The sequence below is a fragment of the Rhodohalobacter barkolensis genome, from assembly GCF_002834295.1.
Classification (GTDB): domain Bacteria; phylum Bacteroidota; class Rhodothermia; order Balneolales; family Balneolaceae; genus Rhodohalobacter; species Rhodohalobacter barkolensis.
In genome coordinates this window covers 57672-173014 of the sequence record NZ_PISP01000003.1, presented here as the reverse complement: position 1 = coordinate 173014, position 115343 = coordinate 57672, and the positions used below count along the sequence as shown (strand labels likewise).

Below are 115343 nucleotides of genomic sequence, written 5' to 3'. Positions count from 1 at the left end.
ATACACTACACGATTTATCCAAATGCCGGACCGGTTTAAACGAAATACCGGTTTTGCGGAAACTGCTGATGAACAACAACGTGTTCGTGATGTTCTTGGCTTGGATGTCGATTTTTATGAGCCATTTGAATCACCATTTCAGCTGATTGATTTGTACAGTACAGGGATAGGACAGGAGTTTTCGGCTGGAGTACAAGGTGGTGGCGAGGGTATGACATATTTTGCGAACTTAAGTTATTCTCACACAGATGGCCCATTTAACCCTCAGTCAAGCACGTTTAACGGTGGCGCAGTAGGAGGTGCAGATGACGTATATAAAAAACTATACTTTAATGGTAATCTGAATTTTATTCCTACGGATGAACTTCGGTTCCGGGTTCAAACATCATATACCAATTCGAATACCAGTGTTTATGGGACAGGTATAACCATTTATACTCCTACAAGTACAGCTAGATATTCAAAACCAGAAAGAGTGGGTTTAAATAGTCAGTTTGATACATTTGGGGCCGTATTTGCAACTGTAAGGGAGGGGACATATCCTGAAATATCAGATAATGCAAATCAAGGTCGTCTCGTACTTCAGACAGATTATTTTATAACAGAAGGATTATCTGTAGATGCTACATTTGGCGTGGACTATAGAGATCAACGAAGTACGGATTATTCGCCATTTGGTTATGCAGTTGACGGAGTTGCACCAAGCAAAGATGGTACTATTTCAATTGGGAACAGGCAACAGTTAATCTGGTCTTATGAAGGTAAGATTAACTGGAATTTTGATTTTAATCAAAATCTAAAAAATTCGTTTGTTGCTGGTTTTCAGGGATACAGTGAAGAAACAAATTCAACAAGTTCGACAGGTAATAATTTTTCAGGTCCTGGGTTATCGGTATTGGGTGCAACAGCATCACAATCAAGTAATTCTGCATTCCAGGAAGTAACAAATCTTGGTATTTTTGCCCAAGATCAGATTGAATACAAAGATTGGATGTATTGGACAGTTGGTGTTCGATTGGATGCTAGTAGTGCATTTGGTGATGAGTTTAATTATGCAACGTATCCGAAATTGTCACTATCTTTTCTTCCCTTTGAAGCATTTAATACTTCTGTATCAAATATTTCAACATTTCGTCTGCGAGCAGCAATAGGTCAATCGGGCCAGCAGCCTGGAGCCTTTGACAGGTTTAAAACTTTTACACCTGTAAGTTCACCAGAGGGTTCTGGTATTAATCCAGGCAACTTGGGTAATGATGATCTAAAGCCTGAGACAGCAACAGAGTGGGAAGTAGGGTTTGACCTAGGGCTTTTTGATGAACGTTTTAGTATTGAGGCAACTTATTGGGACCGGGTGGTCAAAGATGCCTTGATTGACAGATCATATTCTCCCTCTGGTGGGTTTACAACTCCTCAACTTACAAATGTAGGAGAATTGGAAGGTAGAGGTGTCGAAATATCTGCTGATTACAATGTAATTGAAAAGTCGAATTTTTCTTTAAACATATTTGCAAATACAGCATATCTATATGAACAGGTAACAAGCCTTGGCGGAACCCCTTCTATAAAAGTAGATGCTGGGTATATACGGGATCGAATGTTCATAAAAGAGGGGTATTCGCCGGGTTCATATTTTGGAACTAAGTTACCTGAGGGAATTGATTTTCCTTTTGATCTGAGTGGAAACGGAACTCCATCAAATCAGGCTGAACTAGAAGCATTTTTTTCAAATCCGGTTGATCCAAGTACTCTTAATGCCTACATAATGGTTGCTGGACCAAATGGTGAAGCATTACCAGGAGGATCATCTTACTTGGATCACTATTTAGGAAAACCGACTCCTGATTGGGAAGGATCATTTGGTTTTAGTACTAGATTCTTGAATGGTTTTTCATTGAGTACACGGTTTCAATACGCAACCGGGAACTACTATCATCATAACCTGACCGACGCATTCAGAAGAACAAATGCTGGTATTGGCCGAAATTTTATGGAATCAACTGAGTTGGAGTCCATTCTGAAAAACCCCGCAACTACAACGGCCGAAAGAATTGAAGCAGGTAAAAGATGGGTAAATGAAATGGTGGCTCTATCTCCATTTGACGGTCTTAATGAGGTTGAACAAGCTGATTATATTCGTTGGTCAAATTTAAGTGTGTCATACAGCTTGCCAGTAACCTTTGTAGAAGAATTTGGACTCACAAGCGCCACTATAACTGCAACAGGAAATAATCTAGCTCTCTGGACCAAGTATGGAGGGGTTGATCCACTTGCCACAGGAGAAGGAAGCACTGGCAATGACGGTGGATTATATGAGAACTTTGGCGGCGGCATGGATACCTACGGTACGCCACTGCTCAGAACGTTCTCAATGACTTTAAAAGCTTCTTTCTAAAACAATGGTAATTTTTGATTTAACGAAATTAAAAGATCAACAAAAAAGATAATAGAATAATGAGAACACCTAAAAGAATTATTACACTTTTAGTGATTGCTTCACTTACAATGTTTTACGGTTGTGATCAATTGCTCGATGTTAGTAATCCCAATAGCTTGACTGAGGAAGATGTCACTCAACCAGCTTCTGCAAATGGTTTGAAAAATGGCTTACTGCATTCACTTATGGTAGGAACTGCGTGGACTTGGGCAGCAACCTCAACAATAAGTGATGAATTGTATTGGACAGGGTCCTACGAATCGTATAAAACATTTGATGAAGGCCGAATAGACTTTCCAAGTAATGAAATTACTGTTGAAGGTTTCCCCAATATCAGTGAAGCCCGATACATGGCTGATTTGGCTATAGATAACATTTCTAGATTTGATGCAGATGGCACACTGGATGACAGATCAATACTAGCCAAAACCTACATATATTCAGCGCTCACCCGCATAACTATAGCAGACTCGTATGATAACTTTGTGTTTTCTGATGGGATGGATGCAAAACCTGCAATTGGAGAGGAAAATATGTTTGAATTGTATGATCAAGCAATAACGCATGCGACAGAGGCTTTAAGTGTTGCTGAAGATATAGGAAATACCTTACTCCAAGCTCAGGCTTATGGGGTAAGAGCTAGAGCAAAACATGCTAAAGGAGTATGGCAATTACTAAATCCATCTGGAGGTACACCTTCAAATCCACTCGTTTCTGGAACTGGTGCAAGTGCAGATGCTGAAGAAGCCTTGACCTTAATGGATAATGATTATAAGGCAACTTTTGACTATCAGTCAGCACTTTTGACAAACTATATGGCAACTCAGGTAATCCAGAGAGGAGAAATCACATTTAATGAATCATTCGATGATTTAAAAACTGGAGAATCTGATCCTAGGGCTGAGGCAATAATTGAAGATTATTTAGATACTTCTACTTACACAGAATTATACCCCCCATTCACGTGGTTGTCTGCAAGAGAAATGCATTTGATAATTGCAGAGGAGGCAATAGGTATTGATGACGATTTAGCAAGAGAGACTATGAATTATGTTCGTTCCTTTGATGGACTGCCTGATATTGAACCTGGTGATGATTTGGTAGAATTTATTGAACATGAACGTCGTGCGAACCTGCATTTTCAAAATCGTCGGTTGAACGATATGTACAGATTCGGATCACTCTCAGATAATTGGCTGCAGAATGAGGATGCAATTCAAAGCCCCGGCACTTTACTGCCGATTCCTTCTAATGAATTGCTGGCAAATCCAAACTTATAACCAATAATTTGATTATTAGAGTTGCGGATAGAATTAAGGAAATACATGCTGAATTTAATTTCTTCAATTTGGTATAAAGCTCGGTGAGTCAAATAGGCTTGCCGGGTATATATCAATTGATTATTAATTATTTAACTCAACTGAAAGTGCATTAAACTCATACCCATCTGATTTAGATTAATATTAATCAGACCGAACAGTGATTATTAATCTCTTCTCATTTTGTAGGAAAAAAGTCTAAAAAAAGAAGGCTAATACTTAGAAAACTACTGTTATAAAGTGAAGTGTGCTCAAATACTAAAGTTAAAATTTGATGTTTCTTGAGGTATTCATGTAATAAAGCTCTTCTATTTTTTTAAATCATTATTCACTAATCATAACCACCTAATATCAATACTATGAAAACATTTACTACTTTATTATCTGTGTTTATGGTGATAGCTTTTTCCGGGCTGTTATCTGCACAAACGAATCCGGCTCCGGATCGAGTCGAAGGGGAAGGTCCATACGAAAGACTGATAATTCGGGGCGCGACTATGATTGAAGGTTCGGGATACCCGGCTATGGGTCCTGTTGATATCGTTATTGAAGGTAACAGAATTGAAGAAGTAAGAACGGTGGGTTATCCCGGAGTACCGATAGATGAAGACGGCAGGCCAGACGGCGCTACTCATGAAATAGATGCTTCGGGTATGTACGTATTGCCTGGTTTTGTTGATATGCATGTCCACGCTGGTGGTGCACCCAAAAACCCGGATGCAGAATATGCCTATAAACTATGGCTTGCTCATGGTGTGACAACGGTTAGAGGAGTGCCTCTTGGAGAAATGGATTTTGCACTAAGTGAAAGCCGCAGAAGTGCAAACAATGAAATTACAGCTCCAAGAATTTATGAATATCACCGCCCGGGCGGAGGAGGTTGGGAAGGGCAGATTAGAGCGCCAGAAGATGCCCGAGAATGGGTTCGTTGGGCTGCTGATAAGGGAATTCATGGTTTAAAACTTGGATCCGAAAAGCCTGAAATTATGGAAGCTCTGATTGATGAAGCTAAGAAGCATGGATTAGGAACTACAGCTCACCTTGCTCAGACTGGTGTGGCTCAGATGAATGCAAGAGATGCTACTGCTATTGGTCTTGAAACTGTTACTCACTTTTATGGACATTTTGAATCGCTATTAAAGGATAACGCTGTTCAGGATTTCCCATACTATCACAATCATCAGAATGAACAGCACAGATTTGGTCAAGTAGCACGTCTTTGGGATCAAATTCATGAACCTGGAAGCGAGGAATGGAATGCATTGTTACAGCACTACCTTGACAATAATGTTACAATGGATCCTACAATGACTATATATGAAGCCGGTCGAGATGTAATGCGTGCAAGAAATGCAGACTGGCATGAAAAGTATACACTGCCCTCTATGTGGAAATTTTACACTCCTGACAGAAGGGCTCACGGTTCTTATTGGTTTGATTGGACAACCTTTGATGAAGTTGCGTGGAAAAATTATTACAAACGTTGGATGCAATTGATCAATGACTATAAAAATATGGGTGGACGTGTTACCACGGGTTCAGACTCCGGATTTATCTACGATCTGTATGGATTCGGATTTGTAGAAGAATTGGAATTATTGCAGGAAGCCGGTTTTACTCCACTTGAAGTCATTCAGGCTGCAACCTACAATGGTGCTCAAACTTTGCACGATCCAACAGGTGAACCCATTCAATTCGGGCGAATTAGTGAGGGCTTACTTGCTGATCTTGTTTTACTTGAAGAAAACCCACTGCAAAACTTGAAGGTACTGTACGGCACCGGAGCTGTCAGGCTTGATGACAACAATCAAGTTGAACGGGTAGGCGGTGTAAAATATACTATCAAAGATGGTATCATTTATGACGCCAAACAACTTCTTGAAGATGTTGCCAGAATGGTTGAAGAGCAGGAAAGAGAAATGGGCCTGAAAGAGTCCTATTAATTATCAAGAAGCCTCCTGAATGGGAGGCTTTTTTACTAATAAGAGGAGATGGTTATGGAAAATGAGATAAACGTTTTTAAAAGAAGAGGTTTAAGCCTCGGTAAGTATGCTAGAATAATGATGCTTGGCCTGGCTACGGTCGTATTTAGCGGTTTGTCAGGCTCTGTTGATGCTTATAATGATTCAGATGTATCAGACAAAGACAAAAAAAATGAGACCTCTACAGTAAGCATTTCTAATGAACTCGCTGAAGGTCCCTATGACAGGCTTGTGATTAGAAATGCAATGGTCATACCAGGACATGGAGGACCTCCCGGCGGACCTTACGATATAGTAATTGAAGGGGATGAAATTACAGAAATGATTCCATTCGATCCCGTTTCAGCCGAGCGTAGAGATGATCTTCAGCGACCTGAAGGAGATCGAATTATCGACGGAACCGGCAAATATGTAATGCCCGGTATGATTGATCTGCATATGCACTTGAGGCAGGATCCAATGGAAATTGAATATGTCTATTATACCAAACTGGCACATGGGGTCACAACAATGGTACCGGCTCCCGATCGTGGATTAAATTCCGCTATGGAAGAAGCTGAGAAAAGTGCTAATAATGAAATTATTGCTCCGCGCATGTTTCCTATTTGGGGATGGGGCAGCAATACAGATTTTGACAGGGAGTTTTTGGAAAACCCTGATAATGCACCTGAAGTTGCTGCTGAAATGTTTTCTAAAGGGGCACATGTAGTAAGCGTTGGAAGCCTTGGGTGGAACCAGGCACTTTTAGGTGCAGTAGCAAAAGCTGTTACGGATGCCGGCGGGATTACAACTTATCATATTCCACCCTCTACAACTTCTGTTACCCAGGCTGTGGATGCAGCACGTCTTGGAGTTACAATGATTGAACATCATTATGCTTATGCTGAGTCATCACTGGATCGTCAGGTACAGGATTATCCAAGAGATTACAACTACGATGATGAAAATGCACGATTCCGGCATGCAGGTAAAGTTTGGACAGAAGCTAACCGTGAACGTCTTTTAGGAGAAGTGGCCGATTCGCTTTATGAATATGGCGTTCACATGCTTCCAACACGCGTGGTTTATGAAGCAAACAGAGATATTCTTCGTGCTTCAAGCTTACCATGGCATGAAAAATATACCCACCAGTCTCTAATTGAGTGGAATTTACCCAATCCTGCCTTTCATGGATCATATCATTATGACTGGACCTCAGATGATGAATACTACTGGTACGAAGCATTTGATCTCTGGGGCAAATTGATTTTTGAGTTTAATAAGCGGGGAGGTCATGTATCGTACGGAACAGATGATAATTATATATGGGCTACTCCCGGATTTTCAAACGTGCGCGAGCTCCAGTTACTCAGAGAGTCAGGCATGCATACTCTTGAAGTACTGAAAGCAGCTACTCAGAACAGTGCGGTTACACTCAGACAGGATAAGTTAGGTTTGGTCCGTCCGGGCTATAAAGCCGATTTAATTATCGTGGATGAAAGCCCAATGAAAAACATGAGAAACCTGTACTCATTTGGTTCCATTAATACGGATCAAAATGGTGAAATGTACCGGACTAAAGGAATAGTCCATACAATTAAAGCCGGTGTGGTTCATGAAAATGCCAAATTGATGGAAGAGGTTGCCCGAATGGTTAAAGAATCTAAGGATGGTGTGCCGAAAGAAAACATTATGAATAGCCCGTTTTTAACGGATTAAATAAAATACAGTGTTTGTATTTCAATTTTAAGTTGATGGACTCTTGGGCCGCTACCGTTTAATTATTTCGGCAGCGGTTTGAGGGTTTTTATTAAACATCGTTTAAAATGCTAAGCTTAAAATATCTGCTATGATTAAAATCATGCTGACTATTAATTATAAAAAAACAATTACCGGATTGATGGCACTATTTGTTCTGTCCGGTGCTTTGCATGCCCAGTCTAATGAGGATTCAGCAAAACTAACTGATTTAGTCAGCAAAGTTTCTCAAATTTCTGTTCCCACCAAAAGCGAATCTGAATACCAAAGAGCGCTTGAAGCATATAAAAACATCGAACAAGAATTACAGGATGTTGGCTATGCTCAACTTGGACTCGACGAACAGGTAGATTATGAATTGTTACAGTCACACCTGAAAACAAATATTTATGAAATTGAAAACGTAGAACTCTACAAACTTCACCCGGTATCATATATAGTTCTTGGAGCTACAAACAGACTTTTTATAAGACCGGGGGCAATTGCCGATCGAGGTGTTCAACGTGCTATTGATGAGCTGAAAAGATTGCCTGAAATTTTAGAAAATGGAAAAGAAAATCTGACAGAGCCAGCCCGGGTATGGACTGAAAATACCCTCTACCAGATTTACTATGCCAAGTTAATGTTGCAGGATTATGTGCCTAATGCAGTTGTAGATAATGCTGAATTAAAGAATGAGTTGATTGCATCGGCCGAAATTGCTTATGAAGCTATTATTGATTTCGAAACATGGCTTGATGATGTATTATTGCCGCGTTCAGTTGAAAGTGCGGCCTGGGATCCAGACCATATAAACTTTTTTATTCATAACCAGGAAGAACTCACTCATTATACGGTAGAATCCATGCTGCAGGTAGCACTTGAGGAAGAAAAAAGTGTAATGGCTGAGATGGAAGCGCTTGCTGATAGCATTCACCCATCCGGAGATTTGCACACAGTCTGGGAAAATATGAAAGAAGAAGCTCCACCATGGGAAGGAGTATTGCCTATGGCACAAAGTTTTGTTGATATGGCAAGTGACTGGCTGAAAAGTGAAGGCGACCACGTAGTTACAATTCCTGATTACATCGATTACGGCGCCAGAATTACCCCCCCTATGGCTCGGAGAACCCTATCGTTTGGCGGGGCTACAGGCGGTCCAACAGTTGCAGGCAGGCAATCAGGCTACTATATATTAACTCCTTTGGAGGACAGATTAAGTTCTGAAGAAAAATCCAGCAGAATCAAGTCTTATAATCCTTACTGGACACATGTAATTTCTTATCACGAATGGCTCGGGCATAATGTGCAGGATGCTGCAGCAAGCGAACATGTTGAGCGACCTATGAGAAAGGTTTTCAGAGCCCCGTATTTTGGGCAGGCTTGGTCATTTTATCTTGAAAGAATGCTCGAAGAGGAGGGGTATTATGACGACAGACTGGATTATATAACCGCGCTGAAAACACGGATGGCAAGACTGCAAATGAGAATGTGGCGTGTGCAGCGAATTGTGACGAAGCTGAAAATGTCACTCGGTGAAATGACCTTTGACGAAGCCCTTGACGCTTACATTGAAAAAATTGGAATGGAACCTACGAATGCATTTATAGAAGTTCAGCGTGACAGCCAGACTCCATATCCGCCCGGAAGAGAAATTATCGGGGAGATGGAAATTATTGAGTTGCGAAATGAGTATAAACAACGAATGGGTGAACATTATACATTGAAAAACTTCAATGATAATCTTCTCACATACGGATATCTGACTTTCAGGCAAATTGAAAGGCTGATGTTTAATAAGTGAATAGTTGAAAAGTATTTAACATAATATTGATAAAACATTTTTCTTTATGATTTCAAATTATTTGAACCTTTCCTTTATTAAGCTGCCAGTAGTTATTCTGTCAGCGCTGCTACTTAATTCATGCGGATCTGAAATTGCACCCTACGTGGATGATACCTCTCAGGCTTGGGAAATGCTTGACCAGGAACGCACACAGGCATTGGCTGCTTTGGAGCAAAATCCTGGTAATGATGAACTGATGAGATTAATTGAATTAGGCCTTTGGGAAGATCTCCGGGCTTTTCTTGATGAAAATACAGAAGAATCCCATCAGCTTGCAGAAGCAAATCTACTGTTCAAGCAGCATAGGTACTCAGATGCAGAAGAAATTGTTAATCGGTTGATTGAAGCCGATTCGGAAAATCGCGATTCTCATCTGCTGAATGCAAAATTAAAAATACAGGCCTGGTTGTTGGATGAGGCTGATGAGATCGCAGTAGAATTACTTTCAGAAGACAGCCGTGATGCCGGAGCCGCATTGATTCACGGGCAAGTTGCACTCTTAAACCGGGATTATGATGAGGCACTGGAATGGGCTCAAAAAGTTCAGAACTGGAATCCAGATGATGCCGGCGGTTATCTTTTGGAGGCTGAGGCAAGGTTTTGGGATCAGAATCCTGCTGCAGCTGAACCGTCACTAAGAAAAGCACTGAGTATCAATCCATTCAACGCTGATGCCCGTTTCAGTTACGGTTACGCTATCTGGAGAAGGGTGGACGCCACACTGCTTGATGATATGGCAGCTCACTGGAACATCGCATTCGAAATCAATCCACTTCACTACCTGGCTCACTGGCATTTTGGAAACGGCCACACGAACCTCACATATACTGATTATGCACATCCTACGGACGATGACGTTCGGGGACGGCTGGACCAGGTCGAAGAGTTGATCTGGCAGGAAGATTTAGATCAGGCAATTGCATTAACACATGAAATTGAAGATGAATTTCCAGAATCTGTTTTGCCTACAATGACGCGCGGCTCTATTTACTATATGTATTATGATATGGACAGAGATGCCCGCCTGGATTTGGCTCAAACAACATTTGAAACTATTCTGGAACGCAAGCAAAACTATGGCCCGGCTCATAATGGACTTGCTGCAGTCATCAAACAAAGACAGTTTGAGTATCTGTATGGTTTTGAAGAACTCCAGCAAGAAATTGATACTACAGAAGTACCAGAAGAGGGTTCAGAGTTCTACAATATTTTTAAAGATGCTAAATACTATCCGGGCGATCGTGTAACCAAAATGATTGCCCAGCAGATTGGCCCAAGTGAAGCTTACCTGCCGCTGATTGATAAACTGGATTCTGATTTTGCCATTCCGCCACTGCACATTGATTTGGCTGAAGCAATGGGAAGAAATTACTTCAGGCACGGAACAACATTTGATAATCGTCAGTGGATGGATATTCGCGGAGTGGGAAGTGGTGCAACGGGTTTTGAGTATCTGGAAAGAGGAGCACACTGGGAGCGAAATGTACTCGCTCATGAGTATGCTCACCTGTATCACGGCAGAATATTAACGGACAAGGAAAGTCGCCGAATCCGGGCACTTTACCACAAAGCCCGGGAAAACAACCGCACATTAGATTACTACGCAAACAACAATGAAGGGGAATTTTTTGCCCAGGGATATGCAGGATTTCTATCGGAGAAAAAGGTGCACCCGCTGAATCATAAATCTATGAATACGAGGGAGTATATCAGGGGAAAAGATCCTGATTATTACGCATTTTTGGATTCGCTGCTGCAAAAACAGAAGGATTATGTTGCGGGAGAAACACAATTGTTTAATGATAACTGGTCCCAGACCTATCTGACACTTGCAGAGGGATCTCGGGGTAATAATTTAGAACTTGCAGCCGCATATCTCGATACGGCACTGACGTACAGCATCACTTATCAGCCTTCTTTGCTGGAGTATTCTGAAGTGTATGCAGAATTGGGAGATTTTGATGCAGCCCGCGACAAATTGAATGAAGCCACTCGGATTGATGAAAGCTATGGGCCTGTGTACTCTACAGAAGCGTTTATTATTCACCGGGAAGCACTCCAGGGGAGAAAAACATTCGATGAAGCACTGGAAGAACAGGTACCTTTGCTGCAGCATGCATACGATATTGATAATGATCTGGCTGAAAAAGCTAATGTAAACCGCCGGCTGAGGGAGCGCTACAGAGATTACGGAAGATTCGATAAAGCTATTGAGGCAGCCGAATATTATGCAGAAAATGGTCCGGAAATATCTACCTATCTACGAGACCGTAAAGAAGCTGCCGATGCATTTGCCCGAAATCTGAGAAGTCAGATTGGTTATTCAGCTGAAGTATCAGATTTCTTTTCAGATCTGGTTGCTCAAAATCCACAGAACTTTGGTTACAGATTAATGTTTGCTGACTTGCTTTACCGAATGAGTGATCTTGATAACTCCCTACGCGTGCTTGAAGAAGGCCAGGGAATACTGGCATCGGCAAACGAAAATCGAATGGATTATCAGCTCAGAATTGCGCGTATAAACATCATCCGGGATAATCTGTCAGGTGTAGATGAAGTTGTAGAAACTGCAGAGGAAATGGATTTGAACCTGGATGATCAATTATTGCTGGCACGAATGTATGCAAATATCGATCAGTTAGAAAAGGGTATGGCAATTGTTGAGAATTTAGAAGGAAATATACCGGTAGAAATAGCCGAGATATCATATACTCGCGGATATCTTGCTAAATTTGCCGGAAACGCCGAACAGGCAGAATCAGAATTTAAAACAGCTCTTTCTCATACACCCTATCATATTAGCGCCAGGGTTCATCTTGCAGATCTGTTACAGGATCAGGGCAGAGATGATGAAGCCAATATAATCCGAAGTGAAGCGGAAAATTTACCTGTTCCACTCGGACCTGATTTTTAAAAGAACTCTACATCAAAACAAAAAAATAAAATCGCATTTATTATGATTCAAAAAGGTACATCAAAAAGGAAAATTAAATATCACAGCAAATTGCTATGGATGCTTTTGCTGATGAGTTTTACAGCACTAAACCTGCATGCACAGGACAGAGTTCTGCCGGCAGATACCACGATTACTTCATTTGATGAAGTAATGATTAAAGGTCAAAATGTTCCGTACCAGGTGGATGTAGGAACACAACCGGTTTATGGTGAAGAAGATGAAATTATAGCTTCTCTCTTCTATACATATTACAAAAGAACGGATGTAGATAATGATGAAGAACGCCCTATATTTATCTCATTCAACGGAGGGCCAGGGGCGGGGTCATTATGGATGCACTTAGGATATACCGGACCCAAAAAATTAATCATTGATGATGAAGGATATCCCATTCAGCCATATGGAGTGGAAGATAATCCGCACTCAATACTTGATGTTGCCGATATTGTATTCGTAAATCCTGTGAACACAGGCTTATCCAGAATACTGAATGAGGGAAAAAGAGAACAGTTCTTTGGAGTGCAAGAAGATATTACCTATCTGGCCCAATGGATAGATAATTTTGTTTCGCGGGCAGAAAGATGGAGATCTCCGAAATACCTGATTGGTGAGAGTTATGGTACTCCAAGGGTGTCGGGACTGGCTGGGCAGCTTCAGGGTAGCCACTGGATGTTTTTAAATGGGGTGATACTGGTGTCACCAACCGGGCTTGGAATGGACCCTGAAGGGCCAACGCCAAGAGCATCCGTTTTGAAGCTTCCCTACTATGCAGCCACAGCCTGGTATCACGAACAGTTGCCGCCAGAACTTCAAAACAGAGAGTTGACGGATCTTTTGGATGAAGTTGAAGAATATACGGTTGAGGAATTTTTACCTGCGTTGACATATGGTGGTTTTATTGATGAAGACCGGAAATCAGAGGTTGCATCACAAGTTGCTTACTATTCAGGGTTATCCGAACAGTTTGTCCGGAATTATAACCTGGCCGTACCGGCATCAGCATTTTGGAAAGAGTTGTTGCGGGATGAAGGGCATACGATTGGCAGGCTGGACTCCCGGTACAAAGGAATTGATAGGGAAGATGGCGGCGAACGGTACGATTACCCGGCAGAATATTCTTCCTGGAAACATTCGTTTACGCCGGCTATAAATCATTACATTCGTGACGTTTTGGGTTTCAAAACAGAACTGCAGTATTATGTATCAGGCCCGGTACGCCCTTGGAACAGAGATGGTAACACTACCGGTGAAATGTTGCGTGGTGCAATGGCGGAAAATCCTTATCTGAATGTTATGGTTCAGTCCGGTTATTTTGACGGAGCCACAGATTATTTCACAGCTAAATATGTAATGTGGAATATTGATCCCAGCGGAAAAATGAAAGATAGGTTTTCTTTTGAAGGATACGAAAGCGGGCATATGATGTATCTTCGCAGGCCTGACCTTGAAACTTCTAATGAACACATTCGTGAATTCATTAGAAAATCTGCACCGGAGAACGGGGCTCCGGCTAGGTATTAATAAGCTATTAAACATATCAGCCGGTGTGTTTAATAGACAAGCCGGCTGATTATAAATAATTACATAAAATCATACGGTGACTATCTTGTAAATCAGTGTAAAAACTGATTTGAAGTATAGCCCAAATATCTAAATATGAAATTACCTTTTTTTCTTGCAAAGCGATTTGTGGCAGGTGAGACTTTTAAATCTGCTGTTCCAAAAATTGAAGCACTCAACAAAAAAAAAATTAAAGTAACACTCGATCTTCTCGGTGAAAATGTTAAACTAAAAACAACAGCAGACGAGACTGTAAATGAGTATATCAGTCTTTTGAATGATATACACTCTGCCGGATTGAAAAGTACAATCTCCATAAAGCTGACCATGCTTGGTCTGGATATAGACGAACTTTACTGTAGAGATAATCTTTACAAACTTCTTGATGAAGCCCGAAAATCCGATTCATTTGTACGAATTGATATGGAAGGTTCAGATTATACGCAACAAACTATTGATGTATTTAAAGAAGTATTTAAAGAATACGGAAAGCACGTAGGGATAGTCATTCAGGCATACCTTCACAGAACAAAAGATGACATAAATGATTTAGCAGAACTGGGGGCGGATGTAAGATTATGCAAGGGTGCTTATAATGAGCCGGAACGCGTGGCGCTGCAAAAAATGTCGGATATCAGGGAAGCATTTAAAGAATATTCAAAAGTACTTCTTGATAAAACATCTTATCCTCGTATTGCTACACATGACGATGAGCTTGTTAACTGGGTGAAAGATTATTCTGTTGAAAATAAAATCGGGAAGGCACGATTTGAATTTCAGATGTTATACGGTCTTCGTGAAGAGACCATGGAACAGCTTACCAATGATGGATACAATACCCGGGTGTATGTACCTTATGGTACGATGTGGTTTCCCTATTTTAAACGCCGACTCATGGAAAGAAAAGAAAACATCTTCTTCATTTTCACTACCATGTTCAAAAAATAAAAGCATCTTTTTTATTAATGCGAAGATAAAATATCAATAAAAACTAATTTAACCTGTGTCGGATAAAGAACGATTTGCTACTAAATGGGGATTAATTTTAAGTGTACTGGGAATTGCTGTTGGTACAGGGAATATTTGGCGATTTCCTCGTATAGCAGCTCAACAGGGTGGAGACGATGGGGCGGGAGCTTTTCTTATTGCTTGGGTTACATTTTTATTTATATGGTCCATTCCGCTCATTATTGCTGAATATGGAATTGGGCGAAATGGCCGAAAGGGTGTTGTAGGGTCATTCATTAAACTGGTCGGTGAAAAATTTGCCTGGGCCGGTTCATTTGTTGGTTTTGTAGCTACTGCCATTATGTTCTATTACAGTGTGGTTGCTGGATGGTGCCTTTATTATTTAATTGAATCAATATTTTCTGCACTGCCTGAAAGTGTGGAACAGGCCGATGCAGTATGGAACGGATTTCAGGGATCTATGCTTCCATCTGTATTTCATGCGTTAATTATGTTTTGTGGTGCACTTGTGATTATTAAAGGGATTAAAAGCATTGAGCGTATCAACAAAATTTTAATTCCTTCACTGCTGCTTGTATTAATCATAGCTTTGGTAAGGGCACTGACTCTTGAAGGCAGTGGAGCCGGTGTTTTATATCTGTTTACACCTGACTGGGCAACCCTGAAACAACCGCGTTTATGGTTGGAGGCACTTACACAAAATGCATGGGATACCGGTGCAGCTTGGGGTCTGATACTAACTTATGGAGCTTATATGCGAAAGCGTGATGATATTACAATTACGGCCCTGCAAACAGGCATTGGTAATAATATCGTATCTCTCGTAGCAGCTCTGATAATTTTCTCAACCGTATTTGGAACTCTGGGAAGTCAAATGACTGACGGAGAAATTCTGAACGTAATGCAAACAGCCGGACCTGCAGGTACAGGATTAACATTTATGTGGATGCCGCAGTTGTTTCACGAAATGGCAGGCGGTAAAATTCTGGCAATCCTGTTTTTCCTTGGATTAACATTTGCAGCTTTCAGTTCGCTTATTTCCATGATTGAGCTGGCTACAAAGGTATTTATTGATATGGGAATTACTCGGAAAAAAGCAGCCATTGCAGTTTGTGCAACCGGATTTCTTTTTGGACTTCCCTCAGCAATGAATCTGGAATTTTTTGCTAATCAGGATTTCGTGTGGGGTGTTGGCCTGATGGTTTCGGGTGGATTTATCTCGTTCGCGGTGATTACATTTGGAGCAGATAAATTCAGAAATACTCTTGTGAATACAGATGAAAGTAAAGTTAAGCTTGGAAAGTGGTGGACTGCTATCATAAAGTATGTGATACCTGTTGAAGTGATCACACTGCTCGTGTGGTGGATTTACCTGAGTGCTGCTATTTATGCCCCCGAAACATGGTACAACCCCCTTAGTACATTTTCTGTTGCAACAGTATTAATGCAGTGGGGCATTATGATGGCACTGTTTAAATTCTACAACCACAAAATTGCACAAAAAACTATTTTAAATTAAAAATAATACTTAATAATAAGTAACAATGAGGTCCGAATTTTGAAAGTTCGGGCTTCTTCTTTCAACACTGGTGTTTAAAAATTTAGATGTATTTCAGTTCCTGGAAAAAAATCAGCCCACGCAAACCAGTAAGCATTATAGCCATTTGTAGGAGTTAACTTTTCACCTTTACGATCTCCACTTACAGCTTCCCCGAATATATTCCATGTATTGTTCTCCTGATCTTTCATTACAATAGGAAAACTATTTTTAACTGCTTCGAATTCTAAAAGTTGATCATCATTCGTTTTTCTTTCAAAAGAAGCTGTAAAGTGTAATGAAGAGCTGCCTGCAACTACTATTTCCATCTGCCCTAAATTATCATTTATCACCTGTATGCTTTCTGAAAATCCTGAGATGGGATAAGCTTTTGCGTTAGAAAATGTGCGGATTCCGTGAACAAGTGTTTTTGGTTCTAATCGGATGTCTTCATTATGAACAGGGAATAGAATTCGTTTATTATCAGTCATATAATCTTCACCATACAGGTATTTTGTATAATCACGGGTGAAACCTGTATTTCTGTTTAAAACTTTAGAATCCGGAAAAGCTTCTTTCCAGGCTTTCCATGTCATTTCAACAACCTTTACTGTGGCAAGACTTGTTCCCCGGTGTTCTCCATTTATTCCTTCTGAAATCATTTGAGACCAATAACTGTCGGTTAAACGATCATATAAAATGAGATTATTTTTATGGATCAATCCCGATACTCCAAACGTAGTGGATTTACCATTCACAAGACTTTCAAAAGCAATTGCTGAACCGGTTAATGGGCAATACGAAAATGTTATAGAAATGTCGTTTATAACATCATTTACGATTTCATGATAAAACATGATAATATTAGGATGTGCAATAATTTCATTACCTACTTTTATACCGGATACAAGATCCTCATCACGTAAAAAATGTATATCATTAATCGATGAATAATTTGGGTTTTCAATAGAAGGAATACCATCTTTCCCAGATCCTCCATCAACAACTTGATGGCATGGAACGTCCCAATTTTCACTTGTGCAAGAATGTACAAATGCAGTTTTTTCAGTATCTACATTTGAAATACAAGAAATTAAAAGGAAAATTATAAAAGTGCTGAAAGCTAATAGAGTGATTTTATTTTCCATGAAAAAAAAGCTGTATAAAATTTATTCGATAAGAATACATTATTCCGTTGTGTTACAGAACTGTTTAAATTAGATGCAGCTTATTTCGATTTTCTTACAATGATATTTTAATGATGAATTGTCATAGGGTGTTTTAATGAATTGATATATGCTAGTAGCATGATCAGATAAATGGTCGTTTAACGAACTCAATTTATTCAAAGAGTCTTAATAAAGAATCAGTTCCAGAACAATAGATAAAAACTAGAAAAATTTATCATCAATTTGATAATTAGGTTTTATTGTTCCTTAAGTAGATTTAAAAAAGATTTACACAAAAAAGGCAGAGTCTAAGCTCTGCCTTTCATACTTTCTAATCCAGTTTAGATTTATGGACTGTCTATCGCAGATTTCTTCACCGCTTTTGCAACAGCTTCTGCAACTCCTTCATCAAAAGGTCCCGGTATGATTTTATCTTCATTCGGTTCCTTCACAACGTCAGCGATGGCATACGCTGCGGCAATGTACATCTTGTTAGTCAGTTTAGATGCGCGCGCGTCCAGCAATCCTCTGAAGATTCCCGGAAATGCGAGCACATTGTTGATCTGATTTGGAAAATCTGATCGACCCGTGGCAATAATTCTGGCCCCTGCCTGAACTGCTTCTGCAGGCATAATTTCCGGGATCGGGTTAGCCATGGCGAAAATGATTGGATCATCATTCATGCTTCGAACCATATCCGGTGTTAAAACACCGGGAACAGAGACTCCAATGAAGACATCCGTGTTTTGAACGGCATCTTCAAGATCTCCTTCGAGCTGATTTTCGTTCGTGATCTTAGCTACTTCTTCTTTTACAGATGTGAGATTGCCGCGATCTTTATGAATGATCCCCCGGCTGTCGCACATGATGATCTGCTTTACACCGACCTCTCTCAGTAAGTAGATGATAGCCATTCCTGCAGCGCCGGCTCCGTTGATGACCACTTTCAGATCTTCAAACTTTTTTCCGGTCACTTTCAGCGCGTTAATGATCCCGGCGAGTGTTACAACTGCCGTTCCGTGCTGGTCATCATGCATTACGGGAATATCCAGCTCTTCTTTGAGGCGTTTTTCTATTTCAAAGCATCTCGGAGCTGAGATATCCTCGAGGTTGATCCCTCCAAATGTTGGGGCAATCATTTTAACAGCGGTAATAATCTCCTCAGTATTTTGTGAAGAGAGTACGATTGGAATAGCGTCAACATCAGCAAACTTTTTAAACAGTACGGCTTTTCCTTCCATTACAGGCATGGACGCTTCCGGCCCTATATTGCCCAAACCAAGTACGGCAGAGCCGTCACTTACCACAGCAACGGTATTCTGCTTATTGGTATAATCGTATGCTAATTCCCTGTTTTCTGAAATGTCGAGACACGGTTGTGCTACTCCGGGTGTGTAAGCAATACTTAAATCTTCCTGTGTGTCGAGCGGCATTTTGGAGTGTATGGCAACTTTACCGCCATACTTTTTATGCGCTTCTACTGCTTTTTTCCCGTAGTCTTCTGTTTTATTAGACATAAAGCTTTTGTCCAAACCGGACAGTCTATTCTGTTACTTAAAGGTTATAATGAAATTTCTATTAATTATCGCTGCTCTGTTCCCAAACGTTGTTAGATCGGTCGATGTCGGCCATTCTTCCGGATGGATCGATTTCGATTCTGGAGATTTCATCCGGTTTCCGGTCAATAGACAACTCATAATCCGGGAACACCCATGGCCAGTCTTCAACAACAACACGTTCAACTTCAGGGAACTCATTCTCTTTCTGTCCCCACATTATTCGCATCGGGATATAGTAGTGTTTGATGGATCCATCAGTAAATTCAACTTCTATATCCAACGGCATTGGCATGAGGCCGATTCTATTAAGTGTGGCAACGGCTCCATTTTCGGAATCCTCTACGGATGATACTTCGTAGTCGATGGTTTTCGTGGTTTCAACCCAATATTCGTAGTACCAATCCAGAATCATTCCGCTTTCCCGTTCAGCAATTCGAAGAAAGTCGTAACCGGTTGGGTGTTTGAACTTCCACTCTTCGTAAAATCGGTTGAGGGTTTCTTTCAGTACGTCATCACCAATCACGTATCCAAGCTGGTGGAGAAACATTGCTCCTTTTGTGTAGCTAGCCATTCCATAGGCGGCGTTGGTTACATAATGGTCGGCATGAATGTGCATCGGCTCTTCAATTCCTGCCTCGACAGTTCGATAATAGCCGTTATAGCGAGAGAGCATCGGATCACCTTCGCCATCATTGAACAGATGATTTGTGATGAACGAAGATGCATAACTTGTAAATCCTTCATCAATCCACTGATCTTTTGTCTCGTTGTTACCCAACGCACCTTCGTACCAGGCATGGACAAATTCATGAACCGTTACTCCAACCAGGCTCTGTAGATTTCGGTTTCCGGTGATGAGTGTACCCATAGTGTACTCCATTCCGCCGTCTCCACCCTGAATAGTGATATACTCATCATATGCGTAATCACCATAGTTTTCGCTCATATACTGAAATGACTTAACGGTATACTCAGGTAGAGCTTCCCAGTTGGCGAGAAGTTCACTTTGCCGCTCTTCAGGTGCATTTTCTGCTACTGTTTCTTTCTGATAGAAAAATCGAAGAAGCGGTCCGCCGGGTACCTGTGCTGTAGTATGTGTGTAGTCCGGATCGGCAGCCCACATAAAATCGTGAACATCTTCGGATTGGAAATGCCAGGTCAGTTTTTCACCTGAAGGTCGATTCACCTGCATGTCAGCAGTTTCGTAACCATAACCAACTTCTTCCGGGTTTTGAAGGATGGAACCGGCTGCAACTACGTAATCCCTGTCGATGTGAATTTTTACATCAAAAGTTCCAAATGGAGCATAAAATTCACGCCCGATGTATGGATTCGCATGCCAGCCATTTTCGTCATAAGCTGCAATTTTTGGAAACCATTGAGACATGGAATAACGTACTCCTTCTGCATTATCGCGACCCGACCGTCGGGTTTGGAGCGGGACCTGTGCTTCATGTTCCATTTCGAATACCACACTTTCACCCGGCTCAATAGGCTCATTCAGGTGAACTTCCATGATGGTGCCTTTTACCGTAAACTCTACTTCTTCGCCGTTCTGTTTAATCCAGTCAATCTTCTGATAACCGATTTCAGTTTCATCATAGTGATAAATTCTGTCGCGTACTCGGCGATCCGGATCTGCTATCGTTCTGGATCGCTTATCCATCATGCTGTTTGGCTGAAATGCATTAAAAAAGAGATGGTAGAAAACCCGGTCGATGGTGTCCGGAGAGTTGTTATGATAGGTCAGTTTTTGATGGCCTTGATAGCGATTGGTTTCTACATCAAAGTCGATGTCCATTTCATAATCTACAGCTTGCTGCCAATAACCTGCTTTTTGTGCAGAACTGTTGGTTGGTAAAAATGTGGTAAACAGCAGAGTTGCTGCAAGAAGTAGTACGAGTTTAATTTTTAACATGATGGTATCAGGTTTTGTGATAGGATAGACGTTTGATTAAAGTTAGAAGGATGTACGGCTGGCAAAAGCGCGACTCAAAGTTGCTTCATCGATGAACTCCAGCTCCGTTCCCATTGGAATTCCGTATGCAATTCGGGTGACATTTACATCATAATTGAGCAGTAATTTATTGATGTAGTAGGAGGTGGCTTCACCTTCGGCGTCAGGATTTAGTGCCAGAATAACTTCTTCCACCGGTTCATCGTCATTGGCAAGCCGCTCCAGCAGCTCTTTGATTCGGATGTCATCCGGTCCGATGTTATCCAAAGGAGAGATGGTTCCGCCAAGCACGTGGTATCGGCCCCGGAATTCGTTTGTTTTTTCGATGATGTAAACATCCTGAAATTCCTCAACAACACAGATTACACCTGTTTTTCGCTTTTGATTACTGCAGATAGAACAGGGGTCTTCATCGGTGATCGTTCCGCAAACAGAGCACCGTTTTACAGATTTCTTGAGTTGAACCAGGGAATCGGCAAGGGTTAAGACACGCTCATCAGATTGCTTAAGAAGATGAATGGCAATTCGTTGTGCAGATTTACGTCCGGTTCCCGGAAGTTTTGCCAGCTCTTCAATTGCACGCTCTAATACTTCAGAAGTTATTTGCATCAGTTAAATTTCGTTGTGATGGATGGACAGGCATTGTCGGACACAAGGTTTGGAATTTATTCAAACTCAAAGCCCTTCCTTCATAAAAATGTTTAAAGGCCAAATTTACTCATATCCATGCCGGGAATTCCGCCGCCGGGCAGCATATCTTTATATACATCCTGCATTTTCTCTTTTCCTGCTTCTTCAGCTTTTGAAAGAGCTTTATTTACACCGGCAACAACCAGGTCTTCAAGCATCTCCTTGTCTTCCGGGTCGATGACATCCTTATCAATTTCAATACTGATTACTTCCCGTTTACCGTTAGCTTTAACTTTAACCATTCCGCCGCCGGCATCAGCTTCAACGGTAACTTCGCCAAGTTTTTCCTGTGCTTCTTTCACTTTGGCTTGCATATCGTTAAGCTTTCCAAACATATCGGCCATATTAAATTCACTCATAATTAAATTGATTTTCGTGGTTCTCAGTTTGTCTGAATAGTAACATAAATCGGACTAAAAATGTTTATGGCTCAGCCGATTAAATGTTAAATCATATTAGTACTCAAGTTCAGCCCCGAACAGATTTACAATGGTACGGAGGTTTGGGTCCTCTTTTTGGATCTCCTTAAATCGCTCGTAAGGGCTGATAGATTCCTTTTTCTTTTGATCGTTCTGTTCTACGGTACAAGAAAACCGAATGAAGGTTCCTGTTAAACGCTTGAACAGAGATGAGAGCAGCTGCTGGTTTTCATCAACAAGGTTGGTGGCAAACTCATTGTCGACAGCTACAATGAGAGTCGACCCTTTCAACTCTTTCAGCTTAAAGCGTAAAATCTGGAAATAGAGCATTTGTGGAGCACTCTCTTTCACAACATTGAGAAAAGATTTCCAGCAAGCTTCAACCTCTTCTAATGTGTTTATGTGATCTGTGCTGCTTGGTTGCTGTTCTTCTTTCTTACCTTCAGTTTTGACTTCTTCTCCGTTTGAAGAACTAATTCCTTTCACATATCCCAGGGATGGACGTATTGTTAGAAAGTCCTCTTCGGTATCTTCCTCTTCAGGCGCTTCTTCTACAATTGTGGAAGTTTGCGGTTGAGCCGGGTGAGGCGCAGATTCTGATTGTACAGGATTACTCTGTTTGGGTTCAGCTTTGACTTTTTTTTCCGGTTCAGAAGCCGGTTTCTCTGATATTTCAGCTTTATCTGATGAAGAATGTGAATTCTCCTCTGAATTATCATGGGCACTTACTGAACTTTCGGAAATTGAGTCTGACGAAGGAGTTGGGTTGTTTATTTGCGAACCGTTAGCGGTTATCTGACTGCTGCCGTTTTTTTTTAACTGCTCCAGTCCGCTGATCAATTGATTGATCTCCTTGGTTCTGCCCATGTGGATCAACTTCAACATCAGGATTTCAAAATGAACCCGTGGTTGTTGAACGTCTTTGATCTTAATCTGAGCTTCGCTTACAAGATGCAGCATTCGCAATAACTCATCATCAGAGAAGTGTTTAGCGGATTCCCTGTACTTCTGTTTGGTATCTTCGGTGGCTTCAACCAGATACATTTTGTTTGATTGTTTGGAAACGTACAGATTGCGGAGGTGTTCTGTAAGCGACACCAAAAACTCTTGAATATCCACACCATTTTTAATCAAACGGTCAATCAGCTCAAGACCAACACTGGCATCCTGTTTTTGGATGGCATCGGTATATTCGAACAGTTGATCGTGGCCAACAACATTCAGCGCCTGCAGAAGTTCATCATGCTGGATGGTTGTTCCGCAAAAAGCAATGGCCTGATCCATTAAACCGAGAGCGTCGCGCAGTGCACCATCTGCTCTTTTTGCAATGATATGAAGGGATTCATCATCAATGGTGATGCTCTCATCCGCGCAGATTCCTTTCAGTCGCTGAACAATTTCGTTTACGCTGATTCGCTTAAAATCGAAGCGCTGAACCCTGGAAAGGATCGTTGGAAGGACCTTATGTGGCTCTGTTGTGGCAAAAATAAATATGGCATAAGAGGGAGGTTCTTCGAGTGTTTTGAGCAGGGCGTTGAAAGCCTGCTTACTCAGCATGTGAACCTCATCGATGATAAACACTTTATAGCGGCCGTTCTGAGGCGGAATCCGAACTGTTTCGCGGAGCTGATGAACATCCTCAACCTTATTGTTGGAGGCGGCATCAATTTCTACAATATTCAGGGTCTGATTAAGCGACTCTCCGTCAACAGAGTTGTCAATCTGATTAATGGTTCGGGCCAGCACCCGGGCCATGGTCGTTTTACCCACTCCGCGCGGACCACTAAACATATAAGCATGAGAAATTCGATTCTGCTTGATCGCATTTTTGAGAGTACTGCTTACATGATCCTGCGATACAATATCATCGAAAGTTTGCGGTCTGTATTTACGGGTTAACGCGCGGTAATTATCTGCCATAGATATTCGTTTTTAATTTGTTTGAAAGGTACAAAATTTGAGTCTTTTGTCGGAATTATATCAGGTAAAACTCCTTAAATCATTTTAGTAATTACCGATCTTTCAGGTTTCATTTTAAAAAGAATCTGACTTATCAGGATAATTCAAAGTCCACGAGTGGTATTTTGTGGAAAATCCGTTAATTTATGCAGCCTTATGAGACAAAAAATTTTAAACATATCTATCCCGTTCGCGGCGCTGACTTTTCTGATTTTGGCAGAGGTGATTCATGCTCAGCCACAGCGTGCCTACGATCGGGGACTGGAAGAGCTCTACAGAAGTAATATTACCCGCGCTCTGGATATTTGGTATCAGGCATATGATGAAGAGGGGAGTGTGGATGCACGAATTGGTCTGGAGTATATCAGAACGGTTACGGACAGGGATTTACAGGAGTATTATGAGCAGGCAACAGAACTCTATTATCGAGCCATTACGGATGGTGAGGGGATGGATAGCCGCGTGGCTATTCGGCGAGAAATTGATCGAATGAGACCCATTGTGGGAGAAGGAATCTACAGGCAGTGGACTGAATGGTGGGAAGATGAAAATGAGAAATTGGGTTCTGATATGCGAGGATTTTGGGTTCAGGCAGATCCGACACCGGCCCGGACAGCCAATGAGCGCCTTATTGAACATTGGCAGAGAGTAAATGAAGCACAAAACCGATTCAATAAGAACAATAATACAGTTTACAATACCGATGACCGCGGAACCGTATTTATCCGCTATGGTGAGCCCGACAGATCTCAAAATGGAATTTTGACGCTTCAGAGTTTGAACATCCGGAACTGGCTTCAAAACCAAGTAAATCCCTATGCAGAAACTGAGCAAGCTGAAATGTCGGGTGAGGATGAGCACGAGCAGGAATTTGCACTGGATGTGCAAATAAATCGGTTGCAGGATGCTATTTATCAATTTCACCGATATCCTGAATATGAGATTTGGTTTTATGATGGAATTACAGAAAGCCAGGGAGAACCCCTGATTTTTGTTTTTGGTACAGACGTTATTACAGACGAATTTAAAATTCAGCGGGGCATTGAGAATTTTATACCAGAACGGGCTTATAATTCGGAAAGAGAAAGGCAGGATGATGGAGTTGAGTTCACAAGGGCAGGTTTAACACCCGCGCTGATGTTGCAACTGCTATACTACGAACAACTTGCACAATTGGATTCCTACTTTGAATCCAGGTTGAACAGTCTTCAGGATCGAATTTTAGAACAGGGTGGTCAGGCGTTTCGCGGACTTGATATGGAGTTCAGATCCGAAAGTGTTGATATTCTAAATCAAAGAGTAGGGAGTGCCCCGGTAGAGGAGTCAACCTTTGCCGATCAGATACCGGATATCCCTTTAAATGTGTACCAATATCGTTTTTTGGATGAAAATCTGAACCCTAAAATTCTCACATTTATTGAAAGCAGTGCCAGGGAAGCTTTTCTGATTGATTATCACCGAAACCGTGGAAGATATAATGTTAATGCAGCTGAACTTCAGGATGGAAGGGATATCAGTGAAATTTTTACCTACTACGATTTAAATCACACGCTTCAAATTTACGATGAATCATGGAATGTTGTGGATTCTGAAGTCCATAATCCCCCATTGATTTTAGACAGAGGAGATAATCGAAATCGATCGCGGACTATTATTGAGCAGGATCATAACGGAAGGTCAAATCAGGCGGCTTCAGTAGAACTTTTGAACTATAATCCGGATACCAAAGCCGTATATGAAACACCATTTAACCCTGCCCTAAGAGGGTTAGGTAAGCATCAATACCGGCAGCCGGCTCCTCTTAATGCCGATGCCGATTCACTGGAAATGGCCGACCTTGTTTTAGGGTATCAAAAAACGGATCAGTTTACAGAACCATTTCCGTTTATTGTTGCTAACGATCGGGTTGTTCCATTTGAAGAGACGCTGGTTCTCCATTTTGAGGTTTACAATCTCGAGGCGCGGGATGATGGATTTACTCAATTTGAACTGACCTACCGAATTCTACCCGTTGATGAGGCCGGAGATGTGCTGACGGATCAAACCGAATTTGTGCTTACACTTAATTTTGTAAATGAGTACGATCGTGTAGTTGAAGATCTGGAGATTGAAACGGCTGAGCTTTCTCCGGGTTTATACGACCTGCAAGTTCATGTAGAAGATATGGTAACCGGTCAGCAGAAGAACCGGTCTGTCCGGTTTGAAGTTGTCGCCGAAGAGTAACAATAGGTTTGGAGCAAAGAGAAGACTATTCAGGTAAGGAGCTATGATTTGGCTTCTAAAGTCAAATTCTGAGATCGAAATCCAATCTTACTCTAAACCTTCCCAGCCTTCAGCTCTCTTTTCGCCGGCAGGTATTGCAACGTCCAGCCTATTTTGTATCGGGGGCAGTTGACAGGTTGTGAACAGATTGTAAGCACAGGGAGGATTATACATTTTGTTAAAATCAATAATCGTGTAGTCACTTCCCTCTTCAGGATAATCGATGTAGATATAGCGGCCGGCCTGATACGTCTCGGTCTGATTTGTAAGATCTCCTACAATAAGAAACATCTGGTCTTCGCCTTCCAGGGCATCCAGCGTATATACGTCGCCGTCTACAGAAAATTCGATGGACCCCGGAGTCGGCGTATCAACCAATTGCCCCAAAACATTAACAATGGATATGGTTTCGCCTTCGGTGGCGGGTTCAAATTTAGCATTCAGGTGCCATTCAGGATCCAGCGGATATCGGTCGAATCCTGTAAAGGCATCCACTTTAGGGTTATCCTTGTTGTATAAGCGTATGCCCATCAAATCTTCCCGTTCAATTATCAGCCATTCCAGAGACCAATACTCAATATTGAGTGCTTCCTCCCCATCATAAATCTCCTTTTGTCGAAAAGTACCGTCTTCGTACTGAAACTCAACTCCGTCGGCAGCCTGCAGGCGAACCTTGCCTTTAGTTAAAATGAATTCACCGGCATATTCGGGCAGTGTACTTTCAGGAAACTGGATATCTACCCGGTCTCCTGATCCAAAACTGTTTTCACCTTCTTCGAGCCAATACATTCCTGCAAGACGCATCCACCCGGTGGGATTGGTGAGACTTTCCATCCGGCCTTCTTGCCAATCTGCAAATTGTTCCTCGTAATTATCGGGCAAAGGAGCTTGCCCTAAATCTTTGCGAGTGCAGGAACAGAGAAATAAAATTGCTATCGAGAGAAATAGAATTCTATACATCATGCCATAATAAACCCATTTCATCGGGAAGAACCAATGAAGGAGAGTAGATGATCAAAATTGAATCTATCTGATGGGTAACTGAATACTGAATTTTGTACCCTTATCTTCACTGCTTTCAACGGATATGGAGCCATTATGGTGCTCAATGATCTGTTTTGCAATAGAGAGTCCGAGTCCGGTTGTCGATTCCCCGCGGAGACCCTCACGTTTTGCTTCCGTAAATTTATCAAATAGATTTGGAATCAGTTCACCAGGAATTCCAATACCACTATCTTCAACTATGATTTTCAAGTGTTGGTTGTCGCTAGCAGCCGAAACCTGAATCTTACCGCCTTTAGGAGTAAATTTGAGAGCATTGGAGGTCAGATTGTTTAACACCCTAATCATTTTACTTTTATTCATCTCCATTTCAGGCAGGTCTGAATCAGTTTGGATGACAAACTCAATTCCTGCACTTTCAGCTTTCACTCCAAAAGAATCCTGGAGACTTTGAAGGATTATAATAGGCTGGATAGTCTCTTTCTCGATGCTGAAACCCTCATCCTCCAGAGACGAAATTTCAAGGAGCTCTGCTGCAAGATTGAGTGCAGATTCCAGCTTTTCATTTGCGGCAGAAATGAGCTTTCTGTGCTCAATATCTTCAATCTCTTCGAGTAGGATACTGTTTAGCGAAACGCCTGCTGATATCGGATTTCGAATGTCGTGTACAATGGTGGAAACCAGCCAGTTTTTTTCATCGATCAACTGGCGAAGTTTCTTTTCCGTTTGTTTACGCTTCGTAATGTCCCGGCAAACCGCATAGGTTTTTTCTAACCGCCCGTGGGTGTCGTATTGATAGCTCACATGGTCTTCCCGCCAGATAAATGAACTATTACCGGTTTGGGCCCTGAACTGGTAGGTTCCGGATTCGGCTTTTTCACTAATTTTTTGTTTGAATTCAGATTTAATACGTGGTTTGTCATCCGGATGAATAACCGGTCTCAGAGATCCGCTTGTGGCTTTGATATAATCTTCAAACGTATCGTAACGCATCAGTTTTAGAAACCCGGGGGAGACAAATGACGTAACTTCCTTGTCGATAATGATAATCCCATCTGATGAGTTTTTAGCCATCAACTCATACTTGTGCTGAGTTTCAGCAAGCTTTCGTTCAGTTTCCATATGATCGGTGATATCCTGCACTGTGCCGAAAATTGTGTCTGTATCACCATTCTCATCTTCCGGCTGACCAATGCATCGGATCCATTTTGTAGCACCGCTCAAACATTTAATCTGGTAGATCCCTGATTTTGACTCGTTCTCTTCAATAATTCTGTTCAGACATTCTATGTACTGTTCCCGATCGTGCTCTGATACAAAACGGTTCAACAGTTCAGTTATATCAGAAAGTCTGCTCTCCTTGATTCCAAAGATGTCCCTTGAGTTTTCACTGAGTTGAAAAATGGAACTGTCTTTGTGATAAGTCCAAACTCCAATCTTTGCAGTAGACAGCGCGCGATCGAGCAAATCGTTTTGTGTAATCATATCAGAATGGTAAAATCAGTAATTGATTACTGTTTTAAATGAGCAGAGGCGTATAATTTACGTCTTTTTTTAAGCCTTAAATAGATAGGTGAAACACCTATTTATTGCTTAGTAGCTTTTGCCTATATAAATAGAAGCGTTTGTTTTCGTTGATTGGTTTACACCTTTTAAAACCTTTCTTTTAAACATTTTTGATACAATCAGAATAATCTAATATTCTGATTTACAAATAGTGAGCATCAAAATTAAACCCTTCCATATATGATAATTCGACACCTGTCACTTTCATTCTTGTTTCTTTTACTGGTTTTAAATGCAATGTCCTGCGCCGAGACAACGTCATCAGATGAGGCGACGGTCATCACCAATGCCACGATAATAGACGGAACCGGAAGTGATCGGTTTACGGGGGATCTGCTTATCCAGGATGGTGTTATTAAGGAGATTGGAACTGTAGATAGAGATCGTTTCCCCAATGCATCCATCATTGATGCAGAAGGCAGAGTTGTAGCTCCGGGTTTTATTGATTTGCATTCACATGGAGATCCATTGGAAACTCCGGATTTCGAAAATTTTCTATCAATGGGCGTAACTTCGATCAGCCTCGGGCAGGATGGGCGAAGTGCTGCTGTAGAGGATGTAGATAGCTGGATGAGAAGTGTAGATGAGGTTGGAACCGGACCAAACATCCTTCATTTTAAAGGACACGGGACGCTTCGCCAACTGACGGACTCACCGCAAGAGCCGGATCTGCCGGAAGAGAAACTGGATGAGATGATGTCCCTGATGAGATCATCAATGGAGGCCGGTTCATTTGGGATGTCCACCGGGCTGGAGTATCAATTTGGCCGATATACCACGATGGATGAGCTGACAGCACTGGGCGAAATCGTTGCAGAATTTGATGGTGTGGTAATGAGCCATGTACGTAATGAAGATGATGATCAGGTTGAAGAGTCCATCAGGGAACTGATTGAACAGGGTGAAAAGTCCGGGGCAAAAGTTCACGTATCACATATTAAGATTGTATATGGAAATGACCCTTCACGGGCGGATGATGTGCTGCAGGTAATGAATGAAGCACGGGAGCGAGGAGTGGAAGTTACGGCAGATGTCTATCCTTATGCGGCAAGTTTTACGGGCATCGGCATTGTGTTTCCTGACTGGGCTACAGAGGGAGATTACGATCAGATTGTTGCCGATAGAAGAGAAGAACTGGCTGAATATTTGAGAAATCGAGTTAACATGAGGAATGGCCCTGAAGCTACACTTTTTGGAACAGCTCCATGGGCAGGGATGACGCTGGCAGATGTTGCTGAAGAGCTGGATAAACCGTTCGAAGATGTGTTGATTGATGATATCGGACCGAGAGGAGCAAGTGCGGCATATTTTGTGATGAATGAAAATGTGATGCAGAGATTTTTACAGGATCCATTTGTGATGGTCAGTTCAGACGGCAGTCCGACGATGCGCCACCCGAGAGGATATGGAAGCTTTGCCAAAATTATTAGGAAATATGTGGTTGAAGAAGAGCTGCTGACACTTGAGGAGGCCGTATTTAAAATGAACGGGCAGTCGGCTGAATTGCTGGGTTTAAGTGATTCGGAAAAAGTGGAAATCCCGCGCGGAATGATTAAGGAAGGCTTCGCAGCTGATCTGGTAATTTTTGATCCTGAGCAGGTGAGAGATACCGCTGATTTTGAAAATCCACACCAATTAGCAGAAGGATTTGAGTGGGTGCTTGTAAACGGAGTGGCCGTAATTGAGAACGGTGAAATAAATGAGAATCGTCCGGCGGGAGTGATTCGAAGGAGGTAAATCCCGGCAGACCGTTTCCCGCGGTCAGATGAGGAAGTGTTGTCTACTCATGGCACGACTTTGAGGCGTGCCACGAGTTTGGTAAGCCCTGAAAGCGTCTAGTTGTAATCACATTATTATTCAACGCTAACATCACAGACCTGTAAGCGTCTGCAGCGGAGCGGAAGTCCTGACAGCGTCGAGTATCATATCGGAAACCGCACAGTTTCAACGCTGACAGTAATCCTTCAAATGTAGCCGGATACGCTTTCAGGTTGATTGAATTCACCCTTAAGAAGTGAGATAAATGATTTTCAGGTTGGACTTCCCCTCCTGTGCAAGGAGGGGGTTAAGGGGAGGTAGAGAAATCAGGATCTTAATAATTTCGTGAATTTGAAGTATATGCTCATCCTACCTGTTTGGTGCCTGCTGCCGGCCACATTAATAACCAGCCTCTCTATCCACCTTATGCAGCAGGTCCATTCCCGAGAGCATCCGCTTGTAATTTTCCAGGATTAACTCTGCCGACTCCTGAGGATCGGTCACCGATGCAATATGTGGAGTTATAGTGATCTTCTTTCGCCCCCAAAAAGGGTGGGATTCAGGCAGTGGTTCCTCAGAAAAAACATCCAGTGTTGCATGGTGGATGAGATCTGTATCCAATGCGTAGATCAAATCCTCTTCGACCAGATGTTCACCTCGCGCAGCATTTATTAAATAAGCCGGCTGTTTGAGTCCTTTAAACAGGTCGAGGTTTAGGATACCGCCGGTTTCGGGTGTTAAAGGAAGCAGGCAGATAGCAATATTTATTTTGCCAAGAAAAGCGCCGAGTTCATCCTTTGTGTAGCAAGTCACACCCTCAATCGTCTTTTTCGTCCTTGACCATCCGCTGACGTTAAACCCATTTCTAACCAGTATTTTAGCTACTTCTGATCCAATCTGGCCCAACCCCATAACACCAACAGAAATCTCTGCTTTCTTAAGCGAATCCAATGGTTTCCAAACAGTCTTTCGCTGCTGGTCGAGGTAGTTGTCTGTTCTGCGAATGATATTCAACACAGCAGTGAGAATATAATCAGACATCTGCCCGGATAGGGAAGGGGCGACTATTCTGGTAAACTGAATCGATTCGGGAATGGTATCGTCACTTAACAGGTGATCCACACCGGCGCCAAGAGAGGAAATCACTTTCAAATTGGGAAACTTCTCAAACAGATTGGCCGGATGTCGCCACGCAACGGCAAATTGTACACGGTCGGGGTTGCTGACGCCCGGCCAAATATCTATTTCAATATTTGGGTCGAGCTCAAGCAGCGCTTCTTTGTATGGTTTTAGATCTCTGTTTTTAGATACGAGTAGCAGGGACATCGAGGATTGTTATGGTTACAGATTTTACACTGTTAAAAATAACAGAATTCTGACGTACGTGCGTACATTTTTAAAATTCAGATTTTATGAAATAGGAATTTTCATTTTAAATGTGTGGAAAAGCACAAAAATTGAGTAGGTACACATCTGTTTTTGGAATGAATGGTACCGATAGCTTCTAAAATCAATCTTCCCAACCGAATAGGTTACCCAAAAAAAATGAACGAAGAATTGTCATTTAACATTAATCACACATATATTGGATATGTGTGTTAACCTAAATGGATTACTATGAAAGCAGCTATCGCCTACCCCGGAAATACCGTAACGGAACCTCAATCTTCAGGAGTGAACGAAACCGGATTTCCATCTCCGGCAACGGATCATCTGGAAAACAGGCTGAATTTACATAAACATGTAGTTAAGCACCCAACATCTACTTTTTTTAGCCGGGTTGAGGGTGAATCGAATTCACTGCTTGGGATTCATAACGGAGATATTCTTGTGGTAGACCGTTCCCTGGCGCCCAAGAATGATTCGTTAGTACTTGCTGTATTGGATGGAGAGATTACAATATGTCGTGTAGAACGGCAATTTGATGAGTGGGTTCTGCTTCTTGGGGATGGGAGTCATCGCCCGATCAGTTTTGGCGACGAAACAGTAATCTGGGGTAAAGTAACGCACATCGTCCATGCTGTTTAGTCTTGTCTACTGAGGATTTCTTATGCCTTCCGCATTTGCTCTGATCGATTGTAATAACTTTTATGCATCATGCGAACGCGTGTTTGATCCGTCATTACGAAATCGCCCTGTTGTGATTCTTTCAAACAATGATGGCTGTGTGATTGCCCGATCCAATGAAGCCAAAGAGTGTGGAGTGGGAATGGGAGTTCCGGAATTTAAAGTACGCCCCGATGTAAAACGTCATAATATTGCGGTTTGCTCCTCCAATTATGCACTATACGGTGATATGAGCCGGCGGGTGATGGAGACCATTCAAACTGTTACGCCCAACATGGAAGTGTATAGCATTGATGAAGCGTTTGCGGAAATTTCTGGTCGAGATCATCAAGATATCATCGAAAAAGGTAAAGAGATCAGGAGAAGGGTTTTGCAGTGGACGGGGATTCCGGTTTCTGTAGGATTGGCCCGGACTAAAACGTTGGCAAAATTAGCCAATGAATCGGCAAAATCTGATAAATACTCAGGCGGGGTGATGGCTCTTCGTTCCCATCGGGAGCATCAAACATTGCTAAAGAATACGCCTGTTTCTGAAATCTGGGGAGTGGGTAGAAATTATTCGAAAACTTTACAGAAGCACGGAGTAGTTACTGCCTGGAATCTGATTCAGCAGCCCGACTCCTGGATTCGGAGTAAGATGAAAGTGACCGGTTTGCGAATGGTATGGGAGCTGCGTGGCCATTCCTGTCTTGAGATTGAACATGCAGTGGATCAGAGAAAAGGTATTTTGAGCTCCAGGTCATTTGGCAGACCGGTGTATGACCTGAACGATCTGACAGAGGCTGTTTCAACATTCACGGAGCGCGCATCCGAAAAATTGAGAAAACAGAACAGCTTGACCGGGATGATTACGGTAACCCTTGTAACCGATAAATATTCAAATCCCGGATTACCCTATAAATTTGGGCTGAGCGTGGATCTGCAGACACCAACCGCAGATTTATCCACACTGATCTCCGTTGCAAGAATGTGTGCTGTACAACTTTTTGAGAAAGGGAGGAAATACAGAAAAGCGTGGGTGATGCTCACCGGATTGGTGCCGGACTCCGAGATTCAAACTTCACTCTTTTCAGAGGTGGATTACTCAAACAGAAAAAAATCCCTGATGGAGAGTTTAGATCACATCAATTCAAAATTTGGTAAACGAACACTTCATTCGGCTTCCACCGGGATCGATCAGACCTGGCAGATGAAACAACAGTTTCTGAGTCCAAGATACACAACAAGGTGGGATGAAGTTTTAACCGTTCGTGCGTAATAGTTGTGATATCGTATTTTGTAGCCGTGTAATTATTCATCTTTTTACATATTCGATTGTTAGATTCTTATAGTTAACCAGAACAAAACCGGAATCAATGCTAAAACAATTGCTACAGAAATCAGTACATCTACTTCTTTTCTCTACAATGCTTTCCGTGATCTTCCTCAATCAGGCTGCTCAGTCTCAGGGACAGTTTACTTTCGAGGATGTCATGAAATTCGAAGACATCAAATCACCAACCATTTCTGATGATGGAAACTGGGTGGTATATGGTGTCTGGCCTGAGGTTGGCGATGGTGAAGTGGTGGTGAAAAGTGTGAACGGCCGCCAGGAGTTTTCAATTGAGCGAGGTGCAAGTCCTCAAATCAGCTCTGATGGAAAATGGGTTGGGGCTCTTGTTCAGCCTCCGTACATCGAGGCGCAAAATGCTGATAATAATGGCCCTAAACAGGGTTTGGCACTACTGAATACGTCTTCAGGAGAGACAATGGAGTTTGAAGAAGTACGAAGTTTCTCTTTCTCGAATGATGGTCGTTGGGTAAGGATCAATCACCATCAAACTGAAGAGGTGAGTAAAGGTGAGTTTAAAAACTCTGAAATTGGTTTGCCGGTGCAGATTCTGAATCTGGAGAATAATCGAGAGCAGATGTTGCCGTTTGTGAACGAAGCAGCGATGGACAGCACATCGTCCTATTTAGCTTACTCTGTTGTGGATACATCAGGTAAGGGGAATGGATTGTACATGCTGGATCTGAAATCAGCAGACGGAGGAGTTCAGAAAATAGCCGGAAGTGAAAATTCATTCTATTCAAATCTTACATGGGATGACAGTGAATCCGTTCTGGCATTTACAGAAAGTGCATTTGATCCGGAATTTGAATTTTATCCTTCAGATGCATCCATTCAAACCTGGACGGCAGCAAATGGAGAACTAGAAACTCATCTGAATCCGGATGATGTGGAAGAAGGTTTCAGATTGAGGTCGAATAACAACCTCACCTGGACAAACGATGGAAACCGTCTTTTTTATGGTGTAATGGATGCCGAGATGGTTGCACTCGACGAACATAAAGAGGAGGCGGACTCTGTGACTGTAGAAAATCTGTACGACATTGACCGAATTATGAAAGATATTGAAGGCAAAGTGTGGCATTGGGATGATCCACAAATCAAAACACAGGAGAAGGTAACTTGGGAAAGAACGAAAAATCACCTCTTTACAGCGGTATATCATTTAGATTCCGGAAGATCAGTTCAGCTCGCCAATAAAGAAATTCCTGATGTAGGACCGGTTCATCATCCGGGTAAGGCATTGGGTTCGTCTGATCTGCCTTATCAAAAACTGCGAACGTGGGATGGTACTTATCGGGATTACTATCTGGTTGATCTGCAATCAGGTGAAGCGGAACAGTTTCTGGAGCAGCAGCGATTTGGCGCGTCACTGTCGCCAAACGGGCAATATGCAGCCTGGTTTGACGGTGATGACTGGCATCTGAAGCATACCGAAAACGGTTCAACAAGAAATCTCACAGCGGATATTGAAACACCTTTCTTTGATGAGGATAACGATCGTCCACAGCCATCCGGTTCGTACGATATCGCAGGCTGGACAGATGATGACCGTGCTGTTTTGATTAATGACAAATACGATATTTGGCAATTTGATACGCAATCCGGCGAATCGCTTAAAATTACAGAAGGGCGCGAGGAGAATCGGATTTTCAGAATCCGCGATCTTGATCCGGATACAGAGACATATGCACGAAATGAGCGATTACTGCTTACCATGTTCCATGACTGGAATAAAAGCTACGGATTTTATGAAGCGCGTGTTGGCCGAACCGGTACCGATCAAATCATGGAAGACGATAAACGTTTCAACATTGTGGCTCTTGCAGAGGATGATGACGCAATTCTGTTTACACAGGAGACGTATCAGGAGTATCCGAACTTGTGGGTGGCAGCAGACCGCCGGTTTCGCAATCCGGCTAAAGTGTCGAATCTGCATGAAGATCTACTGGATCGATTTGCCTGGGGAGAAGCGGAGTTGATTGACTGGCTGAATATGGATGGTGATACCGTTCAGGGAATATTAATCTACCCGGGAGATTACGATCCGGATAAAAAATATCCTGTGTTTATCTACTACTACGAACGTTTTTCGCAGCGTCTACACGATTTCAATACACCCGTAACCAATCACAGGCCTAATCTTGCGCAGTATGCAAGTGACGGCTACGCTGTATTTCTGCCGGATGTATGGTTTGATGTTCCCATTCCGGGATATTCAGCAACCAAAAACCTTGTGCCGGGAGTTCAAAAGCTGATTGAAATGGGTGTTGCAGATCCGGACGCGATTGGTCTGCACGGTCACTCCTGGAGTGGTTACCTGACAGCTCAAGTAGTAACTCAAACAGATATTTTTGCCGCGGCTGTCGCAGGTGCACCTGTGGGTAATATGACCAGTGCATACAGCGGTATTCGCTGGGGATCGGGTCTTGCTCGACAGTTTCAGTATGAACAGACTCAGAGTCGGCTGGGTGTGAGTATGTGGGAGAATTTAGCGCCTTACATCGAAAACTCTCCGGTCTTCTTTGCAGATCGAATCAATACTCCGATTATGATTCAGCATGGAGATGCTGATGAAGCTGTGCCGTGGTACCAGTCCATCGAGCTTTATCTTGCGTTGCGTCGTAACGGTAAAGAATCCGTTTTTCTACACTACTACGATGAACCGCACCATCTGCGGAAAATGGCGAACAGATTGGATTATGCGATCAAGATGAAAGAATACATGGATCACTATCTGAAAGGCGTACCCGCTCCTGCCTGGATAACGGACGGAGTTCCCTATCGCGGTGAATAGATTTTTTAAAAACCTCCGGATTTAAAAGTTCGGAGGTTTTTAGTTTTACCCAGTGGGTAAGCTTCACTTGTTGAATGAATCGAAATTTCTGCCTGTTGTAATTAATAAGAATAATGTGAAGAAAAATTGGTCGAAAAATGGAATGGAATGTCTATTTAGCCGGTGAGATTCATTCAGACTGGCGCGAAGAAATTGAGGAAGGAGTTGCGAAGGAAAATCTGCCTGTAGAAATATCGGCTCCTGTGACAGATCACCCTGCATCGGACAATGTGGGCGTGGATGTGTTGGGTGAAGAGGAGAAGGATTTCTGGAAAGATCACAAAGGCGGAATGATTAATGCCATTCGCACCCGAACCTTAATTGAACAGTCTGATATAGTAGTAGTCAAATTTGGAGAGAAATATCGCCAATGGAATGCTGCATTTGATGCCGGATACGCTTCAGCACTTGGGAAAAAGTTGATTGTGATGCATCCGGAAGAGCATACACATGCCTTAAAAGAGGTCGATGCGGCCGCCTTGGCTGTTTGCCAAACTCCTCAGCAGGTTGTCGAAATTTTAAAATATGTGACAGTTAAGGAGTAGAGCAGTTAGTAATGGGTGCCCGACAGGCGGTAAAGAGTTTGCTCTGCCTGCCAAAAGTGTCGTCTTTGATGTGCCGACATTACCAGGAAAAGCTCGGTAAGGGACATGGGAAGGATTTTAAAAATCGGGTGAAACCCTTTTATCTTATTCAGATCTGCTTGATTTGATCTCAAATCTTCCAAAAAGTCGATAGCCATTTGGTTGGTTTCTCTCAAATCTGAAGTGGCTTCCTGCATTCCCATGTCAGAGGAAATCTTCGGGTACATCGGAGCCAGTGTTGGAATTTTAAGCTTATACGGAGGCTCCATGAATCGAATCAATACTTTGGAGATCAGTTTCGGCTCAAAGCTTGAATGATCGGAGGTTGGTCTGTTGCTATCTCTGATAATCTGATCAATATTACGTAAGTAGAGATTATTAAATCTTCTAAGATGTCTGAAGATTTCGTTTGCACTCCATACATTGGGGGCAGGTTTGAGCAGAAAGAGGTCTTCCGGCGCTTGTGTCAAGTCCTCAATCCGCTGAAGGGCATCTGAGTATTCGGAAATAATATCTGTATAACTATATGATTTACCCATCTGACAGTTTTTCTTTTAATGCTTGGACTCTTTCATATGATTCATGAATACGATCTTCCGGGATTTCTCCGGACTGTATACTATTCTTGATGATTTCAACAGCTTTTGGGACAATCTCAGGGTCATAAATGGAGTTGTTGCCAAACACTAAGATATCAACACCGGCATTAATGGTTTGTATGATGGCCATTTCAAGTCCGTAAAATGACCGGATTGCTTCCATCTGCATATCATCCGAAAAAAGTACGCCTTCATACCTGAGTTGATCCCGCAAAAGGTCAGTTTGAACGGTTCTGGAAAGTGTGGCCGGAAATTCAGTGTCGAGATTTTCATTAAACACATGAGCCGTCATTATGGCGAAATTCCGATCGGATTCGATCAAATTTTGATAGGGCTTTAGTTCAGAATCATCCCATGTTTCTGTAACATCGGCCATTCCCACGTGAGAATCATTCCATGCGCTACCGTGCCCCGGGAAGTGTTTAATGACGCCGATTATGCCATTTTTTTCAAACTCATTCAGGAAAATAGAAGCGTGCTTTGTTACCAGATCCGGATCAGCACCAAAACTTCGTTCAATTGCACCAATAACCGGATTTTGAGGATTTGTATTTAGATCTACTACAGGTGCAAAGTTGATGTTAAAGCCGAGTTCATTTAATTGTTCACTCATGGAAGAAGCGTAGGATCGAGTTGTGTCAGTATCATCGATTTGTCCCAAATATTGAGCTGAAACGTGTAGCTCAAAACCTCTGTCCGGCTTCAGTCTGGCAACTCGTCCACCTTCCTGATCAATTGCGATCAGGAGTTGTTTATCGGATAGCTTCTGCAGTTCTGAATTAAGATTGAGTACTTGTTCAAACGATTGAATATTTCTCTGCGGAGTGGATGTGGGGACATCATAATCAAATAGAATAACACCGCCCAGATGATAATCCTGAATATCTCTTATTATGTGACTGGTGTCTTCAATGGCAAATCCCTTGAATCCCACCATAAGAAGTTCTCCAATTTTTTCATCCAGAGGTATAGTTTCATCTGTTACAGGCTGACTGCAGGATGTGTTACAAAAAAAGAGAAAAATTAGTAAAAGAATTGAAAAGTGAAGTTTTTCCATCAAATTAAAAAAATATTAAGTGTTGATATTATTGATTTTACCGTTTTTTAACAGGCGGCAAATAAGACCATATATTAAAACTTTTTAACCTTTTATTTTGTAACAAAATATTGGTGGATTACTCTTGTAAGTGTAAGTAACGATATATCGACTGAATATTGACATAAAAGCCGTACGTAAGCAAACCGAAATACACAGCAATTTTGTAGGGATTTTCGGACAGAACTTAATAGATTTAGCAACTTCGAAGAAGGTAAAAAGTTTATATAATTGAAAATCCTCAAATATAAAGTACCAAAGGTTCATAGGGGTTTGAATAGCACCATTCAAATGTGTGACAAAATAGTTGGCATACAGAGAATAAAGATTAGCAATCGAAATTTTACGCCAATACGATCAAATTGATAGATATGATTGAGAGCAATACAAATAAAGAACTTGAAGAAAAGATTGACCAATATGTAAGTGGAAATCTTAATGAAAATGAAATTGATGAACTGTGGTCTGAAATTATTTTTGATGACTACTACTACGATTATTTAAAAACCGTAGCCAGTTTGAAAAGCCTGGCCAATGGCGAAAGAAAACAGAATATTCGATTTCTTACTCAAAGACCTGTATTTCAATGGATTGCAGCTGCAGCCATTGTTATTATTGCATCCGGTTTAATTCTCTTCAACGTATATAACGAACAAGAATTTGCAGTTCAACCGATTGGTTCTATTGAACTGGATTATTACAGATCGGCAGAGGGTGTTACTGAATCTACAGATGTTACTGAAATTATCATGTCTGTAATAGCTGAGGCTAACAGAGGAAATATCTCATCAGCAATTTCTATTGTTGATCAGCGATTGTCTGACATTAGCACTCCGGAAGGTAAGGCCGAACTGCTCGCTACAGCAGGATCTATATATTACAATGAAGGAATGTATACTGAAGCTGCGGATTACTTTGAACGCTCTCTTGATTATGAGATTGAAAATATCATAATCCAGGAACAGAGTTATTGGTATTTAGGAAATACATATTTTCAGCTGAATCGAATAGAAGAGGCTAGAACAACACTGGAAAAAGCCTATCAGTTGAATGGAGCTTACAGCCGAGTTGCCGAACGTTACATTCAGGCGCTCGCCTCTGAATAAGCAATTATTTAAATCACATTTAAAACCCGGTCTCATCAAAATTTGAAGCCGGGTTTTTTTTATGCAAAAGATTTACGGTTTCAAAGAGGGGATATAGTAATTAAGCAATGGGAGAGAGTTGGTGAAAGAGTGTTAACAGATAAAAAGAGTGGGGGAATAGTGCGGGACTGTTATTTGCCAGAATGACTGAGTGGTAAAAGGAGTGAAATCACCTCTTAGATTTAGAATTTCAGGCTGCCAGTTTTTGTTTTCGGCGACCGGTAAAGACTAAACCTGACAAGAATACCAATGCTAAAAGTAGAGTACCTGCAAACCATTTGTTACTGTTTACAATTGGCCGGTTGTCTCCATTCAGAATGTAAGGTCCCCAAAAGTGCGGGTTTGCATTTTTATTTTTAATGAAATGAACTTTAGCGAGCTGAAGAGCTCTGGATTTATTTTCACCGTTATTCAGATGTTTATAAAATTCTTCAGCAAATTCAGCTGCATACTGGTCATTTACGGACCAGGAATTAAGTACGAGGCTTTTCGCTCCGGCATACCTGAGTGCCCTGCTGATTCCCATTACACCACTTCCCTGTAGAAATCGGTCGCCACCGGATTCACAGGAGTTAAGCATAATCAGATCATTTTGCAGATTCAGGTCAAACAGTTCATACGCAAAAAGCCGGCCTGTGAGAACCTGTTCAGAGTTTTCAGTCTCATCGGCATAAAAATGGAGTGTTGAGAAAAGAGGATCACTTTCTGACACTTCACTGTGAGTTGCCATGTGAAGAATTTTACTGTTACCGGCTGTTTGTTGAAATTGGCTAACAGTCGCAGACTCATTAATAAATGTCCGGTTATTATTTAAACGGTTTAACTGCTGATTAATAGAGGAAATTTCCATTGGTGCTTTGGGAAGTGATACCAAGCTTCTTGATGTAGCCTCATTCTGGAAGTCGTCTACGCCAAAACCTGAAAAACCGAACTGATGATCTGTTCGTACAGCTCGCTCCGTCATATCTTTTAAACTGTTCAGATTTCGAACTTCAGCTTCTTCAATAAGATATTGTGCAGAACCGTAACTGTAGGGAGAAATTGGTGACTGGACCGGGATAACACCTAATGGCAGCTGATGGAAAAATCCATCCGGCATCACAATGATAGAATTAGAATGGCTTGCAATATCGTCTATGTTAATTAATTGTCCTATCTGGTATAATTTATCCAATTCAGTTCTTCCCACCAGAATAGACTCAGTAGCAGCTTCAAAAAGTTGTCGATTTTCGTTATTGAGGGGTAGTTTCTTGATTTGTAAATCGTCTCTTTGTAAAACTGCCAGAAAGATATTTTGTCCAATTTCAGTGAGGTGCAGTAATGTTTGTGAATCTCTAAGTTGACGTTGAATGGAGAGAATATTAACCGGTTCACTTTCAAGTCTGTTTTGGTCCGATTCAGTTAACGATTTTCGCTCGGCTGACAAACGGGCAAGCCTGTTTTGGAGTGTAAGACGGTTGTCGTCATTCGACGTTAAAATTTCTCTTCTTACTCGATCCATCTCCTGGGTTAGGTTTTGAATCTCTGTAAGCGACTCCTCACTTTGTCTGGAAGATCGGACCAGTGGATTCTCAGTCAGGGTAGCATCGTTGATGGTTTTGATACGATCAAACAACATCAGAGCATCAGTGTACAGCTCATTATCCAGGAGAAAATCGGCATATTTTTCAAACAGGTAAAGATAATCTTCTTCGACGGTCCAATATCCGGATTCGGCTTCAGAGGTATTTCGTGAACGTTCAAACACTAAATCAGCTGCTTCTGAATACAACCGGTCTGCTTCCAAAGGATCACCAAAATGCTGAGCAATCTGTGCTTGAACGGTTTGAGCTAGAATAAGAACAGAAAATTCGAGATCAGTCATATCATGAGCTCGGACCTCACGCATAAGTTGTCTTGCCTCGAGAGGGTCTCCTAGTTCCAGATTGATCTGCCCCAAACGAATCATTGCTTCTAAGTATCTAACAGTATCCGATTGACCGCCGGTTATAGCAATTATTTCATTTAAAACGTTGAGACTTTCATTAAACCTTTTTTCACGCTTTAATAATTGAGCTCTTTGAAATAAAACTCTAAGTTTAAATCTAGGTAATGTGTTGTCATCAACGAATGAATTTGCTAACTCTAAATATCGAAAGGCTGCTTCACTATCGTTAAGACTATTATATGTGAAATCTGCTTTTGATATGTGGATTGAAATTAACTCGTCTTTATTTTCAACTTTATATGCTAAGTTTGCAGCTTCGTCAATATATTCAGTAGCCAATCTCCAATTTTTGTTTTGTGCATAAAAAATGTGAAGATTTCTTAAAATCCTACTTTTGAAATCATGATTTTCAAGTTCATCTGCTATTTCAAGAGCTTTTAATTGTGTTTCAATATAATTTGAGGATTCACCGGTTTTGTAGAGTACAAGACTTAAATTGTTGTATAAGCTAGCTTGAAATGATAAAGGCAGATTTTCAGCCTGATCCAATATGGATAAAAATGTGTTCTTAGCTTCCTGATATTTCCCAATTTGATAAAGATACCCTCCGTGGGAAGCTAAGATTGAGTTCAATGTGGAGTTGAGCTCAAGGAAACTACTGATTGGGATGGTAAATTTTCTCTGTGTTTCAAGGCTTTTATCCACATATCCCAATCGATATAAGGCAAATTCAGCACCCCACAGCAAGTTTAATTTTATTTTTGAATGCGGTAAGTTTTGGAGATGATGAAACTCATTGTAAAGTCCATTGATGGATCCATACTCGCCGGTTTCGTAGTATGCCTTTAGAATGGATGCAATTTGATAGCTTTTACTTGTTGTGGGGATAACAGATGATCCACCGGACTGTTGCCAAAGAGCTTTGACCTGATTGAAAAATTCATCTGACGTAACGTTATTGTTGCTCACGTGGAAAGAAATCAGGAAATGTTCAAAACCAATGATTGAATTGGCAATGCTTTTTTCGTCTAATTTTTCTCCGTCTTTAACAAGATCATTTAACTCCCTGAGACCTAAACCCGGGTAGTTGTTATAGAAGCTCTCGTAAATCTCTGTACGTCTTTCGATATCTTCTTCGAGCAGCAAATATGAAAGGAGCAAATGTTCATCTTCAAGATGGAAACTCATTTGCTGAATGTAGTCCTTTAAGTCACTATTCCCCTGTAAATAACTCTTGATTTGTTCATCCACAATGTGATCAAGGATCACGTCCTGATATTCATCCGGGCTTGAATAGTAAAGTGTGCCCGTAGCCCATACGGTTTCAGAACTGACCTCACTATTAATTTGCTCGTCCAGGAACTGATGGATATAGTCTGTCCATGAGTCTGAATAGACAGAGATAATGAGCAGTAATAGAGAGACTTTGAACATCAAAAGAGCTTAGATAAAAATAGTCGTAATCAAAAATACTAAGATTACAAGTAATATCAGTCGGTCATTTCTGGTTTGACGATAATGGGGTCCATGTCATTTCCGCCTTTTTGGTCCCAGACGTCCCCGGCTTTTTCTACGGTGGTGATGTTGTCGTTGTTCTCTTCGGGCAGGTCGATGTTAGCGTCTGTAACAGTTGCACATCCGGCGAAGAGCAGTGAGAGAGTAAATAGAGCGGTGATCAGAGTTTTCATAGCAATCGGTTTTATTGAGTTAAGTATTGAGCGTATGGTTAGAGAGAGTTAGTTAGTCGGTCATTTCTGGTTTGACGATAATGGGGTCCATGTCATTTCCGCCTTTTTGGTCCCAGACGTCCCCGGCTTTTTCTACGGTGGTGATGTTGTCGTTGTTCTCTTCGGGCAGGTCGATGTTAGCGTCTGTAACAGTTGCACAGCCTGCAGCTAAGAAAAGAGCAAATGCAGATAAAGATAATTTTGAAATCACTGTTTTATAAGTATCCATGATAGTTTTCATGTTAGTTTAGTTAATCATTAAGTGTAAAAGTCCTTAAGAACAAGAGTAATTTGTATCTATTATGTTACAAAATAAATTGTAAGTGAAATAAAGTTAATTGTCTATGGATGCATTGAAATTTTAATAAATTGATTTTGAAAACAGATGTTATTTACAAAAATCATTTGTACTCTTTGAATCGGTTTATATATTCTTTTTGCGGACTCTCAAATGGAATGTTAATATGGTTTTGGTTTATAACCAGGGGAAATTTAACAGAATAGGAAACAGTTTTGGCCAGAGTTGATTATTCGGAATTGGTAGAAGCTATACAAAATGGGGACGATTCAACGGCAAATAGGCTGCTTGATGAACTTATGCCCAGGATTGTAGACTATCTGGTTGTTACCATGAGTGCCGACAGAAATGAAGCCCGGGAATGCACTCAGGAAGTATTTACAGAAGTTTATGATCGAATTCGAAAAGATAAAATTCGCGAGCATAAGTATATTTTTCGATACATAACTCTATCTGTTAAAAATGAATATGTTCGATACAAAAAGTATCAACATCGTTTTGCGGCACCTGATGAAGCGTATGATCAAGCTGAACCTGCAGAGCAGATTCGGAACCTGGTAGATGAGGAACGAATGCAGCATCTGGAGGAGTGTCTCTATGAACTTGACCGTGAAAGTCGTTCACTTATTCAGTATATGCTTAAGCACCCGGATAAAAGCAGTAAAGAGTATGCCGACCACTTTAATATTTCCAGTGGGAATGTTCGAATTCGAAAATCCAGAATATTGAATATTCTTCATCACTGCTATAAGAGGAAATCTTCTAAATAGGTTTTCAAAAAGGAATCGTCACAGAAAGTGCAGTACCCGTAAATTGGATGTTTTCAAGACTCTCCATTAAAGGACGACTTTGATTCTTGCTTAACAGGTAGAGAATGACATCAAAGGTAAAAAGAAATCCACCCTGAACGATCATTGACTGTCCGTAGCCAACCAATCTGTCACTCTCCTTGCGCAATCCCCTTTCCCATAAGTAGGCTCCGATGGCCATATATCCCACATCGAGTCCCGCGTTGAACAGGAGGATGTTTTCAAAATTGTGGAACTCCCTCACGGTTTCAGAAAGCGATATATTTGTAGAGGAGTTGTGTAGCCCATAGTAACCAAAACCGGCAATACCCAGATTCACGGTATTCCACATCGCATTCATTTGGTGAAAATATTTTAGGCGACCATTTGTTTGAGTCATGCCAATTCCCCCGATAGCCAGATTGGTTATAGCCCATCCGCCCAATATAAACATTCCGTTACTGTTTAAGCTTAGTCGATCCTGATTGATCTGCTCTAAGTCGAGTGTGGAATTCTGAGCAAAAGACCAGCTTGCAAAAAGAATCTGTATCAGTAAAAAAAGAAAGAGGGATTTTTTCATGATTTTGGAATGAGTGTGAATATTTTTCATAAACCGAAGTGAAAGGTGGTTTCATTCATTTTGCCATATTTAATTCGATGACTTTATTCCCAACAATGGGGTAAATCTTTTGATCAGATTCAACCTGAATGATATGTAATCCCGTAAATTCGCCAAATGCCGGAAGTATGATTTGATCCTTAGATATTGAAAAACACGGCAGGCGATGATTCTGTCTGCCTTTGCTGCTAATTTTTATACCCGGATGAATGTGTCCTGCAATTGATGTTAATTCGCTATTTGAAGTATAACTGGATGCATCATGCATGAAAACAAAAGGATCAGCCTCCAGAAGCTCAACAACATTTATTTGAGCGTGCCGGTAAAAGGAGGTGTGCAGTTGATCGTGATTTCCCGATACCAATGTAATTTCTAATTCAGGATAGGAGTGCCTCCACTCCTCAAATTGAAACCACTCCCGGTTAGCACTGCTGTGAAAGAGGTCGCCAAGAAAATAAAGATGTACCGGATTCAAAGTGTCTATAAGATGCGACAATCGATCCAGATTTTTAAGATTGGCTTTTGCAGGCGCCGCTATTCCCGACTTTCTGAAGTGCCCTGTTTTACCTAAATGAAGGTCGCTCAGTATGAGATACTGTTTTTCCTGCCAGAAAAGTGCTTTCTGCGGTAAAAGAAGCAGTTGCTGATTTTGGCATTCTACTATTTTAGAACCTTCGGGAATCATAATGAATTAATCTTTTTCAAGGTTTTTCTGCATTTTCAAAATACGGTCAAGCAGCTTTTCTGATGAGAGCCTCTCTCGCAAACGATCCACGTAAATGGGGAAAGCAAGCGGAGAAAAACGATCGATCTCTTTTACCACAACCTCTTGCCGGGAAATACGATTCAATGCCCGACGCAAACGTGACTCGTCCAGTTGCTGGCTCAAAACTTCGTCGTATGCCTGCTGTAGTAAAAGATGATCGGGTTCATACTCCATAAACACATCAAAAAATAGCGAAGAGGACATCTGTAGATGTTTCCCCGCTTTTTTGTTTCCGGGAAATCCGGAAAAGACAAGTCCCGCAATTTGACTGATTCCTCGAAATTTCCGCTTAGCCAATTCAGTATCGTTCAAGCTGCTTAAAATATCCCTGATCAGATTTTCTTGTGAAAAAAGGTTATTAGCCAAAGCTTTCTGAATGGGAATATCCTGATCGGAAAGAAGCTCGAACCCGTAGTCGTTCATTGCAATGGAGAACGTAATAGGTGTGATTTTTGATATTCTGTGGGCAACCAGTGCAGACAGTCCTTCATGAACATAGCGCCCTTCAAATGGGAAAAAGAAGCAGTGACAACCCTCTTTTGACCACGATTTTTCAATTAAGAATTGATCGTCGTTTGGAATGACAGATCTTCTCTTTTGAATATCCAATATGGGTTGGATGGCTTGTAGGTCTTCACTTTCAGTATCTCCTAGAGAAGCTTCCCGGAATTTTTCACGAAGCAGCTGAGACATATTGGACGACAGCGACATTCTGCCACCAAGCCAGCTGGGTACTTTGCTGGAAGCTTTCTTTGTTTTCCGAACAAATACAGTCATGTTTTTGATTTGCACCAGTTCCAGATTTCGTCCGGCGAACCAAAATGAATCGCCCGTATTTAATTGGGAGATAAACCACTCTTCAATTCTTCCCAGATTTCCTCCTTTGAGATATTTTACCCGAAGCATCGTGTCGCTGGTGATGGTGCCGATAGACATTCGGTGCCTTTGGGCAATCTTCCGGTCATTTACTTTCCAGGTTCCATCACTGTCAATTTCTGTTTTGGAGTATTCATCGTACCGGCTGAGTGAAGCGCCACCTGTATGAATGAAATTAAGAATAGAGCTCCACTCATCATCACGAAGGGTTTGATAAGTAAACGTCTTCTTTACCTCATCATAAATCTGATCCGGTTGAAAGCCTTCCGATACGGCAAGTGTGACGAGATATTGAATGAGCACATCAAAAGGTTTCAGAATCGGGATCCGGCTTTCAACTTCGTTTTTGTCTATGGCATCCTTGAGAGCAGCAGCTTCTATCAGTTCCAGTGCATTGGTGGGTACAAACCAGATGTTACTTTCAGCCCCTGGGCTGTGACCACTTCTTCCGGCTCGCTGAAGAAACCGTGAAACTCCCTTGGGGCTGCCAATCTGTATGACTTTATCCACGGGCCGGAAATCGACTCCCAGATCGAGACTGGAGGTACAGACAACGGTTTTTAAAATTCCATCATGAAGGGCATCCTCAACCCAGTTGCGTATATCGGACGAGAGTGACCCGTGGTGAAGAGCGATGGTGCCGGCAAGCTCAGGCTTGGCTTCCAGGATATTTCGAAACCATATTTCGGACTGAGATCGGGTATTGGTGAAGATTAAGGTTGATCCCGGCTCATCCAGAAGTGGCAGAATTTTTGGTAACAATTGAATGCCTAAATGGCCTGACCATGGAAATCTCTCTACATCATCCGGAAGAATAGAGTATGCGTGAATTTTTTTCTGGATGTCTGTTTTCATGATTTGTCCTGTTTTGGAATGTGCAGGACCTAAAAGAGTGTCGCGGGCTTCTTCCAAGTTTCCAATGGTTGCAGAAATGCCCCAGACTTGAAGATCGGGGTTCATTCCACGTAAGCGGGAAATTCCCAGTTCTGTTTGTGTTCCGCGCTTGGAGCCGATGAGTTCATGCCATTCATCAACCACGACCGTTTTAAGATTTCTAAATCTTTTTGGGTAACCTTTTTGAGCTAACAGGATGTGCAGGCTTTCCGGAGTTGTGATCAGAACTTCCGGCATCTGATTCTTCTGCTTCTGTTTAATGGAACTCGAGACGTCGCCTGTTCGCCGCTGAACGATCCATTTGATACCCATATCGACTACGACCTCCAGCATGGCCTGCTCAATATCTTTGGCCAGTGCTCTCAGCGGGGTAATCCACAGTAGTTGCAGTCCGTTGTTTTCCCGATCTTTGTAGGAGTCCGGATACTCTTCAACCCATCGGATTAATGAGGGAATAAATAGTGCTAAAGTTTTTCCGCTTCCGGTTGGGGCATTTACCAAACCACTTTTGCCATCCGCCATCACTTTCCAGACATTTCTTTGCCATTCAAAAGGTTGTTGACCTTTTTCTGCAAACCATTTTTCTACAATTTGTAATCCGTGGGGCATTTTTGTGAATAAATCGATGCAAATCAGGTAATGGTAATTATTACTGCTTTCCCGCCGTTCCTTTACTTATTAGGCAAAATGTTGAAAATCTCCTTGAAAATGGTCTGAAAAAACGACAACATGAAAGCGCTTCGATTTAACATCAAATTAAACAGGTTGACTCATGTGGCTGAATATTAAATCATTTGAAGAGTACAAAGAGGTTTACGAACAGAGCGAGAAGGATCGGGAAAAGTTTTGGGAGCACGAGGCCGGTACGTTTTACTGGCGAAAAAGCTGGGATAAAGTGCATTCCGGCGGTTTTGAAAATGGGGACATAAAGTGGTTTGAGGGTGGTAAGCTTAATATCACTGAAAACATGCTCGACCGCCATTTGAACACCATCGGCCATAAAACGGCATTTATTTTTGAACCGAATCACCCGGATAGTTTTCGCCGGACGATCACCTATCGCCAGCTGCATGAAGATGTTTGCAGATTTGCCAATGTTTTGGAGAGCAAAGGAATTGAGAAAGGGGATCGAGTCTGTATTTATATGGCGATGACGCCCGAATTGATTATTTCTGCACTGGCCTGTGCGCGTATCGGGGCGGTACACTCTATTGTATTTGCCGGTTTTTCGGCACAGTCTCTCGCCGAGCGTATCCAGGATTGCGATGCGAAGATGCTGATCACAAATGACGGCCTTCGTCGCGGAGATAAGCACGTTCCGCTAAAAGAGATTTCCGATGAAGCACTCGAGAATTGCCCAACGGTTAAAAATGTAATTGTTTGCCAGAGAACCAACCGAGAAATTGGTTGGGTTGAAGGGCGGGACGAATGGTGGCATATGCTTATTCGGAACGCATCCAAACGGCATAAAGCTGTTGAAATGGATGCGGAAGACCCACTTTTTATTCTATACACATCGGGGTCTACTGGTAAACCAAAGGGAGTATTGCACACATGTGGCGGCTACATGGTTTACACAAGCTATACCTTCAGAAATGTGTTCCAGGTAGAAGAGGAGGATGTCTATTGGTGTACAGCAGATGCCGGATGGATTACAGGGCATTCCTATATTATATATGGTCCGCTATTTAATGGCGCAACAGGGATAATTTTTGAGGGAACACCTACCTATCCCGATCCGGGCAGATTCTGGGAAGTGGTTGAAAAGTACAGAGTCACACACTTCTACACGGCACCAACGGCCATTCGCGCTCTGATGAGTTACGATATAAACTATGTTCAAAAATATGATCTAAGCTCACTGAAGGTGTTGGGTTCGGTTGGAGAACCGATTAATGAGGAGGCATGGCACTGGTATAACGACCATGTTGGCGGAGGACGTTGTCCCATTGTGGATACCTGGTGGCAAACGGAAACGGGTGGTATTTCCATTTCACCGCTTGCCGGGATTACGCCAACAAAACCCGGCTTTGCCACACTGCCACTCCCGGGAATCTCTCCGGTATTGATGGATGAAAACGGCAAAGAGATTGAAGGGAATGGCGTAAACGGAAATCTATGTATCAAACATCCCTGGCCGGGAATTGCCCGAACCATCTGGGGTGATCATGAGCGCTACTTAAAAACGTACATGAGCACGTACAAAGGGTACTATTTTACAGGTGATGGCTGCCGGCGGGATGCAGACGGTTACTACCGTATTACCGGACGTGTGGATGATGTATTGAATGTATCAGGTCACCGACTCGGTACGGCTGAAATTGAAAATGCCATCGATGAGCATCCGAATATTGTGGAGGCGGCCATTGTTGGATATCCGCATGACGTGAAGGGGCAAGGGATTTTTGCATTTATGGTTTGTGAAAAAGATCCTAAAGATCCCGAAGCCTTTAAGGGCGAAATACATGATCTGGTAACCAAAATCATCGGCCCAATTGCCAAACCTGATAAAGTCCAGATTGTATCCGGTTTACCCAAGACACGATCCGGGAAAATTATGAGAAGAATTCTGAGGAAAATTGCGGCCAAGGATTTGGAAAATATCGGGGATACTTCCACACTTCTCGATCCGGCTGTTGTTGAGGATATCAAAAAAGGAAAGGCGTATTAGTAGAATTTATAGGGTGAGAAAACACTCACCCTATTTATTTCTGTAATTAAATTACGATATAGCCAATTCCTAAAAGAATCGTACTTAATAGAAAGAGTACTAATCTGAAGCGAGTACTGGCAATAACCGGATGGAAAAGGACACCAAAAGTAAAGGGGTGACTTTTCAGCCAGTTGTAGTAGTGTTGCCGATGAAGCGCTCCCATAGCAGTGGTTACGTGCCCATGTAAAATGGTGAGCATAAAAGGTAATGCAAAAAGTATAGAACCCGGATAAGAGATAATTTTACTGATTCCGATAGAATTGCACAGGAAATAATAAGGCCAGGCAAAGATCAGTAAAAGAGGAACGGAGAGCGCCCAGTTAATAAATGCAATTCGGCGATAATTTTTTTCGCTCAGTTCAGAAGCAGGCATTGTGAAAGTTGTTTATTCTTTGATATGTAAGGTGATCCGTCAAAAGGCAAACCGAAAAAGTGAAAAGTGTAATATCAAAAAAGTGTGAAATAGTTTTTTACTTTTGCCTTTTCACTTTTACAGAAAGTTAAATCTGGCTCGCAATTAGCATTTCGATATCCCGGTACGGCATTTCAAACTGTTCGGCAAGGCCTTTTTTCGTCAGGTGCTTTTTGTAAATATAGGCGCCATTCCGAAGAGCTGTATTATTCCATAAACACTCCTCAATGCCTCCTGCGTCTCCCAAATCAACAAGGTAGGGGACGATTACGTTGTTTAGTGCGTACGTGGCTGTGCGGGCTACGTTGGATGGAATATTGGGAACACAGTAGTGAACCACATCATATTTTTTAAAAACCGGATTGGAGTGTGTAGTCGGTACGCTGGTAGAAATGCATCCGCCCTGGTCGATAACGGTATCGACAATTACACTGCCCGATTTCATAGATTGAACCATCGGGTCTGTCACCCAGCAGGGTGCACGTTCACCTTCTGTCATGGCAGCGCCAATTACTACATCAGCAAAATCCAAAGCGGTGGAGAGATATTGATGATTTGCCGTAGCGGTAATAATTCGTCGATCAAAAGAATTTTCGAGACGGCGAAGCATGGCGAGATCGTTATCCATCACAAAAACCTGTGCTCCGTAACCGAGAGCGGTTCGGGCAGCATACTCTCCGGTAATTCCGGCACCTAAAATGGCGACGGTTGCCGGCGGAATTCCGGAAATGCCTCCTAACATAATTCCCTGTCCGTCGCTGCTATTTTCTAAATAGTGTGCAGCGATCTGAACAGCCATTGATCCCGTAATTTCGTGCATCATCCGAACAATCGGGAACTCATTGTCGCGGCTTTTAATGTACTCATATCCGATGGCGCAGACTCCTTTCTTAATGAGTGAATTCAAAAAATCGGGCGTAGTGTGGCCAAGATGAAGGGCTGACAGTAAAATCTGATTTGGCTGCATCCAGCCAAGTTCAGTTTTGGTGGGAGGTGCCACCTTTACGATCATTTCAGACTTTTTGAAAAGTTCTTCTGCGCTATGAGCGATTTCTGCACCGGCTTCGGCATATTCATTATCTGAAAAGTGTGCATCTGCTCCTGCATTTTTTTCAACATAAATTTCATGGCCATTTGCCACAAGAATGGAGACACCTCCGGGAGTAAGAGAAATTCGCCGCTCATCATTTGAAGTTTCTTTAGGCAGACCGATTTTCAGTGAACGGGCTGATTTGGTCTTCATCAGACTCTTTTCTAAGGTCTGAATACCTAACTGTTCGGTGTCGAAAGGATTGAGTTCCATAACAAGAGCAATCTACTAAGTGAGCGGATGATATAAATTGATTTTGCACATCATCCATAAATGTTTAAAAAATCCTTTAAGTTAATCTAATCAAATTCAACCAGATCTTCATTTAGATATAATACGCAACGAATGGCGAATCATCCCAGAACAAAAAAAAGTTTAGGCCAGCATTTTTTGAAGGATCCCAATATGATCCGGAAAATTGTGGATTCCATCCCGGCTCAAAAGAGCGACAGAATTGTGGAAATTGGTCCGGGAGCAGGTGCTATTACCGGTTTGATACTGCAAGAGTATGATGATGTAGTGGCCGTGGAGATTGATCAGAGAATGGTTGAGCATCTTTCGGCAGAGCATCCGAATCTGAAAATTGTTCATGGGGATATTTTAAAAAGCGATTGGTCCGAATTTGTAGTTGCCGACAAGCCTGTTCATGTAGTTGGGAATCTTCCGTACTACATCACCAGTCAGATTTTATTTAAAGTTTTGGAGTATAGAAAGCATATTCAATCTGCACTGTTGATGATGCAGAAAGAGGTAGCAGAGAGAATTGTGGCCGACCCGCGAAGTAAAGAGTACGGAATATTGAGTGTTCAGACTCAGCTGATGAGCAGTCCGGTGATTTTGTTTGATGTTCCGCCCGGTGTTTTTTCACCGCCGCCAAATGTGAACAGCGCCGTGTTAAAATTGACATTCGACAGGCCGGATATGACATGTTCGGATAAGAATTTAAAAACGGTTGTGCGCATGGCGTTCAATCAGAGAAGAAAGAAATTGAGCAATGCCCTGAGGCGGTTGGATGCGGAGTTGCCGGAAGATGAATTCGACTTTAACTTACGAGCCGAAGCACTGACGCCCGACATGTATGAAAAGTTGACAGCCCGCCTTGAACAACTTGGCACATTTTCATGACTTATATGTCTGTTTGATCTGATGTAACCCCTTCATTTTAACAATTCGAATACCATTTGGCACTTCTTTGGTTTTGGTACGGATGTTGCAGACATCAAGGCAGAAGAAAAAGCGCATTCTATGCGTGACAAAAAATTAACGATTAACCAAAAACCTAATAAGTAAGGAGTCATAATATGGCTAGTATAAAACCATTAAGCGATCGAGTGCTTGTTCGCCCGATCGAAGCTGAAGAAAAAACCAGCTCCGGAATTATCATCCCTGACACTGCAAAAGAGAAACCACAACGGGGAACCGTGGTTGAGGCAGGTCCCGGAAAAGTTGAAAACGGGAACAAGATCGACATGTCTGTTAAGAAAGGAGATGAAGTCCTCTACGGAAAGTATTCCGGAACCGAAGTTACTCTTGATGGTGAAGAGTATCTGATTATGAGAGAATCAGACATTCTCGGTATTGTATCCTAACAGCATTTGTCAAAAACGATTTAATAAACACTAACAAAACAATTTAAAATTATGTCAGCAAAACTAGTTCATTACGATGCGGAAGCACGCGACGCACTAAAACGCGGCGTGGATAAGCTTGCGAACGCAGTTAAAGTTACATTGGGCCCTCGCGGAAGAAATGTAGTTATTGAGAAATCTTTCGGAGCACCAACCGTAACCAAAGATGGTGTAACCGTAGCTAAAGAGATTGAACTCTCTGATAAGGTTGAAAATATGGGCGCACAGATGGTACGTGAAGTTGCGTCTAAAACAAATGACAATGCGGGTGACGGTACAACAACGGCTACCGTATTGGCTCAGTCCATTATTCAAACCGGTCTGAAAAACGTTACTGCCGGTGCAAACCCAATGGAACTGAAGCGTGGTATTGAAACTGCGGTTGATGCGGTTGTAAAAGAGCTGAAGGCTCTGAGCAAACCTGTTGGCGACAGTCTCGACAGTATCCGTCAGGTTGGAACCATTTCTGCAAACGGCGACGAAGAGATCGGTAATAACATTGCCGATGCTATGGAGAAAGTTGGTAAAGATGGTGTGATTACCGTTGAAGAGGCAAAAGGTACTGAAACCTACCTCGAAACTGTAGAAGGTATGCAGTTCGACAGAGGATACCTCTCTCCATACTTTGTGACCAACAGTGAGAATATGACCACTGAAATGGAAGATCCTTACATCCTGATTTTCGACAAGAAGATCTCTGCGATGAAGGACCTGCTTCCAATCCTTGAGAAAGTGATTCAAACCAACAAGCCGCTGCTGATTATCGCCGAAGATATTGAAGGCGAAGCACTGGCTACTCTGGTTGTGAACAAACTGCGCGGATCATTGAAGATTGCAGCTGTAAAAGCTCCGGGCTTTGGCGACAGAAGAAAAGCAATGCTCGAAGATATCGCAATTCTGACCGGCGGTACCGTAATCAGCGAAGAGCGCGGTTACAAGCTTGAAAATGCGACTCTCGACTTCCTCGGTACAGCAGATCGACTAAACATTACTAAAGACGATACAACTCTCGTTGGCGGTAATGGCAAGTCTGATGACATTAAAGCACGTATCAATCAGATTAAATCTCAGATCGAGAACACAACTTCTGACTACGACCGTGAGAAGCTGCAAGAGCGTCTTGCCAAACTAAGCGGCGGAGTTGCAGTACTTTACATCGGAGCTGCTTCTGAAGTTGAAATGAAAGAGAAGAAAGCTCGCGTTGAAGATGCCCTGCACGCAACACGTGCTGCCGTAGAAGAGGGAATTGTTCCCGGCGGTGGTGTGGCATTCCTGAGAACGTTGAAAGTTTTCGATAAACTGAAAGCTGAAAACGGCGATCAGGAAGTTGGATTCAACATCATTAAGCGTGCGCTTGAAGCTCCATTGAGAGCTATTGCAAACAACGCCGGTGTTGAAGGATCCATCGTTGTACAGAAAGTGCTTGAAGGAAAAGACGCTTTCGGTTACAACGCTCGTACCGAAGTATACGAAGATCTGATCAAAGCGGGTGTTATCGACCCAACGAAAGTAACCCGAACCGCACTTGAAAATGCTGCCTCAGTTGCCGGCTTGATGCTGACAACCGAAGCTGTAGTCGTCGACAAACCATCAAAGAATGATGATGACGACGATGGCGGAATGCCAGGTGGTATGCCGGGCGGAATGGGAGGAATGGGCGGCATGGGAGGAATGATGTAATTCCACCCCCATAAAACCCAGACTGACTATTCAGTTTGATTTTAAAGCCTCAATCCGATTCTGGGTTGAGGCTTTTCTTTTGGCGCAAATCTTCGGTTTTATCCAAAAAACAGTTCACTGTCCACCTCCTGTACTACGCGCCAGATCATGGTACCGGAATCAAAAACGAGGTGAAAATATCGCTCCTTTTTGGTCAAAACTACATAGTGGTAGTGGTAAGCTTTGCCGACCCTTTCGCGATGCGTTTGCCGGATTTGTTTAATGCGGTGCTTCTCTCCGTTGCGAAGTTCAAACCGGTAGGGCGTAACTGCGTGAGGCAGATCGGGGGTGCGGAATCCCCGCATGACATTAAGTACGTTAATGGGCGGATATTTCTCTTTTTTGCTCATACTGCTTCCTCTAATATTATGGAGAAACAGTTTAAACATATATCACACATATATCAATATGTATGCAGAACTTTATGAGAAAAGATCCCGGTAGGGGTTGATGAGTTGCTTGCCTGAATTTCTGGCGCTGTTCACCTCTTTGCCTACCCGATAGAAAGAGATGTCATCATTTGGCCATGGACGCAGCAGATCTTTGAGGGAGTCTGTATCCTTGTTTTCCGGGTCGAGCCAGATATCCAGTTCTTCATCCAGCAGCATGGCCGGCATCCGGTCGTGAAGTTCAGAAATGGGTTTGTTGGCATCGGTTGTGATAATGGTGAAACTTTTGATGGGAGCCTCGCCCTCTTTCTGTGGTTTCCACTCCTCATAGAGCCCGGCAAAGTTTATCAACTCCGACCGTTTTTGAGTAATGTAATGAGGGATTTTTTCTCCGCCGGCTTTCTTCCATTCATAAAAACCATTGGCCGGTATCACACATCGTTTTGATTTGAAGGGGGAAGCGTAAGACTTCTTTTGTTCAAGCGATTCCGCCCTGGCATTGATCATCGAGTAGCCCGAGTTGATCTCTTTTGCCCAGAATGGAATCAGTCCCCAGCGATACTTGTCAATCTTTCGCTGGTCTCCCTGCTGAACAATGACCGGCATATGCAGGCTTGGAGCAACATTGTAATTCTCTTCAATGGTAAATATTCCTTCGGGAGTTGCCCCATATTTCTGTTGGAGCTCCTGCAAGGTGATTTTTAAAACATAGCGTCCGCACATAGTCAGTCATTTATATGTCAGTCGGGGTTTATTGAACGGTAAAGGTAGGGAGAATTTTGGTGTCTCGTTTAGTCTTGATCATTGCGGAATGACAATTACAAAATATATGTATGAAATATGTAAATAAACTTTTTATACTGTGGTATGGACCCGAAAGAGTATACCGATTATGATCTGGAACAGGATGTGCATCGCATAACGCTATACAGCACGGTAGCGAAAGAGCATCAGCACATTTCCCGTAAAAAGAGATTATATCTGCATCTGGATATGAACTGTTTTTATGCTCAGGTTGAACAGCAGGCCTACAACCTGTACGGGTTACCGGTAGCGATGGGAGGATGGAGAAAACCGAACGGCGTGGCACGTGGTATTGTGGCAACGGCCAGCTACGAGGCGCGTGCCCTGGGGGTGAAAACTGCCATGAGCGCGTTTGAGGCGTCACAAATTTGTCCATACCTGGTGTTTAAACAGATCGACTATGATAAGTACAAAGCGATCAGCCGACAACTGAAATCGATTCTCGACTCCTACTCACCGGAAGTGGAGAAATACTCGATGGATGAGTACTTCATGGACATCACATTTCTGCTCAGAAAGGCTCGCTCGCAACTGGAGGCGTATGCCCGGAAACTGAAAGAGGAAATTTATCGGAGGCTTGGGCTTGTCTGTTCGGTGGGCATTGCAACCAGTAAAACCTATTCAAAACTGGCGTCAGATCTGCAGAAGCCAAAAGGGCTTTCTCTGATTCTCACACCGGATGATGCCGCCCAATATATCTACCCGCTCCCGATTGATGAGGTGTGGGGTATAGGGCGGAGGCGATACGAACACCTGAAGAAGTACAATATTCACACCATCGGGGATGCCATCAAGCAGGGGAAAGGTCCGTTTCAGAAACTTTTTGGTGAGATGCAGGGACAGCTCTTCTGGGAAACGGTAGCCGGACGTGACAAGGCGCGGGTGCTGATCGATGAGGTTCATATTCCGGATGAAGTAAGCTACATGCACACGTTTTCGGACTGGACAGACAATCCCATTGAAGTGAAAGGGGAGATTGTAAAAGCCGTACGGAAGGTCTGCTACCGAATGCGCGGATATCAGCGAAAAGCAAGGCGTTGGGGGTGTCATATTCGTTACCAAGAGGCGCATTGGGAAGGGCACTCTTTTACCTTTACCACAGCGGGATTTACCAATCTGGACGACTACGTACTGGACGCATGCCTGACTGAGGCGATGCGAATTGTGAACAGTGCACTGGAGAGAAATATCAAAATCAGGGGAATTGGTCTGCACACCATCGAAATGCAGCAGACGGAACAGGGCGAGCTATTTTTTCAGGAAGATAACGATTTGAGGGGACTGACCCGTGCGGCCGACTGCCTGAATAACTGCTACGGACCCGATACGGTAGCAAAAGCGGCTATTCACGAAAGCGTAAAAGGGAACACCCATTTTGTGAATCGAAGTTAAAATTCACGAAGCAGGAAATTCCCTTTTGTCTGGTAAAATGTTGACTACTTTTTAGGTGTATCCTCAACCTCGTCAAGCTGCTCGAGGGAAAGGCCTTCTATCAATGAATCGTAGTTTGTGATGTCTTTCGGCAAAATGATTTGATTCTCATCTTTGCCCAGTCCGTCCAGTACTTTTAAGTATTTCTGTTTTAGCTGCAGTTTCATCGCCTCTTTCCCCTTAGGCTGTGATATGGCATCGGCTATCTGCTCGATGGAAACGGCGGTGGCTTCGGCGATCGCCTCAATCTCATTGGCCCAACCTTCCGCTTCGTTTATTCTGCGCTGCATTTCTGCCTCGGAGATGTTTACCATTTCGGCTCTTCGTCCCTGGGCGTCATTTACGTTTGAGTCCCGAACACCTTCAGATTTAGCGATTACGGCCCGTCGCTCTCTTTCAGCCGTCATTTGACGCTCCATCGCTTTTTGTACGGTACGGGGAGTATTGATGTTTTTGATTTCATATCGATGCACGCGAATTCCCCACAAGCGCTCCACATCTCCCAACACTTCAACCACTTTCTTGCTCATCTTGGCTCGTTCCTCGAACGTTTCGTCAAGGTCCAGAAGTCCAATCACAGAACGCGTGGTGGTTTGCGCGAGTTGCACTGCGGCGTATCGATAGTTGGTGATCCCATAACTGGCGTTCACGGGATCGACTACGCTAAGATAAAGAACACCATCCACCTCAACTTTTACATTGTCTTTGGTGAAACATTCCTGGGGTTCTACCTCAATGGTTTCCTCACGCAGGTCCTGCTTGTAAACGACCTTATCCACAAAAGGAATCAGGGCGTGAAATCCGGGTCCAAGCGTTTTGTGGTAATTCCCGAGACGCTCCACGATGTGCGCGTATTGATTGGGCACAAGGCGTAGTGCCTGTAAAAATTTAAACGTCAGATAGATCGCAAAAATCGCCAGTACAACCTGGCTAAAAATATTTAATGCACTCATGATGTTGGCCCCTGCGGATTAGCTGATGAAGATGAATGACTGTTTTGAGTGTGTCGATTAAGTGTTCCAACGCCCTCAAAAAATGTTTTTAGGTTGGCAGTCTCTGTTGGGAGAACTGAAACATTTGTACTCTTAATAATTTTGCCAAACTGGTCGATATACTGCTCTACAAGTTTTGTCTTGACGGCTATATCACCGCCCGGTTTTTCAATGGCTTTGGAAACCCGCCGGATTCCATTGGCAGTTGCGGTTGCAATCAACTCAATCTCCTTTGCCCGTCCTTTAGCTTCGTTGATTCTACGCTGCCGCTGAGCTTCTGAGATTAAAATCTGGCTTTGTTGCTCTCCCTTTGATTCGTTAATCCGTGCTTCCCTGTACCCTTCAGAATTTGTGATTTCAGCACGCTTTTCACGCTCGGCCTCCATCTGCTTCTCCATGGTATCTACAATATCATTGGAGGGACTAATATTTTTGATCTCGTACCGCATTACCTTAATTCCCCAGGGGTCGGCGGCCTTATCGATCTCTTCCACAATATTCTCGTTCATCATATCCCGTTCCGAAAACGTATCGTCGAGCGTAATTTTACCGATTTCGCTCCGCATGGTGGTTTGCGCAAGATTAACTGCCGCGGCTATGTAATTCGAAATTCCGTAGCTGGCGCGGTACGCATCCATCACCTTAATGTAGATCAGCCCGTCAACGGCCACTTCAATATTATCTTTGGTAATACAGGTTTGGCTCGGTACATCAATCACCTGTTCTCGCATCTCCTGCCGGTATGCGGCACGATCAACAAAGGGTATCATAAAATGAAAGCCCGGAGATAGCGTTTTTTTATATTTTCCAAGACGCTCCTGGATGACCTCTTCACGGAACTCCACAATGATGAAAAGTCGAGTTATAATCACAAAAAGGATTGCAAAAAATATGAGTAGTGCTGTCCACATAATCAGTTTCTATTTCGGTTTTTAAGTTGTTCTTTTGATGGCTCTTTTACGCCCAGGGCTTCTACAATCCAGGTTGTGTTTTCGCGGTATTGGATTCGTACTTTTTCACCCGCTTTGATGGTGCCGTCAAGAGATTTGGCTCTCCAGCTTGTTCCGTCAAGCCGAATTCTCCCGCTGTTATCCTCTTCATTGATCTCTTCGATGACTTCAACTATTTGATCCATCGCTTCGTAATCCTCGTCCGCATACTTAAAATAACTCTCCGGTTTTAAATATTTTTTTATAAACGGACGAATTGCAATGGTAAGGACCACGGACAGTATCAGCCATACAGCGATAGAGGCTCCGGTGCTTGAAAGAAGTCCTAAAAACCGAAGCACACCGACTGTTATTCCACTGAATCCCAGGAATAGGGCAACACCTCCCGGAAGTGCCAATTCGAGCAGCATCAACAAAAGGCCGCCACCGAGAAAAATCCAGGTAAGAAGATCTGCATCCATAAAGAAGGAATAGATTAATGATTTTTGGTTAGATAGGGATTTGTACGGTTAAAATCTACAAAGGTTATCCAATAAATTATGATCTGTTAAAGATCTAATATCTTTAGATCTACTTACACAAATAAATTTTACCTCGGTTCGATTTTAGAGTAGGGATTGATAATCTCTAAATACGATGTTACATCTGCCAAAAGACTCCTCATTTTTTCTTATTTTCAATTCGAAAATAGAGCAACTCATCAAATAAATCTGCCACAACATGTATTCAAATCTGAAAGACGATCTGCAAGCTGAACTGGATCAAATCAAAAAAGATGGACTGTATAAAGAGGAGCGTGTCATAACAACGCCTCAGGGTGCCGTCATCAAAACGACGAAAGGGGCTGAAGTAATCAATTTTTGCGCAAATAACTATCTCGGATTGTCATCTCATCCCCGGGTGGTTGAAGCCGCCAAGAAAACGATTGATGAGTACGGTTATGGGATGTCGTCGGTTCGATTCATTTGCGGTACGCAGACGATTCACAAAGAGCTGGAAGCAAAAATCTCGGAGTTTTTAGGCACAGAGGATACGATTCTTTACGCTGCTGCATTTGATGCTAACGGAGGAGTGTTTGAGCCGCTTCTTGGAAAAGAGGACGCCATTATTTCCGATCAGCTGAATCACGCTTCTATTATTGATGGTGTTCGGTTGTGCAAGGCGCAGCGATACGTGTACAAGCACAACGATATGGCGGATCTTGAAGAGCAGCTGAAAGCAGCATCCGGTGCGCGGACAAAAATCATCGCCACAGACGGAGTCTTCTCGATGGACGGAACCATTGCTCAGCTTGACAAAATTTGCGACCTGGCCGATAAGTATGACGCTTTGGTGATGAGTGACGAGTGCCACTCTACCGGATTTGTCGGTAAAACCGGTCGTGGAGTACACGAATACAGAGATGTGATGGGTAGGGTGGATATCATCACAGGAACGCTGGGTAAGGCACTTGGCGGTGCATCCGGCGGATTTACGGCTGCCCACAAAGAGATTGTAGATATGTTGCGACAGCGTTCACGTCCGTACCTCTTTTCAAATACACTGGCTCCTGCCATCACCGGGGCATCCATTGAAGTGTTAAAACTGTTGAGTGAAACAACGGAATTGAGAGACAAGCTGGAAGATAACACCACCTATTTCCGAAAAGCGATGACAGATGCCGGATTTGATATCAAGCCGGGGAATCATCCAATTGTGCCGGTGATGCTGTACGATGCGAAAGTATCGCAGGATTTTGCCGAAAAACTTCTCGAGAAAGGAATTTATGTGATCGGTTTTTACTACCCGGTTGTACCAAAAGGCGAAGCAAGGATTCGGGTTCAATTATCGGCTATCCATGAAAAAGAGCATCTTGATAAAGCGATCGAGGCATTTACAGAAGTTGGGAAAGAACTGGGTGTTATTGATTAGAACATGGTTAGGGAGTTCCCCTCCTGAGCAAGGAGGGGACAGGGGAGGTTGCCTCCTTGAATTACAACTCAGGCCATCAATTTTCCGTGATAGAGCAATGTTAAATCCCAAAAAGACCAAAAACCAACGCCGTTATCTTCGGAAGAATATGACAAAATGGGAAGTGCGTCTTTGGAGTGATCTGAAGGGGAAGAAAATGTTTGGTTTTAAAGTAAGAAGACAATTTGGAGTTGGTAACTATATTATCGATTTCTATTGTCCGGAGTTAAAGCTGGCTATTGAAGTTGATGGAGATGTCCATCACTTTTCTGATAAAAAGAAAGCTGATAATGCTAAAAATGGCTATGTGAATGAACTTGGGATTAAAATGGTGAGGATTCAAAATTCAGATTTTAATGAAGATTACGAAACCGTTTTGAAACACCTTGAAAGAGTATTTATAGTCCGGGCTAAAGAGTTTGGACTTACAATTGATGATGCTTGAGGGGCTACCTCCCCTTAATCCCCTCCTTACACAGGAGGGGAGAATTCTACCATAACTGAAATTGAGAATAATTTAGATTGTATAATGAGTAAAATCTTAATAACCGGAGCCTGCGGGCAGCTGGGAAGTGAGCTGACCACAGAATTGAGAAATATCTATGGGACAGAGAATGTAGTTGCATCCGATATTCGTGAGCCGATTGGTGATGGACCGTTTGAACAGCTGGATGTGATGGATAAAGCACGAATTGAAGAGGTAATCGAGAAGTATAATATTACTGTTATTTATCATCTTGCTGCTCTGCTTTCAGCTAATGCAGAAAAAAATATCGATCTGGCCTGGAGGCTCAACATGGATGGCCTTCTCAATGTGCTGAATATTGCGAGGGAGAAAAATTTGGAGAGAATTTTTTGGCCAAGCTCAATTGCCGTTTTTGGTCCCGATGCACCCAAAAAAGATACGCCGCAAAACACCGCAACCAATCCAACCACGGTTTATGGAATTACGAAAGTAGCAGGTGAGCAGTGGTGTGCCTATTTCTACAACAAGTTTGGCGTGGATGTGCGCAGTCTTCGCTATCCCGGTTTGATTGGCTACAAATCTCTGCCCGGTGGCGGTACGACAGACTATGCTGTGGATATTTACCACAAAGCACTGGCAGGTGAAAAGTTCTCATGTTTTCTGGAAGCGGATGCAGCCCTTCCAATGATGTATATGAGCGATGCAGTAAAAGCTACGATCGATCTGATGCAGGTTCCTGAAGAAAAGGTGAAAGTGCGAACAAGCTACAATGTCTCGGCGATCAGTTTTACGCCGGAGGAGATTGCCAAATCCATCAAAAAACAGATTCCCGGTTTTGAAATTGAATATGAACCGGACTACCGGCAGGAGATCGCCTCCTCCTGGCCCGATAGCATTGATGATTCGGCAGCCCGTTCCGACTGGGGTTGGAAGCATGAGTTCGATCTGGACAAGATGACAGCAGACATTTTCAAAAACTTACCTCAGATTATCGAAAAGGCAGAAAGCTAATTTTTTTAAAAATTGGTTTGAGAATATCCCCTCCTTGTAAGGAGGGGACTCAGGGGAGGTAGCTTGCTTATTTTAAATAGAGGAGTTTAATCATAAAATAATCTGACTTTATACCGCACAAATACTCCTGTTTAAATGCTATTAGAACCCGAACAAATCATACTCATCATAGAAGCAGCGGGAACGTTTGCCTTTGCTGTTTCCGGTGCAACGGCTGCCATTAGAAGCCGGTTTGATCTCTTCGGAATTTTTGTCCTGGCTTTTGTGACGGCCATAGGTGGCGGAACCATTCGGGATGTGATGATCGGCAACCTGCCGGTCAACTGGCTCACCGATACACTGGCCATAACCTCCGTCATCGCCGGCTTTATTTTTACTCTTTTAATCTATCGTCGAATGAAAAAACTGGAAGGGTGGCTTTTCACTTTTGATGCAGCCGGACTCGGCCTGTTTACCGTGATGGGAACTCAGATCGGGCTGGAAGCTGGGATGAGTGTGGGGATCTCAATCGCCTTAGGAACAATTACCGGATGTTTTGGAGGAGTACTGAGAGATGTACTGGCAGGAACCAAACCACTCATTTTTCAGGAAGAGATCTACGCGATGGCTGCAGTCACGGGCGGGATTATATTTACCTTAATTCTGAACTTCTTCGATGCACTTTTTGTAGCCCAGCTAACCGGAATCGTTGTGATCGTATTCATCCGGGTCATCGCGGTGCGTTACAAGGTGGGATTGCCAAGGATGAATGTCGACTAAGATCTAACCTGACAGCCTGCCTTTGCTAAGCTTCGGCAGTCAGGCACCAACCAGATGTGTCAGCGTTGGGGAAAGAGATTCATTATTGTGAAATTTTCCTACATTTCGATAGGCTATTTTATGGGACGCTGTCAGAAACACGGAAAAGCGGCATGAATGCTGACATGTTTCAAATCCCCTCGACGCTTGAAGGAGCCTGAAAAGCACAGGCACGCTTAAAGGTCTCGGTACGCACATCTGCGAAATCCAAAAATCCGCTTTATCCGCGACCCTTCTTTTGGTTGATGACGTAGTTCACAAACAGAAACTCGATCGCTGCTGCCTCGTACCCCTTCCAGTTTTTGATCATTTTCAGAAATTTTTCTTCTGATGTGTTTGCGGGATCTCCGCCGTAACTCATAATAATCCATTTCCGCAATCCTTTCTCTTCACCGCTTTTCATATTGCTCGGAAAAACAGCCTCGGTTGTTTCGCGGAACAGCATCAGGTCCTGAGCCGAAGTAGGCCCGATGCCCCGAACTTTTGAGATTTTGTCATAAAATTCCTGTGGACCGGCTTCTCTGTCCAGGTAATCCAGATCAACTTCTCCTGCCAGAATATCCTGTGCGAGTCCTACCATGTATTCCCCTTTTCTGAGCGTGGGACCCATTTTCCGAATTTGAGCCGGATCGGCTTTGGCCAGCTGAAAGGGCCGCGGCCATGCGGGGAGAGTCTTGCCGTTATGCGTAAGATGTGTACCGTAAGCCTCCCGGACTTTAAACGCCATCTTCTTCGCGGTCGGTTTATGCGCCATCTGCATCTGGATGATCCGGTTCATGATATCTTCCAAAAGCGTTCCGCGCGACATCCTCTTCAATCCATAAAACTCTGTCAGTTTGGGGCCAAGAACGGAGTCGTTTTCAGCAAGATCATAAAGTGGACGCAAATCCAGGTTGGTACCTAAAATTCTGGCTAAAGTTCGATTTGCCTGTTCAATTTCATCTTTGGAAAGATCTTCAGCTGTTTCAATATGGAACTCCGGTTTTTCAGGATCGCCGTTGAAAAAAATGGTTGCAATGATATCCCTTTCATCAAGTGGAATCGGCCGGGTAAAACCTTCTTCAAATATAGATTCTGGATCATGCTCGTGATCGAAGTAACTCTCAACATCGAGGCAGATAAACCAGTCGTGTGGCGGGATGGATTTAAGAGTCCAGGAAGACATAAAATAAGATCAATTATGGATTGGGTATGATGAAGGTAAAAAGTTTCGCTTTGAATTACGTTCCGGAAAATCGGATTTGTTGCGTTTTCCAATTTCTTGTGGTTATTTCATTTAAACTTAATGTTAATCTCATCCTCCCATTATGATTTCAAAACGCTTTCCTTTTCTGCTTGCCTTTATTATAGTCACCTTTGGGTTTTTACCGGTTCAATCACAAACAATTATTGAAAACTGGACGCCTGAAGCAATGGTAGACCAGCCAGTAGTGGGTCCTCCCGCTATTTCACCTGATGGTTCCATGGTTGCATATATCATCCGTGAGACTAAAATGGAGGGTGAAGAGTCTGAATTTCTATCACACATCTGGGTGGCATCTGCCGATGGCACGATGAATCGCCAGTTTACCCGGGGTGATCAATCCGTTTCAAATCCACAATTTTCTCCGGATGGTGAGTATCTGACATTCACATCACGCAGGAGTGGGGAGAATCAGGTCTATCGGATGTATCTGAATGGCGGTGAGGCTGAACAGATCACCCATGCTGAAAACGGTGTTGGAAGTTACGCCTGGTCACCGGATGGAAATCGAATTGCGTATACCATGTCTGACTCTAAATCTGAAGAGGAAAAAACTAGAGAAAAAGAGAAGCGTGATGTAACTGTTGTGGATACAGATTTTAAGTTTTCCAGAATTTATGTTCAGGAAGTTGAAGCAGACAGTGCAAAGGCTATTTACGAAGGAGATTTGCATACCTCATCATTTGATTGGTCGCCGGATGGGGAGACTATTGTATTCGCCCATCAGCCAACCCCTAAAATTGAGGACCGCTACAAAATGGATATCTCTACGGTGCCGGCAGACAGCGGTTCAGTAACGAACATCATCGATTGGGAAGGAACGGACAGCTCACCAATGTATACTCCGGATGGCAGTTCAGTTGTATTTACATCCCACGGCGGAGAGCTGGAAGCGATTGGGCTACAGGATCTTTATGTAGTCAACCTTTCAAGCGGAGAAGTTCGGGATTTAGCTCATACGTATGACAGAAATGCGAGCATTGTTGGATTTGATGATAACAGTCAACTACTCATTCAGGAGCCCAGAAGAACAGTTTCGGCGCTATACAGGGTTCCACTTAACGGTGGTGATCCAACGTTGCTGACAGAAGAGGATGGGATTTATCGAGGTTTTGCGGTCAGTAATGATGGCAGTCATGTAGTTTTTAACTATCAAAACTCAGATCAGCCGGCTGAGGTTTACATGAGTGAATTGGGCCAAATTTCAAAGCAAAAAATCTCCACGCTGCATGATGAATCTGAATTTCCGGAGATGGGCAAAACCGAAGTACTGACCTGGACGTCAGAAGATGGAACAGAAATTGAAGGGCTGCTGACCTACCCGGTTGGTTACGAGGAGGGTGATCGCGTTCCTCTGATTCTGATGGTACATGGCGGACCTGCCGGTGTCTATTCTCAAAGCTGGACAGGCGCGGGCAGCATCTACGCCATTCAATATTTCGCTGAAAAAGGATATGCGTTGCTGCGTCCAAATCCGAGGGGAAGTACCGGGTACGGCAAGGAGTTCAGGTATGCGAATTTCCAGGATTGGGGCTTCGGTGATTATGAAGACCTGATGACAGGTGTCGACAAAGTAATTGAGATGGGAGTTGCAGATCCGGACCGACTGGCTGAGATGGGCTGGAGTTATGGCGGGTATATGACTTCGTGGATTGTTTCTCAAACGGATCGATTTAAAGCGGTGAGTATGGGAGCTGGTTTGTCGAACCTGGTGAGCATGGTGGGTACGACAGACATTCCGGGCTATCTGCTTGGGCACATGGGAGGTCCGTATTGGAATGGAAATATGGAAACGTATGAGCGACATTCGGCCGTCTACTACATGGACAATGTGGTAACTCCTACTCAGATTATTCACGGCTCAAATGATATGCGTGTTCCGCTTGGCCAGGGCCAGGAATTTTACTGGGCACTTCAGGAGAAAGGGGTAGATACAGAGATGATTCTGTTGCCGCGAACCGGTCACGGGCCGACTGAACCGAAACTGATTTCTGAAGTTTCCACACGTATTCTGCAGTGGTTTGATCAATATATTGAGCGGTAGTTTCAATTATCCCTGAGTATCCGTCTGACCGCTTAGAGCGGTCTGACGGGTTTTACATGCTACTCTGCGAAAATCAACAAGAAATAGGGTTTTGGGTTCTCGCAGAGTTTTGCAGATGACTCGCTGAGTTGCACTGAGGCAGTCATTAAAAATTATTTGAAACGTTACCCTGCTGTTTTCAAACAGAAATGGTATTATCTTATCAGAAATCAAACAGATGAGCCAATCCTTTTTATGAAAACAGTGATCTCCTTACTCTTGCTGTTGCTGGTAATTACCGTGGATCTTTCCGCCCAGGGATTCAACTCCCTGAATGGCCGGAATCATCCCTATCTGAACTGGCAGGTTGCTGAGACGGAGCACTTCAGAATTATCTATCCGGATCGGATTTCAAACATCATTCCTCAGGCCTCAGCCATTGCTGAAGAGAGTTACGCTGCTTTGTCTGCTAATCTTGAAGTGGATTTTTCTAAAAAAGTCAGGATCTATCTGTCGGACGAAGATGAGATTGTAAACGGTTTTGCCAACCCAATCGGAAAGGGTTACACCGCCATTTGGGTGAACCTTAACGACTATGCCGAAACCAAGACCGGAAGTGAAAAGTGGCTGCGGAAAGTTATTGCTCATGAGCTGGGACATATTTTCCATTTCAAGGCAGTTTGGTCCGATTTTGGGCTGTTGAATTATGTGATTGCCGACCCACTTCCCCGCCACTGGACGGAGGGATTGGCACAATATCAGACGGAATATTGGGACTCCCAGCGTGGCGATCGCTGGCTCAGAAAAGCAATTTTTGACAGCCGTCCCGGATTCAACGATGGGCAGTCCATCGAGAACGGAAGGCTGATGTACGCAGTTGGGAATTCACAACTTCGCTATTTTACCGAAAAATATGGTGATAGTACACTCGTGAATCTCCTATCGCACAGAGATGATTTTCTGGGAATAGAGTACCACGATTTTAACAGTGCCTTTGATGATGCGGTAGAAGGCGGATATCAATCTTTTTATGAGGATTGGCGCAAGCACATGAATGTCTACTACAATACCCTGGCATCTCAAATGGAGCGCACGGATTCATTGGACACAGAACCGATTTCCCTTCCCGGTCAGTTCTATTACGATGTGGCGGTAAGTCCGGATGGCTCACAACTTGCCGTACTTTCACTGCAGTCTCTTGCCCGTCCGGTTCGGAGTCTCCATATCATTCAGAACGATTCTACCCGAAGCAGCCGGAAAATAGCAGAGGGCTCCATCAACTCAGACCTTGCATGGAGTTCTGACGGTTCAGCTCTGTATTATTCCCGAACGGTTCGGGGAGTAAACTCTTCACTGTTGAATGACATTTTCACCCTGGATATCGAGTCTGGAAAGGAAGAACAACTTACCCACAGCCGGAGAGCTAAATACCCTACACAGGGTCCGCTAAAGAACACAATTGCCTACATTGTTAACGAAGATGGGAATGGGAATTTATTTCAGCTGGATCTGGAAACCGGAGAGGAGAATAGAATCACAAATTATCAAAATGATATTCAGATTTTCCATCCGCTTTGGGTAAAAAGCGATCAGTCTTGGCTGATTCATAAGTTCGATGAAAACGGTAATCGTAATATGGTTTTGGTCGATCCCCTTTCAGGCAATGAAACAGTATTGGACCGAAATGATACAGACAACAGAAATTTTGTTTTGAGTCCCGATGGCAGCAAGATGGCTTACACATCCCTTCGCGATGAAGTGCCGAATGTGTTTTTGTACGATTTTGAAACAGGGGAAGAGCGTCGGATAACCAATCTCTTCACCGGTGGAGAAGTTTATGGCTGGACATCATCAGTGGATACGCTCGAGACGGAAAGACTGCTGATCAAAGCGAGTGAAACAAAACGAAGGGATCAAGTCTATTGGGTTGATCCGCATAGGGATGTATTCTTGGGTGATGATAGGGTGCCCGAAGTTTATTCGAGCTGGAGGCTCAAACAGGCGCCGAATATGATTTCGTCCGGTATTGAGCCCGATGAAAGTCTGATTGTCGACCAGTACAAGTACCGGCCGATTCAGAATTTGACGCATGCATCAACCATCATACTGCCTTACTTCGGAGATTCGAGAAACTGGGGACTGTTTGGGGTGACCGGATTTACAGAACCGCTGGGTAAACATCTTTTTGCGGCAACAGGAAACATTTCGCTTGGTAATTTAGACTACTCATACGGTGTGTTGAGCTATATCAACAACCAGTTTTATCCATCTATTACCACCTCGATCTATAAAACTCCGGGGAGCGCCTTTTTTTATGGGGATAAATTTCTGGTTGAGGAGCTCATTGGCGGTCAGATTACGGTAAATATTCCGGTTGACCGTTTTGAGGCGCCTTATCAAGATGGCAGTGTTTATACACGACTCCGTCATGTTCTGATTCACCCTTTTGATCGGGATGCATTTACGGGTTCATTCCAGGTACCGGCGCCGGAGCAAGCCCGGCAAACAGATCTGACGGTTGGATTTCAGATCAAAAAACAGAGGCCTTGGAGAGATAATGTGATTCACCCGCTGGACGGCTGGGGAGTTCGAGGTTTACTGACAGGTGCAGAAAAGATATTTGGATCGGAAGTGAGATTTGCAACGGCAGATTTGAGCGCATACAAGGTGTTGCACCCAATCGGAATGCAGAGGATATATCTATACGGACGATATCAGCAGCAGTGGGGATCTCCGTTACTCCAAAACTATATCGGTTTTTCCCGGCTGGATAATATCCATTTAAGTTTGCCGGGAGAAGTGCCGCTCGAGTTGTTTAATCAGGCTGAAAGAGTTCGCGGATACCGGGAGTTTATTGCCGGAGATCGTGTAGCGTTTGGCCGATTTGAGTATCGGATACCATTTCTGCCCTCTTTAGATACAACCATTTTAGGACTGCTGGATTTAGGGGCAACTTCAATTTCGATGTTTTCAGACGTCGGTGTGGTTTGGAATGCACGGTTTGTAGATGGGACCACAGGCAGGGAACAGCGATGGGGAGCAGGTGCTGAACTGAAAAATTCACTAAGTCTTGCCGGCATCAGGATTGCCCATGCAGTTGGAATTGCACAGCCGGCGCAGGAGCTTTTCACAAATACCGATTACGATCTTTACTATCGGGTGCGTGCGGTGGTTCCGTTTTAATAAAGAAGAGTATTGGGTAGTAAGTATGAAGTATAAAGTAAACTGCATTTTTACTTGCTACCTAATACTTACTACTTAATACTGAATCAAATTCCTCTCCTCAATCCGCGCTCTGTAAATCTCCAATCCTCAATCGTGCTGTTGATTTCCCTGTCGCTCCAGGTGATTTCTGTTTTTCGATCTTCGCGCAGATCATACATCGTCATCTTAGTCGGGCTCCAGAGTTGGTCCGTGATCTCCTCTAAATTCTCCGCTTCAAGACGTTTGATTTGATTATCATCTTCATCATAATAGTGGATTTTTTGCAGAGCGTACTTCTCTTTTAAAATTTCAAATTCCACATAAGCATACTGATCGGAATCCGGTTTAGAAGCTCGGACCAGATAGTAGTCTTCATTTTCTTCGAGCCACTCAAAGTCATAATCATCCGGATCCTGATCTCCAAGATCTTCGTAGGTAAAATCACTTCCCATAAAGCGGTCGCCTCTCTCGGCTGAACCGATTGTTTGTATTCGTCCCACAGAAGGAAGATAGAGTCGCTGAGTGGTACTGCCATCTTCACGGACGGATAGAAATCCGGTGCCACGAACATTTCCCGGATCTGAAAAGATGATCAGGCTCTTGTTATCGTCGCCATCAACCAAATTCCATGATTGCATGGTTCTGGAACGGGTTCGTCCTCTTGGATCGGTAATCACCATCTCCATTTTTGCCGTTTCAGACTCGATGGAATTTCTGCGGTCATCCACCTCTTCAAAAATGGATCGAGCCTGCTCTTCGTCAGTGATTCTCTCCTGTGCAGAAAGTTGGTTCGTGAGGGTGAAAAGGAGCAAAAGGGTAAGTAAAAGTGTTAGTTTCTTCATATAGTTACTTTTTTTAGAAAAAACAGCCTGAATATTTTAAACGTTCAAACAGATCTCACTTTATTTGACTGAGATTTTTTCAGGTCTTTTTCAAAAAAGAACTTTGATCGTCCAAATGCCGGTTTAAGATCATCAAGCCAGATGGCATCCGGATTATACTCGGCAAAAAATGGTCTGTCTACCCAGTCGGGATTTCTGCCTTGAATGAGGCGAAGTACAAACACCTTTTCTCCGTGGATCTCTTCTACTCCGAGAATTTGCACCTTGCCGGGATGAGCCGACATGCTGGGTCCTCTCACGGTTCGCCCAAGTCCGCTTGTTTGTTGATAAGCCTCTCGAAAAATATGCCAGGCTCGTTCAAGAGGGATACCGTAAAAGTGTTGAGCACCGGTGTTTCGAACCACAAACATATAGTACGGGATGATTCCCATTTGCACCTGCTGTTGCCACATTTTAGCCCATATATCAGGATGATCATTAATTTTGTAGAGCAGGGGTGACTGGGTGCGTATTACAGCCCCAGTCTGTTGAATATTTTGAATGGCTTTTTTAACAATGGCAGTTTCCTGTTCAACCGGGTGGTTGAAATGTGCCATAAAAGCAAGATGTATTCCCGAATCAACTACTTTTCTAAAAAGATTGAGAGTTTTGTTTGCATCGCGGTCAGTTACATACTTGTAGGGCCAGTAACTCAGGGATTTACTTCCAATACGAATGTTTTGCAAATTTGGGAGGTCAGCTTCAAGAAGCGGGTTAATATATTGTTCCAGAATTTCAGCTTTCATAACCATTGGGTCACCGCCGGTAATGAGAACATCTGTAACCTGAGGATTTTCTCTGAGGTAACCGATAAGTTTTTCAATTTCTCGTGTCGCAAATCTATAATCCTTCATGCCTACAAACTGAGGCCAGCGAAAACAAAATGAACAATATGCATGACAGGTTTGTCCCTGGCTGGGAAAAAAGAGGGCTGTTTCACGATATTTATGCTGAATTCCCTCTAGTTTTTCTTTATGATACTGCGGAACGTTATGATCCATTTGTCCTGCAGGATTGGGATTTAGTTGCAACCTGATTTCATTGGCCTTAGCTTTAATTTCGTTTTTTGAAGCGCCGCTTCTAATCAGATCAGCCATCGTATTAAAGTGTTCATCTTTCAAAAGCTCTTTTACCGGAAAAGTCAATATGAAAATGGGGTCGTCGGGGGCGTTATCCCAATCAATTAATTCATCAATCACATAATTATTGGCTTTGAAAGGTAAAACTGATCCCACAACTTCAATCGCGAACTTCTCTTCTTCCGACAGTTTTTCCATTTGAGGAATTTCACGAAAATTTCTGAGGGTATAGGGTTTATAGTTTTGAACTGAAAAGTCAGAATGGCCATTTGTTATCATAATCTCCTCATTTGACGATTTACTTTTCATTTAAAAACTATCAATACTGATTAACTGACAGCTATATTTTGTTAGTTGAAACCTGAAGTCTCTCACGGATAAATATGTAACGCTTATTTAATATATAAATGATTTTAGTAGTATAGATGAAAACTTAAAGTTTGTAATGGTTCAAAAAAGATCCCTTCTCTATTTTGAGTTTGGTTGGAATGACCACTTCAGAGTTACATAATATTGCGGAATAGAAATCGGTATATTCTTGCAGATTATAGATTTTTCAACTTTCAAATGAATTAAAAAAAGTGATTCCATGAGCACCTTTCGTGAAGTGATAAACAAACAGGCGAAAATACATTTCGATTACATGGTGTCTGTAAGGCGCCACATTCATAAAAATCCTGAGGTGAGCTATAAAGAGTACGATACCACCGAGTTTATTTTGAATGAGCTGGAGCAGATGGGAATAGAAACTCACAGGCCGCTGGAAACCGGATGTGTGGGAATCATTGAAGGAAAACCTTCAGGCCGTGTGATTGCACTTCGGGCCGACATCGATGCGCTTGCAATGGAAGAAGTAGGTGAGGCAAAGCAGGAATTTAAATCTGAAAGGCCCGGTGCGGCTCATTGCTGCGGACATGATGCTCACACAGCCAATATGCTGGGTGCAGCTAAAATATTGATGGATTTGAAGGATCAGATCAGCGGAAAGATTGTACTGATTTTCCAGCCTGCTGAGGAGAAACTGCCCGGAGGCGGGCGTCTGCTGATGGAGACCGGATTTTTGCAGAAACAGGGAGTACAGGAAGTGTATGGGCTTCATATGAATCCCAATTACGAAGTGGGTAAAATTGCCGCCAAAACCGGACCGATGATGGCTCGCCCGGATGAAATTGAGATCGAAATTTATGGAAAGGGAGGTCATGCCGCATCTCCTCACGAAACGATCGACCCAATTGTGCTGGCCGCTCAAGTGATTACCCATTTTCAAACCATCGTGAGCCGAAATATCAATCCAACCGAGCCCGCTGTTGTAACCATTGGTAAAATTCAGGCGGGATCAACGTATAACGTCATACCGGAAAAAGCGGAGCTGATTGGGACAGTTCGAACATTCTCTCGGGAAACCGCCATGCTGATCAAAGAAAGAATGGAGGCGATTCTGAAAGGAGTGGTTGAGGGAGCCGGCGGAAGGTATGATTTTAGATTTAATGAAGGATACCCTGCAGTTGACAACAATGAAACATGCACGCAGAATATTATTGATTCCGCTAAAGAGTTGTTTGGTGAAGATCAATTGGTGGAACTTGAAAAACCGATCATGGGCGGTGAAGATTTTGCTTTCTATCAGCAAGAGTTTCCGGGAGCTTTCTACTTTTTGGGATCCCGAAGTGAAGAGGCGGATTCCGGCTGGAGCTGGCATCATCCAAAATACAATATCGATGAGCGGGCATTTTTGACCGGCGCCGCTTTAATGGCCAGATTAGCGTTGAAGGAGTGATTGGATGAAATTGGCATTCGATAATCCGTCCGGCGACTATTTTCATCTCTCCGAAACGCAGATTGTTGAGGGGTTGGAGGCATCACGGGAAAGTCCCAGAAAACGAATGATTTTGCCGATCCACCGTAAACAGAATGCAGAAGTGCAGAGGTTAATAAACTTTCTTCAACCCGGAACCTATATTCGTCCGCACCGCCATCCGATGCATCATGCAACGGAATCGATCGTGGTTTTAAAAGGCTCTATTCGGTTCTTTACTTTAGATGATAAAGGAAGTGTATTGACCGACAACTTGCTAAAGTCGAACCCTATTCCATCTGTTGTTGATATCGAACCGAATACCTGGCATACGTTTGTCGTGTTGGAAGAGGATACGATTTTGTTTGAGTGCAAAAAGGGACCCTACAACGCGGAAACGGATAAGGAGTTTGCAAGCTGGTCTGCTGACGAATCTGATCCAAGTGCTTTTGAACAACTAAGAAACCATCTGAATCTATGAAACGTGAATTTTCATTCTGGGAACGGGAAGAGTGGCTAAAATCGCCGGATCTGCTGGTGGTCGGTGCCGGTATTGTTGGAGCATCAGCGGCGCTTTTTTATAAAGAGAAGAATCCTGATCACGATGTAATTGTGGTGGACAAAGGATTTGCTCCGGAAGGGGCCAGTACGCGAAATGCGGGTTTTGCCTGTGTTGGATCTGTTTCTGAGCATCTGGCTGATTTGGAGATTGCGGGAGAAGAGACCGTAATGAACCGGATTGAACGGAGGTGGAACGGGCTAAAACGATTAAAATCCACGATGGGAGAGGAGGCGATCGGATACGAATCGGTTGGCGGACACGAGATTTTTACCGATGATCAGCTTTTTGAACAGTGTCGCAATAAGGTGAATTGGTTGAATCAAAAACTGGCAGAAAAAATTGGTGAAGCTGAAGTCTATTCGGTGAAAGAGTTTGAGGGCTATCCTGCCATTTTTAATCGGCTGGAAGGTGCAATCAACAGCGGGTTGCTGATGCGATCCCTTCATCAAAAACTGGCTGAAGCCGGTGTGAGAGTACTGTGGAATAGCAAGGTCTCTTCGGTAGAACCAAATCGAGTTGAATTTGAGGAAGGTGTTGTTTTAACACCAAAAAAAATATTATCGGCGGTAAATGGGTTTACATCAAACATAATAGACAAACCCATCCAGCCGGCGCGGGGATTTGTAATTGTAACCGAACCGATTGAAGATTTTAAATGGCGGGGCACCTTTCATCACGATCGCGGCTATGTCTATTTCCGGAATGTTGGCGACCGGCTGTTGCTTGGCGGGGCGCGAAATCTGGCTAAGGAAGAGGAGACAACTGATCAATTTGGGGTAAATCCGAAAATCAAAGAGTATCTATACGGATTTGCTAACGATGTTCTCAAGCTGCCCTCCAACTGGAAGGTTGATATCGAGTGGAGCGGAATCATGGGCATGACGGAAAACAAAGAGCCGATTCTGGAACAGGTTGAGTCGGGACTTTTTGTTGCTGCGGGTCTGAGCGGTATGGGAATCGCCGTTGGAATGGAAGTCGCCTCACAGGCGGTAAATCTGATAGAAAACGATTGAAAAGAGTTCCTCTCCTTTTTAAGGAGGGTTAGGGATTGTTAAAATTCGCCAAAGCGGTTAATTACTCTTCATTCAAAAACTTTTGGTAGAGCTCCAACAGTTCACTCATCATCATAGCTGTGGCACCCCAGAGCGGTACTCTGTGAATATCCCAGTAGGGAACTTCGAGCTCTCGGTTTTGAAGTTCCCAGACCTCTCGTTTAAGCAGCCGGTCACTTAAAAGTTGATCCATTTCTACGATGATAATCTCTTCAACTTCATTAGGGTTTCGAGTCAATACCGGCTTTTTATCCAAAAAACCAACAAATGGACTGATTCGGTTATGGCTTCTGTCGAGATAGAGCGGGCTGATGGAACCGGCTATATTAACCGTTTCAGGCTCTATTCCAATTTCCTCATGAGATTCTCTCAGGGCGGTTTCAATAGGTGTTTCATTCACTTCTGCCCGTCCTCCCGGGAAACTGATCTGTCCGGCGTGACGGATCGAGTTGGTTCGAAGAGTTAAAATGACGTTCAACTTCTGATTCTTTTCCGGAAAAAGAGGAACGAGCACACTGCTTGGGTGACCTTGATCATCATTAGGCTGCCGTTGAATTGGATCTCCATTCACTGGAAATGGACACATCTTTTTTTGAGCCTGCCACCCCGGAAGAGAGGATTCTGAAAAACGTTTTACGTATGAAAAAAAAGGGTGTGCAGACATTAAAATTTAATTCTTTTCTGAATACCAAAATACAGTGATGTATGCTCAAGTTCTACAAAATTGTTTAACATTAAATTCATAAAAAATTCATAAAACAGAATCGTTTTCAGTATTTGAAATATCTTCTAATACTATGATTTACAGATATTTAATGACGTAAAGCGTAGTATGCGATACTGTATCATCTATAGATTATTTACAATTTGATACAATGGTTATGCTTTGTTAATGTGGGAAGAACCGATTTACGGCAAGTCAGATAATTACTCATTGTCGATTAAATTTTTGCCTTAAGTCATTAACCAAAACCTATCGAATACTTATGAGAAGACAGTTAAAATGGACATTAGCGATTGCTGTTCTGCTGATCGGGATGATTGGCTACGGATGTAGCAATGTTACGGAAACCGATCTTAACGAACCGGAAGAGGAACTCCTTGAGGCCGGATCCATCATTGACGGAAGCTATATTGTGGTGATGAAACCGGATGAAAAAGAACTGGAGTCTAAAGGCAAAGTTTATATTGAAAACTTTCGCACATCATTGATGGCAGATGCAGGTATTGCAAATGATAGAGTAACATCAACCTACTCAAATGCGCTTTACGGATTCTCTGCAAATTTGGACGAAAACCAGCTTTCACTCCTGGAGAAGGATGATCGCGTTTCGTATGTAGAGGCTGATAAAGTTGTAACCCTCGCCCCACCTTGTGGAACTCCAAACGGAGGCCCTTGTGATGATGATCCCGATGATGGTGACGGAGACGACGGTGGTGATGATGGCGGTGATACCGAAGCGATTGTGCCTTGGGGAATTGACCGTGTTGGTGGAGCTGTTACATACTCCGGAAGTGCCGTTTCCTGGGTGATTGATACAGGAATTCAGCTGGACCATCCTGACCTGAACGTTGATTCGAACCGCGGATTCACCGCTTTTTCAAGTGGACCTGATGGAAAAGATGCTGGTGATAGAAATGGTCACGGAACGCACGTTGCAGGAACCATTGGTGGACAAAACGGTATTCTTGGCGTTGCTTCAGGTGTCGTTCAGGTGCCGGTAAAAGTACTTGACAGACGTGGAAGTGGGTCTATCTCCGGAGTGATTGCCGGTGTGGACTATGTTGCTGCAAACGCCTCTTCGGGTGATGTTGCGAATATGAGTCTGGGTGGCGGTACTTCACAGGCGTTGGATGACGCTGTTGTAAACGCAGCAAATCAGGGAGTTCTATTCTCTGTTGCAGCCGGTAACAGCAGTACGTGGGCCGAAGACTCTTCTCCGGCACGAGTTGAGCATCCAAATGTATGGACCATTGCTGCAACCGACTCAAACGACAATTTTGCGTCATTTTCGAACTATGGGCCACCTACCAGCCATGCTGCACCGGGTGTAGATGTTGAATCTACCTGGAATGATGGCGGATATAACACCATCAGTGGTACATCCATGGCCGCTCCGCATGTAGCGGGTATCTTATTGGTGAACAATGGAAGTGTAAACTCTGACGGTCAGTCATCTGCTGCACCCAATGGAGATAACTATCCGATTGCGTCACACAACTAAGAACTGACTAATCTCGACAGATTTGTGAAAAGCCCGGTTGTTTATTCAGCCGGGCTTTTTTATTCTCGCAGATTTACGCTGATTTTTTCGCAGAGGCTCGTGGAGTATTTCTGGAATCCAGTGTATCAAATAGCCCCAATTAATCACCAATTTTGTAAACCGACATCAAAATTCTTCGGGACAAAATTCAATGGTACTGCGGTTCTTTAATATTGGCACACTCAGCGAAACTCCGCGGTTCATCTGCGCCTCTCTGCGAGAACCTATTTGTAACCTTATTTTTGAATTCTAAGACGGGGTATAAAACGCGGAACGTTCTTTTGATACTGAACATAGCTCTCACCAAACCGCTTGATTAAATTCTTCTCTTCAAAATAGGAGCCGATCCAAAAGTAGAGTCCAAAAATAATGATTGAGTAAAGTAGGTTAGAAGTCATGATAGGAGAACAAATCAAGACCAGCATGGCGAAGGTATACATCGGGTGACGCATGTAGCGATAAAGTCCGGACGTGACCAGTTTACCACGTCGCGGTTCATCAAGGTATTTTGGTAGCTGGCCTTCCCGAAGGTTTAACAGAATCTGTTTGATGCCCAGAAATACCATTCCATTCTGAGCAAAGATCGATTTCAAAAATAAATAGACAAAGAAAAGCTGTAGTGTAAGAAACAGGAAAAAGAGAAGTCCGCTCAGTTGATAAAGGATTTGGTCTTGAGGAAGTGTGATCCACCAAAAAGCGATGAGTAGTATGGATATTAAATTATAGAGAACCCGGTACCATACTTTAAATTTTGGTGATAATTCGAAGAGTTTTGTTTTAAAAGCATGAGATGCAGTTATGCTGTGCATCAATGCGAATGCCAGAAAGATGGCAGTTGGAATTACATAGTCTGAAAAAAAGTCCGGCATGCGGTTAGTTAATATCGGATTTAAAATTAATCGGTGTTCAACTCAACAAAAGGGTAATGAATTTGCTATTTTCCATGCTTTAAAATGAAGAATTAATCAGAATTAAAGAAAAACTCTATGTCTCTTCTTGTTGTCGGCTCTGTAGCGTACGACGGTATTGAAACCCCATTCGGAAAAACAGATAGAATCCTTGGCGGATCAGCCACCTATATCTCACTTGCAGCATCTTACTTCGCAAACCAGATCAACCTGGTTGGGGTTGTTGGAAAAGATTTTGCCGATGATGATATCGAACTCCTGAAGAGTAAGGGAGTGGATCTTGAGGGGCTTCAAGTTGACAAAAGTGGAAATACTTTCTTTTGGAAAGGAAAGTACCACTACGACCTGAATAATCGTGATACACTGGATACACAGCTGAATGTTTTTGAGCACTTCGATCCAATCATTCCCGATGTATATAAAGATTCTAAATATGTAGCACTTGGCAATATCGAGCCGAGTCTGCAGGGGAAAGTTCTGGATCAGGTAAGCAAGCCCGACTTTGTAGTGATGGATACCATGAATTTCTGGATTGAAGGTACTCCGGATGCGCTGAAAGAGACGCTCAAGCATGTTGACTTACTTGTGATTAACGATTCAGAAGCACGTGAACTCGCAGGCGAACCAAACTTAATTAAAGCAGCCGATAAAGTTCGTGAGATGGGACCCGGATCACTCATCATCAAGAAAGGGGAACACGGAGCGCTTCTTTTTGCAGGCGATGAGATTTTCTCTGCACCCGCATATCCAGTGATCGATATATTTGATCCAACCGGTGCCGGAGATACGTTTATGGGTGGTCTTCTCGGTTGGCTCTCGTATACGGATGACTTGACACCTAACAACATGCGAAAAGCTGTAATTTTCGGATCTGTGATGGCCAGCTTTTGCGTGGAGAAATTTGGTCCTGAACGGTTAAAGGATCTCACAGAGAAAGAGATTTACGATCGCTACCGGGAGTTCAGGTCATTAAGTGAAATACCGGAAATTGAATAAGAAAATAGTCTTATGAAAAAGCCGGACACAATTTTTCTTGCCTCAGCTAATGCGCACAAAATTGAGGAGCTGGAGCAGGTGTTATCTCCGCTTGGAATAGATCTCAAATCTACACTCGACTATCCGGAAGCGGAAGAGGTAGAAGAAGATCAACCCGACCTGCAGGGCAATGCTTTAAAGAAGGCGCAGTTTTGGTATAATAAAACAGGTCTTCCATCGATTTCGGATGATACGGGTTTGGAAGTAGATGCCTTGGATGGAGCCCCGGGAGTTTTCTCTGCCCGTTACGCGGGTGATAATCCTACCTACAACGATAATGTGAATAAGCTCCTGACTGAGTTGAAGGGGCAATCAGATCGCTCAGCCCAGTTTCGAACGGTCATTGCTTTTGTTGATGGCGAAAATGAATACTTTTTTGAAGGTATTTGCAGGGGACGGATTATCGATGAGAAAAGAGGAGATAAAGGATTTGGCTACGATCCGGTGTTTGTTCCTGAAGGATATGAAGAGACTTTTGCAGAACTCAATTCAGAAGAGAAAAACAAAATCAGTCACCGGGGGAGGGCCGTCCAAAAGTTCATCGAGTTTCTGCAAAAATAGACGGTTCACCGCGGAGTTGCGATTAATTGCCACGGAATCACGGAACTGCACGAAAGCTTAGAAAATAACTCTTTTTATATCAATTTTCATTTTGCCAAAGTTGAGTATCAATCCTACTTTGCAATCGGAGCACTTTAAGTAGTTAATGGTTTGAGCCATATCTTCAGGTGGAATTCCATCTTTAGCTTTCACCTCTAATATCACTTGTTCAAATACCACAAAGTCTGCATAAAACTTATGTGGCAGAACCTTTCCTTTATAAGCTATTTCATACATTTTTTCTCTTTCAAATTGAATTCCTCTGACATTGAATTCATGTACTAAAGCGTCTTTGTAGACAATTTCTAAAAAACCAGACCCAAGTTGTTTATGTACTTCTACTCCACACTGGATAATTTTTTCAGTCAGATCCCATAATGGAAAATAACGGTCTTTAATTTGGTTATTCATGGTTGATCGTGGTATTTAGAGGTAGTTTTACTGTTCAGTTGTATGACACAAAACTTTAAATCTCATTACAAAACTTCACGTTGTACGAAAAGTTAGGTCGTAACTGTTCTGTGAACTTCCGAGACTCCGTGGCGATAACTCTGCGGTGAAATCTTTTTGAATCCATTCCTTAAATTCCTTTCTTTTACAGGTTCATAAAACAAACGGATTCATGGGATTTACTCTGCTCGACGGCGTTATTATTGTTCTTTACCTGGTGGCGGTTGCCGTTTTCGGTATCTGGTCGGCCGGTACGCAAAAATCGTCTACCGACTACTTTCTTGGCGGACGTGAAATGCCGTGGTGGGCCATTCTTTTCTCCGTCGTCGCCACCGAAACCAGCACTCTGACCTTTATCAGTATTCCGGCCGTAGCTTACGGGGGGAATTTATTATTCTTGCAGCTCACACTCGGTTACATTCTCGGGCGGATCATCGTGGCCATTTGGTTTCTGCCGGCCTACGTAAAAGGTGAAATGACCACCGCCTATCAGTTTCTGGAGAAGCGATTTGGTTCCGGAATGCGAAAAGCAGCCAGTTCCACCTTTATCGTGACCCGACTTCTTGCCGACGGTGTCCGTCTTTTTGCCACGGCCATTCCACTGGCAATTATTTTTCGTTTTGCCGGTGTGTTTGATGCCTGGGGAGATGGAGCCATTTATCTACTGGCCATCTCCGTGATTGCCTTTATAACATTGATCTACACCTTCCTTGGTGGGATCAAAGCGGTAATCTGGATGGACGTTGTGCAGATGGTAGTATACATTGGCGGAGCGCTATTCGCGCTTATACTGATGCTCGGAAAAATCGATACGAGTTTCATGGAGTCTCTCTCCATTTTGAGCAGCGAAGGGAAATTGACGCTCTTTAACTTCGGCGGCGGACTCTCAATCCAGGAGTTCCTGGCTGATCCCTACGTATTCTGGGTCGCCGTATTTGGCGGAGCAGTCTTTTCCATTGCTTCACACGGTACCGATCAATTGATTGTCCAGCGTTTATTGGCAACAGGAGATCTGAGATCCAGCCAGAAAGCGCTGATCTGGAGTGGCTTTGTAGCAGCAGCACAATTCGCCTTTTTTCTTTTGATTGGGTTGATGCTCTACATATTCTACAGCGGCGCAGGATTAGGTGAACTTGGCCTTAGAACCACAGATGAGATCTTTGCAAAATTCATTGTAGATCACATGCCGGTAGGTGTTGCGGGTCTGATTATTGCATCACTGTTTGCAGCCGCCATGAGTAGCCTCAGCTCTTCGCTGAATGCTTTGGCATCATCTACTACTTATGACATCATCAAGCCACTGTACGGTCAGGAATGGGATCAGGAGCAGGAGCTGTGGATTTCCCGTCTCACTACCATCGCGTGGGGTATCATTCTGACAGGCTCGGCCTTTCTGTTTACCTGGCTTCAGCTTTCCGGGGATGAACAGCCGGCCATCGTAGAACTTGGGTTGGGAATTGCATCCTACACCTATGGCGGGTTGTTGGGTATCTTTATGTTAGGAAGACTATTTAACAAGCCCGATAAAACGGATGCTATGATTGGATTTTTTACCGGGCTGATATCACTGCTCTTTATGGTTGAGGGTGCACTTCAGCAGTTCCTTCCGGGTGAGCCGCTAACCATCGCCTGGCCGCTCTACACACTGGTTGGCGGAGTGATTGTGATTGCTGTAGCCAACGCATCCTTCTACTTGAGAAAGTGGGTTCGTAATTAAGGTAAATCCGATATTTGGTAAGGGGAAATAGTGGTTTAAATTTTTCTTGTAAGTAACAAATTCGAGAAATTATTAGGGCTAATTTAAACCTCCCCTAAATCCCCTCCTTAAAAAAGAGGGGACTTTTTGATCACCTAATTTTAAGATTTTATGACTAACTCTTATTAAGCAGGAAAGCACCTTTCTTATATCTCAAGTCGCACGTCTCAAATCTAAAATCTAAGATAACGAGATATACTTTACATTTTTCACACCATCTAGATCGTGAATGAGATTGATCTCCTGCTGGCTAAGCTGTTTGTCTATAATAACGGCTGTAATGGCGTTTGTCCCCTTGCCTGCCCGTCCAAGACTTAGCGCGCCAATGTTGATGTCACGTTCTGATAGTGCGCTGGCAACTGCCGCTAGCATACCCGGTTTATCTTGGTTCTGGTACATCAGGATATCGCCCTCGAGACGAAGTTCTATACCATAGCCGTCAATCTCAACAATTCGGTAGTCGTTCGGTCCAAAAACAGCCGCAGATATCTTTTTGTATGGAGCTTCATCACTCAGCTGAATGGTAACCAAGTCTTTATACATCTTATCATTGCTGCTGGTTGTTTCACGAATATTCATGCCTCGCTCTTCAGCAAAGTGGCGAGCATTGATAAGATTTACAGATTCGTCTACAAATTGGGAAAGCATTCCTTTCAAAATACCATCCGTTAACACGTCGGCATACTTCGAACAGTCGCCCGTATACTCGAAAGAGAAACTGTTGGTATTATCCGGCATAATCTGACCTGTAACTTTGCCAAGTTTCTCAGCAAGTTCAACATACGGCTGGACTTCCTTATTGGTAAGAAGAGAGATGGATTTTCCGTTCAGGCTGCCTTTGTAGTTTTTGCTTTCCAATGCATCTGAAATCTGTTCAGCGATCTGAACAGCCACTTTCTCCTGGGCTTCTTCAGTGGAAGCTCCAAGGTGTGGAGTACAAATGATGGCAGGATTTTTAAGGACTTCGTAAAGTTCGGGAGTAGGTGGTTCAGAGGTGTAAACATCTAGTGCCACACCTGTAACGACTCCTTTTTCAATCAAAGGAAGAAGATCGTCTTCTTTGTAAATTCCACCGCGGGCACAGTTCACAAGGCGGATTCCCTCTTTTATTTTATCCGCATTTTCTAAAGAAACCATTCCTTTGGTCTTCTCCGTTAACGGTGTGTGCACGGTTAGGTAGTCGCAAGTGGCCAGAAGTTCGTCCAATTCAAGCAATTCCACATTGATGGATCCGGCGTGCTCTTTTGTGGTAAAGGGATCGTATGCAAAAACCTCCATACCAAAAGCTTTCATTCTTAAAGCAACCTCAGAGCCAATTTTTCCAAGTCCTACAATGCCAAGTTTTTTCCCGTGCACTTCAGTTCCCATAAAACTCTTACGGTCCCATCCATTGTTTTTAACCCGGCTCACGGCCTCAGGAATATTTCTGGAAAGGGCGAGAATCATCCCGCAAGTATGTTCTGCCGTAGAAATTGTATTTCCATCCGGAGTATTCATCACCAGTACACCTTTCGCAGTTGCAGCCGGTATGTCGATATTGTCTACTCCAACTCCGGCGCGACCAATTACTTTCAGGTTTTTGGCGTGATCCAAAAGCTCTTTTGTAATGGTTGTGCCGCTTCTCAGAACAACTGCATCATACTTACCAATCGTCTCTTTTAATTCGCTATCCGATAGTTTTCCGGGAGTAGTTGTCTCAATTCCCCGCTCTTTAAAGACTGTTGCACACGAGGGATCTACATTGTCCAGTAGTAATACTTGATATGGCATAAATTTAATTATTATACTTGATCAGATTCATATTCCATGAATTCTGTAATTAGTGATTGAATTTCCTTCACCCCTTTACCGGTATCGGCTGAACACGGGATGACGGGCACTTCTATATTCATTTCGGACAATACTTCACGAACCTTTTTCTCCGATTGAGCCAATTTATTGGTCGAAAGTTTATCCGATTTAGTGAGAAGAACAGCAAACGGTTTCTGTTTACTCGCCATCCAGTAGAAAAACTCCTGATCCAGCCCTGTAGGATTGTGCCGGCTGTCGACCAGGTGAAGTATGAGTCGGAGTGTATTTCTTTGGAGCAAATACTGTTTGATGTCTTTTCCCCACCGATCTCGTTCTTTTTTGGGAACTTTCGCAAAGCCGAATCCGGGAAGGTCTACCAGGTAGAACTCTTCGTCAATCAGATAATAGTTCATCTGCTGGGTTTTTCCGGGGGTATTACTGGTCCGTGCCAGCCTTTTTTTATTGGTGATCTTATTAATCAGGGAAGATTTACCGACATTGGATCGCCCGGCAAAGCAGAATTCGGGAATTGACTCTTCGGGACACTCTCTGATGGATGGGGCACTGGTAATGAAAGTTGCTTTCTTGAATGCCATTAAACAATTTCGTTTTCTTCTTTTTCTACGCCAAAATCGACCGGTACAGGGTATTTTCCTGTAAAGCATGCTGTACAGTAATCGAGCGGAGAATCATTCGCTTCTTTAACGGCTGCAACCAATCCGTCTGCAGAGAGATATCTCAAACTATCTACACCAATCTCTTTTGCAATAGCTTCAACATCCCGGTCAAATTTGTTGGCAATCAGCTCTTCAGGGCTAGGAAAATCCATCCCGTAAAAACAGGGATGAGTGATGGGAGGAGAACTTACCAGAAAATGTATTTCCAGAGGATTTGCATCCCGGATCATGTCTACTAAATATCGGGATGTGGTACCGCGAACAATGGAATCATCCACAATAATCACTGGACGCCCCTCAATAACACCTTTTACCGTGTTGAATTTTGTACGGACTTTCTGCTCTCTTGATTTCTGTCCAGGAGAGATAAACGTTCTTCCTACGTAGTGATTTCGAATCAGGCCGATGTCATATTTACAATCGAAGCCTGCTTTTTGATTTTCGTGAGCATATCCGATGGCTGCCGTATTACTTGAATCCGGTACAGATATCACGATAGGTCTTCGATCTTCAGTAGAAGATTTTACCACTTCGTTCAACGGGTGTTCCTTGGCAAGCTGCTTCCCGAGATTCCGACGAATTTTATCGACCATTTCCCCAAAAATTTTACTGTCGGGTCGGGAGAAATAGACATATTCAAAAATACACTGACTGCTATTTGTGCCGGCTTTCGGTTCAAGTCGTAACGATTTGGGCTCTTGCTTATCAGATGCTTCCCGGTCAATAATTACTACCTCCCCGGGTTCTACATCCCTGATATATTTGGCACCAATGATATCAAATGCACAGGTTTCACTGGCTACAGTATAGGATCCGTCAATCATACCAAGAGCAAGCGGCCGGAAACCGTTTGGATCGCGCACCGCAATCAGTTTGTCGTCCGTTAAAATCACCAAACAGTAAGCTCCCTCAATCTGGCTGAGTGCATCCATAATCTGATCCATCTGATTCTCCTCACGGCTGTGGGAAATCAAATGGAGAATGAGTTCAGTATCGGATGTGCTCTGAAACAGAACGCCTTCATCCCGGAATCGTTCTCGAAGAGTACGGGCATTGGATAGATTACCATTATGTCCAATAGCCAGGTTTCCATTTCGGTAGTGAACCCGGAATGGCTGGATATTAGCCGGATTTTTGGAAGAACCGGAGGTTGAATATCGGTTGTGACCGATAGCAGAGCGTCCTTTCAGTTCGTTTTCAAAGATTTTGGGGTCATCATAAACGGAGAGTACCAGTCCGAAATCTTTGTGCATCGGCATGGAGTGCCGGTTTTTCTTTTCATCAAAATAGGTGGTTACAATTCCGGCTGACTCTTGTCCGCGATGTTGCAGAGCGTGAAGGCCGTAGTAGGAGAGGAGGGCAGCATCATCATGGTCGTAAATACCAAAAATGCCGCAGTAGTCATGAGGTTTATCGATCATGCCTGGGGTTGATAATCAAGGGGGTTAACATGAATTTAAAAGATAGGCAAAAGAGCTGTAAATGTCAGAGTCAATTGTTGTAGGTGATGATGTTTAACAATGCAATATCGGTATACGATTCTTCAAACATATTCGTATTATTGTCTTATGGATAAACTATCTGTTATAAAATGGAGCAAAATTGGGGTTCGAGTCATTTTAGGTGGCCTTCTACTATTTGCTGGCTATCTGAAAGTTCAGGATAATACCGCACTCTTCGAGTCAGTCGCCTACATCTCATGGCTTCCACTTTTTATGAAGTCAACGGTTATTGATCTGCTGCCATGGGTAGAGATTATTGTTGGCGGACTGCTGATCTTTAATGTATTTGGGAAAATTATTAAACCGGCTGCGCTTTTGATCTATCTGAGCTTCTTTATTTTCGCAATTTATGGACTGGGAGCGGGAATAGAAGGGGATTGCGGCTGTTTTGGTGATCCGGATGACGCGTCACTTATCGGTGCACTTCTTGGCAGTGAATTTGGCTGGAAAATGGTAATTCGAAACGGAATTTTTCTTCTGATGGCCGGACTCCTCATCGTGCCTAATCGAGTTTTAAATAAGGATTCCGCCGAGTAGGTAAATCTTATTTCGTTTCAGATCCCGGAGTTGAAGATGTGTAACCTTTATAATATCTGTTCTTTGAATTGCTAAATATGATATACGTATAGAACATTTCTCTCGAACTAGACCACAAATAAAAAAAGTTCAAAACTTTCAACTTTGTACTTATAAAAATAGCGGGTAATATCAGTACAAAACTTTAACCGGCTTTTGTGCTGAAATGAAAAAAAGCTCTCTGAATTAAATCAGAGAGCTTTTCGATGAGCGGGAAATCCCGATAGATTCGGGACGCCTCCCAACCTTGGTCCCGAGGGTTCGGGATGCTCTAACACTGAGCTATTCTGGAAACTCATTCTTATTTGAAGCAATTAATTTTTTGATAAATATTTGGCTTTTCTGCCTCTTGATGAAGTTTTCGAACTTGATTGCGTCAGATTTACTGTCAAATGATTTAAAGAATACAAGTTCCCAGGGTATACCTGATTTTGTTGAAGGGGTCATTCCATTATTGTGTCGGTTTAATCTATCCTGAGGAGTAGAAGATGTGTAACCTGTATAATATCTGTTCTTCGATTTGCTAAATATGATATACGTATAGAACATTTCTCTCGAACTGGATCGCAAACAAAATAAGCTTAAAACTTTCTATTTTAAACTTATAAAAAGACCGGAAAATCTCAGCAGTAATAATAAACAAAGCAGTAGAGTTGAAAGGCTGAAATAAAAAAAGCCCTCTGAAATAAATCAGAGAGCTTTTCCATGAGCGGGAAACGAGATTTGAACTCGCGACCCCAACCTTGGCAAGGTTGTGCTCTACCACTGAGCTATTCCCGCTGGTGTTTGGTATATAATATTCAGTAAATCAAAAGGTTTCGCAACCCCACCTTGGTCCCGAAGTCTCGGGATGCTCTACCACTGAGCTATTCCCGCTTTTTCAAGAGTAGTAAATATACGAGTGTCGAAGGGTTCTTTTCAAGACTATTTTCGGATTTTCTTTAAAACTTTTTCCGATTGAATATTTGCATGGATAAAATCATCAGACGGAATTACCGGTTTATCTCTGTATCGATCCACAATGCAGAGGAATCCCAAGGTCTCACCTCTGTCTGCCTGAAACTGGTGAATGGTCTCCGGAGCGATGTAGATTACATCGTGTGTGTGAATTTCTGAAATTTGATTGTCCAAGATGACTGAGCCGGATCCCTTCAGAACGACTACACTGTGTGGATGCCTGTGCATTTCAAGCGATGAGTATCCATCAGGCTCAATTTCGAAATAGCGTGTATGTGTATTCAATTCCGGGGTCGAATCATCCAAAAGAGAAAAGCGGGAGATGTTCTTAAAATTTGAACCCTCTGTTTTGTACTTTTTCTGTTCTATACCACTCCATCCCGTCTCTGTGGATTTTATAATTTTGGAGTTATTCTTCATGAATTCTAAGAGCCTGTTGAAATTTTTGAGTCGCGATTCTCAGTCCTTCCGGATGTTTATATAAACTCCCACCAATCAAAAAGATTATATCATCACCATATTGCTCTACTAAACCGGGGATGGTATTTAGTTTTACGCCGCCACCGGGTGCGGAGAATGCAGGTTTTATTGATTTGATCGGAGTTTGGCAAGAACGGTTAATCGCCTTGCAAGTTTCTGTTGAAAATGAGAAACGTCCATCTGCATTCGGATAGATAATGGCGTCTGCTCCAAATGCACGGATCAGTTTACCAAAGTAAAATACAGGGTCAATTCCGCTTTGATTAACCAGATATGATCCTGAGAATGTGGGATGAGCCATAATGGGGACATCACCCAGTTTGCTCAGTTCATGTATGGTTTCCAGTCCCACAAGTTGTGGTGCTGCCAATACACCGTCAACTCCGAGACGAACAGCTTTTTTATATTGGGCAATTATTTGGGTAGGTGCGGTAGTTATGTTCGGAAAGTAGAGTGTTTTTTTTCCGGAAATCTGCTCGCCCTTTCGAATGGCTTCCAAACATTTTTTTACTCTGTCTTCAAACGGTGCAGATTTTTGATTAGTCAATCCATGATCATCTTTGATGATATCAATTCCGCCTTGAGTAAATTGAAATGCCATCTCTGCCAGTTCCACAGCAGACGAACCAATCGGTTTAATAACGGCACAGCTCAGGGCACGCTTTTGTACTTTTACAAGCTGTCTGATTCCCTTGATTCCAAAATAGGGCCCGTTGAGCAATCCGCTAATGTAATTTGAGTCTGCATCAATAAGTTTACACCAGGGCTGAAGGGATATATTTCCAAAAAGGACGTTGATGAACTGGGTAGGATCTCCATCAACCAGGTGGGTGTTGAAGTGTATGGTTACATTCCAGTAGTGATCATCAACTTGCCAGTAGTGATCATCAACTTGTTCGAGGTTTTGAACCTCTGCGATGTTATGTATGGATGATGCCGGTACTACATCGGGTGGCATCTCCACGGACTGTTCAATACTGATTTGCGTAGCTTTAAACTGAGCATCATCCGGGTCAGATGCCTCAATTTGATACTGAACCCAAAATGTATTCTGTCCACTCATGATCCATCATCCTAAACTATCGAACAATGGTTTCGGTTCGTTTTGGTCCGGTTGATATGATAGTGAAGTCAACTCCGATAAACTCTTCAATGAATTGGATATAGGTTTTGGCATTTTCAGGCAGATCATCAAAAGAGGAGATATTCCGGGTGCTTGTTTCCCATCCCGGAAATGATTTGTAAACCGGTTTCAGGCGCTCAACCTCTGCAGTGTCGGACGGAAAATGATCGATCTGACTGCCATCCAGTTCGTAATGAGTACAAACCTTAATGGATTCAAAATCATCCAGTACATCCAACTTGGTAAGTGCCAGTTCGTTCATGCCATTTAAACGGACAGCGTATTTTAAAGCAACTAAATCCAACCACCCGCATCGTCTAGGCCGTCCGGTAGTAGCGCCAAATTCCTGACCGTTTTTACGTAGCTTTTCACCTGATTCGTTATCCAGTTCAGTAGGGAAGGGTCCGTTTCCTACTCTCGTACAGTACGCTTTTGTAATGCCCAAAGAGTGCGTAATGGCCAACGGAGGAATTCCACTTCCGGTACAGGCTCCACCGGCTGTTGGGGAAGATGACGTAACATAGGGATAAGTACCGTGATCGACGTCGAGGAGACTTCCCTGAGCTCCTTCAAGCAAGATAGGCTCTTTAGCCTCGATCGCTTCGTGGAGTATTTGAGTAGTATTGCAAATGTAGTTTTTAATCGTCTCAATTGCCGGTTTCAGCTGATTGATCATCTCATCAGCATCCAGTTCAGGCTCGCTGTACACATGCTTGAGGGCGTCGTTAATATCTGCGAGGTTTTTCCGGATTTTATCTTCCAACTCTGTTTGATTGAGAAGGTCACCCATTCGAATGCCAATCCTGGAAACTTTACTAACGTATGCCGGACCGATTCCTCGACCGGTAGTACCGATTGCGTCACTTCCCCGGCTTTTCTCTTTAACCTGATCCAGAACTTTGTGATAGGGAAGAATGACGTGCGCAGAGCTGCTGATGTAGAGCCGTTCTTTGAGATCAATATCAACTAACTCCTCAACTTCTTTGATCTCTTCAACCAGTGCAATGGGATCAATAACTACACCATTTCCTATGATGCACTTGGAATCGCCGTTGAACATTCCGGAAGGAATGAGGTGAAGAACGATTGTTTTATCGTCAAATTTTAGAGTATGTCCTGCATTCGCTCCTCCCTGATAACGTACAACGTAATCAGATTCAGCACTAAGCAGATCTACTATTTTACCTTTTCCTTCGTCGCCCCATTGGGCACCAATTATGATTCTTACAGCCATATATCCCAAAAAAAAGGAGGTGCTGTATACACCTCCTTATCAAGTTAGTTAAAGTGAATACGTTTATTTGTCTTCGAACGAAGCAACGGCTTCGTCTACAGAGCGAAAATGCTTAAAAACGGTAATAAGTTTAGTAACCATAAGCAGGCTCTCAATTTTATCCGATGCATTTGCAATTCGGAGATCTCCGCCGGCTTTTCTTAAAGTAGTGAGTCCGCCAATTAGCATTCCCAACCCGGAAGAGTTCATGAATTTTACCTTGCTAAGATTAACCACAACGTTTTTCTTGTCCTGGTCAATCAGCTCATGGAGTTTGTCATTCAAGTTGACAGCATCCGGGCCGCCCATGACATTACCCTTTAATTCTATAATTACGCAATTATAGCGTTCAGAAACATTAAAGCTCATATGTATTACCGTTTATTTGTTAGTTAACAATCCTAAGAATTTGCCTTTGCATTCATGGCTCGTTTCTGAAGCTCTACAACGAGCGAACTAGCAACAAATAGAGAACTGTATGTCCCTAATATTACACCCAGAACAAGTGCAAATGCGAAACCTTTCAGTACCTCTCCTCCGAAGATAAACAGCACAGTTACTACAAACAAGGTAGTAAGCGAAGTGATTACCGTACGGCTCAAGGTATCATTCAGGCTTTTGTTGATCATTTCTTTAAAAGCCATCGTTTTGTATATAATAGAATTTTCTCGGATACGATCAAATACTACCACGGTATCGTTAAGTGAGTAACCTACAATGGTTAGGAACGCAGCAATGATAGACTGATCAATACTCATATCAAATGGCGCAATTTTTGCCATAATGGTGAATATCCCCAAAACGATCAGTACATCATGTGCCAAAGCTGCAATTGCCCCGGCCGAGAAGTACCAGCCTTTAAAGCGGATGAAAATATAGATAAATACAACTGCCAGCGCGAATATAATGGAGTAGAGAGCACCCATCCGAAGATCTTCCGCGAACCGGGGTCCTACAAGATCTGTTTTCTCTACGGTGATAGTAGCATCAGGATAAAGTTCACTAAACGTGTTTAGTATTACATCCCGAACTACGGTGATATCCTGTTCAGCATCAGTACGAAGGAGGATTTCGCTTTCTGAGCCAAACAGCTTGATTTCCGGTGCAATACCGGTACCCAGCGGTTCAGTCAGCTCTGTGCGAAGCTCTACAACGTCTACGGGGCGATCGAATTCAAAAACGAACTCTTTACCGCCTCGAAAGTCAATACCATAATTGAGTCCCAATCCGAAAATTGCCACAATAGAGACAACAATTAATGTTCCTGAGATTGCATAAGCAATTTTTTGTGCTCGAATAAAATCGAAACTTGGTGTTTCAAACCATCTCATAATGTTTACCTTTTTTTAAACTGTTTAAATTCGTGATTGATTAACCGAAGTTTACATTTGCGGTTTTTTCTCGCGTCAGGTAGTCTACAATCACGCGTGTGATCACAATTGCACTAAAGAGAGATGCTACAATACCTGCCATCAGAGTTACAGCGAAACCTTTAATGGGTCCAACTCCGAAACTGTAGAGAATAATTGCTACGAAGAAGGTGGTTACGTTTGCATCAATAATCGCACTCATCGCATTGGAGTAACCATTATCGATGGCTGCACGCAGTGTTTTACCTCCTCGCATCTCTTCACGAATCCTGTCAAAGATCAGTACGTTGGCATCTACCGCCATACCGATCGTTAATACAATACCGGCCATACCGGGAAGGGTAAGCGTGGCCTGGAATGCGGCCAAAATACCCAGTATAAAAATAATGTTGAGGATCAGGGCAATGTCGGCAATTGCTCCACCAGTGCGGTAGTAAACAATCATAAAGAGTGCAACTACCATTAACCCAAATAGGGTGGAATAGAGACCTGCACTAATGGATGCTTCACCAAGTGATGCACCAACAGTTCGCTCCTCAACAATATCGAGTGGAGCAGGCAGGGCACCCGAAAGCAGGATGTTTACCAAATCTTCCGCATCCTGAACATTACCAATTCCTGTAATGGAGGAGCGACCGTTGTTAATCGCATTTTGAACGGTTGGGTAAGAAACGACATAACCGTCGAGAGCAATGGCTACAGGTCGTCCAATATTGGCGCCGGTAATTCGGGCCCAGCGTCGCGCACCTTCAGAGTCCATGGTCATGGAAACTTCTGAAGCGTTGGTTGTTGGGTCAAAAGCCACACGGGCTTCATCAATCACATCACCGGTCAGTTCAATTTGACTTCGTACGGCAATCAGTTCAAAAAGCTCGAGCCCGCCATCGGTTGCAAAAGGCTGTGCACCCCACATTAAAGTGGTATTTCGGGGGATGAGTCGCTGAACATCTTCTTTTTGTAGAAGTGTATTTACCACAGAAGTATCCGGTCCGGCAGCATAACCGAAAACATATTGGTTACGACCATTTGGGTCGAAAACTTCAAGCAGATTTTCTTCTCCAACTTCTTCCAACTCTTCCTGATTGTTCTGGAAGTAGTCTACAACTTGCTGCTTGGCCGCATTGATTTCATCCGGCTCGGCAACCATTCTGAACTCCAATCGGGCAGTACCACGGAGGAGGTCTCGTACACGTTCCTCATCATCCACGCCGGGAAGCTCCACAACTATACGATTGTTTCCCTGTTGGAGGATGCCCGGCTCAGTTACACCAAAACGGTCAACTCGGGAACGGATAATTTCCATTGCCCGGGTTACGGCTTCATCACGCTGAGTTTTTAGAAATGTGGTGATCTCTTCATTTGAGGATCTTCGTGTGATCTCATCTGCATCAGACCGATAGTACCGGCTTAGCATTGCATCGGGATCACGGGATTCAAACTCATTGACAAACTCGTCAATAAAGTCTGTTCGCTGTTCCATTGCGCGCTCAGCAGATACTGAAATCACTTCCTCGAGGTAGTCGTCGGCATAGTCACCGGCAAGTTCGAGAACTAATTGTGAGGTTCCAATTTCAAGAGTTACATACATTCCGCCCTGTAGATCCAGGCCGAGAGAAAGTGATTTTTCCTGAAGGCTGTTCAGCTTTTCCAAGTTTTCGGCCCGATACTGAACTCTTTCCGAGTCCGTCATATCTGCCATATGACGCTGTTCTAAATTCCATTGTAAGGTTGGAAAAAGGTACCAGAGCGTCAGTCCAAGAAAGACGACGATAGAACCGATTTTAAAACCGTTGTTTTGACTTTTCATAGGTTTTTACTTCAAAAGTTTTGAATTGATAACATCTGCCGATTGTGGCAAGAATTTAATTGAGAAGGGGAGGTTTGTCGAATAAAATCCTAATCGGGTAGTGAGGGACCGGTTCATCGACAAACAAAAAAACTAAGGAGCATTAATACTGATTCCACTCGTAAGGGGTTCAATCAGGTTTCTGATCAATGCGGGAGATAAAATAGCTTTATCAAATCCACGATTATAAGTATCAAACTTATCAGTTATACCAAGAATTGTTTTTGAAAGGTTGTTCGTATTCAACCATTTCTGGACCGGAGCAGAGGTTTCCGGTAATAACGCATCGGTTCCGGTTTGGTGCTGTTGAAAAACATTCCATTGGCTTACCAGCCAGGATGTAACGTGATCACCGGTCGATACGGGAAATGCAACATTTAATCTGAACTCATCTCTGTTATTGGCCACAAGCTGTGATGCCTGCTCAACCAATACACGAAAATCTGATGTCTGCTCGGGTAGTTTTCGAATTGCACTTCGAAGCTCATTTTCCGCTTCGTCTCCATTGGCTGCCACATTGTGATTCAGCCACTGGGTAAAAGCTGTTTTTTGGGCATGACTCGTGAATGGCACAAGCAGATGTGCCAACATTCCGGCCATCAAAAACGTGACAATAGACGTGCGAACGATATGTGAAAATCGATTTTTCATCAGACTGTCAAAAATAGTCAGATGACTGACGGTTGACAAATTAATTTTTACGCAATTCCGCAAAGATAAACAGCAAACAGTTTGACTGTAATGATGAGTTATGAATAACTCTGTGTAGCTTTTCTTACTGCCAACTGCCAACTGCCAACTGCCAACTGCCAACTGCCAACTGCCAACTGCCTACTGCCTACTGTGTACTGACTATTTTCTTTTCCCTCTCAAACTCCTGCTTCAGAAAATTGCCGGTATAACTCTCTTTGACTTCCGCAATCTCCTCCGGTGTTCCTTCTGCGATAATTTCTCCGCCATCCGCTCCTCCTTCGGGGCCAATGTCGATGATCCAGTCGGCTGCTTTGATCAGATCCAGATTATGCTCGATAACAATAACAGTATTTCCTTTTTCTACCAGCTTCTGGACCACATCCACCAGCATCCTTACATCCTGAAAGTGGAGCCCGGTTGTGGGTTCATCCATAATGTAAATAGTATCACCCGTTCCAATTTTTGAAAGTTCTCTGGATAGCTTGATTCGCTGAGCTTCACCGCCACTTAATGTTGTGCTCGACTGACCAAGTGTCAAATACCCGAGCCCGACAGAGTTTAGGGTTTCCAGTTTTCGTTTGATAGACGGAACCGAATCAAAAAACTCCTCGGCTTCACTGATCGGCATTTGCAACACATCGGAAATATTTTTGCCTTTGTAGTGAATCTCAAGGGTTTCACGATTGTAGCGTTTTCCATTGCACGATTCGCAATCCACGTAGATATCGGGCAGAAAATTCATCTCAATTTTACGGACACCGTCTCCCCGACACGCTTCACAGCGGCCTCCTTTTACATTAAAAGAGAATCGCCCCTGATCGTAACCGCGGATTTTAGATTCAGGCAGCTCAGCAAAAAGCGAACGAATGTGGTCAAATACTTTCGTGTAAGTTCCGGGATTGGATCGTGGCGTTCTGCCAATCGGACTTTGATCGATCGAAATCACCTTGTCTACATTATTCAGACCTTCCACTGATTTGTAGGGTAGCGGAACCGACTTGGAGTTGTAAAATTCATTGGAAAGAATCGGAACCAGTGTTTGGTTGATGAGTGAACTTTTACCGCTTCCGCTCACACCGGTCACACAGATAAACTTTCCGAGTGGAATATCCACATCCACATTTTTCAGGTTGTGACCGCGAGCATCGTGAAGAGTGATCGATTTTCCGCTTCCATTCCTGCGCTTTTCAGGGTATGGAATTACCTCTTCGTCCCGTAAAAATTTAGTGGTCATCGCTTCGGGGTCCAGCTCATCCGGTGTTCCTTGCGTGACGACATAACCGCCTTCTGTTCCGGCACCCGGACCCAAATCAACCACGTAATCGGCATGCTCAATGGTTTCCCGATCGTGCTCCACAACAATCACGCTGTTACCCAGATCGCGAAGTGTTTCCAGGGAATGAATCAGTTTGATGTTGTCCCGCTGATGCAGCCCAATGCTTGGTTCGTCCAGAATGTATAGAACGCCAACGAGCTGAGTCCCAATTTGTGTAGCCAGCCGGATCCGCTGCGCTTCACCGCCACTCAGTGTTTGAGCCTCGCGATTCAGCGTCAGGTAGTTCAGACCAACATTCAAAAGAAAGTCGATCCGGTCGATCACCTCTTTCAAAACCTGCTGGCCAATTTTTCGCTGTCGTTCGGTTAGTTTCAGGTTACCAATGGCGAGACGCAGATTTTTAATATCCTGATTGACGAGGTCATGAATTCCATATCCGTCAATTTTGTAAGAGAGGGCTTCCTTGTTGAGTCGCCCGCCGCCGCATTCCGGGCAGTCAATTTTGGAGAGATAAGCCTTGGCTTTGTCTCTCTGCTTATTGGACTTGCTGTCCTCATACTGATCACTGATAATATTCCTCAGGCCGGCGTATGAGTGTTTATAAGTAACATTACTGTTTTTGAAATCGTAGCTGACGTTGAATTTCTGATCTTCGCCTCCATCAAAAAGCAGGTCAAGAGCTTCTTCCGGAAAATTTTTGATCGGCGTGTGAAAATCCAGATCAACCGATTCCAGTACAGCCTGTAGCTGCTTGAAGATGAAAATATCGCGCGGTTCCCCAAGGAATCGAATGGCGCCTTCAGCAATGGTCTGATCGGGATTTGGGATCACCAGTTCCCGGCTTACATCATACCGGTAGCCAAGTCCGTTACACGCTTTACACGCACCGTAGGGGGAGTTGAAGGAAAAGAGGTTGGGTGCGGGATCCTCATAAGAGAGTCCGCTTTCGGGATCATACAGATGTTTTGAAAAAACCTTGTCTGTGATTTTGCCATCCTCCTGAATGCCGAGAATCAGATTACCGTCGGCCATCTCCAGCGCCATGTGAACGCTATCGGAAATTCGTTTTTCGCTCTTTGGGGAGATCACAAAACGATCCACTACAACTTCTACATTATGTGTTTTGTATCGATCCAGCTTAATTTCTCCCTCTAGGTCGATCAGCTCACCGTCCACGCGGGCTTTTACAAAACCCTGTTTCTGCATCTGCTCAAACAGTTCGCGATAATGACCTTTTCGTCCGCGAACCACCGGTGCCATGCAGTACGCTTTGGTTCCCTTTGACAGCTCCATAATTGCCTGCACAATCTGGTCGGAAGTCTGTTTCTCCATCTTATTGCCGGAGATGTAGGAGTAGGGTACACCGATGCGGGCGTAAAGAAGACGCAGAAAGTCATAGATTTCCGTAACGGTCCCAACCGTTGAACGCGGATTCCGGTTGGTCGTTTTCTGATCGATGGAGATCACAGGGGAGAGTCCGTCGATAAAATCCACTTCGGGACGCTCCATCATTCCGAGAAACTGACGTGCGTAGGCTGAGAGCGACTCCATAAATCGTCGCTGTCCTTCCGCATAAATCGTATCGAAGGCGAGGGAGGATTTGCCCGATCCCGACAGGCCGGTGAAAACCACGAGCTGCTCCCGGGGAATGTCGATGTCGAAATTTTTGAGATTGTGTTCGCGCGCTCCGCGGATGATGATGTTATTTTTCAAAAGTGTGCTGACTGTATTCAGAATTCAATTAGGCAACCGTCAAAAATACGAAACGTTTAACGGAAAGGCATATGGATCAAACAAATAAAAAACGAATCACATTCGGGGATTGTTTGGAATTGAGTAAAAGCAAAAAATAGGCTTTATGCAGAATTCCCCTTATTTTTAAGGCTATTTTTGAAATCTCAAGTATATGTTCACTCAATGACAACCAACCCCAAAACTGCAAATCCGCTCAATATCGAACTGAAACCAAATGAAAATGGATGGAGTCCGCTTTCATGGAATTCCAAACCGATTGAGCAGCTGCCGCCCTATCCCGATTCAGTAGAGTTGGAGAATGCATACCGTCAACTTAGAAGTTTGCCGCCACTTATCACATCGTGGGAGATCGAGGCGCTCAAAACTAAACTGGCGAATGTGTCGAAGGGCGAAGGATTTCTGCTTTGGGGCGGAGACTGTGCTGAGACATTTGACGCCTGCACGGCTCCCAAAATTGTGAATATGCTAAAGGTGATGCTCCAGATGAGTTTTATTCTGGTGCATGAGATGAGTACACCGATTCTGCGGGTGGGACGAATTGCCGGTCAGTACGCCAAACCGCGATCCAAAGATTCCGAAACGATTGACGGTGTGGAGATGCTCAACTACCGCGGCGATTTGATCAACAGTTTTGAACCAAATAAAGAGGCCCGAACTCCCGATCCACAGCGTTTGATCAAAGGATATGAGAAATCAGCCCTGACGCTCAATTTTCTTCGTGCGCTGGCCGATGAAGGGTTTGCCGATCTGCAGCATCCCGAACAGTGGGAGCTCGATTTTATGCAGAATAACGAGTATTACAAAGACTACGAAGCGATGGTAAACTCGATCCATAAGGCGATTAACTTTATGGAAACGATTACGCCCAACACATTCAGTACGCTGCATAAAGTAGATATTTATACCTCACATGAGGCGCTGAATCTCTATTACGATTCAGCCCAGACACGTCAGGTGCCTAGAAAAGCGGGATGGTTCAATCTGAGCGGACACATGGTGTGGCTCGGAAATCGTACCAAGCAGTTAGACGGCGCTCACGTGGAGTATCTGCGCGGAATTGAAAATCCGATCGGAATTAAGGTTGGTCCTCCGTTTGATGTGGATGAGACGATCGAAATTATGGACAAGCTCAATCCAAATCACGAGGCCGGGAAGATTGTGTTGATCTCCCGAATGGGAGTGGATGAAGTGAAGGAGCATCTGCCGAGATACATCAAAGCCGTGAAAAAAGCCGGTCACCCGGTCGTCTGGAGCTGTGATCCGATGCACGGAAATACGTTTGCTACTGAAAATAAAGTTAAAACACGCCGGTTTGATGATATCCTGGATGAAATTAAGGAGACCTTTGCTGTTCACCGCGCGGAAGGCAGCTATTTGGGCGGCGTACACCTGGAACTGACCGGTGATAACGTAACCGAATGTGTGGGCGGAGCCAACGGCCTGAATGAAGCCGGATTGGGCACCAACTATGAAACCTACTGTGATCCACGACTCAACTACGAACAGAGCCTGGAAATGGCTTTTCTGGTAGCGCGAGAGTGGAATAAAAGCTACCGGTCGTAATACAATTTCATTGTAGTTTATCGTTTTTCAATTATTTTAAAGGCAGTGTTTAACCGAAAGGGTTGAGTGCTGCCTTTTTTTATTTAATCTACTTTTCTATGACTTTTTTGAAACGTTTTCATCTGCCGCTTCTATTCATTTCAATATTTTTAATTGTGTCCGCTTGCTCAGAAAAACCCGATCCGTATCAGCCCCAAAAGTATGTGAAGCTGGACCATCCTGAATGGAGTAAAAACGCCGCGATCTACCAGATCAACACCCGGCAGTTTACTGAAGAGGGAACACTCAATGCCGCCGAGGAACACTTGCCACGTTTGAAGGATTTGGGAGTGGATATTCTTTGGCTGATGCCGATTCACGAAATCGGGGAGAAAAATAGAAAAGGAACGCTGGGAAGTCCTTACTCGGTGAAGGATTATTACAGCGTCAATCCGGAGTTTGGTGACCTCGAAGACCTGAAGAGTTTTGTAAATAAGGCTCACGAGCTGGGCATGTATGTGATTCTGGATTGGGTGGCCAATCATACCGCGTGGGATAATCCGCTTACGGAGGAACATCCCAACTGGTATGCGCGCGACTGGAAAGGAGATTTTCGTCCGACCCCCTGGTGGGACTGGTCCGATATTATCGACCTGGATTACAGCAAACCCGAAGTGCGGGAGTATATGACCCAGGCGATGAAGTACTGGGTTGAGGAGGCCGATGTGGATGGTTTTCGTGCCGATGTGGCCGGATTTGTTCCGGTCGATTTCTGGAATAACGTTCGAAAAGAACTTGAAGGAGTTAAACCGGTATTTATGCTGGCTGAATGGGAATCGCGTGACCTGCATTCCGAGGCGTTTGATATGACTTACGCATGGAGCTGGTACGAGGCTGTGGAGAAAATAACTACTGGTGATGCTGAGGATCTGAGTCCGCTTTATGTCTACTACTCCTGGAATGAGAGTGCCTTTCCCAAAAAGAGCATGAGAATGACCTTTGTGAGCAATCACGACAAAAACGCGTGGGAAGGTACCATGTATGAAGCTTTCGGAGATGGCTTGGAAGCGGCCATAGTTCTCTCTGTTGTGGGCGAAGGCATGCCGCTAATCTACAACGGACAGGAAGCCGGAAATGACCGGCGGCTGGAGTTTTTTGAGAAAGATCCGATTGTGTGGAGAGATCATCCCACTGGCGACCTTTACAAAAAACTATTCGAACTGATGAAAGAGAACTCTGCATTATGGCATTCGGAGTGGGGCGCAACGATGATTCGCGTGCCAAACAGTTCAGAAGAGAGTGTGCTCAGTTTTGTCCGGCAAAATGAGGAGAACAAGGTATTTGCAGTGATTAACTTTTCCGGTGATCCTCAGAGCTTGGAATTAGAGGAGTCACTTCATCACGGCGAGTACATTGATTATTTTACCGATGAATCTGTTGAGTTTGATGAAAATTCAACTCTTGAGCTCAAAGCATGGGATTACAGGGTGTTTGTGAGACAAAATTAAAAATTAAGGATAAGAGATATGAGGTCTTCTTGGATCAAGGCCAAAGAAATCTGCCCAGGCAAACCAGTAAGCGTTGTACGAACGTATGGTTTTAAGTTTTTCACCGGTTCTGGGACCTGAAACTGCCTCACCAAAGTAGTTCCAAATATTACCCTCGTCATCTTCCAAGAGTGCCGGCGGTTCTTGGTCGGATATTGAAAAACGCAGTTTTGTCCCATCGGATGCTACAGCAGAAAAAGAGTTGATAAAATCCTGTTCAGAATTACCAATGATCACTAGGTCTTCACCGGCAACGTTTCTGTTTATAACCGTCGTAGACTCAGGAAAATCAGACAACACAAAAACGTGCAAGTCCAGATTGTATAATACTCCGTGTCCGAGCTCTTTTCGGTTTAGCCTGTCGTCTTCCCGGTGAATCGGAAATACAATATTGTCGTCGTCATTGCTGTAATTTCTGCCGTATGGGTAGGAGGAGTAATCACGATCAAATCCGGTCTCGCCCGTGAGTACTTCAGAATTTGGGAAATGCTGTTTCCACGTTTCCCAGTTCATCTCAATAACAGTGTATGATTGCAGTCTTGTACCAATTCGCTCACCATTAACGCTCTGTTCAAGCATCTGGCTCCAATACGAATTCGTGGCGCGGTCGTATGCGATGAGATTGTTTTTGTGTATCAATCCGGAAACGCCGAACTCTGTGATTTCCCCTTCAATCTCTCTGTCCCATGCCATAGCAGATCCTGTAAGCGGGCAAAAAGTAATGGCTACGGGCTCCTCTCCTATAAAATCGTTGACGATCTCATGGTAATTCAATATATGATGGGGATACCCTCTGATTTCATCCCCGATCTTAATTCCAACAATAAGCTCATCATCCTCAAGAAAATCGATGTCGTCAACAGGTTTAAATGAAGGATCATCAATAGAGGGGATATCGTCACGCCCGGCACCTACAAAAACCTGGTCTTCCGGGATGAGCCAGCCGCTGTCTTCAGTTTCGTTGTCATTTTCATCAGTTGAACTATTCGTAGTTACGGAATTGCAGGAGAGTAAAAATCCCGAAAAAAGTAAAAACAGGTAGATAGTAAGTAAATGGAGTTTCATAATGATTCAATAAGTGGGTTTCCCTATCAAACCATTAGACGACTAAATTACATTCCATCTTACTTATGCAAAATGCTATTCTGTAAGTTCGGCTGATGCTTCAATGGCTTCTAACAACGCTTCATACTCCTGGCGGCAGTTTCCACATCGTTCGAGATGCTCTTTGACTCTCGGAAGTGCTTTTTCCGGTGATTTGTTTTGCAGCTCCATTTCAGCAAATTGATGCAGCTGATCATAGCAGTCTTCGCATCCAATTTCTTGATCCAGAGTCATTTTAATCATCCGGATCATGCTTTTAAGTTTATTTTTTGTCAGTTTCATAGTCATTTCCTGAATCTTTCAAATAGTAGATGAACCATTCATTGAATTCCTTACAGTTGATTTAACATTTCGTCCGGATCAATTCCATCTTCCATCAACCGGTTCTTCATTTTTAAACGTGCATCGTGCACCAGTTTGTAGAGAGCATTTCTGTTGGTTCCCATCTGTTCAGCAACTACCTCAATCGGCAGGCCATGCATCATAAGTGCGTTGATGGCCATTTTTTGTTTATCCGTAAGTTCTTCATCAATCATTTTCTGAACTCTTTGAAGAATCATTCGTTCGTGTGTAGCACGATCCGGATTGGGTTGATCATCGGAAAAACTCATCTGATTGATTTCATCCCTTCCAGACTCATCATTATTTACAACCAGATCATTCAGTGAAATATCCTTGTATTTGGCCCTTCTTAATTCAGAGAGCCCCTCACGTACGGCAATTTTCATAGCCCAGGTTGTAAATTTACTCTCCCCGCGAAATGTGTCAACTTTATCCAGAATCTTCAAAAGTGCATCTTGTACAGTATCTTCTACAAACTGATCCAGCTCCCGGTCAACATATTTATAGAGAGCCGGTTTCAGTCCGCGGACCAAAATTATCCGCAAATGTGAGATGGACTCTTCCGAGGGAGGAGGTGTAAGCTGCTCTACCCAATCTTCATTGGATCGAGATGGCTTTTTATTCTTATTACTTTTTTTGAACCAGTTGAACATAGGTTTTTCGGTATTTCTATCCTTTCTGTCGAGAACTTATTCTCAGAAAATAATAGAATACAGCTTCAAGTAAAGGGTTATTTAGAAATAGGTTGAAATTAATTTCATAGCTATGTTCGTCAGATTAAAACCATTTGATAGTAGATTACATAGGCTCCGGCTAGAATTAACAAGACCCCTGTTATTTTTTCCATATGTGGAAGGAGTTTTCGTAGGTATTTCATGAAAAAATCACGTGCAAAGGTTGAAAGTAATATTGCAGTGATCATCATCAGGCTAATACCCACAAAGTATGCCAGCATGTACGATCCGCCCAGCCATACGGATGGAGCCCCCATTGCCTGAGTTGCAACGATTAAGAACAGTGGGAACAGGCACCCCAAAGCTCCAATTGCATATGCAACTCCAAAAAAGAAGGCTTCGCCAATTTCGGAACGGTCTGATTTTCGATTGATATCCACAGAAAATGCAATGCTTTTACCTGAGATGAGCAGAATGCCCAGAATGATGATTAAACTTCCCATTCCCATCGTAATCCACTTCATGTACGCCTTCAGAAGTTGACTGGCTACAGCAATCAATATTCCGGCAATGGAATAGATGACTAAAATCCCGAGAATACTCAGGGATGCTAATTTTAGACCACGCAGTAATTTTTCATTTCTTGAAGGGGTGCCAGACGCTTCCCGGATAATAAATGAAATGATATAACCGGGAAGAAGTGCCACAGCGCAGGGAGCAAAAAAGGCCACTACACCCTGCAGAAATGAGAAATAGATAAACTCCATATATTTAAAACCTCAAATAATCTTTACTAAAGCTAAAGTAGCAAGTGATTGATTGATACTAGTCAACAAGACGTGTAAAGAGCTCACGGTATTCATCTGCAGAGAGCGCTACTTTATTACGTCTGAACTCAATATTTCCATCACGATTCACACCTACCGTGGTTGCCTGGCTGTCAACACCATAATCCATCATAATGTCAGGAATGCCCTTGGTTGCGGGGAACCGGAATCCTTCCTCTTCAGCCAGTTTCCTGATGGTATCCTCATCATCCGTCGGGTCAATACTGATAGCTACGAGCGTCAGGCGATCTTCAAATTCCGGGTACACTTCGGAAAGTACCGGCCAGTTTTGTGCACAAATCGGGCACCAGGAGGCTGTAAAATAGATCACAACAGGTTTACCCTCATCCAGTGAAGACTCCAGGCTAATGGTTTCTCCATCAATTGTGGTGACTTCAAAATCCGGAGCAGGTTCAACTTCAACTTCAGCTTGAGAATTGGTTTGCTCATTTTGTTCAGATGAACATGAAATGACAAAGAGTGACAAAAGGAGTGTAGTAAGTAGAAATAATTTATCGTTTTTCATGAAGTGATCATCAGTGTTTGGGTTTAGACTTGATCCTTGCAGATGACGTGTACCTCATCTCTCTTACTTAAAATCCTGAGAGTTAATTAAAAAGGTAAGATTTAATCATTCCAATGCATCTATTCGGTATGAACATTCATTCAACCAATTAAAAAGATGAATAAGATAGCAATTGTAGTACTGGCTGAAGTTGGAAGTCATGAAGCCTTGGGACGAATCGTTAATGCACTGGAATTTGCCAAAGAGTTACAGGATCATGATGATAACGTTAAAATTGTATTTGATGGAGCCGGTACCACGTGGGTACCGGAACTGGCCAACGAAGAGCACGATGCGCATCCGCTATATCAAGCTGTGAAGGGGAATATCCACGGAGCCTGTAAATTTTGTTCCAAAGCTTTTGGGGTCATCAACGAGGTTCGTAAAACAGATGTGAAGCTTTTGGATGATTATGACGACCATCCGAGCCTGAGATCCTTCATCGAAGATGGGTATCAAGTTGTAACGTTTTAAAATCGTTTGATAAGATATCTTCACAGATAGGCTTCAACATACTCCGGGATATGTTTAACATCCTGTGATCTAAGAGTTAACCGTTGAGCCGTAACACTCAATCCCAGTAAATTTTTAGCATGTGTTGGTTGGAGTCAAAGTCGGGCAGTTTTAGTGTAAGCGTATTATTTTGAATATTGTAGGGGATGGCGTCTCCGTCGAATTCTATTTTTGAGACGGCTCTATGTACGTTTTTGATATCCATCTTTATGCTCCGGATGGTTGAATTGAAATTTCTTCCAATCTCCTTTCTAAAATTGATCGTTGATTCTTCACCTCGATTGGATGACGTAATGTGTAATTTTTCGAACTCTCCATTATCATAAGCACCGTAGGTAAATCCATCATCATGGTAAACGAATGTTCGATAGAATACTGCTTCGGGATCATGAAACTGGATTAAGTCAAGAGAATCCACCGAGTAATTATCCAGCGACTGTGTTAGCTCTGCCATCGGGATAATTGCCCCGCCCCGCACAAATGTGGGAATTGACTCCTCTTTTGTATTCACGGAAACCTGAGTACCACCTTCAAACTTTTCATCGGAGTAAAAATCAAACCAATTAGATTTTCCCGGAAACCATACAGTCTGTTTTTTCTTGTCAGGTTCCATAACCGGAGAAACCAGAATGTCATCCCCAAACAGATAGCTGCCTGCTACTTTATAGATTTCGTGATTTCCCGGCTCTTCAAAGAAGAGAGGACGCATCAGAGGCATACCGGTAGTAGAGTTTTCAAAGGCGAGGCTGTAGATATAGGGAATCAGTTTGTAGCGTAATTCGATTGCTTTTCGGGAATGATCGAGGGCTTCCCGGCTTCTGAAGACCGGTTCAGAAGGAACATCATCCTGGGCATGCGGACGATAAATGGGCTGAAATACACCGTACTGAAGCCATTTCACATATTTTTCGTCATCCACCAGATTTCCGGCAAAACCTCCTAAATCGGAGTGCATATAGGCCAGACCCTGAAGGCCCATTTGTAGGGATATTTCAGGCTGGGATTGAAGTCCGCCCCAGGTTCGGTTTACATCGCCCGACCACGGAATGAGTCCGAATCGCTGTGATCCGGAATATCCGGCGCGCATCAGGTTAAATGGACGAATATCCGGATAGTTTTCACGATAGCCATCATGAACCAGTTTTGCCCATTCGTGACCATAGATGTTGTGAACTTCATTGGCCGTTCCTGTGTGATGAATTAAGTGCTCGGGATGAACTTCCGGTTCGCCCAGATCCCCCCACCAGCCATGCACGCCCATCTCAATCAAATCCTGATAAATATTCCAGAACCAATTGCGGGCTTCCGGTTTGAAAACGTCAATTAAGCCGGTATTGCCAAAGAAAAATTCGTATGTGGCGGGATTACCGAGCGAATCTTTGGCGAGAACATCTCTTTCAACGGCTTCATCCCATCGATCGGAGGTAGTGACGACAAAGGGCTCGGTGATTAAAACGGTTTTTACTCCCTGATCTTCGAGCTGATCCATCATCTGTTCCGGTTCCGGAAAGGAGTCTCGATCAAATGCGAGATTACCCATGGTCCCTTTTACCTCTTTTCCAAACCAATATAGATCCAGGATTACAGCATCGACCGGTACATTTTCCTCCCGGAATGTATCGATGGTTGAGAGAACTTCATCTTGGGACCGATACCCAAATCGACTTGAAAAGTTACCGAGAGCCCAGCGGGGTGGGAGTGGCTGGAATCCGGTCAGATGTGTGTAATTTTCAATGATCTTTTCCCAACTGTCACCGGCAATAACCTGGTAACTTTGGCGGCCAGAAATTGCTTCAAATGAGAGGGTATTGTTAAACTGGCTATCCAGATCCAGCCATCCGGTAGTGGGATTGTCAAAGTGAATGGCATACATATTGGAAGAGAGAACCATCGGGATCGTATAGTTCATCAGCTCAGATCGAGTTTCGTAACCGTAATGAGCCCGGTTGTAGAGCCGTAGTCGATGACCGCGCCGGTCCATTCCCAGTGCACGGGCGCCACCACCCATCAAAATTTCTGTTTCAGATAAATTGAAGTCTATTTCAAACCCGTTTTCTGTTGATTGAAATCCGTTTCGTTCTTCAATCAATTTCTCTCCATTGTAGTAGAAAGAGAGATTGCCTGAGGGCCTTTCTATAAAAATCTGAAGCCCGTCGGTTAGCAGCGCCACATGATTACCGGTGTCATCCACATTGAAGGAAGAGAACTTTTTATCCAGAACAACAGCATGTGAAGATGGATACTCTGTTTGGCCACTCTCGAAGAATGTGACCTCTGCAATTTCGGGAGAGTAGAATGAGATCTCATAAATGCCGTGATCCAGTTCAAGCCGAAAATGATCATCCGTTACCTCGTAGCTGAATGATTCCGACTCTTGGGCAGTGACGGAAATCAGTCCGGAGAGGATTATAAGAAATGCGGAAAATGTAAAAAATCGGAGGTTGGGCATTTTCGATTGTGAGAATTAAAAATTGATAGACCAACGTTGACCGGTTATGGTAACCAAGTTAATCAGTTCACAAAAATACAAAAGGCTGAAAGCCTAAAACAAATGACATGATATTATGAATGAGTGACACTGTCTGCAAGGTGGTGGTTGGCATTAAACCGAACAAGGCTAGATGAACGGTGCTGTATGAGAAAACTCAGAAGTTGACCTGATGAACAGTGGGGGTTATAAATTTATGGCCTGAGTCGGGTGGTTTTCGTCATTCGGACGATAATTGGTTCAGAAAAATAGGCTGAAAGCCTAAAATAACCCAGCTTGGGGCACCGCCCCGAGACCAAAGTATGAATTGAATCAAAAAGCAGGCTGAAAGCCTGCGACAGGCAACACTTAGGCCTGCCTATTCTTTCCAAAAATAGTCCGGATTATACTCAACCACGTCATACTTTTGTATGAATTTTTCGATCTCATCCCGATAACTCAGATGTTGATGATGTATTTCCTGACGGGCAATATACCGAGTAGTTGTCTCGATTTTCGAACTACTAACCGAAAAGGCTCCGTAACCCGTTTGCCAATAAAAAGATTTATTGCCTGTGTTTTCCTTCATCCATTTCGAAGAACTTTTCTTGAGTTGTTCCACAATATTTGCCAGGCTCACATTTTTAGACATTCGATACAGCGCATGAATATGATCCGGTACGGAGTTGATAATGAGTGCCGGGCTTTCCAGTTTTTTGAAGGTTCCTGCCAAATATGAGTGTAAATTGGTTTTGGTGGATTTGGGGATTAATGGCAGCCGGTTTTTGGTAGAAAAAGTCAGGTGTATGTATAGTTTTGATAAAGATTGGCTCATGGCTCTGTTCCGTTTTGATGATGTGATACTGAAGTATCTATCGTTATGGACCAGGAATCGAGGTCTACTTACAGAAATATTTTTTAAAAATGGTTAGATCTATTGCAGGCCTTCAGCCTGCCCGACTTGATGGGTGATTGATTCCCGGGGCGTTGCCCCGGGCTGGATTGTCAAAGGCTTTCAGTCTTTATCAATCCAAATTCTAAGTGGTAGGGGGAAATATCCCGAAAAGGAATAAAGGTTGAATGATAGAAGTTAGTAGTTGAATTAGATTTATAGTGGTGAGGATTAACATTGAACTCCTGAGTAGAATTGTATTGGGCAATCGAGCGATAAACGGTTTCATTAAACCCAAAGGCTGAAAGTCTTCAATATCCCAATTTGAGACACAGATCTTCTACCAGCCAGTCTAAATATTCTCCTAATTAAAAGATTCCTTCTTCTGAACGTCAGCGGAAAACTATCTAAAGAGGATTATAAGAATGGAAGAGATTTAGAGGAATCGGAAGTTGAAGTTGATGTTTATGAACAGGGAGGTAATTAAGGTCTAAGACTGACTATATTTGGAAATCAGCCTCCAATTGGTTCACAAAAATACAAAAGGCTGAAAGCCTAAAATAACCCAGCTTGGGGCACCGCCCCGAGACCAAAGTATGAATTGAATCAAAAAGCAGGCTGAAAGCCTGCGACAGGGGGGCTCCGATTCTGATTATAATTACCAAAAAAATGAACAGATCAATTCGATCAGACAGAATAACAGATTAGGTAAGTCAGTCTGTCTAACCGGAAATGACAGCCGGTCACACGGTTTAACACACTCTGAAACAACTGCATGTTAAATCTGCCAGAGGTGACAGCCATGTCAGTAAAAAGCCGATTGGCACTCCTGTTGCAACACATTAAAGTGAATTCATGAAAACAATTTGTAACAAATAACTTTAAATAAACGGAGGTCATTATGGCACTCGTAAGATATTCTCAACCCGGTACAGATGTATTTGGTAAACGATTTACAGACATCATGGACGAATTTTTCAATGATGCAGTCGCAAATCGACAAAATACATTTGCTCCAAAAATTGATATATCAGAAACCGAGAAGAAATACGTTATAGATGTAACTCTTCCCGGAATGAAGAAAGATGATATTCAGATCGACCTTGAAAAAGGACGATTAACCATCAGCGGAGAACGTAAGTTTGAAAAAGAGGAAGAAGGTAAAACATACCACAGAGTGGAAAGCCATTATGGAACATTTACCCGATCTTTCCAGCTTCCGGATGATGTGAAAGACGACAGTATTAATGCTTCGTATAACGATGGAATCTTGAATATCACCATCGATAAGAGCGAAGAGAAGATGAAAAGACAGATTAAAATTAAATAAGTAGTTAGTAGTAAGAGCTGTTCTCATTTGTCCCCTAAGAGAGCAGGTTAGTTAGCGCCGGAGATCCTTTGACAAGTGTCTCCGGCATTTTTTTGCGCAATAAATCGGATAGTTGAAAAGTTTAAAAAACGGCTGTCTGTAAACAATTTCTTCACATAAGGAATGGCACAGCAGTACGTTATCAGAAAATAAAAATGCTTTTAAATACCGTCCGGATAAAGGGCAAGGCAGAAAAAATCATCTGCTGATTGAATTCAAATAAAATGAGTCAATATTTATGGATAGAATAACAAAAAGTGTGATTGCTGCAGTTGCTGTGGCATTTTTTATTATCGGTTTGAACTTTGGAAATGAAACCGATTCAGATTCGACCTCTTCAGGACTTCCAGCGTTTAATGAATCAAATCAGACTGAAGATACTCAGCGGGTAAGTACATTGAGAGATTTTAACAACGCTATTGTTGATATTGCTGAGCAGGCCAATCCAACTGTGGTTACAATCAATACAACCCAAACGGTTCGCCAAAGACAGCAGTCTCCCTTCTCCTTCTTTTTTGATGATCCCCGATTCGACCAGGAGAGAGAGTTTCAGCGTCAGGGGCTCGGTTCCGGTGTGATCGTATCCGAAGAAGGATATATCATCACTAATAACCATGTGATAGATAATGCAGACGACATTAAAATTACACTTTTTGATGGTATAGAGCTGGATGCGGAGATTGTGGGTGCCGATCCTGCAAGTGATATTGCCGTACTGAAAGTTGATCAGGAGGATTTAAAGGCAATTCCGATGGGCAATAGTGACGATTTACGTGTAGGCGAGATGGTATTAGCGATCGGGAGCCCGCTGGGTAACCAGTTTGCACACTCTGTTTCGATGGGTATTGTGAGTGCAAGCGGTCGTTCGGGACTACAATTGAATGATTTTGAAAATTATATTCAAACCGATGCGGCGATTAATCCCGGTAATTCGGGTGGTCCGCTTATTAATGTGGATGGCGAATTGATTGGTATCAATACAGCTATTGCCAGCCGAAGTGGCGGAAACCAGGGACTCGGTTTTGCCATTCCGATAAACATGGCCCGAAATGTGATGGAGTCGCTAATCACAGACGGTCGTGTTGCCAGAGGTTACCTGGGAATTTCTATGGGCGGCGAAGTGGATCGAACCATGGCGCGTGCTTTGGGAATGGATAATCCACGTGGTTTTGTGGTAGGCGATGTGGTTGAAGACGGACCGGCGGCCAAAGCCGGACTCCAGGAAGGCGATGTGGTTGTTCGCTTGAATGGAAACATCGTGCGCGATTTTTATGATTTCCGAGTAACGATTGCCAGTTCAGCGCCGGGTACTGAAGTAGATATTGAGGTGTTCCGTGATGGAGAAACAAAAGAATTCACAGTTGAATTGGGTGAATTAGACACTGAAGAAATTGCAGCTGATATGAGTACTTCTGATCGGGAAGAACTTCGTGAAAGACTGGGATTCGCTGTTGAGGAGTTAACAGACTCTATTCGCCGACAGTTAAATTTACAATCGCAGGCATTTGGAGTGGTTGTAAGTGAAATCAGCGAAGCAAGCGGTGCGTACTCTCAAGGACTTCGAAGAGGCGATGTAATCTCTCAGGTTGCCGGTGCTTCAGTTACTCAACCGGAGGAGTTCTATGGTGCGGTTCAGTCATTAATTGAAGATGGCACAGAAGTGGCCTTGCTGAGAGTAAATCGTCAAGGACGAAATATCTTCGTAGCGTTTGAGCTCTAAAAAATTGAACGAATGGTTAAGGTTAAGCCTCTGTCTGAATTCAGGCAGAGGCTTTTTTATTTGGTAACAGTCTTCCTGTGACCTGCAACTCGTCCATTCCGTCAGGTTTACTGTCAATACAGCAATTTGAGAAGGGCATGGCATTACTTTTGCAAATATTAAAGCAAAAATAAGGATGCTATAGTTATGGAATACAAAGATTACTATAAGACGTTAGGCGTACCCAGGGATGCATCGCAGGATGAAATCAAGAAGAAGTATCGTAAGATGGCGGCTAAATTTCATCCCGATAAAAATCCCGGTAACAAAAAAGCAGAGAAAAAATTTAAAGAAGTAGGTGAGGCGTATGAGGTTCTAAAAGATCCTGAGAAGAGGAAACTATACGATAAAGTCGGATCTGATTGGAAAAAGTATGAACAAGCCGGCGCAAGTGCCGACGATTTTAACTGGCAGCAGTATGCCGGGAGAAGTGGCGGCGGCCGTCAGCATGTAAACATCAATATGGATGACATATTTGGTGCCGGCGGTCAGTCTGCCGGTGGGGGTAGTCCGTTTTCCAGTTTTTTTGAAACGCTTTTTGGAGGCGGGCAATATGGTAATGGAGGTGATCCTTTTGGTGGTGCGCAAACACGTCAGGGATATTCAACAGGTACAAGAAGACGTGCAACTCCTGTAGCGGACTCAGAAGCTGTGGTAAGAGTGGATCTGGCCGATGTTTTAACCGGTGCTGAAAAGCAGCTGAGAATTGGGGGTGAAAAAATGAAGGTAAAAATCCCCGCCGGTATTGAGGATGGTAAACGTTTGAAGTTGAAAGGAAAAGGTCAGGCCGGACCGGGTGGACGCAGGGGAGATCTCTATCTTAAAATAAAAATTACAGAACCTGAAGGAGTCGAAAGAAAAGGAAAGGATATTATTCAAACTGTAGATCTTCCGGTTCATAAAGCAGCATTGGGAGGTGCTTTAACGGTAGATACCTTAGAAGGAAAAGTGAAGCTTAATATACCGGAGGGCACCCAGAATGGTAAAATGTTCAGACTGGCCGAGAGAGGAGTCCCGGAATTTAATAAACCCGGTAGCAGAGGTAACTACTATGTGAAAGTGTCCCTCCAACTTCCGGATCAACTGACATCAAAAGAGAAAGAACTTTATAAGAAACTATCCGAATTACGGTCTGAATAAATCTCTGTATGGATAGACTGTTCAGGGAAAAGATCGTACCTTCTGTAAATACAAATTTTAAGTTTTATTGAGTTATGAAAGGTTTGTTAATTCTTGCAGCTGCACTATTCTTTAATACGTCTGCCGTTGATCATCAAGAGCACCAAAAGTGGGGGCAAATTGGCCACTATGTAACCGGCGAAATAGCGGATGTATATCTAACTGATGAAGCCAGAGAGCGGGTATATGAAATTTTAGGAGATCGATCGTTATCTCTATCTGCAGTTTGGATGGATGATATTCGATCAGACAGCGAATACGACTATACCAGAACCTGGCACTGGGCCACCATTCCGGATGGAATGACTTACGAAGAGGCCGAGCAGGATGAAGGCGGGGATATTATTTGGGCACTTGAAACATTAATTGATGAACTGAAAAGGGGCGACCTAACAGAGAAAGAAGAGAAGGATAAGCTCAGATTCGTGATTCATATGATTGGCGACATTCATCAGCCGATGCACGTAGGAACCGGTGAAGACTTGGGAGGAAATGAGGTACGCCTGCAGTGGATGGGTGAAAACTCGAACCTGCACAGAGTTTGGGATAGTGATATCATTAATTCACTTGAAATGAGTTATTCCGAAATAGCCTGGGAAATTGATGTTGCAACGGATGAAGAAATTGCGGAGTGGCAAAATGCAACCGTTCGGGATTGGGCATATGAGTCTGTCAGTTATCGCGATCGAACCTACGATCTGCCTGATGATATGCGAATTGGCTATGAGTACCGATACCAAAACAGAGATCTGGTGTTTAAAAGGTTACTGCAAGCCGGAATTCGCACGGCGGGTGTTCTGAATGAAATCTACGGAGCTGAATAGAATTTCAGTACTCTTTCAATACACTTAGGTGCAGATTATAGTCAGCTGCACTGAACAGTACAAAGCGAATATATTTTACATTAGTTAGCTCCGCGGTTTTCTTCTTTACGGTGTTAAACGCTATTTGTGCGGCTTCTTTCATGGGGTATCCAAACGCTCCGGTAGATAGTGCAGGAAATGCAATCGATTCTATACCATTCTCTTCCGCAAGGGTTAATGCATTGTAATAGCAGTTTGCCAACAGCTTATCTTCAGGTTTATCCTTTCCATAAACAGGACCTAAACAGTGTATAACAAACTTATTTGGCAAGTTTGGGGCTTCCGTTATGACAGCCTCACCCGGTTTGATGGGTGCAAGGGGACGTGTTAACTCTTCCAGTTCTGGATCTCCCACGCCATGAATTGCACCGGCAACACCACCACCTATTCTTAATTCCGCATTGGCTGCATTAACTATAGCATCACAATCAGGCTGGTCGGCAATATTACCTGATACGAGTTCTACCATTACTTCATTAAATTCTACATGCATGATGGTGAGTTTGTGTTGCGATTCATTCAATCAACGATTCTAAGCTATAGGTTATAACAGAGAGCACAAAATGTCTTTTTACTCTCAAAATGAGGATATCGGGGCCGTCAAATCGACAAAAACCGTCTATCGAAAAGCGCTTCTGATTCTTTTACAACAAGATTTTTGTGTGTTTAATTGTCAGTTATAGGAAAAAATGTAACGAAGCGCTTTCCAAAAAAATGGAATTTGTAAGGGCTTTTCTAATATAGATTATAAATGGGATAAAAAAGTCTTTTTATGGAAAATAATTTTCAATAAAATTAAAAACGCTTTCATGAAAAAATGTCACAATAATACATTTTAAATTGTTTTAAGACATCAATTTAACGATTGATTGTCATTTTGATTTGGAGATATATTTATGCTCAATCATTCAAGTAAGCATAAATCAAACAACACGATGTTTAAATTCAAAAACATACTTTCTAT

Annotated in this window: 94 protein-coding genes and 1 tRNA gene (2 of these 95 cut by a window edge); 44 read left to right on the top strand and 51 right to left on the bottom strand. The window is 43.1% G+C overall.

Features of this window, described 5'->3' with window-relative positions:
* From CWD77_RS10715 to CWD77_RS10675, 9 genes are all read left to right on the top strand, one after another.
* On the top strand, nt 1-2392 hold the 3' portion of the coding sequence (locus CWD77_RS10715) for a SusC/RagA family TonB-linked outer membrane protein (protein ID WP_101073571.1). The gene continues 797 nt to the left of window position 1, outside the view; 2392 of the gene's 3189 nt are visible here — the last part of the coding sequence; its start codon lies beyond the left edge, outside the window; the stop codon is at nt 2390-2392.
* Between the two features lie 59 nt (nt 2393-2451).
* Nucleotides 2452-3714 (top strand): RagB/SusD family nutrient uptake outer membrane protein, encoded by a 1263-nt coding sequence (locus tag CWD77_RS10710; RefSeq protein ID WP_101073570.1) that lies wholly within the window; start codon nt 2452-2454, stop codon nt 3712-3714.
* A 398-nt stretch (nt 3715-4112) separates the two neighbouring features.
* Nucleotides 4113-5696, top strand: a complete 1584-nt coding sequence (locus CWD77_RS10705; protein ID WP_101073569.1) for an amidohydrolase family protein — start codon at nt 4113-4115, stop codon at nt 5694-5696.
* Between the two features lie 54 nt (nt 5697-5750).
* Nucleotides 5751-7433: an amidohydrolase family protein gene (locus CWD77_RS10700; protein WP_240596775.1), complete on the top strand. Its 1683-nt coding sequence runs from the start codon at nt 5751-5753 to the stop codon at nt 7431-7433.
* Nucleotides 7434-7563: 130 nt separating this feature from the next.
* Complete coding sequence (locus CWD77_RS10695) at nt 7564-9255, top strand: DUF885 family protein (protein ID WP_101073568.1); 1692 nt, start codon at nt 7564-7566, stop codon at nt 9253-9255.
* Nucleotides 9256-9301: 46 nt separating this feature from the next.
* Nucleotides 9302-12211 (top strand): tetratricopeptide repeat protein, encoded by a 2910-nt coding sequence (locus tag CWD77_RS10690; RefSeq protein ID WP_101073567.1) that lies wholly within the window; start codon nt 9302-9304, stop codon nt 12209-12211.
* Nucleotides 12212-12322: 111 nt separating this feature from the next.
* Nucleotides 12323-13774: a S10 family peptidase gene (locus tag CWD77_RS10685; protein WP_240596773.1), complete on the top strand. Its 1452-nt coding sequence runs from the start codon at nt 12323-12325 to the stop codon at nt 13772-13774.
* A gap of 135 nt (nt 13775-13909) precedes the next feature.
* Nucleotides 13910-14761: a proline dehydrogenase family protein gene (locus tag CWD77_RS10680; RefSeq protein ID WP_101073566.1), complete on the top strand. Its 852-nt coding sequence runs from the start codon at nt 13910-13912 to the stop codon at nt 14759-14761.
* A 55-nt stretch (nt 14762-14816) separates the two neighbouring features.
* Nucleotides 14817-16301 (top strand): sodium-dependent transporter, encoded by a 1485-nt coding sequence (locus tag CWD77_RS10675; RefSeq protein WP_101073565.1) that lies wholly within the window; start codon nt 14817-14819, stop codon nt 16299-16301.
* 74 nt (nt 16302-16375) lie between these two features.
* On the opposite strand, the gene CWD77_RS10670 is transcribed toward CWD77_RS10675, so the two are convergent.
* The 6 genes from CWD77_RS10670 to dnaX form a co-directional block, all read right to left on the bottom strand.
* Nucleotides 16376-17467, bottom strand: coding sequence for a DUF3179 domain-containing protein (locus tag CWD77_RS10670; protein WP_101073564.1), 1092 nt, complete (start codon nt 17465-17467; stop codon nt 16376-16378).
* Between the two features lie 368 nt (nt 17468-17835).
* Entirely contained in the window at nt 17836-19005 is a 1170-nt protein-coding gene (locus CWD77_RS10665; protein WP_101073563.1) for an NAD(P)-dependent malic enzyme, read from the bottom strand.
* Between the two features lie 61 nt (nt 19006-19066).
* Nucleotides 19067-20965 (bottom strand): M1 family metallopeptidase, encoded by a 1899-nt coding sequence (locus CWD77_RS10660; protein WP_101073562.1) that lies wholly within the window; start codon nt 20963-20965, stop codon nt 19067-19069.
* 42 nt (nt 20966-21007) lie between these two features.
* Nucleotides 21008-21613 carry a recombination mediator RecR gene (gene recR, locus CWD77_RS10655; RefSeq protein ID WP_101073561.1) on the bottom strand — a complete coding sequence of 202 codons (606 nt, stop codon included), beginning with the start codon at nt 21611-21613 and terminating at the stop codon, nt 21008-21010.
* Between the two features lie 92 nt (nt 21614-21705).
* A complete protein-coding gene (locus CWD77_RS10650; RefSeq protein WP_101073560.1) occupies nt 21706-22053 on the bottom strand; it encodes a YbaB/EbfC family nucleoid-associated protein in 348 nt (115 codons plus the stop codon).
* A 96-nt stretch (nt 22054-22149) separates the two neighbouring features.
* On the bottom strand, nt 22150-24033 hold the full coding sequence (dnaX, locus tag CWD77_RS10645) for a DNA polymerase III subunit gamma/tau (protein ID WP_101073559.1): 1884 nt from the start codon (nt 24031-24033) through the stop codon (nt 22150-22152).
* Between the two features lie 195 nt (nt 24034-24228).
* On the opposite strand from dnaX, the gene CWD77_RS10640 reads away from it, so the two are divergent.
* The gene (locus CWD77_RS10640) at nt 24229-26295 is read left to right on the top strand and encodes a GWxTD domain-containing protein (protein ID WP_101073558.1); all 2067 of its coding nucleotides are present in this window, start codon (nt 24229-24231) and stop codon (nt 26293-26295) included.
* 87 nt (nt 26296-26382) lie between these two features.
* Here the strand turns inward: CWD77_RS10640 and CWD77_RS10635 are convergent, their stop codons facing one another.
* Nucleotides 26383-27297, bottom strand: coding sequence for a DUF1684 domain-containing protein (locus CWD77_RS10635; RefSeq protein ID WP_165779133.1), 915 nt, complete (start codon nt 27295-27297; stop codon nt 26383-26385).
* A gap of 63 nt (nt 27298-27360) precedes the next feature.
* Complete coding sequence (locus CWD77_RS10630; protein ID WP_101073556.1) at nt 27361-28821, bottom strand: PAS domain-containing sensor histidine kinase; 1461 nt, start codon at nt 28819-28821, stop codon at nt 27361-27363.
* Nucleotides 28822-29082: 261 nt separating this feature from the next.
* On the opposite strand from CWD77_RS10630, the gene CWD77_RS10625 reads away from it, so the two are divergent.
* Nucleotides 29083-30639 carry an N-acyl-D-amino-acid deacylase family protein gene (locus tag CWD77_RS10625; protein WP_206018002.1) on the top strand — a complete coding sequence of 519 codons (1557 nt, stop codon included), beginning with the start codon at nt 29083-29085 and terminating at the stop codon, nt 30637-30639.
* A 420-nt stretch (nt 30640-31059) separates the two neighbouring features.
* On the opposite strand, the gene CWD77_RS10620 is transcribed toward CWD77_RS10625, so the two are convergent.
* A complete protein-coding gene (locus CWD77_RS10620) occupies nt 31060-31986 on the bottom strand; it encodes a 2-hydroxyacid dehydrogenase (RefSeq protein ID WP_101073555.1) in 927 nt (308 codons plus the stop codon).
* A 291-nt stretch (nt 31987-32277) separates the two neighbouring features.
* On the opposite strand from CWD77_RS10620, the gene CWD77_RS10615 reads away from it, so the two are divergent.
* The 4 genes from CWD77_RS10615 (at nt 32278) to CWD77_RS10600 (ending at nt 37438) form a co-directional block, all read left to right on the top strand.
* Nucleotides 32278-32688 (top strand): LexA family protein, encoded by a 411-nt coding sequence (locus CWD77_RS10615; RefSeq protein WP_108722895.1) that lies wholly within the window; start codon nt 32278-32280, stop codon nt 32686-32688.
* Between the two features lie 22 nt (nt 32689-32710).
* Nucleotides 32711-33985, top strand: a complete 1275-nt coding sequence (locus CWD77_RS10610; protein WP_101073554.1) for a Y-family DNA polymerase — start codon at nt 32711-32713, stop codon at nt 33983-33985.
* A gap of 109 nt (nt 33986-34094) precedes the next feature.
* On the top strand, nt 34095-36854 hold the full coding sequence (locus CWD77_RS10605; protein WP_240596771.1) for a S9 family peptidase: 2760 nt from the start codon (nt 34095-34097) through the stop codon (nt 36852-36854).
* Between the two features lie 137 nt (nt 36855-36991).
* The gene (locus CWD77_RS10600; protein WP_101073552.1) at nt 36992-37438 is read left to right on the top strand and encodes a YtoQ family protein; all 447 of its coding nucleotides are present in this window, start codon (nt 36992-36994) and stop codon (nt 37436-37438) included.
* A gap of 5 nt (nt 37439-37443) precedes the next feature.
* On the opposite strand, the gene CWD77_RS10595 is transcribed toward CWD77_RS10600, so the two are convergent.
* Both CWD77_RS10595 and CWD77_RS10590 read right to left on the bottom strand, forming a co-directional pair.
* Complete coding sequence (locus tag CWD77_RS10595) at nt 37444-38016, bottom strand: DinB family protein (protein ID WP_101073551.1); 573 nt, start codon at nt 38014-38016, stop codon at nt 37444-37446.
* On the bottom strand, nt 38009-39133 hold the full coding sequence (locus CWD77_RS10590) for a glycoside hydrolase family 3 protein (protein WP_101073550.1): 1125 nt from the start codon (nt 39131-39133) through the stop codon (nt 38009-38011). The genes CWD77_RS10595 and CWD77_RS10590 overlap by 8 nt, the downstream gene beginning before the upstream one ends.
* A 410-nt stretch (nt 39134-39543) precedes the next feature.
* On the opposite strand from CWD77_RS10590, the gene CWD77_RS10585 reads away from it, so the two are divergent.
* On the top strand, nt 39544-40278 hold the full coding sequence (locus CWD77_RS10585; protein ID WP_101073549.1) for a tetratricopeptide repeat protein: 735 nt from the start codon (nt 39544-39546) through the stop codon (nt 40276-40278).
* A 229-nt stretch (nt 40279-40507) separates the two neighbouring features.
* On the opposite strand, the gene CWD77_RS10580 is transcribed toward CWD77_RS10585, so the two are convergent.
* Genes CWD77_RS10580 through CWD77_RS10570 form a run of 3 tightly spaced genes read right to left on the bottom strand, consistent with a single transcriptional unit; the run spans nt 40508 to nt 44212 of the window.
* Nucleotides 40508-43678 (bottom strand): CHAT domain-containing protein, encoded by a 3171-nt coding sequence (locus CWD77_RS10580; RefSeq protein ID WP_101073548.1) that lies wholly within the window; start codon nt 43676-43678, stop codon nt 40508-40510.
* 56 nt (nt 43679-43734) lie between these two features.
* Nucleotides 43735-43932, bottom strand: a complete 198-nt coding sequence (locus CWD77_RS10575; RefSeq protein WP_101073547.1) for a hypothetical protein — start codon at nt 43930-43932, stop codon at nt 43735-43737.
* A 52-nt stretch (nt 43933-43984) separates the two neighbouring features.
* On the bottom strand, nt 43985-44212 hold the full coding sequence (locus tag CWD77_RS10570) for a hypothetical protein (RefSeq protein ID WP_101073546.1): 228 nt from the start codon (nt 44210-44212) through the stop codon (nt 43985-43987).
* Nucleotides 44213-44484: 272 nt separating this feature from the next.
* Here CWD77_RS10570 and CWD77_RS10565 point away from each other — a divergent pair, with 272 nt between their 5' ends.
* Entirely contained in the window at nt 44485-45039 is a 555-nt protein-coding gene (locus tag CWD77_RS10565) for an RNA polymerase sigma factor (protein ID WP_101073545.1), read from the top strand.
* 4 nt (nt 45040-45043) lie between these two features.
* On the opposite strand, the gene CWD77_RS10560 is transcribed toward CWD77_RS10565, so the two are convergent.
* The 3 genes from CWD77_RS10560 to CWD77_RS10550 are packed head-to-tail and all read right to left on the bottom strand — an operon-like array spanning nt 45044 to nt 48821.
* Nucleotides 45044-45637, bottom strand: coding sequence for a DUF6992 family protein (locus CWD77_RS10560; RefSeq protein WP_133120219.1), 594 nt, complete (start codon nt 45635-45637; stop codon nt 45044-45046).
* Nucleotides 45638-45692: 55 nt separating this feature from the next.
* A complete protein-coding gene (pdeM, locus tag CWD77_RS10555; RefSeq protein WP_101073543.1) occupies nt 45693-46361 on the bottom strand; it encodes a ligase-associated DNA damage response endonuclease PdeM in 669 nt (222 codons plus the stop codon).
* Between the two features lie 6 nt (nt 46362-46367).
* On the bottom strand, nt 46368-48821 hold the full coding sequence (locus CWD77_RS10550) for a ligase-associated DNA damage response DEXH box helicase (RefSeq protein ID WP_101073542.1): 2454 nt from the start codon (nt 48819-48821) through the stop codon (nt 46368-46370).
* Nucleotides 48822-48984: 163 nt separating this feature from the next.
* Here CWD77_RS10550 and acs point away from each other — a divergent pair, with 163 nt between their 5' ends.
* Entirely contained in the window at nt 48985-50883 is a 1899-nt protein-coding gene (gene acs / locus CWD77_RS10545; protein ID WP_206018001.1) for an acetate--CoA ligase, read from the top strand.
* A 46-nt stretch (nt 50884-50929) separates the two neighbouring features.
* Here acs and CWD77_RS10540 read toward each other — a convergent pair whose 3' ends face one another.
* Together CWD77_RS10540 and CWD77_RS10535 are read right to left on the bottom strand one after the other, a co-directional pair.
* Nucleotides 50930-51298, bottom strand: a complete 369-nt coding sequence (locus tag CWD77_RS10540; RefSeq protein ID WP_101073541.1) for a hypothetical protein — start codon at nt 51296-51298, stop codon at nt 50930-50932.
* A gap of 127 nt (nt 51299-51425) precedes the next feature.
* On the bottom strand, nt 51426-52580 hold the full coding sequence (locus tag CWD77_RS10535) for an alanine dehydrogenase (protein ID WP_240596769.1): 1155 nt from the start codon (nt 52578-52580) through the stop codon (nt 51426-51428).
* Nucleotides 52581-52772: 192 nt separating this feature from the next.
* Between CWD77_RS10535 and rsmA the strand changes: the two genes are divergently transcribed.
* From rsmA to groL, 3 genes are all read left to right on the top strand, one after another.
* Nucleotides 52773-53552, top strand: a complete 780-nt coding sequence (gene rsmA, locus CWD77_RS10530) for a 16S rRNA (adenine(1518)-N(6)/adenine(1519)-N(6))-dimethyltransferase RsmA (protein ID WP_101073539.1) — start codon at nt 52773-52775, stop codon at nt 53550-53552.
* 176 nt (nt 53553-53728) lie between these two features.
* Nucleotides 53729-54016: a co-chaperone GroES gene (groES, locus tag CWD77_RS10525; protein WP_069133402.1), complete on the top strand. Its 288-nt coding sequence runs from the start codon at nt 53729-53731 to the stop codon at nt 54014-54016.
* 51 nt (nt 54017-54067) lie between these two features.
* A complete protein-coding gene (gene groL / locus CWD77_RS10520; protein WP_101073538.1) occupies nt 54068-55735 on the top strand; it encodes a chaperonin GroEL in 1668 nt (555 codons plus the stop codon).
* 98 nt (nt 55736-55833) lie between these two features.
* On the opposite strand, the gene CWD77_RS10515 is transcribed toward groL, so the two are convergent.
* On the bottom strand, nt 55834-56124 hold the full coding sequence (locus tag CWD77_RS10515) for a hypothetical protein (RefSeq protein ID WP_101073537.1): 291 nt from the start codon (nt 56122-56124) through the stop codon (nt 55834-55836).
* A gap of 72 nt (nt 56125-56196) precedes the next feature.
* Entirely contained in the window at nt 56197-56886 is a 690-nt protein-coding gene (locus tag CWD77_RS10510; RefSeq protein WP_101073536.1) for an SOS response-associated peptidase, read from the bottom strand.
* A gap of 144 nt (nt 56887-57030) precedes the next feature.
* On the opposite strand from CWD77_RS10510, the gene CWD77_RS10505 reads away from it, so the two are divergent.
* Nucleotides 57031-58359, top strand: a complete 1329-nt coding sequence (locus CWD77_RS10505) for a DNA polymerase Y family protein (RefSeq protein ID WP_101073535.1) — start codon at nt 57031-57033, stop codon at nt 58357-58359.
* Between the two features lie 44 nt (nt 58360-58403).
* On the opposite strand, the gene CWD77_RS10500 is transcribed toward CWD77_RS10505, so the two are convergent.
* From CWD77_RS10500 to CWD77_RS10490, 3 genes are read right to left on the bottom strand one after another with little or no spacing between them, the layout of a single operon-like run.
* Nucleotides 58404-59351 carry an SPFH domain-containing protein gene (locus CWD77_RS10500; RefSeq protein WP_101073534.1) on the bottom strand — a complete coding sequence of 316 codons (948 nt, stop codon included), beginning with the start codon at nt 59349-59351 and terminating at the stop codon, nt 58404-58406.
* Entirely contained in the window at nt 59348-60301 is a 954-nt protein-coding gene (locus CWD77_RS10495; protein WP_101073533.1) for an SPFH domain-containing protein, read from the bottom strand. Before CWD77_RS10495 ends, CWD77_RS10500 begins: the two co-directional genes overlap by 4 nt.
* Before the next feature lie 2 nt (nt 60302-60303).
* On the bottom strand, nt 60304-60801 hold the full coding sequence (locus tag CWD77_RS10490) for an NfeD family protein (protein WP_101073532.1): 498 nt from the start codon (nt 60799-60801) through the stop codon (nt 60304-60306).
* 259 nt (nt 60802-61060) lie between these two features.
* On the opposite strand from CWD77_RS10490, the gene kbl reads away from it, so the two are divergent.
* The 4 genes from kbl to CWD77_RS10470 all read left to right on the top strand — a co-directional run bounded on the left by kbl (nt 61061) and on the right by CWD77_RS10470 (nt 64526).
* Nucleotides 61061-62251: a glycine C-acetyltransferase gene (gene kbl, locus CWD77_RS10485; protein WP_101073531.1), complete on the top strand. Its 1191-nt coding sequence runs from the start codon at nt 61061-61063 to the stop codon at nt 62249-62251.
* On the top strand, nt 62178-62735 hold the full coding sequence (locus tag CWD77_RS15565) for an endonuclease domain-containing protein (RefSeq protein ID WP_101073530.1): 558 nt from the start codon (nt 62178-62180) through the stop codon (nt 62733-62735). The genes kbl and CWD77_RS15565 overlap by 74 nt, the downstream gene beginning before the upstream one ends.
* 84 nt (nt 62736-62819) lie before the next feature.
* Entirely contained in the window at nt 62820-63767 is a 948-nt protein-coding gene (locus tag CWD77_RS10475; protein ID WP_101073529.1) for an NAD-dependent epimerase/dehydratase family protein, read from the top strand.
* Nucleotides 63768-63902: 135 nt separating this feature from the next.
* Nucleotides 63903-64526, top strand: a complete 624-nt coding sequence (locus CWD77_RS10470; protein WP_101073528.1) for a trimeric intracellular cation channel family protein — start codon at nt 63903-63905, stop codon at nt 64524-64526.
* A gap of 259 nt (nt 64527-64785) precedes the next feature.
* Here the strand turns inward: CWD77_RS10470 and CWD77_RS10465 are convergent, their stop codons facing one another.
* Nucleotides 64786-65730 carry a DNA-3-methyladenine glycosylase family protein gene (locus tag CWD77_RS10465; protein WP_101073527.1) on the bottom strand — a complete coding sequence of 315 codons (945 nt, stop codon included), beginning with the start codon at nt 65728-65730 and terminating at the stop codon, nt 64786-64788.
* Nucleotides 65731-65872: 142 nt separating this feature from the next.
* Here CWD77_RS10465 and CWD77_RS10460 point away from each other — a divergent pair, with 142 nt between their 5' ends.
* Nucleotides 65873-67852, top strand: a complete 1980-nt coding sequence (locus CWD77_RS10460; RefSeq protein WP_101073526.1) for a S9 family peptidase — start codon at nt 65873-65875, stop codon at nt 67850-67852.
* A 234-nt stretch (nt 67853-68086) separates the two neighbouring features.
* On the top strand, nt 68087-71014 hold the full coding sequence (locus tag CWD77_RS10455; protein WP_133120218.1) for a M48 family metalloprotease: 2928 nt from the start codon (nt 68087-68089) through the stop codon (nt 71012-71014).
* 86 nt (nt 71015-71100) lie between these two features.
* On the opposite strand, the gene CWD77_RS10450 is transcribed toward CWD77_RS10455, so the two are convergent.
* On the bottom strand, nt 71101-71877 hold the full coding sequence (locus CWD77_RS10450) for an outer membrane lipoprotein-sorting protein (protein WP_101073524.1): 777 nt from the start codon (nt 71875-71877) through the stop codon (nt 71101-71103).
* Nucleotides 71878-71921: 44 nt separating this feature from the next.
* Complete coding sequence (locus CWD77_RS10445; RefSeq protein WP_101073887.1) at nt 71922-73274, bottom strand: KamA family radical SAM protein; 1353 nt, start codon at nt 73272-73274, stop codon at nt 71922-71924.
* Between the two features lie 310 nt (nt 73275-73584).
* On the opposite strand from CWD77_RS10445, the gene CWD77_RS10440 reads away from it, so the two are divergent.
* The 3 genes from CWD77_RS10440 to CWD77_RS10430 are packed head-to-tail and all read left to right on the top strand — an operon-like array spanning nt 73585 to nt 76365.
* The gene (locus tag CWD77_RS10440) at nt 73585-74772 is read left to right on the top strand and encodes a M20 metallopeptidase family protein (RefSeq protein ID WP_101073523.1); all 1188 of its coding nucleotides are present in this window, start codon (nt 73585-73587) and stop codon (nt 74770-74772) included.
* Between the two features lie 4 nt (nt 74773-74776).
* Nucleotides 74777-75271 (top strand): WbuC family cupin fold metalloprotein, encoded by a 495-nt coding sequence (locus CWD77_RS10435; RefSeq protein WP_101073522.1) that lies wholly within the window; start codon nt 74777-74779, stop codon nt 75269-75271.
* Nucleotides 75268-76365, top strand: coding sequence for an NAD(P)/FAD-dependent oxidoreductase (locus CWD77_RS10430; RefSeq protein ID WP_101073521.1), 1098 nt, complete (start codon nt 75268-75270; stop codon nt 76363-76365). The genes CWD77_RS10435 and CWD77_RS10430 overlap by 4 nt, the downstream gene beginning before the upstream one ends.
* A gap of 61 nt (nt 76366-76426) precedes the next feature.
* Here the strand turns inward: CWD77_RS10430 and CWD77_RS10425 are convergent, their stop codons facing one another.
* On the bottom strand, nt 76427-77068 hold the full coding sequence (locus CWD77_RS10425; RefSeq protein WP_240596767.1) for an NUDIX hydrolase: 642 nt from the start codon (nt 77066-77068) through the stop codon (nt 76427-76429).
* A gap of 322 nt (nt 77069-77390) precedes the next feature.
* On the opposite strand from CWD77_RS10425, the gene CWD77_RS10420 reads away from it, so the two are divergent.
* A complete protein-coding gene (locus CWD77_RS10420) occupies nt 77391-78629 on the top strand; it encodes a S8 family peptidase (protein ID WP_101073520.1) in 1239 nt (412 codons plus the stop codon).
* Between the two features lie 275 nt (nt 78630-78904).
* Here CWD77_RS10420 and CWD77_RS10415 read toward each other — a convergent pair whose 3' ends face one another.
* Nucleotides 78905-79537 (bottom strand): methyltransferase family protein, encoded by a 633-nt coding sequence (locus CWD77_RS10415; protein ID WP_101073519.1) that lies wholly within the window; start codon nt 79535-79537, stop codon nt 78905-78907.
* A gap of 117 nt (nt 79538-79654) precedes the next feature.
* Here CWD77_RS10415 and CWD77_RS10410 point away from each other — a divergent pair, with 117 nt between their 5' ends.
* A complete protein-coding gene (locus CWD77_RS10410; RefSeq protein ID WP_101073518.1) occupies nt 79655-80572 on the top strand; it encodes a PfkB family carbohydrate kinase in 918 nt (305 codons plus the stop codon).
* Between the two features lie 12 nt (nt 80573-80584).
* The gene (gene rdgB / locus CWD77_RS10405) at nt 80585-81172 is read left to right on the top strand and encodes an RdgB/HAM1 family non-canonical purine NTP pyrophosphatase (RefSeq protein ID WP_101073517.1); all 588 of its coding nucleotides are present in this window, start codon (nt 80585-80587) and stop codon (nt 81170-81172) included.
* Nucleotides 81173-81229: 57 nt separating this feature from the next.
* Here the strand turns inward: rdgB and CWD77_RS10400 are convergent, their stop codons facing one another.
* Nucleotides 81230-81622, bottom strand: coding sequence for a GxxExxY protein (locus CWD77_RS10400; protein ID WP_101073516.1), 393 nt, complete (start codon nt 81620-81622; stop codon nt 81230-81232).
* Between the two features lie 211 nt (nt 81623-81833).
* On the opposite strand from CWD77_RS10400, the gene CWD77_RS10395 reads away from it, so the two are divergent.
* Entirely contained in the window at nt 81834-83378 is a 1545-nt protein-coding gene (locus CWD77_RS10395) for a sodium:solute symporter (protein ID WP_101073515.1), read from the top strand.
* Between the two features lie 219 nt (nt 83379-83597).
* Here CWD77_RS10395 and serA read toward each other — a convergent pair whose 3' ends face one another.
* The 3 genes from serA to purF are packed head-to-tail and all read right to left on the bottom strand — an operon-like array spanning nt 83598 to nt 87306.
* Entirely contained in the window at nt 83598-85187 is a 1590-nt protein-coding gene (gene serA, locus CWD77_RS10390) for a phosphoglycerate dehydrogenase (RefSeq protein ID WP_101073514.1), read from the bottom strand.
* Nucleotides 85188-85198: 11 nt separating this feature from the next.
* A complete protein-coding gene (yihA, locus tag CWD77_RS10385; protein WP_101073513.1) occupies nt 85199-85804 on the bottom strand; it encodes a ribosome biogenesis GTP-binding protein YihA/YsxC in 606 nt (201 codons plus the stop codon).
* The gene (gene purF, locus CWD77_RS10380) at nt 85804-87306 is read right to left on the bottom strand and encodes an amidophosphoribosyltransferase (RefSeq protein WP_101073512.1); all 1503 of its coding nucleotides are present in this window, start codon (nt 87304-87306) and stop codon (nt 85804-85806) included. The genes yihA and purF overlap by 1 nt, the downstream gene beginning before the upstream one ends.
* 147 nt (nt 87307-87453) lie before the next feature.
* On the opposite strand from purF, the gene CWD77_RS10375 reads away from it, so the two are divergent.
* On the top strand, nt 87454-87924 hold the full coding sequence (locus CWD77_RS10375) for a MauE/DoxX family redox-associated membrane protein (protein ID WP_101073511.1): 471 nt from the start codon (nt 87454-87456) through the stop codon (nt 87922-87924).
* A 321-nt stretch (nt 87925-88245) separates the two neighbouring features.
* Here CWD77_RS10375 and CWD77_RS15805 read toward each other — a convergent pair whose 3' ends face one another.
* The 10 genes from CWD77_RS15805 to uvrA form a co-directional block, all read right to left on the bottom strand.
* Nucleotides 88246-88512 (bottom strand): GIY-YIG nuclease family protein, encoded by a 267-nt coding sequence (locus CWD77_RS15805; protein WP_101073510.1) that lies wholly within the window; start codon nt 88510-88512, stop codon nt 88246-88248.
* 159 nt (nt 88513-88671) lie between these two features.
* Nucleotides 88672-88743: transfer RNA gene (locus CWD77_RS10365), tRNA-Gly, on the bottom strand.
* A 144-nt stretch (nt 88744-88887) separates the two neighbouring features.
* Nucleotides 88888-89340: a cupin domain-containing protein gene (locus CWD77_RS10360; protein ID WP_101073509.1), complete on the bottom strand. Its 453-nt coding sequence runs from the start codon at nt 89338-89340 to the stop codon at nt 88888-88890.
* Nucleotides 89330-90463 (bottom strand): RuBisCO large subunit C-terminal-like domain-containing protein, encoded by a 1134-nt coding sequence (locus tag CWD77_RS10355; RefSeq protein ID WP_101073508.1) that lies wholly within the window; start codon nt 90461-90463, stop codon nt 89330-89332. The genes CWD77_RS10360 and CWD77_RS10355 overlap by 11 nt, the downstream gene beginning before the upstream one ends.
* A 16-nt stretch (nt 90464-90479) precedes the next feature.
* Nucleotides 90480-91757 (bottom strand): adenylosuccinate synthase, encoded by a 1278-nt coding sequence (locus CWD77_RS10350; protein ID WP_101073507.1) that lies wholly within the window; start codon nt 91755-91757, stop codon nt 90480-90482.
* 63 nt (nt 91758-91820) lie between these two features.
* Nucleotides 91821-92165, bottom strand: coding sequence for an STAS domain-containing protein (locus CWD77_RS10345; RefSeq protein WP_101073506.1), 345 nt, complete (start codon nt 92163-92165; stop codon nt 91821-91823).
* 32 nt (nt 92166-92197) lie between these two features.
* A complete protein-coding gene (gene secF / locus CWD77_RS10340; RefSeq protein WP_101073505.1) occupies nt 92198-93127 on the bottom strand; it encodes a protein translocase subunit SecF in 930 nt (309 codons plus the stop codon).
* 40 nt (nt 93128-93167) lie between these two features.
* A complete protein-coding gene (secD, locus tag CWD77_RS10335; protein ID WP_101073504.1) occupies nt 93168-94973 on the bottom strand; it encodes a protein translocase subunit SecD in 1806 nt (601 codons plus the stop codon).
* Between the two features lie 132 nt (nt 94974-95105).
* Nucleotides 95106-95663: a hypothetical protein gene (locus tag CWD77_RS10330; protein WP_133120217.1), complete on the bottom strand. Its 558-nt coding sequence runs from the start codon at nt 95661-95663 to the stop codon at nt 95106-95108.
* A 187-nt stretch (nt 95664-95850) separates the two neighbouring features.
* Nucleotides 95851-98694 (bottom strand): excinuclease ABC subunit UvrA, encoded by a 2844-nt coding sequence (gene uvrA / locus CWD77_RS10325; RefSeq protein WP_101073502.1) that lies wholly within the window; start codon nt 98692-98694, stop codon nt 95851-95853.
* A gap of 204 nt (nt 98695-98898) precedes the next feature.
* On the opposite strand from uvrA, the gene CWD77_RS10320 reads away from it, so the two are divergent.
* Both CWD77_RS10320 and CWD77_RS10315 read left to right on the top strand, forming a co-directional pair.
* Entirely contained in the window at nt 98899-100299 is a 1401-nt protein-coding gene (locus CWD77_RS10320) for a class II 3-deoxy-7-phosphoheptulonate synthase (RefSeq protein WP_101073501.1), read from the top strand.
* Nucleotides 100300-100397: 98 nt separating this feature from the next.
* Complete coding sequence (locus CWD77_RS10315; protein WP_101073500.1) at nt 100398-101786, top strand: alpha-amylase family glycosyl hydrolase; 1389 nt, start codon at nt 100398-100400, stop codon at nt 101784-101786.
* Between the two features lie 3 nt (nt 101787-101789).
* On the opposite strand, the gene CWD77_RS10310 is transcribed toward CWD77_RS10315, so the two are convergent.
* The 5 genes from CWD77_RS10310 to CWD77_RS10290 form a co-directional block, all read right to left on the bottom strand.
* The gene (locus CWD77_RS10310; protein ID WP_101073499.1) at nt 101790-102890 is read right to left on the bottom strand and encodes a DUF3179 domain-containing protein; all 1101 of its coding nucleotides are present in this window, start codon (nt 102888-102890) and stop codon (nt 101790-101792) included.
* 75 nt (nt 102891-102965) lie between these two features.
* The gene (locus CWD77_RS10305; RefSeq protein WP_101073498.1) at nt 102966-103211 is read right to left on the bottom strand and encodes an anti-sigma factor; all 246 of its coding nucleotides are present in this window, start codon (nt 103209-103211) and stop codon (nt 102966-102968) included.
* 50 nt (nt 103212-103261) lie between these two features.
* Nucleotides 103262-103924, bottom strand: coding sequence for an RNA polymerase sigma factor (locus CWD77_RS10300; RefSeq protein WP_101073497.1), 663 nt, complete (start codon nt 103922-103924; stop codon nt 103262-103264).
* Between the two features lie 119 nt (nt 103925-104043).
* A complete protein-coding gene (locus CWD77_RS10295) occupies nt 104044-104712 on the bottom strand; it encodes a cytochrome c biogenesis CcdA family protein (protein WP_101073496.1) in 669 nt (222 codons plus the stop codon).
* Nucleotides 104713-104770: 58 nt separating this feature from the next.
* Nucleotides 104771-105298, bottom strand: coding sequence for a peroxiredoxin family protein (locus CWD77_RS10290; RefSeq protein WP_101073495.1), 528 nt, complete (start codon nt 105296-105298; stop codon nt 104771-104773).
* Between the two features lie 156 nt (nt 105299-105454).
* Between CWD77_RS10290 and CWD77_RS10285 the strand changes: the two genes are divergently transcribed.
* Nucleotides 105455-105811, top strand: a complete 357-nt coding sequence (locus tag CWD77_RS10285; protein ID WP_101073494.1) for a DsrE family protein — start codon at nt 105455-105457, stop codon at nt 105809-105811.
* A 97-nt stretch (nt 105812-105908) separates the two neighbouring features.
* On the opposite strand, the gene CWD77_RS10280 is transcribed toward CWD77_RS10285, so the two are convergent.
* Nucleotides 105909-108299 carry a glycoside hydrolase family 31 protein gene (locus CWD77_RS10280; RefSeq protein ID WP_101073493.1) on the bottom strand — a complete coding sequence of 797 codons (2391 nt, stop codon included), beginning with the start codon at nt 108297-108299 and terminating at the stop codon, nt 105909-105911.
* A gap of 397 nt (nt 108300-108696) precedes the next feature.
* Nucleotides 108697-109152, bottom strand: coding sequence for a transposase (locus tag CWD77_RS10275; protein WP_101073492.1), 456 nt, complete (start codon nt 109150-109152; stop codon nt 108697-108699).
* 958 nt (nt 109153-110110) lie between these two features.
* Between CWD77_RS10275 and CWD77_RS10270 the strand changes: the two genes are divergently transcribed.
* The 4 genes from CWD77_RS10270 (at nt 110111) to CWD77_RS10255 (ending at nt 114340) form a co-directional block, all read left to right on the top strand.
* Nucleotides 110111-110539: an Hsp20/alpha crystallin family protein gene (locus CWD77_RS10270; RefSeq protein WP_101073491.1), complete on the top strand. Its 429-nt coding sequence runs from the start codon at nt 110111-110113 to the stop codon at nt 110537-110539.
* A 277-nt stretch (nt 110540-110816) separates the two neighbouring features.
* Nucleotides 110817-112298 carry a Do family serine endopeptidase gene (locus CWD77_RS10265; protein WP_101073490.1) on the top strand — a complete coding sequence of 494 codons (1482 nt, stop codon included), beginning with the start codon at nt 110817-110819 and terminating at the stop codon, nt 112296-112298.
* Between the two features lie 186 nt (nt 112299-112484).
* On the top strand, nt 112485-113477 hold the full coding sequence (locus tag CWD77_RS10260; protein ID WP_101073489.1) for a DnaJ C-terminal domain-containing protein: 993 nt from the start codon (nt 112485-112487) through the stop codon (nt 113475-113477).
* Nucleotides 113478-113551: 74 nt separating this feature from the next.
* A complete protein-coding gene (locus CWD77_RS10255) occupies nt 113552-114340 on the top strand; it encodes a S1/P1 nuclease (protein ID WP_101073488.1) in 789 nt (262 codons plus the stop codon).
* 4 nt (nt 114341-114344) lie between these two features.
* Here CWD77_RS10255 and CWD77_RS10250 read toward each other — a convergent pair whose 3' ends face one another.
* Entirely contained in the window at nt 114345-114872 is a 528-nt protein-coding gene (locus tag CWD77_RS10250; protein WP_101073487.1) for a macro domain-containing protein, read from the bottom strand.
* Between the two features lie 442 nt (nt 114873-115314).
* Here CWD77_RS10250 and CWD77_RS10245 point away from each other — a divergent pair, with 442 nt between their 5' ends.
* Nucleotides 115315-115343 carry the beginning of a hypothetical protein gene (locus CWD77_RS10245; protein WP_101073486.1) on the top strand. The gene runs 421 nt beyond the window's last position, so 29 of the gene's 450 nt are visible here — the first part of the coding sequence; the start codon lies at nt 115315-115317; its stop codon lies off the right edge, out of view.

Excerpts from the sequence above, each read along its gene's own strand:
- CWD77_RS10710 (WP_101073570.1), top strand. The coding sequence starts at position 2,452 with ATGAGAACACCTAAAAGAATTATTACACTTTTAGTGATTGCTTCACTT.
- CWD77_RS10705 (WP_101073569.1), top strand. The coding sequence starts at position 4,113 with ATGAAAACATTTACTACTTTATTATCTGTGTTTATGGTGATAGCTTTT.
- CWD77_RS10700 (WP_240596775.1), top strand. The coding sequence starts at position 5,751 with ATGGAAAATGAGATAAACGTTTTTAAAAGAAGAGGTTTAAGCCTCGGT.
- CWD77_RS10695 (WP_101073568.1), top strand. The coding sequence starts at position 7,564 with ATGATTAAAATCATGCTGACTATTAATTATAAAAAAACAATTACCGGA.
- CWD77_RS10690 (WP_101073567.1), top strand. The coding sequence starts at position 9,302 with ATGATTTCAAATTATTTGAACCTTTCCTTTATTAAGCTGCCAGTAGTT.
- CWD77_RS10685 (WP_240596773.1), top strand. The coding sequence starts at position 12,323 with ATGAGTTTTACAGCACTAAACCTGCATGCACAGGACAGAGTTCTGCCG.
- CWD77_RS10680 (WP_101073566.1), top strand. The coding sequence starts at position 13,910 with ATGAAATTACCTTTTTTTCTTGCAAAGCGATTTGTGGCAGGTGAGACT.
- CWD77_RS10670 (WP_101073564.1), bottom strand. The coding sequence starts at position 17,467 with ATGGAAAATAAAATCACTCTATTAGCTTTCAGCACTTTTATAATTTTC.
- CWD77_RS10665 (WP_101073563.1), bottom strand. The coding sequence starts at position 19,005 with ATGTCTAATAAAACAGAAGACTACGGGAAAAAAGCAGTAGAAGCGCAT.
- CWD77_RS10660 (WP_101073562.1), bottom strand. The coding sequence starts at position 20,965 with ATGTTAAAAATTAAACTCGTACTACTTCTTGCAGCAACTCTGCTGTTT.
- recR (WP_101073561.1), bottom strand. The coding sequence starts at position 21,613 with ATGCAAATAACTTCTGAAGTATTAGAGCGTGCAATTGAAGAGCTGGCA.
- CWD77_RS10650 (WP_101073560.1), bottom strand. The coding sequence starts at position 22,053 with ATGAGTGAATTTAATATGGCCGATATGTTTGGAAAGCTTAACGATATG.
- dnaX (WP_101073559.1), bottom strand. The coding sequence starts at position 24,033 with ATGGCAGATAATTACCGCGCGTTAACCCGTAAATACAGACCGCAAACT.
- CWD77_RS10640 (WP_101073558.1), top strand. The coding sequence starts at position 24,229 with ATGAGACAAAAAATTTTAAACATATCTATCCCGTTCGCGGCGCTGACT.
- CWD77_RS10635 (WP_165779133.1), bottom strand. The coding sequence starts at position 27,297 with ATGATGTATAGAATTCTATTTCTCTCGATAGCAATTTTATTTCTCTGT.
- CWD77_RS10630 (WP_101073556.1), bottom strand. The coding sequence starts at position 28,821 with ATGATTACACAAAACGATTTGCTCGATCGCGCGCTGTCTACTGCAAAG.
- CWD77_RS10625 (WP_206018002.1), top strand. The coding sequence starts at position 29,083 with ATGATAATTCGACACCTGTCACTTTCATTCTTGTTTCTTTTACTGGTT.
- CWD77_RS10620 (WP_101073555.1), bottom strand. The coding sequence starts at position 31,986 with ATGTCCCTGCTACTCGTATCTAAAAACAGAGATCTAAAACCATACAAA.
- CWD77_RS10615 (WP_108722895.1), top strand. The coding sequence starts at position 32,278 with ATGAAAGCAGCTATCGCCTACCCCGGAAATACCGTAACGGAACCTCAA.
- CWD77_RS10610 (WP_101073554.1), top strand. The coding sequence starts at position 32,711 with ATGCCTTCCGCATTTGCTCTGATCGATTGTAATAACTTTTATGCATCA.
- CWD77_RS10600 (WP_101073552.1), top strand. The coding sequence starts at position 36,992 with ATGGAATGGAATGTCTATTTAGCCGGTGAGATTCATTCAGACTGGCGC.
- CWD77_RS10595 (WP_101073551.1), bottom strand. The coding sequence starts at position 38,016 with ATGGGTAAATCATATAGTTATACAGATATTATTTCCGAATACTCAGAT.
- CWD77_RS10590 (WP_101073550.1), bottom strand. The coding sequence starts at position 39,133 with ATGGAAAAACTTCACTTTTCAATTCTTTTACTAATTTTTCTCTTTTTT.
- CWD77_RS10585 (WP_101073549.1), top strand. The coding sequence starts at position 39,544 with ATGATTGAGAGCAATACAAATAAAGAACTTGAAGAAAAGATTGACCAA.
- CWD77_RS10580 (WP_101073548.1), bottom strand. The coding sequence starts at position 43,678 with ATGTTCAAAGTCTCTCTATTACTGCTCATTATCTCTGTCTATTCAGAC.
- CWD77_RS10575 (WP_101073547.1), bottom strand. The coding sequence starts at position 43,932 with ATGAAAACTCTGATCACCGCTCTATTTACTCTCTCACTGCTCTTCGCC.
- CWD77_RS10570 (WP_101073546.1), bottom strand. The coding sequence starts at position 44,212 with ATGAAAACTATCATGGATACTTATAAAACAGTGATTTCAAAATTATCT.
- CWD77_RS10560 (WP_133120219.1), bottom strand. The coding sequence starts at position 45,637 with ATGAAAAAATCCCTCTTTCTTTTTTTACTGATACAGATTCTTTTTGCA.
- pdeM (WP_101073543.1), bottom strand. The coding sequence starts at position 46,361 with ATGATTCCCGAAGGTTCTAAAATAGTAGAATGCCAAAATCAGCAACTG.
- CWD77_RS10550 (WP_101073542.1), bottom strand. The coding sequence starts at position 48,821 with ATGCCCCACGGATTACAAATTGTAGAAAAATGGTTTGCAGAAAAAGGT.
- acs (WP_206018001.1), top strand. The coding sequence starts at position 48,985 with ATGTGGCTGAATATTAAATCATTTGAAGAGTACAAAGAGGTTTACGAA.
- CWD77_RS10540 (WP_101073541.1), bottom strand. The coding sequence starts at position 51,298 with ATGCCTGCTTCTGAACTGAGCGAAAAAAATTATCGCCGAATTGCATTT.
- CWD77_RS10535 (WP_240596769.1), bottom strand. The coding sequence starts at position 52,580 with ATGAAGACCAAATCAGCCCGTTCACTGAAAATCGGTCTGCCTAAAGAA.
- rsmA (WP_101073539.1), top strand. The coding sequence starts at position 52,773 with ATGGCGAATCATCCCAGAACAAAAAAAAGTTTAGGCCAGCATTTTTTG.
- groES (WP_069133402.1), top strand. The coding sequence starts at position 53,729 with ATGGCTAGTATAAAACCATTAAGCGATCGAGTGCTTGTTCGCCCGATC.
- groL (WP_101073538.1), top strand. The coding sequence starts at position 54,068 with ATGTCAGCAAAACTAGTTCATTACGATGCGGAAGCACGCGACGCACTA.
- CWD77_RS10515 (WP_101073537.1), bottom strand. The coding sequence starts at position 56,124 with ATGAGCAAAAAAGAGAAATATCCGCCCATTAACGTACTTAATGTCATG.
- CWD77_RS10510 (WP_101073536.1), bottom strand. The coding sequence starts at position 56,886 with ATGTGCGGACGCTATGTTTTAAAAATCACCTTGCAGGAGCTCCAACAG.
- CWD77_RS10505 (WP_101073535.1), top strand. The coding sequence starts at position 57,031 with ATGGACCCGAAAGAGTATACCGATTATGATCTGGAACAGGATGTGCAT.
- CWD77_RS10500 (WP_101073534.1), bottom strand. The coding sequence starts at position 59,351 with ATGAGTGCATTAAATATTTTTAGCCAGGTTGTACTGGCGATTTTTGCG.
- CWD77_RS10495 (WP_101073533.1), bottom strand. The coding sequence starts at position 60,301 with ATGTGGACAGCACTACTCATATTTTTTGCAATCCTTTTTGTGATTATA.
- CWD77_RS10490 (WP_101073532.1), bottom strand. The coding sequence starts at position 60,801 with ATGGATGCAGATCTTCTTACCTGGATTTTTCTCGGTGGCGGCCTTTTG.
- kbl (WP_101073531.1), top strand. The coding sequence starts at position 61,061 with ATGTATTCAAATCTGAAAGACGATCTGCAAGCTGAACTGGATCAAATC.
- CWD77_RS15565 (WP_101073530.1), top strand. The coding sequence starts at position 62,178 with ATGAAAAAGAGCATCTTGATAAAGCGATCGAGGCATTTACAGAAGTTG.
- CWD77_RS10475 (WP_101073529.1), top strand. The coding sequence starts at position 62,820 with ATGAGTAAAATCTTAATAACCGGAGCCTGCGGGCAGCTGGGAAGTGAG.
- CWD77_RS10470 (WP_101073528.1), top strand. The coding sequence starts at position 63,903 with ATGCTATTAGAACCCGAACAAATCATACTCATCATAGAAGCAGCGGGA.
- CWD77_RS10465 (WP_101073527.1), bottom strand. The coding sequence starts at position 65,730 with ATGTCTTCCTGGACTCTTAAATCCATCCCGCCACACGACTGGTTTATC.
- CWD77_RS10460 (WP_101073526.1), top strand. The coding sequence starts at position 65,873 with ATGATTTCAAAACGCTTTCCTTTTCTGCTTGCCTTTATTATAGTCACC.
- CWD77_RS10455 (WP_133120218.1), top strand. The coding sequence starts at position 68,087 with ATGAAAACAGTGATCTCCTTACTCTTGCTGTTGCTGGTAATTACCGTG.
- CWD77_RS10450 (WP_101073524.1), bottom strand. The coding sequence starts at position 71,877 with ATGAAGAAACTAACACTTTTACTTACCCTTTTGCTCCTTTTCACCCTC.
- CWD77_RS10445 (WP_101073887.1), bottom strand. The coding sequence starts at position 73,274 with ATGATAACAAATGGCCATTCTGACTTTTCAGTTCAAAACTATAAACCC.
- CWD77_RS10440 (WP_101073523.1), top strand. The coding sequence starts at position 73,585 with ATGAGCACCTTTCGTGAAGTGATAAACAAACAGGCGAAAATACATTTC.
- CWD77_RS10435 (WP_101073522.1), top strand. The coding sequence starts at position 74,777 with ATGAAATTGGCATTCGATAATCCGTCCGGCGACTATTTTCATCTCTCC.
- CWD77_RS10430 (WP_101073521.1), top strand. The coding sequence starts at position 75,268 with ATGAAACGTGAATTTTCATTCTGGGAACGGGAAGAGTGGCTAAAATCG.
- CWD77_RS10425 (WP_240596767.1), bottom strand. The coding sequence starts at position 77,068 with ATGTCTGCACACCCTTTTTTTTCATACGTAAAACGTTTTTCAGAATCC.
- CWD77_RS10420 (WP_101073520.1), top strand. The coding sequence starts at position 77,391 with ATGAGAAGACAGTTAAAATGGACATTAGCGATTGCTGTTCTGCTGATC.
- CWD77_RS10415 (WP_101073519.1), bottom strand. The coding sequence starts at position 79,537 with ATGCCGGACTTTTTTTCAGACTATGTAATTCCAACTGCCATCTTTCTG.
- CWD77_RS10410 (WP_101073518.1), top strand. The coding sequence starts at position 79,655 with ATGTCTCTTCTTGTTGTCGGCTCTGTAGCGTACGACGGTATTGAAACC.
- rdgB (WP_101073517.1), top strand. The coding sequence starts at position 80,585 with ATGAAAAAGCCGGACACAATTTTTCTTGCCTCAGCTAATGCGCACAAA.
- CWD77_RS10400 (WP_101073516.1), bottom strand. The coding sequence starts at position 81,622 with ATGAATAACCAAATTAAAGACCGTTATTTTCCATTATGGGATCTGACT.
- CWD77_RS10395 (WP_101073515.1), top strand. The coding sequence starts at position 81,834 with ATGGGATTTACTCTGCTCGACGGCGTTATTATTGTTCTTTACCTGGTG.
- serA (WP_101073514.1), bottom strand. The coding sequence starts at position 85,187 with ATGCCATATCAAGTATTACTACTGGACAATGTAGATCCCTCGTGTGCA.
- yihA (WP_101073513.1), bottom strand. The coding sequence starts at position 85,804 with ATGGCATTCAAGAAAGCAACTTTCATTACCAGTGCCCCATCCATCAGA.
- purF (WP_101073512.1), bottom strand. The coding sequence starts at position 87,306 with ATGATCGATAAACCTCATGACTACTGCGGCATTTTTGGTATTTACGAC.
- CWD77_RS10375 (WP_101073511.1), top strand. The coding sequence starts at position 87,454 with ATGGATAAACTATCTGTTATAAAATGGAGCAAAATTGGGGTTCGAGTC.
- CWD77_RS15805 (WP_101073510.1), bottom strand. The coding sequence starts at position 88,512 with ATGTTCTATACGTATATCATATTTAGCAAATCGAAGAACAGATATTAT.
- CWD77_RS10360 (WP_101073509.1), bottom strand. The coding sequence starts at position 89,340 with ATGAAGAATAACTCCAAAATTATAAAATCCACAGAGACGGGATGGAGT.
- CWD77_RS10355 (WP_101073508.1), bottom strand. The coding sequence starts at position 90,463 with ATGAGTGGACAGAATACATTTTGGGTTCAGTATCAAATTGAGGCATCT.
- CWD77_RS10350 (WP_101073507.1), bottom strand. The coding sequence starts at position 91,757 with ATGGCTGTAAGAATCATAATTGGTGCCCAATGGGGCGACGAAGGAAAA.
- CWD77_RS10345 (WP_101073506.1), bottom strand. The coding sequence starts at position 92,165 with ATGAGCTTTAATGTTTCTGAACGCTATAATTGCGTAATTATAGAATTA.
- secF (WP_101073505.1), bottom strand. The coding sequence starts at position 93,127 with ATGAGATGGTTTGAAACACCAAGTTTCGATTTTATTCGAGCACAAAAA.
- secD (WP_101073504.1), bottom strand. The coding sequence starts at position 94,973 with ATGAAAAGTCAAAACAACGGTTTTAAAATCGGTTCTATCGTCGTCTTT.
- CWD77_RS10330 (WP_133120217.1), bottom strand. The coding sequence starts at position 95,663 with ATGAAAAATCGATTTTCACATATCGTTCGCACGTCTATTGTCACGTTT.
- CWD77_RS10320 (WP_101073501.1), top strand. The coding sequence starts at position 98,899 with ATGACAACCAACCCCAAAACTGCAAATCCGCTCAATATCGAACTGAAA.
- CWD77_RS10315 (WP_101073500.1), top strand. The coding sequence starts at position 100,398 with ATGACTTTTTTGAAACGTTTTCATCTGCCGCTTCTATTCATTTCAATA.
- CWD77_RS10310 (WP_101073499.1), bottom strand. The coding sequence starts at position 102,890 with ATGAAACTCCATTTACTTACTATCTACCTGTTTTTACTTTTTTCGGGA.
- CWD77_RS10305 (WP_101073498.1), bottom strand. The coding sequence starts at position 103,211 with ATGAAACTGACAAAAAATAAACTTAAAAGCATGATCCGGATGATTAAA.
- CWD77_RS10300 (WP_101073497.1), bottom strand. The coding sequence starts at position 103,924 with ATGTTCAACTGGTTCAAAAAAAGTAATAAGAATAAAAAGCCATCTCGA.
- CWD77_RS10295 (WP_101073496.1), bottom strand. The coding sequence starts at position 104,712 with ATGGAGTTTATCTATTTCTCATTTCTGCAGGGTGTAGTGGCCTTTTTT.
- CWD77_RS10290 (WP_101073495.1), bottom strand. The coding sequence starts at position 105,298 with ATGAAAAACGATAAATTATTTCTACTTACTACACTCCTTTTGTCACTC.
- CWD77_RS10285 (WP_101073494.1), top strand. The coding sequence starts at position 105,455 with ATGAATAAGATAGCAATTGTAGTACTGGCTGAAGTTGGAAGTCATGAA.
- CWD77_RS10280 (WP_101073493.1), bottom strand. The coding sequence starts at position 108,299 with ATGCCCAACCTCCGATTTTTTACATTTTCCGCATTTCTTATAATCCTC.
- CWD77_RS10275 (WP_101073492.1), bottom strand. The coding sequence starts at position 109,152 with ATGAGCCAATCTTTATCAAAACTATACATACACCTGACTTTTTCTACC.
- CWD77_RS10270 (WP_101073491.1), top strand. The coding sequence starts at position 110,111 with ATGGCACTCGTAAGATATTCTCAACCCGGTACAGATGTATTTGGTAAA.
- CWD77_RS10265 (WP_101073490.1), top strand. The coding sequence starts at position 110,817 with ATGGATAGAATAACAAAAAGTGTGATTGCTGCAGTTGCTGTGGCATTT.
- CWD77_RS10260 (WP_101073489.1), top strand. The coding sequence starts at position 112,485 with ATGGAATACAAAGATTACTATAAGACGTTAGGCGTACCCAGGGATGCA.
- CWD77_RS10255 (WP_101073488.1), top strand. The coding sequence starts at position 113,552 with ATGAAAGGTTTGTTAATTCTTGCAGCTGCACTATTCTTTAATACGTCT.
- CWD77_RS10250 (WP_101073487.1), bottom strand. The coding sequence starts at position 114,872 with ATGCATGTAGAATTTAATGAAGTAATGGTAGAACTCGTATCAGGTAAT.